We start from the raw sequence: 106,732 nt of genomic DNA on the forward strand, positions 1-106,732 counted from the left end.
GGCGCCGGTTCCGGCCTGCCCGCGGCCTCGTCGCCGGCCTGGTCGCGTCCTTCGGCGCGCTGTGCGCGCACGTCGCCGGTGGTGGCACGGTGCTGCTCGTGCCCGGCCTGGTCGTGCTGGGGGTCGCGCTGCCGTTGGCGGTCGCGCTCACCCCGAGCGGGCGGGTCGCCGTCCCCCGGCTGGCGCTGACGGCGTTCTGCGCCCAGGCCGTGGGTCACCTGACGCTGATGATGGCGCCGACCGGGATGCACCACCACGGGCACGCCCATCACGCCGCGGGCGGCATGACCCTGCTCGACGCGGTCGGGCTGACCCCGTCGATGGCGCTGACCCACCTCGGCGTGGTCGCCGCCACCACCGCCGTCTCCGCCGGTCTCGACCAGGCCGTGGTGGCCGCGGTCGGGGCCCTCGTGGGCTGGCTGGTGCTGCGGCTGCTGGGCCTTCTCCGGCTGCCGGTGCGCGACCGGCAGCGGGTCCGCGCCGAGCGCGGCGCGGTCCGCTCCCAGACCGTGCGCACCGCCGCGGAGCCTCGCGGCCCGCCCGTACGACGGCTCGACCTCACCTCTCCCCTGCGCCTCGCGCACTGACGGTCCGGCCCCTCCGGGCTCCGGCAGGTGCGCGGGCGCCTGTCGCTGCGCGCCCTCGCGCGCCCGGAACCCGAAACGAGAAGAACCCGTCATGCGCAAGACCACCCTGTCCGCCGCACTGCTGTGCGGCCTGCTCGCCCCGGCCCTCGCGGCCTGCGGCAACGACGACCCACCCGGTACGACGTCGTCCTCCCCGTCCGCCAGCGCGACGACCCAGGCCGCGGCGCTCAGCGTCACCGACCCGTGGGTCAAGGCCGCCGGCAGCGGGATGACCGCCGCCTTCGGCACCCTGTCCAACTCCTCCGACCAGGACATCGACGTCGTCAGTGCCTCGACGCCCGTCAACGCGATGACCGAGCTGCACGAGACCGTCGAGAACGCCGACGGCTCGATGGCGATGCGGCCCAAGAAGGGCGGCTTCGTCATCCCCGCCGGAGGGAAGGTGAGCCTGGTCCCCGGCGGCGACCACATCATGATGATGGACCTGGAGGGGCCGGTCGCGGCCGGCACCACCGTCACGATCACGCTCACCCTCGGCGACGGCTCGACGACCGAGGTCGAGGCCACCGTCAAGCCGTTCGAGGGCGCCGACGAGAAGTACCAGCCCTCGGACGGCAGCAGCTGATGGCCGGCGGTCCTCGCTGGGACCGCCGGAACGTCCTCCGCACCGGGGCCGCCGCACTCGGCGGCGCCGGGGTGGGCTGGAGCGCCTCCGCCGCCGTGGCGGCGACGGCGCCCGGTCCACGCACCGCGGACGGTCCGACCCGCGTGGTCGGACCGTCCCCGGGCACGGAGACGGCACCGGCGGTCGGCCGGAACCAGGCCGGCATCGCCACCCCGCCCCAGGCCCACCTGGCCCTCGTGGGCTGGGACCTGCGCGGTGGCCGCGCCGAGCTGGTCCGGATGATGCGCCTGCTGTCCGACGACGCCGGGCGGCTCGCGGCCGGCCGGCCCGCGCTGGCGGACACCGAGCCGGACCTGGCCGGGCACCCGTCCCGGCTGACGGCGACCTTCGGCTTCGGCCCGCGGGTGCTGCGCGAGCTGGTGCCGGCCGAGAGACGGCCGGTCCTGGAGGAGCTGCCGGCCTTCCGCCGGGACCGGCTGGAGGAACGGTGGTCGCAGACCGACGTCGTCGCCCAGGTCTGCAGCGACGACCCGCTCACCCTGGCCCACGCCAAGCGGATGCTGCTCAAGGACGCCCGGCCGTTCGCGGACGTGCGCTGGATCCAGCACGGCTTCCGCACCGCGCGTGGCACCGTCCCCGACGGCACCACGATGCGCAACCTGATGGGGCAGGTGGACGGCACGGTCAACCCGACCGAGGCCGATCCCGGCTTCGCCTCGCTGGTGTGGGCCCGCTCCCCCGAGCCGTACGACGGTGGCACCTTCCTCGTCGTACGGCGCATCCGGATGCAGCTCGACCGCTGGGACCGGGTCGACCGGGTCGGGCGGGAGGTGGTCGTCGGCCGGCGCCTGGACACCGGCGCTCCGCTGACGGGACGCCAGGAGCGGGACGAGCCGGACTTCGCGGCCACCGACCGGTTCGGCTTCCCGGTCATCGACCCGGCCAGCCACATCGCCCGGGCGCGCAGCACCGACCCCGCGGAGAGGTTCCTGCGGCGCGCCTACAACTACACCGAGCCGGACCCGCGGCGATCGACCGGCGAGGACAGCGGACTGGTGTTCCTGGCCTACGCCGCCGATCCCGCCCGGCAGTTCGTCCCCGTGCAGCAGCGCCTGGACGACCTCGACCGACTCAACGAGTGGGTCACGACCATCGGCTCGGCGGTCTACGCCGTGCCTCCCGCCGCCCCCCAGGGCGGCTACACCGGACAGTCCCTCCTGGAGGAGTCATGAGCAAGAACAACCAGCCCCACCTGCCCCCGCCGCCGGGTGACGAGGAGCGCCGGGCCGAGGCCCGGGCGGCCCGGCACGCCGCGATGACCCGGCAGCAGGAGGAGGCCCGCCGTCAGGAGCGCAAGCGCAAGCTGCTGCTCCAGGCCGGCCTCCCCGTCCTCGTCGTGGTGGTCGTGGTCGCCGTCACCGTGCTCGTGCTCGCCGTGCGCGGCAGCGGCGAGGACCCGATCGCGATCAAGGACCGGCCCGAGCTGGTCGACGAGAACGGCGCACTGTCCTTCGGCGCGAAGGACCCGAAGGTCGTCATCCAGGTGGTCGAGGACTTCCAGTGCCCGATCTGCCAGCAGTTCGAGGCGACGGCCGGCGACCTGCTCGCGCAGTACCGCGCCGATCCGCGGATCCAGGTGCAGTACCGCCCGATCGCCTTCCTGGACCGGGTCTCCACGACGCGCTACTCCAGCCGCGCCTCCAACGCGGCCGCGTGCGTGGCCGCGGAGGGGCCGGAGACGTGGCTGGCCTTCCACAAGGAGCTCTTCGACCACCAGCCGGCCGAGGGCGGCGCGGGGCTCACCGACAGCGAGCTGCTCGACCTCGCCGAGAAGGCCGGTGCCGACACCGACCGGATCTCCGACTGCGTCGAGGACGAGTCCTACGCCGACTGGGTGAAGGCCACCACGACCAAGACCCTGCAGGGCGAGGTCACCGGCACGCCCACGATCTTCGTGGACGGCACGAAGGTCGACGGCTTCGACGCGGCGAGCATCCAGGCCGCCGTCGAGAAGGCCCTGTCGTGACCGAGCAGCACCCCTCCGTCGAGGCGACGCCGGCCCGGGCCACCGGGCTGGCGCTCGCCGCCGGCGGCGCGATCGGGCTGGCGGCGGCGTTCGTGCTGACCGTCGAGCGCTTCCGGTTGCTGGAGGACCCCGAGCACCGGCTCTCCTGCGACCTCTCGCCGATCCTGTCCTGCGGCTCGGTGATGGTGACCGAGCAGGCACGGGTCTTCGGCTTCCCCAACCCGCTGCTGGGGATCGGCGCCTTCGCGGTGGTGCTCACCCTCGGCGTCCTGCTCGCCGGCGGTGTGCACCTGCCCCGCTGGGTGCTCGCCGGCTTCGCGACCGGCGCCTGTCTCGGGCTGGTGTTCGTGGCCTGGCTGTCCTTCCAGAGCATCTACCGGATCGGAGCCCTGTGCCCGTGGTGCATGGTCGTGTGGACGGTGACCATCCCGATCGCGGTGTGGACCGTCGCCCTCGCCGCGCGCCCGCACCCGGTGGGCCGGGTGCTGTGGGACTACCGCTACCTGGTCGTCGTCACGCTCTACCTCGCCGTCGTCGTGCAGGCCCTGGTGAAGTTCTGGGACTACTGGAGGACCCTCGCATGAGCCACGCCCTCCGCACCTGCGCCGTGCTCCTGGTGCTCGGCGTCCTCGGCCTGCCCGCCGCCCCGGCCTGGGCCCATGCCGCCCTGGTGTCGAGCGACCCCTCAGACGGGCAGCGGCTCGCCGCCCTCCCCGGCAGCGCGACGCTGACCTTCAACGAGGAGATCAGCCCCCCGTCGTACGTCGTCGTGACGGCGCCGGACGGCAGCCGCGCCGACCAGGGCGAGCCGCGGGTGGACGGCACGAAGGTCACCGTGGACCTCGCGAAGGGCCAGGAAGGCACCTACGCGCTGGCCTTCCGGGTGATCTCCGCCGACGGGCACCCGGTCACCGGGCGGCTGACCTTCGTCGTCGGTGACGGCCCGCTCGACACGACCGGTCCCTCCCTCGCGGCCACCCCGAGCGACGTTGCGGCCGCCGAGCGGACGGACACCAGCGGCGGGGGCGCCGGGAGCGGCGTCGGGCTCGGCACGGTGCAGGTCGCCGTCGGGGCGGGGCTGCTCGCCGCGGCCGGGCTGCTGTGGCTGCTCGCCCGACGGAGGCCGCGATGAGCCGTCGTACCGCGCTGGGGGCGGTGGTGGCCGCCGGTCTCGTGGCCGCCGCCGTGCTGCTGCGCGAGGGCGGCGCGATCCCCACGCCGGTGCCGGGCCTGCCGGACCCCGGGCCGGTGACCGCGTGGGGGCTGCCGCTCCTCCGGCTGGTCACCGACGGCGCCACCATCGCGGTGGTCGCCGGCCTGGTGGTCGCGCCGCTGACCATGGAACGGCCCGCCGCCGAGCTGGAGCGAGCCGCGCTGCGGCCGATGCTCGCGGTCCGCCGGCTCGCGGCGACCGCTGCCATGGCGGCGCTGGCGTCGGTGCTGCTGACCTACTCCGACCAGTTCGCCGTCCCGCCCATGGACGTGCGGTGGCGGGAGCTGCGCGGGTTCGTCGCCACCTCCGACCAGGCCACCTCGCTGCTCGTGCAGGCCCTGCTGCTGGGCCTCGTCGCCGGCGCCGCGCGGTGGGTGCTGGCCAACCGCGGGGCACTCGTGCTGCTCACGCTCGCCCTGCTCTCGCTCGTCCCACCGCTGCTCACCGGCCACGCCTCGTCGGCGGGCAACCACGACACCGCGATCGTCGGCATCGTCGTGCACGTGCTCGCCGCGGTCACCTGGATCGGTGGCGTCGGTGCGCTGTGGTGGCACCTCGCCACCGGCCGTCTGCGCGAGCGGGCCCTGCGCCGGTTCAGCGCGCTCGCCGGCTGGTGCCTCGGCCTCACCGTCGTCTCCGGCGTCGTCAGCGCATGGGTGCGGATCGGCGACCTCGCCGGCATCACCTCCTGGTACGGCGCCGGTGCGATCGCCAAGACCGCCGTGCTCGTCGGCCTCGGCGTGCTCGCGGCCCGGCTCCGGCGCGGCGTCCGGAGCGGAGAGATCGCCGCCCTGGCGCGGCTGACGGCCGTCGAGCTGACCCTGATGGCGGTGGCTGTCGGGCTCGGCGTCGCCCTCGGCCGCACGCCGCCGCCGGTCCCGGACAACCTCTACACCTCGCTCGCCGAGTCCGTGCTCGGCGGACCCGTCCCACCGGCGCCGACGCTCTCCCGGCTGCTGTTCTCCTTCACCCCGTCCGGCGTCGGCTTCCTCGTCGTGGGGCTCGGGGGCGCGGCGTACCTCGCCGGGGTGCTGACGCTGCGCCGCCGCGGCGACCGCTGGCCGGTCGCGCGGAGCATCGCCTTCGCGCTCGGCCTGCTCGTCGTCGGCTACGCGACCTTCGGCGGTCTCGGCACCTACGCGCGGGTGATCTTCAGCGCGCACATGGCGTCGCACATGGCGCTGTCGATGATCGCGCCGATCCTGCTGGTGACCGGCGCTCCGCTGCAGCTCGCCCTGCGCGCGCTGCCCGGGGCCGACGTACCGGGTGGGCTGGGGCCACGCCAGCTGCTCGCCCGGGCCCTCGCGTCCCGTCCCGCGCGCCTGCTGCTGCACCCGGTGACCGCGTCGCTGCTGCTCATCGGCAGCCTGTACGTCGTCTACCTGGGCGGACTGTTCGGCCCGCTGATGCGCGGGCACCTCGGACACGTCGGCATGGAGCTGCACTTCCTCCTGGCCGGGATGCTCTTCTTCGAGGTGCTGCTCGGCGAGCGGCCCGGACGGACCCTGCCGCACGTCGCCCGGCTGGTGGTGCTGCTCGTCAGCATGCCCTTCCACGCGTTCTTCTCGATCGCGGTGATGGGCTCGGAGACGGTCATCGGCGACAGCTACTACCGGCTGGTCCGGCTGCCCTACGTCCCCGACCGGCTCGACGACCAGCACCTCGCCGGCGCGATGAACTGGGCGCTCGGCGAGGTCCCGATGGTGCTGGTCGTCGTGCTGCTGCTGTTCCAGTGGTGGCGCAGCGACGACCGCGAGGCGCGACGGCGCGACCGGGCCGCGGACCGCGACGGCGACGCCGAGCTCGCGGCCTACAACGCCATGCTGGAGCGGGCTAGCCGAGGATCGCGCGGGCCGCGGCCGTGATCGCCTGGGCGAGCGCCACGTCGGCGTCGGTGACCGTGCCGGTGTCGTGGGTGCCGAGCCACACCTCGACCTCGGGGTAGCGCAGGGTGAGGTCGGGGTGGTGGTCGGCCTCCTCGGCCAGCCGGCCGATCTCGTTGACCAGGCGCAGTCCGGTCACGAAGTCGCCCGTCGCGAAGGTCGTGGTCGCCTGCGCGCCCTCGACCCGCCAGTCGGCCAGGCCCTCGGCGGCGGTGAAGTCGTCGGCGGAGACGGTCCGGTAGTCGCGTGCCATGACCCCGACGGTACGCCGCGGCGGTGCAGGAACCCCGCGTTAGGCCTTGTCAGGACGGCGTTAGCGCCGCGTTAGGACCGGCCCCCCGGCGTACGACGCGGCGAAGACTCGGCGTCATGTCCCCCGAGAACGTCGTAGCGCTGGTCGTCAGCGCCCTCCTGCTCGGCTACCTGGTGGTCGCCCTGGTCCTCCCGGAGCGCTTCTAGATGTCCGACACCGTGGCCGGCCTGATCCAGGTCGGCGTCCTGATCGCGCTCCTCGCGCTGTGCTACGTCCCGCTCGGCGGCTACCTCGCCCGCGTCTTCACGACCGACGAGGACCTCGCCGTCGAGCGCGGGATCTACCGGCTCGTCGGCGTCGACCCGCGCGCGGACCAGGCCTGGCGGACCTACGCCGTCGCCCTGCTCGCCTTCTCCGTCGCGGGCCTGGCCCTGCTCTTCGCGCTCCAGCGGCTCCAGTCGCACCTGCCCTGGTCGCTCGGCTTCCCCGACGTCACACCGGACCTGGCCTTCAACACGGCGGCCTCCTTCGTGACGAACACCAACTGGCAGGCCTACTCGGGTGAGGCCACGATGGGGCACCTGGTCCAGATGGCCGGGCTGGCGGTGCAGAACTTCCTCTCCGCCGCCGTCGGCCTCGCCGTCGCGGTCGCGCTGATCCGCGGCTTCGTCCGCTCCCGCACCGGCCGGCTCGGCAACTTCTGGGTCGACCTGGTCCGCGGCACGATCCGGGTCCTGCTGCCGCTGGCGGCGCTCGCCGCCGTGGCGCTGGTGCTGATGGGTGTGGTGCAGAGCCTGTCCGGCGGGGTGGACGCCACCACGCTGACCGGCGGCCACCAGAGCATCCCCGGCGGCCCGGTCGCGTCGCAGGAGGCGATCAAGGAGCTCGGCACCAACGGCGGTGGCTTCTTCAACGCCAACTCCGCGCACCCCTTCGAGAACCCCAGCCCGCTGAGCAACCTCTTCGAGATCTTCCTGATCCTGCTCATTCCCGTCTGCCTGACCCGCACCTTCGGGGTGATGGTCGGCAACGTGCGCCAGGGCTACGCGATCCTCGCCACGATGGCGGTGATCTGGGTCGTGATGCTCGCCGCGGTGTGGGCGATCGAGGCGGCCCACCCCACCCCGGCGTACGACGTCGCGGGGGCCGCGATGGAGGGCAAGGAGACCCGGTTCGGCATCCCCGGGTCGAGCCTGTTCGCGGTGTCGACGACCGGCACCAGCACCGGCGCGGTGAACTCCTTCCACTCGTCGTACTCACCGGTGGCGGGCGGGCTGCTCATGCTCAACATGGGCCTCGGCGAGATCGCCCCGGGCGGCGTGGGGACCGGGCTCTACGGCCTGCTGGTGCTGGCGATCCTCACCGTCTTCGTCGCGGGCCTGATGGTGGGGCGCACCCCGGAGCTGCTCGGCAAGAAGATCACCGCGCGGGAGATGAAGCTCGTGGCGCTGAGCATCCTCACCATGCCGCTGGTGGTGCTCGGGTTCACCGCGCTGGCGCTGTCCCTGGACGGGCCGCGGTCCTCGATCCTCAACGCCGGGCCGCACGGACTGAGCGAGGTGCTCTACGCCTACCTCTCGGGCGCGAACAACAACGGCTCCGCGTTCGCCGGGCTCTCCGCGAACACGCCGTTCTACAACGTCACCATCGGCCTGGCCATGCTCGTGGGCCGGTTCGTGCCGATCGTGCTCACCCTCGCCTTGGCCGGCGCGCTCGCACGGCAGACACCGGTGCCGCGGACCGAGGGGACGCTGCCCACGCACGGGCCGCTGTTCGTCGGGATGCTCACCGTCGTCTCGCTCGTCGTCGCCGGGCTGACCTTCTTCCCGGCCCTCGCCCTCGGCCCGCTCGCGGAAGGCCTGTGATGACCCACTCCCCGGAGACCTCCATGCCCAGCTCACTGCTCCGTTCCCTGCCCGACGCCCTGCGCAAGCTCGACCCCCGGGTCATGGTGCGCACGCCCGTCATGTTCGTCGTCGAGATCGGCGCGGCCTTCTGCACCGTGCTCGCCGTGCGCGACCCGTCCGTCTTCGGCTGGTCGATCACCGCCTGGTTGTGGCTCACCGTGCTCTTCGCCAACCTGGCGGAGGCCTTCGCCGAGGGCCGGGGCCGGGCGCAGGCCGCGACCCTGCGCCGTGCCAAGACCGACACCACCGCGCGACGGCGCAACCCGGACGGCACCCTGGAGCCGGTGCCCGCCACCACGCTGCGGATCGGCGACGAGGTCGTCGTCGAGGCCGGTGAGGTGATCCCCGGTGACGGGGACGTCGTCGACGGGGTCGCGAGCGTCGACGAGTCCGCGATCACGGGCGAGTCCGCGCCGGTGATCCGCGAGTCCGGCGGCGACCGCTGCTCGGTGACGGGCGGCACCAAGGTGCTCTCGGACCGGATCGTCGTCCGGATCACCACCAACCCGGGCGAGAGCTTCATCGACCGGATGATCGCGCTCGTCGAGGGCGCCAGCCGGCAGAAGACGCCCAACGAGATCGCGCTCAACATCCTGCTCGCCAGCCTGACGATCGTCTTCCTCGCGGCCACGGTCACCCTGAAGCCGCTGGCGATCTACTCCGGCGCGGACCAGTCGATCCTGGTGCTGATCGCCCTGCTGGTCTGCCTCATCCCGACGACGATCGGCGCGCTGCTGAGCGCGATCGGCATCGCCGGCATGGACCGGCTCGTGCAGCACAACGTGCTCGCCATGTCCGGGCGCGCAGTCGAGGCGGCCGGCGACGTGAACACGCTGCTGCTCGACAAGACCGGCACGATCACCCTCGGCAACCGCGAGGCCGCCGAGCTCCTGCCCGTCGGCGAGGTCGGCGTGGAGGTGCTGGCCGACGCCGCCCAGCTCGCCTCGCTCGCCGACGAGACGCCGGAGGGCCGCTCGGTCGTCGTGCTGGCCAAGCGGGCGCACGGGCTGCGCGAGCGCAGCGCCGGCGAGCTGCCCGCGGCCACCTTCGTGCCCTTCACCGCGCAGACCCGGATGTCCGGCGTGGACCTGGGCGGTCGCGAGATCCGCAAGGGCGCGGCCGCGGCGGTCGCGGCGTGGGTGCGCGAGCACGGCGGACAGCCGGGCGAGGACGTCGGCCGGACGGTCGATGCCATCGCCTCCGCAGGCGGTACGCCGCTGGTGGTGGCCGACCGCGTGCCGGGCGAGCCCGCACGGGTGCTCGGCGTCATCCACCTGAAGGACGTGGTGAAGGCGGGGATGCGCGAGCGCTTCGAGGAGATGCGCCGGATGGGCATCCGCACGGTGATGATCACCGGCGACAACCCGCTCACCGCCAGGGCGATCGCCGAGGAGGCCGGTGTCGACGACTTCCTCGCCGAGGCCACGCCCGAGGACAAGATGGCGCTGATCAAGCGCGAGCAGGAGGGTGGCCGGCTGGTCGCGATGACCGGCGACGGCACCAACGACGCGCCCGCGCTCGCCCAGGCCGACGTCGGCGTCGCGATGAACACCGGCACCTCCAGCGCCAAGGAGGCCGGCAACATGGTCGACCTCGACTCCAACCCGACGAAGCTCATCGAGATCGTGGAGATCGGCAAGCAGCTGCTCATCACCCGCGGCGCGCTGACGACCTTCTCGATCGCCAACGACGTGGCGAAGTACTTCGCGATCATCCCCGCCATGTTCGCCGGGGTGTACAGCGGCCTCGACGCCCTCAACGTCATGCGGCTCTCCTCACCGGAGTCCGCGATCCTCTCCGCCGTCGTCTTCAACGCGCTGATCATCGTGGCGCTGATCCCGCTGGCCCTGCGCGGGGTGACCTACAAGCCGTCCAGCGCCTCGGCGATGCTGCGCCGCAACCTCGCCGTCTACGGGCTCGGCGGGCTGGTCGCACCCTTCGTCGGCATCAAGCTCGTCGACCTGCTCGTGTCCACCCTCCCGGGCCTCTGACCGGCACCAGAACGGAGCCACCATGACCACCTCCTCCCCCCTGCGCGGCGGGCTCACGCAGCTCGCCGCCGCGGCCCGCGTCCTCGGCGTGATGACGGTGCTGCTCGGCCTCGCGTACCCGCTGGCGCTCACCGGGCTCGCGCAGGTCGTCGTACCGGGCCGGGCCGACGGCTCGCTGGTCGAGCGCGACGGCGCGGTCGTCGGCTCGGCCCTGGTCGGGCAGTCCTTCGCCGGGGACGCGGCGTACTTCCAGTCCCGGCCCTCCGCGGCCGGCGAGGGCTACGACCCGCTCGCCAGCTCCGCCTCCAACCTCTCCCCCGCGAACCCCGCCTTCGTCGCCGAGGTGCGACAACGCATCGCCGACGTGGCGGCGTTCGACGGCGTCGCGCCGGAGGACGTCGCGCCGGACGCGGTGCTCGCCAGCGGCTCGGGCCTGGACCCCCACATCTCCCCGGCGTACGCCGCGCAGCAGGTCGCCCGCGTCGCCCGCACCCGCGACCTCCCGGCCGCCCGGGTGCGGGACCTGGTCGAGGAGCACACCACCGGCCGCACCCTCGGCGTCCTCGGCGAGCCGCGCGTCAACGTGCTGGAGCTCAACCTCGCCCTGGACGGGCTGGAAGACTGAGCTCCATGAAGCGAGGCCGGCTGCGGGTCTACCTCGGCGCCGCACCCGGCGTCGGGAAGACCTACGCCATGCTCGGCGAGGCCCGGCGCCGGGCCGAGCGCGGCACCGACGTGGTCGTCGGGATCGTGGAGACCCACGGCCGCGCGCACACCGCGGCCATGCTCGACGGCCTGGAGGTCGTGCCGCGGCAGCCGATGAGCTATCGCGGTGCCGACCTGGAGGAGATGGACCTGGACGCGCTGCTGCGGCGGCGGCCGGCGGTCGCGCTGGTCGACGAGCTCGCGCACACCAACGTCCCCGGCTGCCGCAACGAGAAGCGCTGGCAGGACGTGCGCGAGCTGCTCGACGCGGGCATCGACGTGATCTCGACGGTCAACATCCAGCACCTGGAGTCGGTCAACGACGTGGTCGAGAAGATCACCGGCGTCCCCCAGCGCGAGACCGTGCCGGACTCGGTGGTCCGCGCCGCCGACCAGGTCGAGCTCATCGACATGTCCGCCGAGGCGCTGCGCCGCCGGCTCGCGCACGGCAACGTCTACGCCTCCGACAAGGTCGACGCCGCGCTCTCCAACTACTTCCGCGAGGGCAACCTCACCGCGCTGCGCGAGCTCGCGCTGCTGTGGGTGGCCGACAAGGTCGACGACGCCCTGCAGGGCTACCGCCGGCGTCACGACATCACCGGCACGTGGGAGGCCCGCGAGCGGGTGCTCGTCGCGCTCACCGGTGGGCCCGAGGGCGAGCAGCTCGTACGACGGGCCGCGCGGATCGCCGCCCGCTCCGGTGCCGGCGACCTGCTGGCCCTCCACGTGGGCCGCTCCGACGGGCTCACCGGCGCGGACCCCACGCACCTGACCCACCAGCAGCAGCTCGTCGAGTCGCTCGGCGGCACGTTCCACCAGCTGCTCGGTGACGACGTGCCGGAGACCCTGCTGTCCTTCGCCCGCGCCGAGAACGCCACCCAGCTGGTGCTGGGCGACAGCCGCCGCTCGCGCTGGGCGTCGTACGTCTCGCCGCCGGGGATCGGCGCCCGCACCATCCGCGCCGCCGGCGACATCGACGTGCACATCGTGTCCCACACCCACGCCGGCCAGGGCCGCCGGCTGCCGGTCGGCCGGGGCGCGCTCAGCCTGCGCCGGCGGGTGCGCGGCTACGTCCTCGCCGTGCTGCTCCCGGCCCTGCTCACCCTCGCCCTGCTGCCGATCGACCACGCGCTCAACCTGGTCAGCGACGTCCTGCTCTTCCTGCTGCTCGTCGTCGCGGTCGCCCTCGTCGGCGGCGTGGGACCGGCGATCCTGGCCGCGCTGCTGGGCTCGTTCCTGCTCAACTTCTTCTTCACCGCGCCCGTGCACACGCTGACGATCGCGAGCACCAACAACGCGCTGGCGCTGCTCGTCTACCTGCTCGTCGCGGTGATGGTCAGCTCCGTCGTCGACCTCGCCGCACGGCGCACCCGCCAGGCCGCCCGCGCGGTGGCGGAGTCGCACGTGCTGGCGAGCCTCGCCGCCGCGCCGCTCACCGGGAGCGGTGACCTCGCCGGACTGCTGGAGCGCTTCCGGCAGAGCCTGTCGCTCGGCTCGGTCGCCTTCTTGGAGAAGCAGCCGGGCGGGTGGCAGGTCATTGGCACGGCCGGCCCGGACCCGGCGGCCACCCCGGAGGCGGCGGACACCGTCGTACCGGCGGGTGAGGGGACGGCGCTCGTCCTGCGCGGCCGGCTCGCCCCCGAGGACACCCGGGTGGCCGACGCCTTCGCGGCCCGCACCAGCCAGGCGGTGCACCAGATCCGGCTCGCCGAGGAGGCCGCGCAGGCCGCGCCCCTCGCCGAGGCCAACAAGGTCCGCACCGCCCTGCTCGCCGCCGTCGGCCACGACCTGCGCACCCCCCTCGCGGCCGCCAAGGCCGTCGTCTCCGGCCTGCGCGCGGAGGACGTCGCGCTCACCGAGGAGGACCGCCGCGAGCTGCTGCGCACCGCCGACGAGGCGCTCGACCACCTCGCCGCGCTGGTGGACAGCCTGCTCGACCTCAGCCGGCTCCAGGCCGGCGCGCTGCCCGTCCACCTCGCCCCGTCGTACGTCGAGGACGTGCTCGCCGGCGCGCTCGACGACGTCAGCGTGGCCGGCGCCGGGGTCCGGGTCGACGTCGCCGAGGGCCTGCCCTCCGCGCTGGCCGACGCCGCGCTGCTGGAGCGGGTCGTGGTCAACCTGCTGACGAACGCCCAGCGCTACGCCGGGTCCACCCTGGTCACCGCCAGCGCGGTGCTCGACCGGGTCGAGGTCCGGGTCGTCGACAGCGGTCCGGGCATCCCGAGCGCCGACTACGAGCGGGTGTTCCAGCCCTTCCAGCGGCTCGGCGACCACGACAACAGCACCGGGGTGGGGCTCGGCCTCGCGCTCGCCCGCGGCCTGGTCGAGGCGATGGGCGGCACGCTGGAGCCGGAGGAGACGCCCGGCGGCGGGCTCACCATGGTGATCTCGCTGCCCGTCGCTGACGGCGATCCCGCCGGGCCGGACCTCGGCATCCGGGAGCGTGTCGGATGACCCGGATCCTGGTCGTCGACGACGAGCCGCAGATCGTCCGCGCCCTCTCCATCAACCTGCGCGCCCGCGGCTACGAGGTGACCACCGCGGGTGACGGGCTGGAGGCGATCGAGGTCGCCGCCATCGCGCCACCCGACGTCGTCGTGCTCGACCTGGGCCTGCCGGACCTCGACGGCGTCGACGTCATCGCGCGGCTGCGGGCCCAGTCCGCCGTACCGATCCTCGTGCTGTCGGGCCGCTCCGACAGCGCCGACAAGGTCGAGGCCCTCGACGCGGGCGCCGACGACTACGTCACCAAGCCGTTCGGGATGGACGAGCTGCTCGCCCGGCTGCGGGTGATGCTGCGCCGCAACGCCCCCGCCGGGACGGAGGCGACGACGGTGGGCTTCGGCCGGGTCGTCGTCGACCTCGGCGCGACCCGGGTCACCGTCGGCGGCGCGGAGGTGCGGCTCACCCCGACGGAGTGGCACCTGCTGGAGGTCTTCGTCCGCAACCCCGGCCGGCTGATCAGCCAGCGTCAGCTGCTGAGCGAGGTGTGGGGCCCCGGCTACGAGAACGCGCACGGCAACCTGCGGCTCTACATGGCCCAGCTGCGCCGCAAGCTCGAGCCCGAGCCGGCGCGGCCGGTGCACTTCCGCAACGAGCCGGGCATGGGCTATCGGTTCGAGCCCTGAGAGGATCCTCGGCGTGGGACAGGTCTTCGAGTGCGAGATCCAGGCGCGGCTGCGCGACGTCAACCTCGGGGGGCACGTCGACAACGTCGAGGCGCTGCGGGTGCTCGACGAGGCGCGGCTGCTGTTCTTCCGCTTCGCGCCGCTCGGCGACGACCGGCCCGGGCTCTTCCGCGACGTGCCGCCGGGGATCGTGGAGCTGGTCGGCTCCCAGCGCGTCGACTACGACGCCGAGATGCGCTTCGTGGCCTACCAGCCCTTCCTGGTGCGGATGTGGGTCGGCCACGTGGGCCGTTCCTCGCTCGCGACCTCCTGCGAGCTCCGGGTCGCGCCTGACTCCCCGCCGGCCATCACCGCCGAGACCTCGGTCGTCTTCTGGGACCCCACCGCCGGTACGTCGTGGCCGATCTCCGACACGGTCCGGGAGACCCTCACGGCCTGGTCCGCCCCGCCGGTCGCCCTGCGCGAGCGGCCCGGCTCCTAGAGCTCCAGCCGGAGCGTCCCGCTCGCCCGGGACACGCACGCCGCCATCCGGTCCGCGCGGTGCTCGGGCGGCAGGAAGCGGTCGCGGTGCTCGACCTCCCCGTCGGCGTACCGGACCGCGCAGGTGCCGCAGAAGCCCTGCCGGCAGGAGTACGCCGCGTCCGGGCGCACCTGGAGCAGCCTGGTCAGCAGGGTCTGGTCGGCGGCGACCTCGAAGGTCTCGCCGGTGCTGGTGAGCTCGACGGTGAAGGCCTCGCCACCGACCACGGGCGGCGCGGAGAAGCGCTCGGAGTGGAGCGCCTCGACGTTCTCGGCAGGCACCTCGGCGCGCAGGGCGTCGATCATCGCGGGCGGCCCGCAGCAGTAGAGCGCCGCACCCTCGGGGGCACGCTCGACGATCGCCGCGGCGTCGGGCAGGCCGCGCTCGTCGTCGGGCCAGATCTCGACCCGGTCCGGGAAGCGCTCGGCCAGCGCCTCCACCTCGGTGAGGAAGGGCAGCGAGGCGCGGTCGCGGCCGGCGTAGACGAACCGCCAGTCCTCACCGCGGGCGGCGGCGTAGCGGACCATCGGCAGGATCGGGGTGACGCCGATCCCGCCCGCCACGAAGAGGTACGACGGCGCGACGATGAACGGGAACGCGTTGCGCGGCCCCTTGAGCACCAGCTCCTGGCCCACCTCCAGGTCGTGCACCTCGCGCGAGCCGCCGTCCCCGTCGGCGATCCGGCGGACCGCGATCCGGTAGCGGGAGCGGTCGCGGGGGTCGCCGGTGAGGGAGTACTGGCGGGTCCGGCCGGACGGCAGCAGCACGTCCATGTGCGCGCCCGGCGCCCATCCCGGCAGGCTCGGACGCTCGGTCGGCACCAGGTCGAGGGACACCACGTCCTCGGCCTCGGTCGTGACCGCGGCGACCCGCACCAGGATCCGGCGGTCGACCTCGCGCACCTCGGGCCGCCGCTTCGCGGTCACCTTCATCATCCGCACCACGCCGTCGGCGAGGTGGCCGAAGGCGCGGTAGCCCGCGGTGTCGGGGAGCGGCGGGCCCTGGTCGAGCGTCATCGCCCGTCCGCGGCCCGGGCGGCGGGGGAGGTCGCGAGGTAGGCGACGGCCTGGCTGGTCGAGCCCTCCTGGCGGGGGTGGTACGTCGGCTTGAAGTAGCGCAGCGACGGGAGCACCATGCCGCGCACCCCCGGCAGGATCCCCTTGCGCGCCGCGGCGACCCAGCTGCGGAGGAAGGGCAGGTCCTTCTCGGCGAGCGTGCTGTCGTGCTGGACGAGGTAGCGCGCGCTGCGGGCCCAGAGGTAGATGATCCCGGTCATCGCGAAGGCGTAGGCCCGGATCCGTCGTACGTAGCGTCCGTCGAGGTGGTCGAAGAGGTCGTAGGCGACGTGACGGTGCTCGACCTCCTCGGCGCCGTGCCAGCGGACCAGGTCCAGCATCCGCGGGTCGGCGCGCAGCCGGTCGAGCCCGGGCGAGTTGAGGATCCAGTTGCCGAGGAAGGCGGTCATGTGCTCGATGCCGGCGACCAGCGCGAGCCGCTCGACGAGCCATTCCTCGGCGGCCTTGCCGGTGAGCTCGTCGCGGTCGCCGAGCAGCCGCTGGAAGACGTGCTCGACCTCGCCGACCATCTCCTTGGTGTCGAGGCCGTGGGTGTCGAAGTAGTCGAGGACACCCTGGTGGGCGTTGGCGTGCATGCCCTCCTGGCCGATGAAGCCGATGACCTCCTCGCGCAACCGCTCGTCCTTGATCAGCGGCAGCGCGTCGGTGAAGATCCGCACGAACCAGCGCTCGCCCTCGGGCAGCAGCACGTGCAGCACGTTGATCACGTGCGAGGCGAACGGCTCGCCGGGGATCCACTGCAGCGGCAGGCCGGCCCAGTCGAAGACCACCTCCCGGGCGTGCAGCGCGACCTTCTCCGGCTCGCGCAGCGCACGGCGCGCGCTCATGCCGACACCTTCTCGGCGGTGAACTCGCGGACCAGGCCGGCGATCAGCGCCGGGCGCTGCGAGACCACCCAGTGGCTGCCGGGGACGTGGTGCACCGTCAGGTCGCGGACGTACGACGCGGGCGCGCCCGCCTGCAGCGGGGCGCTCACGTGGTGGTCGTTCTCCGGGGCGATCACCTGCACGGGCAGGTCGATCTTCGGCGGCTTCGGGCGCAGCATCCGGCTCGGGAAGTTCGCGCGGTAGAGCTGGATGCCGTTGACGGTCTCCGCCGGGCCGCGCTCGGTCGCGGGCGCGACCGCCGCCGCGGTGTCGGCCGCCGCGGAGTGGTGGGCGAGCCGGTCGATGATCCCGCGCCGGGCGGAGAGCTCGGGCAGGAGCGGGGTCATGAAGAAGAAGACGTAGTAGGACGCCAGCAGCTGCTTGAGCCGCGGGCCCTTGGCGACGCCCGAGTCGCGCAGCCACGCGGCCGCGTGGTCGAGGGAGGGCCCGGAGATGCTGGTGAACGTGCGGATCCGCGGACCGAGCCGGCCGGCGGTGAGGCCGTCCCAGACCTGGATCGAGCCCCAGTCGTGGGCGACCAGGTGCACCGGCTCGTCGGGGCTGACGGCGTCGATGACGCGGCCGAGGTCGTCGACGAGCTGGTCGATCCGGTAGGCCTTGCGCGAGGCCGGCACCCCGGAGGCGCCGGACCCGCGCACGTCGTAGGCGACCACGTGGAAGTCGCTCGCCAGCTCGGCCGCGACACCGTCCCAGACGGAGTGGTTGTCGGGATAGCCGTGCACCAGCACGACGGTCGGCGCGCTGCGGTCACCGCGCTCGTGGACCGCCAGCCGGAGGCCGTCGCTGGTGTCGACCGTGGTCGGGCGGGGTCGCTGCTCGTTCGTCATCGCCACGTGGCTCCTCGCGTCGGGCGTTGCTACTGTGCCGTCATTGCTACGTCAACGTAGCATTAATGCACCTGGAGGCGATGTGACGAAGGTCAACCCGACGATGAGGGCGGTGACCTGCACCTCCGGCGCGTTCGCCGTCGAGGAGCTGCCCCGTCCCGTGCCCGGTCCCGGCCAGGTGCTGCTCCGCGTGGTCCGCACCGGGATCTGTGGCTCCGACCTGCACGCCCGCGAGCACGCCGACCAGCTGGCCGACGTCGCCGACGCGATGGGCTACCGCACGCTGATGCGTCCCGCCGACCGCGTGGTGATGGGCCACGAGCTGCTCGGCGAGGTCGTCGGCTACGGCCCGCGCACCCGCAAGCGGTGGAAGGCCGGCACCCGGATCGTCGCGCTGCCGATGGTCCGCGCCGGCGACGACATCCACCTCGTCGGCTTCGACGAGCGCTCCCCCGGCGGCTTCGCGGAGTACGTCGTGGTCCAGGAGGCCTTCGCCTTCCCCGTCCCCGCCGGGCTCTCCGACGACAAGGCCGCCTTCACCGAGCCGCTCGCCGTCGCCTGGCACGCCGTGCGCCGCGGCGACCTCGGCCGCGGCCAGCCCGCCGTCGTGATCGGCTGCGGGCCGATCGGCCTGGCCGTGATCCTGGTGCTCAAGGCCAAGGGCGTGAAGACCGTGGTCGCCTCCGACCTGTCACCCGTACGACGGGCGCTGGCGCGCCGCTGCGGCGCGGACGTGGTCGTCGACCCCCGGGTGACCTCCCCCTGGTCGGCGTACAGGCTGCCGGGTCCGGTGGGCTCGCTGACGGAGTACGCCCGCTTCGGGATGGACACGGTCGGCCTCATGCGGCGGGTCCCGCTGCTGCCGTGGGGACGGCTGATCCGGGCCGGCGAGGCGCTGGGGGCCTCGCCGACCGGGCCGGTCGTCTTCGAGTGCGTCGGCGTGCCCGGCGTCCTCGACGAGATCTACGCCCAGGCGCCGCTGCGCAGCCGGGTGGTCGCGGTCGGGGTGTGCATGGAGCCGGACACCGTGCGCACCGCCTTCGCGCTCAACAAGGAGCTGGAGGTGCGCTACGTCTTCGGCTACGACCCCGAGGAGTTCCGCCACGCGCTCGACCTCATCGCCTCCGGCAAGGTCGACCCGACCCCGCTGCACACCGGGACGGTCGGGCTCGGCGACCTGACCGCGGCGTTCGACGACCTGTCCGGCGCCGAGGAGCACGCGAAGATCCTGGTCGATCCCGCGCGGGCGTAGGCGCCTAGCCCTCCTGGATCGCGCGCACGACCTCGACCGCGAAGTCGTTCATCCGGTCGGCGTCGTAGGCGTCGGGGTCCTTGAGGATCAGCCGCGCACCCATCTCCATCGCACCGACGAACAGGTGGGCCAGCAGCACGTGGTCGATCGGCTCACGCCGGAAGGAGACCGCCCACTCGCAGAGCACCGTGAACTGGGCGACCATGAAGTCGCGGGTCTCCTCGTGCCGTCCGCGCGCCGCCTCCGGAAGGCTGTCGGGCGCCAGCAGCAGGCGCCAGCGGCCCGGGTGCGCACGGACGCCGGCGAAGAAGGTCTCCACGCCGGTGCGGGCCAGCGCGACCGGGTCGCCGTCGGACACGTCGTCGGGCAGCGAGTCGAGCATCTGCTGCAGGCCGCGGTCCTGCTCCCGGTCGACGAGGGCGGCCAGCACCGCGTCGGCGTTGGCGAAGGCGCCGTAGACGACCGGCTTGGTGACCTGCGCGGCCTCCGCGATCGCCTCCATGGTGACCGCGCCGACGCCGCCGGAGACGGTGAGGGCGAGGGCGGTGTCGAGGATCTGCTCACGCCGCTCGGCAGGCGGCAGCCGCGGCGCGTAGCTGCGGCGGCTCCTCACCCGGCGGACCTTACCGGTGCCAGCGACCAGGCGAGGGTGACCAGGCCCAGGACCACGGCCAGCGACACGATCCCCACCACCGCGGCGTCGAACACCGCGAGGTCGAGCGAGCCGGTGAGCCCGCTCAGGAAGGTGCCGACCGAGAGCAGGCACGCGACCGCGAACGTCGCCGGCAGGGTCGCCGCCGGCAGCCGGCGCGGCCGGCCGGGGTCGAGGACCGGGCGGCGCAGCATCCCCAGCAGCACCAGGCCGATCACGAGCAGGCCGAGGACGCTGGTGCCGTGCTGGGCCCACTGCTCGCCGCGCATCGGCCCGTGCACCTCCTGCAACCAGGGCACCAGCCGCACGCCCCAGCGGCCCTCGTGGGTGAAGGCGTCCCACACCACGTGCGTCACCGAGCCGAGGACCGCCGCCGGTGGCGCCAGGAGCCACGCCCGGCGGCACAGCGCCGCGTGCGCCGGCAGCCGGTCCCGGACCACGGCGGGCGCGGTGTCCACCAGCGCGTCGCGGCCCCAGCGGTCCCAGAACACGAGCAGGAGCAAGGTCATCGCGAGGTCGACGGTGACGATGCCGATCGCGCTGTGGGTGAAGCCGTAGGTGTGCCAGGACCGCGTGAAGACCGGGAGGTCCGGCGCCATCGAGCCGATGACCATCGCCGAGAGCGGCAGACCGAGACCGCGCAGCGGCAGCACGGCCGCGGGGTGGGCGATGGTGACGGGCACCGGGCGAGGCTAGCCGGGCGGCGCAAGACCGGGACGGCCCGCGAGCCGCAGCCACGCGGTCAGCTCCTGCCCCGCCTCGACGTCCTCCAGGCCGGCCGCGCGGCGCGCCGCGACCTTGAGCGGCACCAGGTAGCGCCCGTCCTTCGGGAACAGCGCGGTCGTGAAGTCGGTGTCGCCGATCCGCACCTCGACCGCCACCTGGCCCCAGTACTCCAGCCCGCGCGCGGCCTCCTTGAGGTCCTCGCTGTCCTCGACCGGCACCGCGAGGAACCAGTACGGCGCCGGGCCGCGCCACTCCACGACCGGGCCGGTGAAGGTGAGCTCCATCAGTAGCCGTCCTGCTCGCCGACCGGATCGAAGCAGTCCGCGTCGAGCTCCGTGCCCTGCCCCACGCACAGCGGCGTCCGGTCGTCGGGAGAGGTGTCCCGCTCGTTCGACCTCGCCAGCCCGACGGCCAGCGCGACCGCGGCCAGGGCGACCGCGAAGCCGGCGGCGATCGCGACGCCGCTGTGCGGGCCGGCCGCCCGTCCGCCCGGGCCTCCGAACTCGCGCCGCTGCGAGAACGACTCCGCCTTCTCCGGCGGCTCCGGGCTCTCGTACTGCTCCCACATGCGGGCCAGCCTGCCCCGCCGGGAGGCCTGCGCAAACGCGGCTCACCGGCGCAGCAGGGCCGCGATCTCGTCGTACCCGCGGCGCTCGGCGTGCTCCAGGGCGCTCACCCCGTCCCGGTCGGTGATCGTGCGGTCCACCCCGGCATCGAGCAGGATCCGCACGACCTGCTGGTGCCGGCGCCCGCCGTCGCCGAGGACCACCGCCTCCAGCAGCGCCGTCCAGCCGAGGTCGTTGACGTGGTCGAGGTCGACGCCGGTGCGGACCACGCGCCGCACGTAGTCCACGTGGCCGTGCTCGCTCGCGGGGATCGGCGCCAGGCCGCCGTACCGGTTGCGGAGGGTGAGGTCCGGGCCGGCCGGCAGCAGCGCCTCCAGCATCGCCACGCTGCCGGTCACGCCCGTCACCAGCCACGGGGTGTCGTGCCGGTCGTCGAGTGCGTCCGGGTCGGCACCGCGCGCCACGAGCACCTTCGCGACGGCGACCCGGTCGAAGGTGCTCGCCAGCAGCAGCGCCGTACGACGGTGCCGGTCCCGCGTCTCGATGTCGGCTCCCGCGTCCAGCGCGGCGGTCACGGTGGCGGCATCGCCGCGGCGGGCGGCCCGCAGGAGGCTCGCGTCCGGGTCGGGCATCGGTGCGGGCATCGCGTCGGGCACGGTGGTCGGCGTCCTCTCCACAGGGGCGGCCACGCTCGGAGCCGGCGTGGGAGCGGCGGTCTCGCCGCCCCCGCACGCGCCGGCCAGCAACGCGAGCGGGAGCACGACGGCGAGGGAGCGTCTCATCGGGTCGGGTCCGTGACGACCTGGTACGGCCCGGTGGCGGCGGCCTCGTCGAACTTGCTGTCGACGTAGAGCACCCGGCCCCGCAGCGTCTTCGCGGTGGTGAGCACCCGGTCGGGCGAGGTGGCGCGCTGGCTCAGCAGCGTGGCCCGGCGGCCGTCGGAGGAGAGCCGGAGGGTGGCGATCATCTTGCTGAAGTTGCGCACGACGCTCAGCCGGCCGCCGTGGCGGACCAGCCCGTCGGCGTCGACGAGGTCCGCGCCGCCCGTGGCGACCGGGGTGACCGCGCCGGTGCGGGCGTCGAAGCGCCACAGCCGGCCGACGTTGCCCTGCGCGACGACGAACGCCCGGCGGTCCGCGGTGAGCACGATGCCGCCGAGGTTGAAGCCGGTCTGCCGCGTGATCGTCGCCGAGGCGTCCGCCCAGAGCGTCGCCCGCCAGCCGGCGCGGCCGCGCGCGACCCGGACGACCTGGGCGTCGTTGGAGTTGGTGAAGTACGCCGCGCCGTCCGGCCCGATCGCCACGTCGTTGAGGAACACGTCGGTGCCCGGCGCGCGCAGGGCCGCCAGCAGGTGCCCCTCCTTGCTGTAGACCCACAGGTCCGGACGGCCGGTGCCGATGCCGTTGGGCCCGCCCGCGACGTAGACGTTGCCGGCGGCGTCGACGGTGATCCCGCGCGCGGTGTAGCGGCCGTCCGTGCCGTCGCCCGCCAGCCACTCGCGGGTCTGGGCGGCGCCCACCTCACCACGGTGGACCTCGCCGCCGGTCACCTCGCTGACGTAGAACAGGCCGCGGCGCTCGTCGGCGCCGATGCCCTCGAACTTGGAGCCGACCGGGCTGTCCGCGTCGCCGGCGAGGCGGTAGGACGAGGGCCGGGCGTGGTGGTGCGCGTCGGCCGCACCCCCGAGCGGGACGGTCGTGGCGGCGACGAGCAGGGCGCTGATGAGGGAGGTTCGCTTCATGCCCTCCACCGTGCCGGCCCGGGTGCGGCCCGCACGTCGGGCAGCCGGCCAGGTCTCGATAGCCAATTGGCTGATGCCGTCCGCCGCCGTCCTCCCTACGCTGGACCGACCATGACTGCGTCTCACGACCGCCCCGGCGTCCACGGCATCCTGGCCGCCGCGCGGCTCGACCCGTGGCTGCTCGTGGTGCTCGTCGTGCTGCTCCTCGCCTCGGCCGTGCGCTACGTCGACCGGCACGGCCTCGGCGCCACCGGGCTCCTGGTGCTGGCGGGCGCGCTGGTCCTCGCGCTGGCCTACGCCACCCGCACCCTGCTCCCGGGCCGCACCTGGTGGCCGACCGTCTGGGTGCTCGCGATGGCCGTGCTGTGGGGGGCGTTGACGACCGCGGCGCCGTCCTTCGCGTGGTGCGCCGTACCGGTGGCGTTCGCGGTGCTCCAGGTGCTCCCGTTCGGGTGGGCGGTGGCGACGGTCGTGGCGATGACGGCAGTGGTGACCGCCGCCTGGCTGCGGATCACCGACGGTGCCGACCCCACCCAGGTCGCCGGCCCGGTCGGGGTGGCGCTGGTGACGGTGCTGGCCTACCGCGCGCTGGAGAACGCGCAGGCCGAGCTCGGCGCGCTGGCCGAGCGGACCCGTCTGTCGCGCGAGATCCACGACTCCGTGGGCCAGGGCCTGTCCAGCATCAACCTGCTGCTCCAGGCGGCGGAGCAGTCCTGGGACGGTCAGCCGGCCGCGGCGCGCGAGCACGTGCGGACCGCGGCGGCGACGGCCCGCGACGGCCTGGACGAGGTACGACGTGTGGTGCGCGACCTCGCGCCCCCGGACCTGGCCGACGACCCCACCGGCGCGGCGCTCGCCGCGGCCCTGCGCCGGGTCGCGGAGCAGTCGGCGACCGGCCTGGACGTGGAGGTCAGGGTCCACGGCGCGCCGGTCGCGGTCCCGCCCGGCGTCGCGTCGGCGCTGGTCCGGACCGCGCGCGGTGCGCTCGCGAACGTCCGCGAGCACGCGGCCGCCGGCCGGGCGGCGCTGACCCTGACCTACCAGGTGGACGAGGTGGTCCTCGACGTGCGCGACGACGGCCGCGGCTTCGACCCCGGCTCGGTGCGTGCCGACGGCGGTCGCGGCCGAGGGCTGGCCGGGATCCGTGACCGGGCCGCCGGGCTCGGCGGCAGCACCGAGGTGGAGAGCGCGCCCGGCGAGGGCACGACGGTGTCGGTCCGCTTCCCGGTCGCCGGGGAGGCCCGATGATCCGGATCGTGCTCGTGGACGACCACCCCGTCGTCCGTGCCGGGCTGCGGGCACTCCTCGACGGGCAGCCCGACCTGTCCGTCGTCGGTGAGGCAGCCGGGCTCGACGAGGCCCGCGCCGTCGTCACCGCGGACCGGCCGGACGTCGTCCTCATGGACCTCTCGCTCGGCGCGGGCGAGGCCGGCGGGGCCGAGGTCACCGCTGCCCTGCGCGCGCTCGGCGAGCCACCCGAGGTGCTGGTGCTGACGACCTACGACACCGAGTCCGACATCCTGCGGGCGATGGAGGCCGGCGCCCGGGGCTACCTGCTCAAGGACGCCCCGCCCGCCGAGCTGTTCGCCGGGATCCGCGCCACCGCGCGGGGGGAGACGGTGCTGGCGCCCTCGGTCGCGGCGACCCTCGTCCGTCGTACCGCACCGGGGGCGAGGAGCGTCACCGAGCGCGAGGTGGAGGTGCTCGAGCTGCTCTCGCGCGGGCTCGGCAACAAGGAGATGGCGCGCGAGCTGTTCGTGTCGGAGGCGACGGTGAAGTCCCACCTGTCGCACATCTACACCAAGCTCGGCGTCGACACCCGGGCCGGCGCCGTGGCCGCGGCGATCGAGCAGCGGATCATCCGTCGCTGACGGACGCGCGACGTCCGTCGCCTCGTCCTCTCGCCTTGTCCTCGTCGCCCTGTCTTCGTGGCTTTGTGTCGGACCCCCTCGGGATACTCGGGACATGACCGAGCACTCCGTTCCCGCCCCCGGGTCCGAGGTCGTCTCCGAGCGGTGGGACGGCGAGGACCTCTCCGGGCGCGCCTTCCGGCAGGTCACCTTCGTCGATGTCGACCTGACCGAGGTCACCGCGACCGGCGCGACCTTCGAGGAGTGCGTCTTCCGCGACTGCGACCTCAACGCGGCGGCGTTCACCGACAGCGCCTTCGTCAACTGTCGCTTCGTGAAGTGTGCCTTCTTCGGGGCGCGCTTCACCGGCTGCAAGCTGGTGGGCTCGACCTTCGAGCGCTGCCGGTTCTCCGCGTTCGAGGTCGACGGCGGGAGCTGGATGTTCGCCGGGCTGGCCGGCGCGGACCTGCGCCGCGCGGTCTTCCGGCGGGTCGACCTGCGCGAGGCCGACCTCGGCGGCGCCAGGCTCGCCCAGGCCACCCTCCACCACGTCGACCTCGGCGGGGCCGAGCTGCACGAGGCCGACCTCACCGGAGCGGACCTGCGCGGGTCCGTGCTCACCGCGCTCGACCCGCTGACGGCCCGGCTCGGCGACGCGGTGGTCGATCTCGACCAGGCGGTGGTGCTGGCCCGGGCGCTCGGCCTGCGGGTGGAGGAGGACGTGCCCCTGGAACAGTGAGAGAGTGCGAGGCTCGCCGGGGCTCAGCCCTGCGCGACCGCCGCGAGCACCTTGTCGAGCTGCGCCTTGAGCGCCGGCACCTCGTCGAGCAGGCTCAGCTTGTCGTCGAGCCTGGCCAGCAGCCCCTGGACCTCGCCCAGCACCTGCTTGGTCTCGGCCAGGGTGGCGTCGACGGTCGCGAGCTTCTCGTCGACACCGGTCAGCGTGCCGTCGACCGAGGTCAGGGTGCCGTCCACGTTGGTCAGCGTCCCGCCGACCGTGCCGAGCGTGGTGTCGACGTTGCTCAGGGCGACCTCGGCGTTCTTGAGCACCTTGTCGGAGCGCTTGAGGACGTCGGCGACGGGGTTCAGACCCACGGGGTTCTCCTTGGACGAGAGGGGACGGGAGCGAATCGGACGCCACCATCTCAGGTGAGCGCCCGATCCCCAACGGTTCTCAGGCGAGGCTGCCCAGGATGGGCTCAGATTCGAGAAGTCCGGCGTCGCTGGGCTCCTCGCCGGCCCCGAACACCTTGGCGCGCTGCTTGGCCCGCCACTCCAGGTGGGCCTCGGCGGGCCTGTCGTAGCCGTAGCGCTCGCGGGCCTCGGCGGGCGTGAGGACCTCGGGGTTCGCCGGCGCGACGCCCAGGAAGACCGGCGCCACGACCGGGACCGTGCTCGGCGAGAGCAGGGCGAGCACCCGCAGCTGCAGGCGCTTGCTGAAGGTGGTCAGCGCGAAGGCGACGGTGAGCACCGGGCGCACGGCCACGTCGACGACGCGGGGCTGGCGCAGGTCCGCCATGTCCCGCATCCAGTGCGGGAGGGTGGCGATCACGCCCGCCCGGAAGAAGCGGCCGACCACCCAGCGCGCCGGGCGCAGCACGAGGGGCACCGGGCCGAGCTGGGTGACGTCCATCAGGTGCGCCATCGCCTTGCGGGCGATCGGCGAGCCGGACATCTGCGGGCGCATCCGCTCGTAGTAGGCGTGCAGCTCCGCGCGGGAGCGCGGGACGTCGGCCGGGTCGCAGGTCTGCAGCTCGGCGGCGCGCGCGCACTCGGCCCAGAACTGGCGCTCCTCGGCGTCCGAGAGCTTGCCGGGACCGTACATCTCGTAGGCCTTGAGCACCGAGTGCCAGCCGGTGACGAGGATCCACAGCTGCGAGTCGGGGTCGTTGGCGTCGTACCGACCGCCGGCGTAGGGCTCGATGCCGATCGCCTTGCTGTGCACCTTGACCAGGATGTCCGCCGCCTTGCTGGTGGTCCGGCTGTCGCCGAAGGCGACCAGGGCGAAGTAGTGGATCGTGCGGTCGTAGCGGGTCTTCGGCCGGCGGTAGATGTCCTGGGTCCGGTCGACCGAGGCCACCAGGTTGGGGTCGAGCTCCTCGACCACGACGGCCCGGCTGAAGCCGACCGTGAGGGAGGTCGGGTAGCCCCAGACCTTCCAGGCGACGGAGCCGGGCCCGAAGAAGCCGTAGTCCTCGGGCGGGGTGACGGAGCGCTTGCGGATCGCCATGCCCGACATCTTGCTACAGTTGTGTAGTAATTGGAAGACCCTAAGGTGGTCGCATGTCCGACCAGGTCCGCAAGAGGCGCCCGTACGCCGCGCGGGTGCCGATCGAGGAGCGACGCACTCAGCTGCTCGACGCCGCCCTGCGGATCATCGACCGCGACGGCTACGACCGCGTGTCCATCGACGCCATCGCCAAGGAGGCCGGGGTCACCCGGCCGGTGGTCTACGGCGCCTTCGACGGGCTCGGCCCGCTCCTGATGAGCCTGCTCGAGCGCCAGCAGAAGCGCGCCCTCGGCCAGCTCTACGGCGCCCTGCCGATCACCGCGCTCGGCAGCCCACCCCTCGTCCTCGTCGAGCGGGCCGTGCCGGCCCTGCACCAGATGCTGCTCAACGACCCGGTGACCTGGCGCGCGATCCTGCAGACGCCGGCCAACGTGCCGGACCCGGTGCGCCAGCGGATCGAGGCCAACCAGGACCAGGTGCGGGCCATGATCCAGATGATGGTGGCCACCCTGCTGCCGGCCGGCACCGACGCCGAGCTCGCGGCGCACGGCATCCTCGCCCTGATGCGCCACGTCGGCGCGCTGGTGCTCGCGGAGCCGGAGCGCTACGACGCCGAGCGGCTGACTGAGGCGGCCCGGCAGGCGGTCCGGATGGCGCTGCCGAGCACCGGCCTGTCGACATGAGCGCCGAGCACGCCGTGCTGCGCGCGGCCCGGCGCGAGGAGGCGGCCGCGCTGTCCGGCCTGGCGCTGCGCTCGAAGGGACACTGGGGCTACGACGCCGAGTTCCTCGCCGCGTGCCGCGCGGAGCTGACCCTCGACCCGGACGAGCTGGCCACGCACCGCACGCTGGTCGCCGAGGTGGACGGGCGGCCGGCGGGCTTCGGGACGCTGGAGGGCGCGCCGCCGTACGGCGAGCTGGGGATGCTGTTCGTCGACCCGGACCTGCTCGGGCGCGGGATCGGCACGGTCCTGCTGGCGGCGCTGGTCGACCGGGCGCGGGAGGAGGGCTTCACCCGCCTCACGGTCGACGCCGACCCGAATGCCGAGGCGTTCTACCTCGCCCACGGCGCGGTGCGGGCGGGAACCGTCGGGTCGGCGTCGATCCCCGGAAGGGTCTTGCCGCGGCTGGAGCTCACGATCACCTGAGGTCGACGTCGGCGAAGACGAGCACCGGCCAGGCGATCACCTCGCCGACCCACGACGCCGCCGCGTCGAGGCCGCGCAGCTGGCCGAGGTGCTCGCGGTGGGCGTCGGCCCAGAAGATGCCGACGACCAGGTAGGGCAGGGCCAGCCAGACGCCGAGGAGCATCAGGTCGGTGATCCAGGAGCGCTGGTCCAGGGGCTTGGTCGTCGCCATGGCGTCACGCTAGGCCGTCTCCGGCACAATTACTACACCTGTGTAGAAATTATTCGGGGACAGATGTCGGTGCGCGGGTGCACGGTGGTCCCATGACCACCTCCTCCCCCGTCACCGAGCTCCTCTCCGTCTGCATCGACAGCCCCGACGCGGCTCGGCTCGCACAGTTCTACGCCGACCTGTCGGGCGGCGAGGTCACCGGCGTCTACCCGGAGTACGGCTACGCCTCGGCGTCCGTGCTCGGCTCGACGCTCAACTTCCAGACCGTCGCGGACTACTCCGCGCCGCAGTGGCCCGGACAGGCCCACCCGCAGCAATTCCACCTCGACTTCCGGGTGCCCGAGCTGGAGCCGGCCGTCGAGCACGCGCTCGCGCTGGGCGCCACCGTCGCCGCCGAGCAGCCCGAGGGCATGACCTGGCGGGTCATGCTCGACCCCGACGGGCACCCGTTCTGCCTGTGCCCGCCGAGCTGAGCGCTCAGCCGCGCCGGTAGGTCAGGTGCGTCACGTGCGGCGTGTGCCGCACGGAGACGGGCTCCAGCCCGTGCGCCGGCACGCCGTCGAAGAGCCGCGACCCGCCGTGCGCCCGGTCCGCGGCGAGGCCGGAGACCACCGGCGCGACGTGCCAGCGCAGCTCGTCGAGCAGGCCCGCCCGGAGCGCGGCGTTGACCGTCGAGGCGCCACCGGCGATCGCCACGTTGCGCTCCCCCGCGGCCGCGCTGGCCCGCTCCAGCGCGGCCTCGAGCCCGTCGGTGACGAAGTGGAAGGTGGTCCCACCGGACATCTCCAGGGGCGCCCGCTCGTGGTGGGTGAGCACGAACACCGGGGCGTGGTACGGCGGCTCCTCGCCCCACCAGCCGCGCCACTCCAGGTCCCACGGCCCCCGGCCGGCCGAGAACATGTTGCGCCCCATCACGAAGGCACCGGCCCCCAGGATGCCGGCGACCTCGGGGGCGTTCTCCTCGCCGTGCTCGAACATCCACGCGTGCAGCGGCGCGTTGTCGAGATCGCCGAACGGTCTCTCGAGGCGCTGGTTCGGCCCGGAGCCGAAGCCGTCGAGGGTGGTGCTGATGTCCGCGGTCACGATGCCCATGCCAGACCGACCCCGGCCGGCTCCGGAACTCATCGCGCCGGCGCCGGTCACCGTGGGAGGATCGGGCCGTGCTGGGCATCACCGACCTGTCGACGTACCTCGTCGGGCTGGTCCTCATCATCTTGCTGCCCGGCCCGAACTCGCTCTACGTCCTCTCCGTCGCGGCCCGGCGCGGTGTGCGCGACGGCTACCGCGCGGCCGCCGGCGTGTGGACCGGTGACGCCGTGCTGATGACCCTCTCGGCGGCGGGCGTCGCCTCGCTGCTGCAGGCCAACGACCTCGCCTTCTCCATCGTCAAGTACGTCGGCGCCGGCTACCTCGGCTACCTCGCCTTCACCATGCTGCGCGGTGCACTGCTCATGCTGCGCGAGCGGCACCGGGCGGTCCGGGCCGTCGAGGAGGGCGCTCCGCCGCCGGTGCCGGACGAGCGGCCCTACCGGCGGGCGCTGGTGATCAGCCTGCTCAACCCGAAGGCGATCCTGTTCTTCGTCGCCTTCTTCGTGCAGTTCGTCGACCCGGCGTACGCCCACCCGGCGCTGTCGTTCCTGGTGCTCGGCATCCTGGCGCAGATCGCCAGCGTGGCCTACCTGTCGGCGCTGATCTTCGGCGGCACCCGTCTGGCGGAGACCTTCCGGCGCCGTCGTTCGCTGTCCGCGGCCGGCACCTCGGCGATCGGCGCCATCTTCCTCGGCTTCGCGGTCAAGCTCTCGCTCGCGCACGCCTGACCGTCGACGTGGGACTTCTCCCGGAGCCGGATGTCGCGAACCCCCAGCTCACGGGTGGGAACCCCCAACTCACGGGTGGGAACCCCCAGCTCGACGGGGGCTACCAGCTGACGGCGTCGCACGCCGAGGACCGGTAGCCCTCGACCTGCAGCGTGGCGTGCTCGATCTGGTGCTGCTCGCGCAGCACCGCCTGGCCCTCGCGCAGTGCGGCCGAGGCGTCGGCGTCCTCGCCGAGCACCAGGTGCGCGGTGGCGACGTTCATCCCCGAGGTCAGCGTCCACACGTGCAGGTCGTGGACGTCGCACACGCCCGGGACGGCGGCGAGCGAGGCGGTGACGGCGTCGATCTCCATGCCGGCCGGCACGTGCTGGCCGAGGACGGCGAGCACCTCCCGGCCCAGCATCACCGCGCGCACCGCGACGAAGCCGCCGATCAAGAAGGCGACGACGGTGTCCCACACCCCGCTGCCGGTGGCGAGGATCAGGCCGCCCGCGGCGAGCACCCCGACGCTGCCGGCGGTGTCGGCGACGACCTCCAGGTAGGCGCCCTTGACGTTGATCGAGTCCTTCGCACCGGCGCGCAGCATGAGCAGCGCGGCGATGTTCACGAGCAGGCCGAGCAGGCCGACGACGAGCATCGGCCCGGTCTGCACCTCGACGTCCTCGCCCATCCGTGCGATCGCCTCGACGACGACGTAGACCGAGACGCCGAGCATCATCAGCACCGCGAGGCCGGAGGCGAAGACCTCGGCCCGGTAGGAGCCGTAGGTACGCCGTCCGGTGCTGTCCTCGCGGGTGGCGATCTTGGTCGCGACCAGCGCCGCGCCCAGGGCCACCACGTCGGCGGCCATGTGCCCGGCGTCGGAGATCAGCGCGAGCGAGCCGCTGACGATGCCGACGACGAGCTCGACGACGAAGAAGACCGCGATGATCGCGAACGAGATCGCCAGCCGCCAGCGGTGCCGGCTGCCGGCGTGGCCGCTGGTGGCGGTGGCGCCCTGGCCGTGCCCGTGCCCGACGCCCATCACCACTCCTCGTCGCCGTGGAGGGCGGCGGGCCCGAAGTTGGCCGAGAGCACGACGGCCTCGCCGGTCGCCTCCAGCAGCCGCTCGGCGGCGCGCAGGACCTCGGCGGTCTCCGCCGGGTGGGCGAGGGAGAACATCGAGGCCCGGCCGCTCGGGCGGGACTCGACGAGGCCGCAGTCACGCAGGCAGGCGAGGTGCTTGGAGACCGTGGACTGCGCGAGGCCCAGGTGGTCGGTCAGGTCGACCACGCGGTGCTCGCCCAGCGCGAGGTGCTGCAGGATCGCGAGCCGGTTGGGGTCGCTGAGGCCGTGCAGGAGGCAGGCCGCGGCGACCAGTGCCCCGACCTCGGACCGAGGTTCCACCTGTTTCATCGCCATACGACGATGAAAGCACTGTTGGGCGACATTGGTCAAGCGGTCCTATGCTCGGCCCGTGCTGATGCGACCGGCGGAGCTCGAGGCCATCCGCGACGGCCAGGTGGACCTCGCCTTCCGGCGCTGGGACCGGCCCCGGGTCAAGGTGGGCACCCGGCTGCGCACCGCGGTCGGCCTGGTGGAGGTGGTCAGCGTCGAGCAGGTCGCGCTCTCCGCGCTGCGCGCGGAGGACGCCCGTCGCGCCGGCGCCGCCTCGCTGGGCGCGCTGCGCACCGCCCTCGCCGCCCGGGCCGAGCGCCCGGTGTTCCGGGTCGGCCTCCGGTACGCCGGCGCGGACCCCCGCGAGACCCTGCGCGCCGCGCTGCCCGACGCCGAGGAGGTGGGCACGATCCTGGCCGGCCTCGACCGGCTCGACGCCGCCTCGCCGATCGGTCCCTGGACCCGCGCCACGCTGCGGATCATCGACCGCAAGCCCGAGGTCCGCGCCCCCGAGCTGGCCGCCGAGCTGGACCGGCCGACGGCGGAGTTCAAGCGGGACGTGCGCAAGCTCAAGGAGCGCGGGCTGACCGAGTCGCTGGCGATCGGCTACCGGCTGTCCCCGCGCGGCGAGGTGGTGCTCGACAGCGAGGACGGTCCGCGCGAGCGCACGCCCCGCCGCGAGGGGCACCCGCTGCCGCGCACCATCGGCGCACCCGCCACCCGGGCGCTGCGCGCGGTCGACGTGCACACCCTGGAGGCGGTCAGCACCTGGAGCCGGCGCGACCTCGCGGCGCTGCACGGCGTCGGGCCGATCGCGCTCGACCGGCTGGAGTCCGCGCTGGCCCAGCTGGGGCTGGCCTACGCCGGCTGAAGCAGCAGCGGCATCAGCGCGCGCACCTGGCGACGGAGGTCGTCGAGCACGCCCTCGGTGCCGCAGAGGTGGTTGAGCAGCGCCTGCTGGAAGAGCCCGTCGAGCAGGCCGTAGGCCACCGGCGGCTCCATCGACGGCGTGCGGCCGGCGAGCTCGCCGTAGGTGCTGACGACCCGCCAGATCATGTCCTGCAGCGTGCCGTCGATCTGCAGCACCGCCTCGCGCAGCGACTCCTCGAACATGCTCTGCGCGCGCAGGTCGTACCAGAGCCGGTGCATCGGCGCCTCGTCGACGATGGTCTCGACGAGCTTGTCGGCGAAGAGGTCGACGAGCTCCTCGGCCGACGTCGCCCGCTCGACCACGTCGTCGTACCGGTGCACGCAGGAGGCCTTGTAGTGCCGCACGCAGTGGACGATCAGGTCCAGCTTGTCGGTGAAGTAGTAGTGCACGACGCCGTGGGAGAACTCCGAGTTGTTCGCGATCTCGCGCAGGCTGGCCCGGGCGTAGCCGAGCTCGCCGAGGGTCCGCAGGGCGGACTCGGCCAGCGCGCGGCGGCGCTCGTCGTGCTTGTCGGCAGGCGTACGACGAGCCGTGGCAGTCGTCATGGTGCCGCCGATCCTACCGTCTCGGGCCGACGTCTCTGGACGATCGTCCGAAGTTTTTCGGTCGGTCGTCAAGAAAACTCTTGACAGTCGTCAAGGAAACGAGGTTGTGTGGCGCCCATCACCCCATCGACGAAGGAGTCGCTCCCCATGACCGAACCCGAGCTCGCCGGCCGCAGGGCCCTCGTGACCGGAGGCGCCCAGGGCCTGGGCAAGAAGTTCGCCGAGCACCTCTCCGCCGCCGGCGCGACCGTCGTCGTCGCGGACCTGCAGGAGGAGAAGGGCAAGGAGGTCGCGGCCGCGGTCGGCGGCGCCTTCGTGCACCTCGACGTCACCGACGACGCCTCCTGGGAGGCCGCGGTCGCGCAGGCCGTCAGCGAGGTCGGCGGGCTCGACATCCTCGTCAACAACGCCGGCATCGAGATCGCCAGCCTCTTCATCGACCTCGACCCGGACGTCGCGCGCCGGATCTTCGACGTCAACGTCGTCGGCAGCTCGCTCGGCATCAAGCACGCCTTCCGGACGATGGGCCCCGGCGGTGCCGCCGGCAACGGCGGCGTCGTCATCAACATCGCCTCGGTCGCCGCGACCATCGCGTTCCCGGCCCTCTCGCAGTACTCCGCCTCCAAGTCCGCGGTCGACCGGATCACCCGGGTCGCGGCGATGGAGAGCGGCAAGCTCGGCCTCGGCGTCCGGGTCAACTGCATCTACCCCGGCCTCGTCCCCAACGAGATGGGGGCCGGCCTGGCCAACGAGATGACCACGCTCGGCCTGTTCCCCTCGCCCGAGGAGGCGGTGGCCGGCGTCGTCGGGCTCACCCCGTCGGGCCGGCTGGCCACCGAGGACGAGATCGCGGACGCGCTCGTCTTCCTCGCCTCCGACCGCGCCAAGTTCGTCAACGGCATCGGCCTCCCGGTCGATGGCGGCATGGGAATGTGAAGGAGACACCCACCATGAGCACCCTGAACAGCTCTTCTCGGCCCGTCGTCGTCTACGGCGCCTCCGGCTACACCGGCCGCCTCGTCTGCGAGTACCTCCGCGAGTACGGCGTCCCCTTCGTGGCCGCCGGCCGCTCCCGGGAGAAGCTCGAGGCCGCGCTCGCCTCGAACGTCGCCGGCGTCGAGACCGCCGACTTCGAGATCGTCGAGGTCGAGAACACCGTGGAGGCGCTCACCGAGCTCTTCTCCGGCGCCTCGGTCGTGTGCAACACCGTCGGCCCGTTCTCCAAGTACGGCCCCGCCGTCGTCGAGGCCTGCCTGGCCGCCGGCACGCACTACACCGACACCACCGGTGAGCAGGACTGGCTGATCACCTGCGACGAGAAGTACGGCGACGACTTCGCCGCCGCGGGCCTGCTGCTCTCGCCCGGCATCGCGCACATGTACACCACCGGCGAGATCGCCGCCGAGATCGCGCTCGAGCAGCCCGGCCTCGACACCCTCGACATCGCGGTGTTCTGGGGCGGCTCGCCGACGATCGCCTCGACGCAGACGATCCTGGTCAACGCCTCGACCTCCAAGGCACACCACCTCCAGCAGAACCAGTACGTCGAGTTCGACCCGGCGCAGGGCCTGGTCCCGCTCGTCGTACCCGGTCAGCACGAGCTCGCCCAGTCGCTGCCGTGGGGCGGCACGTCGCACCCGGTCTGGTACCGCAAGGACCCGCGGGTCGCGAACTGCAAGGCCCAGGGCGGGGTCTTCAACGCGGCGCTGATGAACGGCGTGCCGCAGATCGTGGCCGGTGCGCTGGAGGCGACCAAGGACATGACCGAGGACGAGCGCGACGCCGCGCTCACCGAGACCGCCGCGCAGGTGATGAACCAGATGCCGCCGCGCGAGAACCCGCGGCTGAACAAGTCGCTGGACTCGGTGCACGCCTCCGGTCCGCTCGGGCGGGCGCACGTGGTCATCCACGGCAACCAGAACTACAAGCAGACCGGTCTCCTGCAGGCGTTCGCGGCGTACTGGTTGCTCCAGCAGCCGCCGCTGCGGGTCGGCTTCGCCTCGGGCTGCAAGGCATTCGGCCACCGCGAGCTGCTCGGCCAGCTGCTGGAGTTCGGGCTGGTGGCACCACCCGTCGTCACCCGCCAGGGCTGAGGCGTGGCGGCTGGGGGGCCACCACGACCGGGGCGCGTCGCTGGGGGGCGGCGCGCCCCCTCGCGTCCGGCAGGATTGACCACGGCCGGCGCGGGGAAGGGTGCCGACGTGCAGCACGCCGGATCGTTGACGAAGGACGGGCGGTCCTGAGCGCCCTCGTCCGGATCGTCGACTCCACCCTCGCCCGCGAGCGGAAGCGTCCCTTCGCCGGCACCGAGCTCGCGGGCCACTGGCGCGCCTTCGTCCGTGCCCTGCCCGCGTGGCGCGAGGAACGCACCGGCCCCTACGGCGTCGCGGTGGTCGCGAACATGTTCGCGATCGCGGCCTGGCGCGACCCCGAGGACTACGCCGACCTGCTGCTCCTCTCCGACCGGCACGGGCTGCACCGGCTGGCGCTGGTCCAGCACCACCTCAGCAGCCGGATCGAGGGCGACCGCCGGCTGCTGCTCGGCAGCCGGTTCTGCCACGGGCTCGCGCCCACCCACTACGGCGACCTGGCCGAGGACCTGGCGACGACCTGCGCCCGGGTCGGGATGCGCTTCATGCTGGCGGGCGCGCACGAGGTGGAGCCGGGACCCGACATCGAGACGCCCGAGGAGTTCCTGCGCCACTACCTCGACGACGGGCTGCCGGAGTGGCGGGCCCAGATCGCGCGGTACGCCGAGGATCCCTGGTCGCCGTACGCCCGTCGGCTCAACGAGCTCGCGGAGCAGGCCGGGCTGCCCGGGCTGGACATCACCATCGGCCGCTTCATGGCCGAGATGCGCGAGCACACCGAGTCCCGGGACCGCGAGATGGTGGCCCGCGAGATCCGCCGGCTGGTCACCGAGAGCGGTCTGTCGCAGCGCGACTTCGCCACCCGGCTCGGCACCTCGCCGTCGCGGATGTCGTCGTACTGCACCGGCCAGGTGACCCCCTCGGCCGCACTGCTGCTGCGGATCCGGCGGCTCGCCCGGGCCGTCACGCAGCCGCGTCCGGACTGAGCTGTCACATCCCGGGCCCGGCCGGTGTCTCGTGGGCATGACCAACGAAACCCGCATCCCCCCGATCCCGATGACCGGCCTCTACGGCGCCGTGGTGAAGAAGTTCGCCGGCAGGATGTTCGGCCGCGTCCCCACCTCGCTCGGCGTGCTCTGGCACCACCTCCCGGCGCTCAAGGCGAGCATGGCCTACGGCCAGAAGCTGCAGAAGTGGGACGAGTGCGACGAGACCCTCAAGACCTACGCGCACATGGCCGTCGCCTCGCTCGTCGGCTGCTCGTGGTGCCTGGACTTCAACTACTTCATGGCCCGCGACAAGGGCCTCGACCTGGACAAGGCACGCGAGGTGCCGCGCTGGCGCGAGGCCGACGTGTTCAGCCCGCTGGAGCGCCAGGTGCTGGCCTACGCCGAGGCCGCGAGCCAGACCCCGCCGACGGTCACCGACGAGATGGTCGAGCCGCTGCTCGCTGCCCTCGGCCCGGCGGGGCTGATCGAGCTGACCAACGTGATCGGCTTCGCCAACCTCACCACGCGCAGCAACGTCGCGCTCGGCATCGAGTCCGAGGGCTTCGCCGAGGCGTGCGGGCTGAAGCCGCTGGCCGTAGCCTCGGCCTCATGAGCGAGCGGGACGGCGATCCTTTCGTCGCCCACCGCAACCTGCTCTTCACCGTCGCCTACGAGATGCTCGGCTCCGCGGCCGACGCCGAGGACGTCGTGCAGGAGACCTGGCTGCGGTGGTCGGCGGTGGACCAGGCCGAGGTGCAGGAGCCGCGGGCCTACCTGGTGCGCATCGTGACCCGGCAGGCGCTCAACCGGCTGCGCACGCTGGCCCGCCGGCGCGAGGACTACGTCGGCGAGTGGCTGCCCGAGCCCCTGCTAACCACGCCCGACGTCGCCGAGGACGTCGAGCTCGCCGAGAGCGTGTCGATGGCGATGCTGACCGTGCTGGAGACCCTCGGCCCGACCGAGCGCGCGGTGTTCGTGCTGCGCGAGGTCTTCGACCTGCCCTATGACGAGATCGGCACCGCGGTCGGCAAGAACGCCGCCGCGGTGCGCCAGATCGCGCTGCGCGCCCGCAACCACGTCGCCGCCCGGCGACCCCGGGTGGACGTGGACCACGCGGAGCAGCGGGCCGTCGTCGAGCGCTTCCTGGTCGCCGTCCGGACCGGGGACCTGCAGGGCCTGATGGACGCGCTCGCGCCCGACGTGCTGCTGCGGGCCGACGGCGGCGGCATCGCCAACGCGATCCGCAAGCCGCTGGCCGGTGCGGAGCCGGTGGCCCGGCTGCTGTCGAAGTTCGCGGTCTTCGCCCCCGACGGCAAGCTCGACCTGGTGTGGCTCAACGGCGCGCCGGCCGTGCTGATCCGGGCGCGGGGCGAGCTGACCGCGGTGAGCTTCGGGCTGGAGGACGGCCTGATCAGCCACCTGTACGTCGTCCGCAACCCGCACAAGCTCACCGCGCTCGACACCGAGGCGACCCTCAGCCGGGAGGGTTGAGGCGGCGCGCCATGCTGGAGGCATGCGCGCCGTCATGCACCACGAGTTCGGAGATCCCGCCCAGGTCCTCACCGTCGAGGAGGTCGCCACCCCGGAGCCGGGGCCCGGCGAGGTGCGCCTGCGCACCCTGCTCGCGGCGATCCACAACCACGACCTGTGGACCATCCGCGGTTCCTACGGCTTCAAGCCCGAGCTGCCCGCCCGCGCCGGCACCGAGGCGGTCGCCGTGGTGGAGGCGCTCGGCGAGGGCGTCGACCACCTCCAGGTGGGCCAGCGGGTCGCGAGCGGTGGCGCCTTCGGCGCCTGGGCGGAGCAGTACGTCGCCCCGGCCCGCGGCCTGATCCCGGTCCCGGAGTCGATCCCCGACGAGGTCGCCGCCCAGCTGGTGTCGATGCCGTTCAGCGCGATCAGCCTGCTGGAGTCGCTCGGGCTGTCGGCCGGGGACTGGCTGGTGCAGAACGCCGCCAACGGTGCGGTGGGCCGGATGGTCGCCCAGCTCGCGGCGGCCCGGGGCATCAACGTGGTGGGCCTGGTCCGTCGTACGGCGGGGGTGGCGGAGCTGTCGGCGCACGACATCGGCAACGTCGTGGCCACCGACACCGACGGCTGGGCCGAGGAGGTCCGCGCGATCGTCGGTGACGCCCCGATCAAGGTGGGCGTCGACTCCGTCGGCGGACCCGCCAGCGGCGAGGTGATGTCCCTGCTGGCCGAGAACGGCGAGCTGGTGGTCTTCGGCGCGATGCAGTCGCCGACCATGGAGATCGGCTCGGGGGACGTGATCTTCAAGCAGGCCACGATCCGCGGGTTCTGGGGCAGCGTCGTCAGCCGCGAGATGCCGGCCGAGCAGCGCCGCGCGCTCTTCGGCGAGCTGATCCAGCGCATCGGCGAGGGCTCGCTGACCCTGCCGGTCGACCGGGTCTACTCCTTCGAGGACGTGCGGGAGGCCGCGGCGGCCAACTTCGAGCCCGGGCGCAGCGGGAAGATCCTGCTGAAGCCCTGAGGCGTCAGGTCGTGACGACGAGCTTGCCGGGGTGGGTGCCGGCCTCGAGGTCGCGGTGCGCCTGGACGATCTCGTCGAAGGCGTACACGTGCCCGATCGGCACCCGCACCCGGCCGGCCTCGACGTCGTCGAGGTAGGCCTGCAGCACCGCGGGGGGCAGGTCGGTCGCGTCGCCGCCGTAGCCGCCGATCCACACGCCGGGCGGCAGGTCGCCGGTCGGGTAGAAGTCCGGCAGGGTCCAGGAGTTCGACAGCATGCCGGTCATGCAGGCGACGCCGTGCACCCGCAGCGTGGCGGCGGTGTCGAGCAGGGTGGGCGCACCGACCAGCTCCAATGCCCGGTCGACGCCGTCGGGGAAGAGCGCGCGGACCTTCGGAGCGATCACGCCGTCGTCGACCACCACGTGGTCCACGCCGATCGCCTCCAGCACGCCGGCCCGCGCGGCCGAGCGGGTGGTCGCCACGACCGTCATCCCGCGCTGCTTGGCGAGGATCGTGGCCGCCTGGCCGATCGAGGAGGTGCCGCCGCGCACGAGCAGGACCTCGCCCGGCCGGGCGTCGAGGCCGACGGTCAGCGAGCCGTGGGCCGTCTGCAGCATCTCCGGCACCGCGCCGAAGGTGGCCCAGTCCAGACCGGTCGCGACCGGGACCACCTGGCGGACGGGGACCACGGTGTACTCGGCGTACCCGCCGTCGTACTGCCGGCCCATCCCGCCCATCATCGCCACGACCTGCTGACCCACCTCCAGCTCGCCGCCGGGGCAGGCCGCGACCTCGCCGGTCGCCTCGATGCCCAGCACCCGCGGGAAGGTGACCCCGTCGGCCAGGCCGATCCGGGTGTGCAGCTCGGAGCGGTTGAGCCCGAACGCGCGGACCCGGACCAGCACCTGCCCCGGCGCGGGGACCGGCAGCGGGAGGTCGCGGATCACCAGGCCCTCCGGGGGCGCCGGCGCGGCGTCGAGGACGACGGCCCGCATGGTGCCCGGGAGGTCGGTCAGGAATCGAGAAGCCTCCGGGTCCGAGCCGGACCTAGCCTCGTCTGCATGACGCACATCGAGTACCTCACCATCGAGACGCCCGACCCGCAAGCGGCCCGCGACTTCCACGCCGCCGCCTTCTCCCCCGACCTGCCGCTGCGCTTCCGCGCCTCGGACGCGCCGACGTCCGGGTTCCGCGGCTTCCACATCTCGCTGACCGTGGCCCAGCCCGCCGACGTCGACGGCCTCGTCGAGAGCGCCCTCGCCGCCGGTGCCACCACGATCAAGCCGGTCACCAAGTCGCTGTGGGGCTACGGCGGCGTGCTGCGCTCGCCCGACGGGACGATCTGGAAGGTCGTCAGCTCCTCGAAGAAGGACAAGGGCCCCGCCAGCCGGGAGATCGAGAGCATCGTCCTGCTCATCGGCGCCGAGGACGTCGCCGCCAGCAAGGCGTTCTACGTCGAGCGCGGCTTCGGCGTCGCGAAGAGCTTCGGCAAGAAGTACGTCGAGCTCGAGCCCGGCGCCGGCCCGGTCACCCTCGGCCTGCTGCCCCGCAAGGCGCTGGCCAAGGACGCCGGCGTACCGATCGAGGGCAGCGGGTCGCACCGTTTGGTCCTCGCCGGTGGCAGCGCGGCGATCGACCCCGACGGCTTCGCCTGGGAGCCGGCCGAGGTCACGACGCGCTGAGCCAGGTGGCGCGCACCCGCCCGCCGCGCTGCGGGATCATCGTCACGTTGCGGCTGATCGCCCGCTCCGGGGCGGGATCCTCGACCACCAGGTCCGTGCGACGGGCGATCTCGGACACCACGATCCGCAGCTCCTCCATCGCCAGGGCCGCGCCGAGGCAGCGCCGGGTGCCGCCCCCGAACGGCAGCCACTCGTGCGTGCCGGGCTTGCGGCCGACGAAGCGCTCGGGCGCGAACCGGAACGGGTCGGGGTAGAGGTCCTCGCGGTGGTGCAGCAGCAGGATGCCGACGAGCACCCGGCTCTGCTCCGGCGCGACGACCTCGCCCAGCTGCCACGGCACCTGCACCCGGCGCCCGACCAGCGGCACCACCGGACGCACCCGCATGGACTCGGTGATCGTGGCCTCGAGGTAGTCGTCGGGGTCCTCGCCCGAGCGCACCACCTCGCGCAGGCGGTCGTAGGTCGCCGGCGTGCGCAGCAGCCGCTCGAAGGTCCACGCGATGGAGTTCGCCGTCGTCTCGTGCCCGGCGAGCACCAGGGTGAGCAGCTCGTTGCGCAGCTCCTGGTCGCTCAGCGGAGCGCCGTCCTCGTCGCGCACGTCGAGGAGCAGGGACAGGATGTCGTGCCGCGTGCCGGGCTCGTGGGCCGTGCGGCGGCGGGCGATCACGTCGTACATCGCCTTGTCCAGGCGGCCGATGATCCACTTCTGCGGGCCGACCGACTCCTCGCGGTCGAGGTTGAAGAGCTCGCCGAACCGCGCGACCGGCGAGACCGAGAGGGCCAGCGTGCGCTTGACGACGTGGCGCAGCCGGCTCTCGGCCGGGTCGGCGGCGTGCTCGATGCCGAAGACCCCGGACATGATCACGTCGAGGGTGATCGCCTGCGTCGTCTCCGCGAGCGGGAACGGGCGCCCCGTCGTCCACCGGTCGAGGTGACGCGCGGTGGCCTCCTCGATCTGCGCGCGGTAGCGCACGATCGCCTCGCCGTGGAAGGACGGCATCATCAGCTTGCGGCGGCGCCGGTGCTGCTGGCCGACGGCGGTGAGCACGGAGAGCCCGACCACCGGGCGCACCGGAGACTCCCCCGCCAGCGAGGGCACCAGCGCCGGGTCGGCGGAGAACAGCGAGCGGACGTGCTCGGGGTGCGCGGTGACCACCACGGGCTGCGGGTCCAGCAGGCTCGCGAAGGAGAACACGTCGCCGTGCCGGGTGCCGGAGAAGAGCTCGCCGCCCATGTCCGCGGTGATCCGCAGGCTCTGGCGCAGGCGGTTGGCGTGCCCGATCCGCGGGGCCCGCGGGCCGGTGCTGCCGGCGGGGAGCGGGCCGGCGGCCGAGGGGTCCGGTACGACGGGCGCGAGCTCGTCGGTCGTCGTACCGGTGCGGGTGTGCCACGAGACCATGCCGCCATCGTCGCCAACCGGTGCGACCGGGACAACCGCCCCAGGTAGGAGCTCGCGTGCCATGATCACGGCGTGCTGCTGGAGATCAGGGGACACCACCTGCCCGGCCGGAGCTGGCACCTCGACGACGGCCCGTGCCACGACGTGCACGTCGGCGTCCAGCTCGGTCGCGAGCCCAGCGGGCTGGTGCCCGGCGACGCCGCCAGCGCGGCGTGGACGGTCGAGGTCGAGGTGCGTGACGGCCCGGACTTCCGCGGGCCGGCGGTGCAGGGCCGCAAGGGCGAGCGCTTCGTCTACCTCACCTGGGGCGACCTGGCCGCGGACGGCACCTTCACCATGTTCCGCCGGGCCAAGCTGATGCTGGCCGACGTGCTCCCGCACCTGCGCGGCCCCGGTGCGACCGTCGTCGCGACGGTCGACCTCACCGACGAGCGCGGCGGCCCGCGCTGCGCCCGGCTGCGGCCGCCGGCGCTGGACCTGCGCCCGGGCTGAACGGGTTCTCCGGGTCCTCACCAGGGACGTTCAGGAAGCGCACAGGTTCGGCTGCGACGCTTTCCATGAAGTTTCAACAATCCGACGTCCACGACCCGCCTGCCTCGGAAAGGCCCGCCATGAACGCCCTGACTGCTCCCACCCCTGCCCCCGTCCGTGACCTCGCCCTGCTGGTCGCCCGGATCGGGCTCGGCATCGTGCTCCTCACCCACGGCATCGACAAGCTCCGCGCCGGTTTCGGCGCCACCGCCGACGGCTTCGACGCCATGGGCATCCCGCTGCCCGCGGCCGCCGCCGGCTTCGCCCTCGTCGCCGAGATCGGCGGCGGCGCGCTGCTGGTCCTCGGCCTGCTCACGCCGCTCGCCGGCATCCTCGTCATCGCCCAGATGGCCGGCGCCTACTGGTTCGCCCACCGCGGCACCGAGGTGATGTCGGCGAACGGCGGCTGGGAGCTGGTCGGCCTGATCGCCTTCCTCGCCCTCGTCATCGGTGCCACCGGTGCCGGCCGGTTCTCCCTCGACGCGCTGATCGGGCGCCGGACCGCCGCGAGCGCGACGGCCTGAGCGCCCGATCCGGGCGGGGCCGGTCAGAGCCAGCCGGCCCCGTCCGCGATCAGCAGCAGCCCGAACAGCGCGAAGAGCGCCGCGGCGCCGTACGCGATGACCTTCTCGGGCAGGCGCCGGCCCAGGAGCGCGCCGACGCCGATGGCCAGCGCGTCCGCGGCGACCATGCCGAGGGTCGAGCCGATCCAGGTGCCGAACCAGCCCTCCTGGGTGGCCAGGGTGATCGTCGCGAGCATCGTCTTGTCGCCGAGCTCGGCGAGGAAGAAGGCCACACCGACCGCCAGGATCGCCGCGCCCGTGGCGTTGCGGGCCTTGTCGGCCTCGTCCTCGGTGAGCTCGTCGCCGCGCAGCGTCCACAGCGCGAAGACGAGGAAGGCGACACCGGCCACGATCGCGATCGGGCCCTGGTAGTCGGCGAACGCGTCGCCGATCAGGGCGCCGATCCCGACCGAGGCCAGGTGCACGAGCGCGGTGGCGGCGGTGATGCCGATGAGCACGTCGCGGGCGCGGTAGCGCGCCGCGAAGGTCATCGCCATCAGCTGGCTCTTGTCGCCGAGCTCGGCGACGAAGATCACCGCGGTGGAGATCAGGAAGGCTTCCATCGGTCTGGTCCTCTCGGCGCGGGCCGAGGGACCTCCGGAACGGACGCTCTCGACCAGGCGCCCAATTCTGGGTCGGCTACTGGTCGAAAGTCTCGTCCGCCACCTCACGGTGGCCTGCCGCACCGGACCCGGAGGTCAGTGTGTCGACGCGGCTGTTGGGGACTACTCCCTTTCGGCCGTGAACTCTACCAGCGGCTCCCCGCGCGGCGAGAATCGTGCGTCCGCCGGCCCGCACGCGCTCACGGGGCGCGGACCACGAGGCTGAGGTAGACCGTCCCGTCCCGGTCGCGCCACGCACCCACCCCGGCCTGCCGGAAGCGGCCGTCCAGCATCAGGCTCCGGTGGCTCGGTGAGTGCATCCACCCCGCGACCGCGCGCAGCGCCGGCATCCGGCGGCCCTTGGCGATGTTCTCGCCGACCATCCGGCCGCCGCAGCGGGCGAACACCTGCCGCAGGCCGCTGAGGTGGCGGAACGCGTCGTAGGTCGCCATCCGGCGCGAGCGCGACTCCGCGAAGCGGTCCACGCACCGCGACGTCCGCAACGCCGGGATGCCGCGCAGCAGGCGCATCCGGTTGACCTGGCGCAGCACGGCCCGCTCGTAGGACGCGCTCACCGCCGCGACCGTCTGGGCCTGCGCCGGGGGTGTCGTGACGGGGGTGGGTGCGGCGACCAGCGCGGCCGCCGTGAGGAGCCCGGCGGTGGCCGAGCGGAGGGTCCTGCTCATCGGTGGGGTCCTTCCCGAGGGGGCGCCACCGGATCTCAGCGGGTCAGGGACGGTCGACGTACCGGTCGTCGCGGGGCGCGCGGCGCCACGGCGGCGCGACCACGAGCGAGAGGACGATGGCCAGGACGCCGGCGACGATCAGGATCGTCCCCAGGGCGTCGTCGTTGACGTACTTGATGTCGACCGTGATCACGTCCATGGCGAGGACGAGTCCGGCGACCAGCAGCACGATGCCGAGTCCGATGTACATGGACCGGTGGTACCCCGGCCCTCGGCCGGCAGACCCTCAGCGGATCGGCAGCCCCTGCAGACGGGGCGCGGTGTCGCCCGGCAGCGTGCCGGCCAGCCACTCACCGAAGGTCGCCCGCGCCTCCAGGTCGACGTCCGGGTTGGCCCGGATGTACTCCTGGACGGCGCGTTCGGGGTCGGTGCGCTCACCGTTGACGATGAGCCTGCGGTAGGCGACGAGCTCGCGCACCGAGTAGGCCCGCGTCGAGGAACGGATGTGTCCGTGATCCCGAGTCATGACCGCCACGCTATAGCGACTTTGGGCGAACGCCCAGCCGGGATGGGAGGCTTGCTCACCATGCGGGAGGACGTGTACGACGCGGGCGCGCGACTGGCGGCGTGGCTCGAGGACCTCGGGCTGGCGGACCAGCTCGCGGCCGCCGGGCTGCCCACCTTCGAGCGCGACCTGGGCGGGGTGGCGCGCTGGACGGACCCCGCCACGGGGGCGCCGCTGAGCGCCGGCCGGCTCGCCGACCTGGACCGCGTGCTGCACCAGGACGGGGAGGACCCGGCGCACGCCGTACCGCTCGCGCTGGTGCAGCTGCGCCGCCAGGCCCGGGTGCGGACCACGCTGCTCGCGAGCCCGACGCACACCTACGCCAGCCTGGCGGCCGTGCGGGACGCCTCGGAGAACGCCACCCGGTTCGCCGTGCACAAGGCCGCCGAGCGCGGCGCGCTGCTCGTCGTCCCGCACGAGGGCGGGGTGCTGGTGCCGGCCTTCCAGCTCGACGCCGCCGGTGAGCTGCGGGCCGAGCTGGGCGCGGTGCTCTCCCCGCTGCTCGCCGCGAGGATGGACCCGTGGGCGGTGTGGAGCTGGCTCACCCAGCCGGCCGGGCTGCTCGGCGGCGCCGTGCCGCACGAGGCCGTGCGCGACCCGGAGGAGGCGGCCGTCGTACGGCACGCGGCGGTGCGGCTGGCCGAGCGGGCGCGCGCCTAGCGCTCGCGGACGGCGTGGTCGCCGATCAGCAGGAAGGTCTCCACGCACCGCGCGACCACCTCGTCGCGGGTCAGCGGCAGGGTGCCGGCCCGCCACGAGGTGAGCACCTCGACGAGCCCGCCGAGGAGCAGGGTGGCGGCGAACGCGGCGTCACGCTCGACCTCGGGGGTCGGCTCGATGCCCAGCGAGCTCATCCCGCGCTCCTGGATCAGCGCCACCAGGGTGCGGGTGAGGTCGGCGCGGAGCCGGGCGAGCACCGGGTGGCCGGCGGACTCCTCCAGCAGCCGGGTCATCCGCGGGTCCGCCACGAGCAGGTCCACGCCGGCGCCGATGGTCGCGGTCGCCTGGGCGCTCGGCTCCGGGCCGGCGCTCGCCATCGCCGCGACCAGCGCCTCGACCAGGCGGGCACCGGCGTCCTCGGCCACCGCGACGAGGAGGTCGTCGCGGCCGGGGAAGCTCTCGTAGTAGTACCGCTCGTTCAGGCCCGCCTGCCGGCAGACCCGGTGGACGGTCAGCGCCGAGGTGCCGTGCTCGGCGATCAGGGTGGTGGCGGCGTCGACGAGACGCTGCCGGCGGACGGCCGCGCGCTGGGCGGCCGGCACGCCGCCGTAGGCCCGGCCGGTGGTGCTCATCCCCCGAGTCTGGCAGAAGGCGTTGCCAGATGCGGCGGGCGCGTGCGATGCTGAATCTGGTGGGGGTCGTTGCCAGATGCGATCTGGTGGAAGGCGTTGCCAGGACGGGAGTGGGAGCCATGGACGGGTACTTCGCCGCCGACTCGGTGGTGGTCCGCGCGCTGTCGTCCCGCGCGGTCGGGCTCACCTACGGCCAGCGGGCGCTGGTGACCGGCGCCCTGCACGCGCGGCTCTTCGTCGGCACCGCGCAGCACACGACCCACCGCACCTCGCCGTACACCCGGCTGGGGCTGACCGCGCGACTCTTCGAGGCGGTCTTCCTCGGCTCGCGGGCGGAGGCCGACCGGGCCCTGGCGTACGCCGCCAAGCGGCACGCCACCGTGCGCGGCAGCACGCGGGTGGACGGCGGTCCGGCGCACCCCACCGGCTCGTCGTACGACGCCGCGGACCCGGGCCTGATGTGGTGGACCGCCGCCTTCGTCCTCGACTCGGTGGAGGCCGTGCACGACGCCCTGGTCCGCCGGCTGAGCGACGCCGAGCGCGAGGAGCTGTTCACCGACTTCGTGCGCTGGGCCGAGCTGTTCGGGATGCCGCGCGCGGGAGCGCCGCGCGACCACCGCTCCTTCCGCGCCGACTTCGACGCGTGGCTGCACTCCGACGCGCCCTTCCTCACCGACGAGGCGCGGCTGGTGGGGCGCCACATCGCCGGGACGTCCGGCTACGCGCTGCCGCTGCGCGCGATCAGCTCGCCGGTGCTCGCGACCGTCGTCCAGGGCAGCCTCGACCCGGTGGTCCGCGCGCACCACGGCATCACGTGGGGCCGGCGCCAGGAGGCCGCCTGGCAGGCGGTCAGCCGGGCGAGCCGGGCGGCGTCCCGGGTGCCGCTGCTGCGGCGCTCACCGTTGACGACCGGCCGCAGCGAGGAGTTCTACAAGGTGGTCCAGCGCGGCGAGCGGGCGCTGCTGGCCCGCGGCGGGGTGAGCATCCGGGGCGTGTCCGACGTGCCGTCGCCGTACGGCGAGCCGGATCACGTGGCCTGACGGGCCTGCCAGCGCAGCACCTCCAGCGCGACCCCGACCCGCAGCGGGTCCTCGGCCAGCGGTCGCGGCAGCAGCTCGTCCGCCCGGGCCAGCCGGCGCAGCACGGTGTTGCGGTGGGTGAACAGCCGCTCCGCGGCGGCGGAGGCGTTGCCCAGCACGGCGAGGTAGGTGCGCACGGTCTCCTGCAGCTCGGCCGGGGCCGCCGCCAGGTCGCCGAGCACGAGCGCCACGAACTCCTCGGCCCGCGCCTCGTCCCGCGTCACGAGCGCGGCGAGCTGGACCTCGGCGAAGGTCACCACGGGGTCGGGGGCACCGAGCCGGGCGACGAGGCGTCGTACCTCGACCGCGTCCTGGTGGCTGCGCCGGAAGCCCTCGACGCCCCGGGCGGGCGCGCCGATCGCCACCCGCACCTCCGGGGTACGACGCAGCGAGGCCGCGACCTCCGCCTGGTCCGGTGGCGTGCGCACCGGCAGCCACACCCACAGCGTGCTGGCGGCCGCGACCACGGTCAGCCGCTGCCGGGCACCGGCGGCGCGCATCAGCGCCTCCGCCGCGCGTTCGAGCCGGCCCAGCTCGGACTCCCCCTCGGCGGTCCACACCACGGCCGCGACGTGCGGACCGTCGAGGCGGTGGCCGAGCACGTCCTCGGCACGGGCGCGGGAGACCGGCGCGCCCTGCAGGATGAGGGCCACCAGGTCGCGCCGCTCGGCCTGCGAGCCGCGGGTCAGGTCGTCGCGCTCGGCGGCCATCCGCAGCGCGACCGCGGAGATCGTGTCGTCGACGAAGGCGGAGATCGAGGCGGCCGAGACCAGGAGCACCTCCTCGAGCTCGTCGACGTCGCGGGTCAGCCCGAAGCAGATCCGCATCCACGCCTGCCAGGCCACGCTCTGACCGGTGCGGTAGGTGTCCAGGCCGATCTCGTCGAGCCCCCGCCGCACCAGGTCCCGGGCGACGTCGAGCTGCACCGGGCTGGTGTTCGCCGCGACCCGGTCGCCGGGCGCGCGGACGTTGGCGGTCGCCCAGGCGAACAGGTTGTCGAAGTTGGCGCGGCGGATGGCGTCGGCCAGCGCCGGGTCGGCGGCGATCTCGGCCGCGGACGGCGCGGAGAGGGTCGCCTCGTGCACCTGGGCCACCCAGGCGTCGGGCGACTGGACGGCCAGCTCGGCGGCGCGGCGGATGAGCGAGCGGGTGCGCGCGGACGGCTCGGCCCAGGTCATCCGACCAGGGTAGGACGTGCGGTGCACAGTGCACCACCAGCGGTGCGAACCGGGCGGTACGCACCTGCCCGCGCCCCCCGCCGAGGCGCACCATGGAGGACATGACCACCGAACACCTCGACGTCCTCGTCATCGGCGCCGGCATCTCCGGGATCGGCGCGGCGCGCTACCTGCTCACCGAGCGCCCCGGCACCACCTTCGCCGTGCTCGAGGCCCGCGAGGCGTCCGGCGGCACCTGGGACCTGTTCCGCTACCCCGGCATCCGCTCCGACTCCGACCTGCAGACCTTCGGCTACGAGTTCAAGCCGTGGACCGACCCCAAGGCCATCGCCAGCGCGGACAAGATCCTCAGCTACCTGCGCGAGACGTCCAGCGAGTACGGCGTCGACGAGCGCATCCGCTACCAGCACCGCGTGGTCGACGCGGCCTGGTCCACGGCCGAGGCCCGCTGGACCGTGCAGGTCGAGCGCGGCGACACCGGCGAGCGGCTCACCCTGACCGCCGGCTGGCTGTTCGGCGCCACCGGCTACTACGACTACGCCGAGGGCTTCACCCCCGACTTCCCGGGCCGCGAGCGCTTCGCCGGCGAGATCGTGCACCCGCAGCACTGGCCCGAGGACCTCGACTACGCCGGCAAGAGGGTCGTCGTGATCGGCTCCGGCGCCACCGCGGTGACCCTGGTGCCGGCGATGGTCGACGGCGGCGCGGAGCACGTCACGATGCTGCAGCGCACGCCGACGTACATCATGCCGGTGCCCTCGGAGGACAAGCTCGCCAACCGCCTGCTGTCGGTGTTCGGGCACGACCGCGGCTACGCGCTGGCCCGGCAGAAGAACATCCTCAAGCAGCGCACGGTGTGGAAGTTCTGCCAGACCTTCCCGAAGACCTCGCGCACCCTCATCCGGTCGGTGAACGCGAAGTTCCTGCCCGAGGGCTACGACGTCGACACGCACTTCAACCCGCCGTACGACCCCTGGGACCAGCGGCTGTGCGCCGTGCCCGACGGCGACCTCTTCCGGGCCATCCGCAAGGGCAGCGCCTCGGTGGCGACCGACCGGATCACGAGCTTCACCGAGACCGGCGTGCTGCTGGAGTCCGGGGAGGAGCTGGCGGCCGACATCATCGTCACCGCGACCGGCCTCAACCTGCAGCTGTTCGGCGGGATCGCGATCAGCGTCGACGGCGCCGACCTGCACGCGCCCGACCACGTCGCCTACAAGGGCATGATGCTCAGCGGCGTGCCGAACCTCGCCTTCGCGATCGGCTACACGAACTCCTCCTGGACCCTCAAGGTCGGCCTGCTGTGCGAGCACTTCTGCCGCCTGCTGGAGCACATGGAGACCCGCGCCTACGACATCTGCGTCCCCGAGGCGCCGGAGGGCATGGCGACCCGGCCGCTGCTCGACTTCGCCGCCGGCTACGTCCAGCGCGCGCTGGACACGCTGCCGCGCCAGGGCGACCGCTACCCGTGGACGATGTCGATGTCCTACAAGGAGGACGTGCGGCTGGTGCGCGGGGGCGACGTGGTCGACGAGAACCTGAGGTTCTCGCGGGCCACGGCCGGCAAGGTCGCTCAGCCGGTCTGAGATTTGCCCCTCGTTGCGCCCACAGAGACACAGCGAGGCAGGTAGCGTCGCCTCATGCCGGTCGCCTCGGAGGTCCAGGAGCTCCTGGATTCACATCCGCACTTGTCCCGGGCGCGCACGTTCTCCGAGGACCGCATCGACGACTTCACGTCGCAGCTGGCGCGATATCGGACGGATGACGCTGAGGGGCTCGACGTCGTCGCTTTCGGCTCGCTCGCGCGGCGCGAGGCGACTGCCGAGAGCGACTTCGACCACCTCGTGCTGGCGACGAGGGTCCCCGACGACCCCGACGTCGCCCAACGGCTTCTCGGTGCGGCCGACGAGCTCAGGAAACGGTGGGCCGTCGAGGAGGGCAAGGAGGACGAGGCGAACAAGCCGGGCGCCAGCGGTGTGTTCGGCTGCGCCGTGGGCGCCTTCGACCTGGTCCACCAGATCGGCCTCCAGGAAGACACGAACCACTCGCTGACGCGCCGCATGCTGCTGCTCGAAGAGTCCGTCAGCCTGCTCGACGAGACCGTCCACCGCAACGTCATCGACTCAACTCTGCGCCGGTATCTCGAGCTCGACCGCCGCGATCCGACCAGAGTCCCACGGTTCCTGCTCAACGACGTGACGCGGTACTGGCACACCATCACGGTCGACTACCAGGCCAAGGCTCGAACGGGCGTCAACGAGTCCGGGTTGCGCTACATCAAGCTGCTCATCCCGCGAAAGATCCTCTTCGCCGGCACGCTCATGTCACTGATGCTCTGCGGCAAGGAGGGATGGCACCTGGCCACCGCCGACCACCTCCGCGAGCAGTTCTCCATCACGCCGCTCGAGCGTCTGGTGCAGGCCCTGCCCACGGTCGACACGAAGGTCCACGACGCGATGGTCGGCATCGTGGGCATCGCCGACCGCTACCTTGAACGCAGCGCCGACGAGGAGTGGCGCGAGACGGTCAAGAAGGCGAGCAAGACCTCCACCTGTCATGAGTTCGACGAGATGAGGGAGCACGCGAGCGACCTGCAGGCCCACCTCGAGACGATCTTCTTCGACTGGGACCTCATCGCAGCCGACAGCAAGAGGATGTTGGCCTTCTGAGAAATGTCCATGCTCGATGATCTACTATTCGAACACGTGTTCGAGGAGGAGAAGGATGAGCAACACCACCCGCCAGCTGCGCGATGACGTGCGCAGACTGGTCGTCGACCACCTCTCATCCCGCCCGGAAGCCCGCACGGTGCTGGCCGACGCGCTGTCAGTGCCTCCGTCGTCCATCGACCGCATGGTCACCAAGGACGTCTGGGAGCTCAGCTTCGCGTTGCAGACGGCTGACGCCCTCGGCATGAGGCTGCATGTCGTCCGCGACTGAGCCCTTCTTTGACTACCGGTCCGCGAAGCCGGCGTCCCACGCACCCTGCTCCCGCTGTGGATTCGAGCTGTGGACTCCGCTGTGGCGGTTGTCCGCGTCCAGCGCCGGCCTTTACGACGACGCGCGCTTCGCCGGTCGGCTCATCGTCAGCCTCGGGCAGCACTTCGACCATCTCGACGACGTCCCTGAGGACCTGCTCGCTCGCTTCATGAGCGATGTCAGCCGCGCGTCGCGCACGCTGCGGCTCGTCCTGAGCGTGGACCGTGTCAACGTCGCCGTGCTCGGCAACCAGGAGAGCCACGTTCATGCTCACCTGATCCCCCGACGGCGCACCGACGCCGACCCGACTACGGCGCCATGGCAGGACCCCCGACCGCGGCAGAGGCTCGCGAGCCACGAGCACAGCGAGTTGGTCGCGCTCCTTCGGTCGGTCGTTCCGTGGTGATCGATCCCCCGTCGTCCTAGCTCGCCTGTCGCACCCGCGCCGGCCACCAGAACCGGTCGCCGAGCAGCATCACCAGGGCCGGCACCAGGACGGTCCGTACGACGAGCGTGTCGAGCAGCACGCCCAGGCAGACCACCACGCCGAGCTGCGCCAGGACGACGAGCGGGAGCACGCCGAGCACGGCGAACACCGCGCCGAGCAGGATCCCGGCGCTGGTGATCACCCCACCGGTGGCGGCGAGCGCGCGCAGCATCCCGTCGCGGGTGCCGTGCTCGCGGGCCTCCTCGCGGGCCCGGGTGACGAGGAAGATGTTGTAGTCGACGCCGAGCGCGACGAGGAAGAGGAACGCGAAGAGCGGCACCTGCACGTCGAGGGCGTCGAAGCCGAGCGGCCCGGTGAACAGCCACCAGGAGGCGCCCATGCTGGCGGCGTAGGTGCCGACGACGGTGGCGACGAGCAGCACCGGCGCGACGATCGAGCGCAGCAGCAGGAGCAGCGCCAGCAGCACCACGCCGAGGATGAGCGGCAGCACGACCTCGCGGTCGCGGGCAGCGCCCTCGCGCTCGTCGATCCCGCTCGCCTCCTCGCCGCCGACGTGGGTGTCGGGGAGGTCCGCGACGGCGTCGCGTAGCTCCCCGATCGCGGAGCGCGCGGCGTCGGTGCCGGGGCGGGCGTCGAGGACGACGTCGATCCGGGTGATGCCGCCGCCGCTGTCGGCGACCCGGGCGGAGGTGACGCCGGGCGATCCGTCGACCGCCGTACGGACGGCCTCGGGGTCGGCGCGGGTGAGCACCTCGGTGGGGCTGGAGGTGCCGGCCGGGAACGAGTCGGCGAGCCGGGCGGCGGCGGTGATCGCCTCGGGCTCGTCGAGGAACTGGTCGGCCTGGCCGAGGCCGGTCTCGACGCGGAGCAGGCCGATCGCCAGCAGGGCCAGCACCGCGACGGTGCTCCCGGCCAGGACGGCCGGACGCCGCTGGACCAGGCCGCCGACCCGGCGCCACAGGGAGGGCTTCTCGGCGAGCGCGACGGCGCCGACCTCGGGCCGCCGCGGCCAGAACACCCAGCGCCCGAAGAGCACCAGCACCGACGGCAGGACCACCAGCACGAAGGACGCCGCGACCACGATGCCGATCGCGCAGGCCAGGCCGAGGCCGCGCGTGCTCGGCGTCAGCGACAGCAGCAGGGTGAGCAGCCCGGCGACCACCGTGCCGGCGCTGCACAGCACCGGCTCGACGGTACGACGCAGCGCCAGCCCCATCGCCTCGTGCCGTGACTCGTGGCGGCCCAGCTCGTCGCGGTAGCGGGAGATGAGCAGCAGCGCGTAGTTCGTGCCGGCACCGAACACCAGCACCGACAAGATCCCGACGGTCGACTCGTTCCAGGCGACGTCGAGGGCGGCCATCGCCCGGGTGGCGAGGACGGCGGCGAGCCGGTCCGCGATGCCGACGACCAGGAGCGGGACCAGCCACAGCACGGGGCTGCGGTAGGTCAGCACCAGCAGGATCGCGACCACCGACGCGGTGGCCAGCAGGAGCCGGGTGTTGGCGCCGTCGAAGACCTTCGCCAGGTCGGCCTGGATGCCCGCGGGCCCGGTCACCTGCGCGGTGACGCCGTCGGGGGTGGCCTCGTCGAGCTCCGCCCGCAGGCGGTCCACCGCGTCGGCCGTGTCGCTGGCCGACGCCGCCTCCACCGGTACGACGGCGAACGCCGCCGTCGCGTCCTCGGCCACCGTCAGGCTCGGCGGCACGCCACCGACAGCGCCCACGGCCTGCTCGATCCCGGCGCGCTGCGCGGCGTCGAGCACCCCCTTCTCGGCGGCGAAGAGCACGATCGCGACGTCCTGCTCGTCGGAGCCGAGCTGCTCGTCGAGCTGGGTCGCGAGCGTGCTGTCGAGGCCCTTCGGCACGGAGTCGGTGGGCTGCTGGGTGCGCTCCCCCTCGGCGAGCAGGCCGAGCGCGAGGACCGCGAGCACCAGCGGCAGCAGCCCCAGCAGCCAGGCGCGGGAGGGACGACGAGCGGGGCGGGCGTCGGTGGGGGCCATGCGAGACTCCATCGTCGATCGGTGCGGCAGCGGGACAGTCGCTAAGATACTTGATAGTTAAGTAGGTGAGACAAATGCCCCGACCCTCGGACTGGCACGCCACCCCCACCATGGAGGCACTGCGCCACCTGCTGCAGGCGGCCGTGCGGATCCGGCACGTCGTCTCGCGCCGCGCCGGGCTGAGCGAGGTCGAGCTCGCCGCGCTCGAGCAGGTCGGCCGCGGCTCCCTCGGTCCCGCCGCCCTGGCCCGGCAGCTCGACGTCAGCAGCGCGGCCGCCACCGGCATCGTCGACCGGCTCAGCCGGCGCGGGCACCTGGAGCGGGTGCCGGACGCGGCCGACCGCCGGCGGACCCAGCTGCACCTCACCGACAGCGCGAACGCCGAGGTGCAGCGGCACCTCGGCCCGATGTTCGCCGGTCTGGCGCGGCTCGACGCGAGCTTCAGCGAGGAGGAGCGGGCGGTCGTCGAGCGCTACCTGCGCGGCGTGCTCGACTGCTTGGACGGCGTGATCGCCGAGCCGTAGCGCTCAGCCGTCCGCTCGAGCTGGGCGTACAGCCGCGGCCACCGGTCCTCGGCGCCGAACTCCGCCTCGGCCCGCGCCACCTGCGCGGCCATCGCGGCCTCGTCGCCGTTCGCGCAGGACCAGGCGAACAGGTCGAGGTTCAGAGGCCCCGCCTCCGCGCGGAGCAGGTCGGCCAGTGCCTCCGCGTGCGTCACCGGCTCCAGGTGCGCGGCGAGCGCCTCGACCGCGGCCCGGAACGCCGGGTGGAGCGCGTCGTCGGCCCAGTCCTCGAGGTCGACCCACTGACCGGGCCACTCGGTGACCCGCTCGAAGCGGGTGGTGTACGGCGCGGTCGCCTTCGCGACGTCGTCCGGGACGGTGTGCCCCACGCGGCGGGCGAAGTCGCCGACGTACGCCGCCGCCTCGACGTAGAACCGCAGGTGACCGGGCGCGTTGCCGTGGCTGCGCTGGAGGGTGATCCGGTGCGCGACGTCACCGTCGACCCGGGTCCACTCCAGGCGGCGCTTGCGGTAGCCGCGGGGCTTGAGGACGGGCGTGACGCACTGGTCGACGAGCAGGACAAGGCGTTCCTCGAGCTCGGCCACGCGGCGATCCTAGACCCGCTCGAGCTTGGTCCAGCCGCGCCAGCCACGCTCCTCGATCAGGTCGAGCAGCCGGCGCGCCACCGGCACCGAGTCCACGAAGACCGCGTCCAGCAGGGCGGCCAGGTCGTCGGGGATGTCGATGCCCTCGTCCTCCCAGGCGTCGTTGCCCGCGGCGTCGGCCTCGACCATCTCCACGAACCGGTCCGCCAGCGCCGGGAGGCGTGGGTCGTCGGGCGCCCAGGTGATCGCGTCCGCCATGTCGAGGTAGCCCTGGCTCAGCCCGGGCTGGTCGAGCTGGGCGTTCTTGATCGTCATGAACAGCGGCATGTGCTGCGGCACCTGCGCCGCGATCAGGATCCAGGCGTCCCGCTCCCCCTCGATCAGCACCTCCGGCACGCCGATCTCCCGCAGCCGGGCGAGGAAGGCCGCCGCCTCCGGGGGCAGCGCCAGGTTGTCGCCGGCCGCGAGCTGGGCGATCCGCTCCCGGTGCCGCTGCCGCGCGCGGATCTCGGCCCGCAGGCGGCGGTCGATGTCCTCGACCGCCGCCGCGAACTCCTCCGGGCCCGCGGCGAGCAGGTCCCGCACCCGCGCGAGGGGTACGCCGGCGTCGGCCAGCGTGCGGATCCGGATCAGCTCCGAGACCGCCCGGGCGTCGTAGCGCCGGTAGCCGGAGGGGTCCCGCTCGGGCTCCGGCAGCAGTCCCTTGGCGTGATAGTGCCGCACGGCGCGCACCGTCACCCCGGCGTACGACGCCAGCTCACCGATCGTCAGCATGGGCTCAGCGTGCCCCAGCCCGGCCGAACAGCCGCACCGCCCACGCGAAGCACAGCACCGTGATCAGCACCGACCACCCGATCGCCCAGGCTAGGTCGCCGCCCGGGTCGGTGCCGGCGAGGCAGGCCCGCAGGGTGTCGATGACCGGCGTGAACGGCTGGTGCTCGGCGATCCAGGCCAGCACCCGCGGCATCGAGTCGGTCGGCACGAAGGCGCTCGACACGAAGGGCAGCAGCACCAGGAACATCGGGGTGTTGCTCGCCGTCTCGACGCTGTCGGCGGCCAGCCCGAGCGCGACGCACAGCCAGGTGAGGGCCAGGGCGAGCAGGGCGAGCACGCCGAGCGCGCCCAGCCAGCCCAGCGGCCCGGCGTCGGGCCGGTAGCCCAGCGCCACCGCGATCCCGAGCACCACCGCGATCGCCAGCGCGGTCTGCACCAGCGCGGCCAGCACGAGGCCGGTGAGCACCGAGGGCGTGGCCAGCGGCATCGTGCGGAAGCGGTCGATGATCCCCTCGGTGGCGTCCTTGGCGGCGTAGATCGCGATGCTCATCGCGACCGAGGCGACGGTGACGAGCAGGATCGCGGGCGAGATGTAGGCGAGGTAGGCGTCGCGGCCACCGCCCCCCGGCAGGCCGGCGCCCATCGTGCCGCCGAAGACGTAGACGAAGAGCAGCAGGAAGAGCACCGGCTGCGCGACGAGCATGATCGTCAGGGACGGGTAGCGGACCATGTGCAGCAGGTTGCGGCGCAGCAGGGTGCGGGTGTCGCGGATCATCGGGCGGCCTCCGTCAGCGCGAGGAAGACGTCGTCGAGGCTCTCGCCGCCGGCCAGCGCCTTGAGCTCGGCGGGCGTGCCCTCGGCGACCAGCCGGCCCCGGTCGAGCAGGCCCACGGTGTGCGCGAGCTGGTCGGCCTCCTCCAGGTACTGCGTCGTCAGCAGCACCGTCACCCCGTCCGCGAGCAGCTCGCGGACCACCTCCCACAGGTCGCGGCGGCTGCGCGGGTCGAGCCCGGTGGTCGGCTCGTCGAGGAAGATCACGCCCGGGCCGCTCACCAGGGTCATGGCGAGGTCGAGACGCCGCTTCATCCCGCCCGAGTACGTCGACGCGCGGCGCCCCGCCGCGTCGGTGAGACCGAACCGGGCGAGCAGCTCCTCGACCCGCGCCTTCGCCGCCGGCTTCGGCAGGTGCGCGAGGTCGGCCATCAGGCGGAGGTTCTCGCGGCCGGTGAGCAGCTCGTCGATGGCCGAGAACTGCCCGGTCACGCCGATCGAGCGGCGCACGCCCGCCGCGTCGGTGGCGACGTCGTGCCCGGCGACCCGGGCGGCGCCGCCGTCGGCCGCGACGAGCGTGGAGAGGATCCGGACCAGGGTGGTCTTGCCGGCCCCGTTGGGACCGAGCAGGGCGTAGACGGTGCCGCGGGGCACGGTCAGGTCGACGCCGTCGAGGACGACCTGGTCGCCGTAGGACTTGCGGAGGCCGGCGACCTCGATGACGGGGCCGGCGGGGGGTGCGGTGGAGTTCATGCGACCAGCGTCGAGGGTTGACCCTGCGTCAGGGTCAAGCCCCGATCTGGGACGATCCGCGGGCCTGCGGCTCGAGCGCCTCCTCGCCCACCCCGGCCGGCGAGCGGAGCAGTGCCCAGAAGGCCGCGAAGCCGCCCGGGTCGAGCGCGCGGCTCAGCAGCGCCCAGGCCGCGAGGTAGACGACGACGCCGCCGACCAGGGCCGGTCCGAGCGAGGAGACCTCGGCAGCGAACAGCCCGGCGCACGTGGTGGCGAGCGCGATCGCGACCAGCGCGGGCACCGAGGCGATGCTGCCCACGAGCCGGGTGAGCGGCACCAGCACGATCACCGCCTCGACGAGGAAGGCCAGGCTGGAGGCGGCCGCCGCGGCGGTGATCCCCCACACCGGGATCAGCCACAGGTTGAGCCCGACGTTCAGCACCAGCCCGACGACGCTCGCGACGAGCACGACCGGATAGGGCCGCCGGGCGAGGAGCACCGAGCCGCACAGGTGGTTGATGCCGAAGAGCAGCGGCGCGGGCGCGAGGGCGAGGAAGAGCCCGGCGTGGACGTACTCCGCGCCGAACAGCAGACCGACCAGGTCGTCCCCGCGCAGGGCGAGCACGACGCCGTACGGGAGGTAGATCGCGCAGATGATGGTCAGGCTGCGCCGCGCCCAGGTGCGCACGTGCTCGGTGTCGTGGGCCCGGGCGGCGATGACCGGGACGTAGGCACGCGACAGGGTCCAGCTGACGAAGAGCACGGTCTCGAAGATCCGGTAGCTCGCGCCGTAGACACCGACCGCCGTCGTGCTCAGCAGCACCCCGATCAGCGCGGCGTCGATGCGGAACAGCCCCATCGAGGCGATCTCGTCCAGCCCCATGACCGGCGCGGCGACCAGGATCAGCCGGACCTCCGGGCGGATCCCCCGGAACCGCGGCCGGGCACCGACCCGGCGGGCGGCGACGTGCATGCCGACGACACCGACCACGACGGTGGCGACGAGGTAGCCCAGCGCGGCGCACCAGGCGCTGCGGGTCAGGACCAGCGCGCCGGCGGAGAGGCCGAGCGCGGCGAAGCGCTGCGCCACCAGGACCAGGGCCGCGAGCTGCTGCTGCTGGCGCGCGCCGCACACCGCCCGGGAGGCGTCGATGAACGTCTCGAGCAGGGCGCTGGCGACGAGCAGGCACACGGCGGTCGCGTGCGGGACGCTCATCGTGGCGTAGAGGACGATCGTGGTCGGGACCAGCACCGCGACCGAGAGCACCGCCCGGATCGCGAGCAGGGCGCCGTAGCAGCGGTCGATCAGCTCGGGACGGGCGCTGCACAGCTGCACCAGCCGGGCGTCGAGCCCGAGCGAGGAGACCACGCCGAGCAACAGCCCCAGGCTGAGCCCGAAGGAGAGCACGCCGAACTCCTGCATCCCCAGCACCCGGGCCAGGACGAGGAAGGTGAGGAAGGTGGCGACCTTGCCGAGCAGCTCCGAGGCGGCGAGCGTGACGACCGCGGACCCGGTCCGGCGCAGGGAGTCGTCGCGCTCCAGGGTCGCCGTCACCTGCTCACGATCCTGCGGACCGCGGCGTCCGGCAGGGCGGCCTTGAGCCGTCGGCGCGCAGTCGCCTCCCAGCGGTCCAGCCGGTCCACCGAGGGGTGCGACGACGCGTGCAGGCCTGCGCGGACCACCTCGGCGTTGCCGAACTTCGCCTCGGTCCACCCGCGCAGCCAGTCGAAGGTGTGCACCCCCGGGTCGTCCTGGGCGCGCAGCACGGCCTCGATGTCGCACACCGTCCCGCCGCGGTAGGCCAGCCACCGCTCGGCGACCCGGCCGTCGTAGAGCCGGTGGGTGTCGCCGTCGACCAGCACGGTGACGAAGCCGGCGACCTCGTCCTCGACGAGCATCACGTGCACGACGCCCGCGCCGGCGGCCACGGCGCCGCGCACCACCGAGGTGTGGAAGGCGAGCACGCCCGGGTCGTCGAGCTGGCTGCGCCGGCCGCTGGCATGGTCGCGGGCGCGGCGCACCTCGACCAGCGCGGGCAGCCACCGCTCCAGCCCGGCCAGGTCGTCGAGCACGAGCTTCTCGGCGCGCAGGCCGTCACGACCGGCGGCGTTGAAGGCGCCGGTGGCCTTGCGGCGCCGGTCCCGCTTGACCCGGTACGACGTGCCGACGCCCTCGATCCGCGGCATCGGCGCCCCCGGGCTCACCACCGCGCCCGGCAGCAGCCGGACCAGCGCGGCGAGGGCCGGGTCCTCGGGGGCGAGCTGGGTGAGGTCGAGCGACCAGCGGCGCTGCGCGCGCAGCCAGTCCACGAGGGCACCGGCGAGCGCCCGGGCCGCACGCGGCCCGTCGTGGTGCAGCTGGCCGTAGTCGTTGAGCTCACCACCGAGCAGGGTGACCCGGGCGGTCCCGCGGTGCCGGGTGACCGACAGCGCGGCCAGGCCGACCACCTGCCCGTCCTCGTGGGCCACCACTACGACCGGCTCGCCGGCGAGGTGGGTGGCGGCGGCGACCAGCCAGGACGAGCGGGCGCTGAACGCCTCGGCCCGCGCGTCGACGTACGACGCCAGGTCCCGCAGCACCGCGATCGCCCCGGCGCCGGTGGCGACGGGCGGGGCGCTCGCGCGCAGGGTCTCAGTCATGGCTTCTCCGGGTCTCGGTGCTCGTCCACCCCACTGGTGCATCGAGCGGGGTGCGTTGATCCCGCCTCAGGCGGCGAGATCGGGAAGGATCGCGCCGCGCGCGGCGAACCAGGCGAGGGTGTCGGCGACGCCCGCGAGGACGTCGCGCTCGGCCCGCCAGCCCAGCAGCCGTGCGGCGCGGTCGCTGCGGGTCCAGGCGCCGGCCGTGTCGCCGGGCCGGCGCGGGGCCTCCCGGACCGCGACCCGGCTGCCGGTGACCCGCTCGAACGCGGCGACGAGCTCGCGCACGGTCGTGCCGCGGCCGGTGCCGAGGTTGATCGCCTGCGACCGGCCACCCGCCAGCGCCCGGTCGAAGCCCTCGACGGCGGCGACGTGCGCCCGCGCCAGGTCCCACACGTGGACGTAGTCGCGGATGCCGGAGCCGTCCCGGGTGGGGTAGTCCACCCCGGTCAGCGGGAACGGCTGCCCGGTGCGGTGGGCCTCCACGAGGACGCCGAGCGCGTGGCCCGGGCGCGGCAGCTGGACGCCGGTGCGCAGCCGCGGGTCGGCGCCGATCGGGTTGAAGTAGCGCAACGAGAGGACCCGGGGACCGCCGCTCGCCGCGAGGTCACCGAGCATCTCCTCGGCGACGGCCTTGGTCCGGGCGTAGGGGCTGCTCGGTGCCCAGCGGGAGTCCTCGTCGACCGCGAGGTCCGGCCCCGGCGCGTAGATCGACGCCGAGCTGCTGAACACCACGTCGCGCACCCCACCCTCGGCGAGGGCCTCGACCAGCTCCAGGGTCGCCAGCACGTTGGTGCGGTAGTAGATCCCGGGCCGCGCCACCGACTCCGGTACGACGATCCGGGCCGCGCAGTGCACGGCGACCGTGATCCCGGGGTGCTCGGCGAGGACCCGGCGCACGAGCGCCCGGTCGCCGACGTCCCCGACGTGGAGCCGGTGTCCGCGCACCAGCTCCGCCCGGCCGGTGGAGAGGTCGTCGAGGACGACCGGGCGGTGCCCGGCGTCGGCGAGGGCCGCGACGACCGCGCTGCCGATGTAGCCGGCGCCGCCGGTGACCAGGACGTCCATCACCCGCACCGCCCCGGTACGACGCCCGGCGCGCCCGCCGGCACCGGCTGGGCCAGCACCCGCTGCACCCGCAGCCCGGCGGGCACGGCGTGGAACAGGTGCAGCCGCACGGTCCGGGGACGACCGGGCTCGAAGCAGTAGAACCGCCCGGAGACCACCTGGGCGACCCGCCCGCGGGCGTCGACGAGGACGGCCTGCGCGGCGACGTACCCGCTGAGGTCTCCGCGGGCGACCAGGCCGGCGCTGACGACGGTGTCGTCGGGGAGCCTGCGCAGCGTGGCGCGGCCGGCACGGACGGAGGCAGCCGGGGTGGCGGGCCCCGCGTCCAGGGACACGGCATCGACGTCGACGCTGCGCACGTCCCCGGGCCGCGGGAGCGGGTCGGCGAAGAGCGCGACGTCCGCGCCCGGCGCCAGGCCGGTGACCGTGCAACACACGTCGCCCGCGCCGCCGGTGGTCGAGAGCAGCACCGCGCCGCGCGCGTCGGTGGCGGTGATCCTGACCCGGGCCTGCTCGACGGTGCGGGCCGAGGTGTTGCGCACGACGAGGGCGAGCTGGCCGCGGGCGTGGCCCCAGGAGACGACCTGGAGCCCGTCACCGGGCGCCGGCGCGGGGGCTGCGCTGGCGCTCGGTGACGGACGATCGGGGGTGGCGGTGGCCGAGGTGGTGGCCTTCGGCGGCCGCGGCTCGTCGTCGGAGTCGACGACGCCCGTGAGCAGCAGCAGGCCGGCACCAGCCGCGAGGGCGAGCAGGGCGAAGCCGGCGTACAGCGGCCAGACGGGCCCGGTCTTCTCGGTCCAGGGACTCATCGGCTTCCTCTTCTCGTGGGGGCATAGAGGTCGCGGTAGGCCGCGACCATGCGCTCGGACCCGAAGTCGCGGGCCAGCACCTCCTGGCCGCGGGTGCGCATCCGGTCGCGCAGCCGCGGATCGCCGAGCACCTCCTCGAGCGCCGTGGAGAGCTCGGGGACGGAGTCGGAGGCGACCAGCCGGGCGGCGCTGCCGAAGTGCTCGGTCACGCCGCTCACCCGCGAGGCGACCACCGGCACGCCGGCTCCCATCGCCTCCAGCACGCTGATCGGCAGACCCTCCCAACGCGTGGGCAGGACGAGCACGTCGCTCGCGGCGAGCAGGCGGGGGACGTCGGTGCGCTCGCCGAGCAGGCGCACGCCGGCACCGACGCCGTGGCGGGCGACCGCGGCCGCCGTCCGCGACTCGTTGGGACCGGAGCCCGCGAGCAGCAGCGTGCCGGGCACCCGGGCCGCGGCCCACGCCTCGACGAGCAGGTCGTGGCGCTTCTGGTCGACCATCCGGGCCAGGCACAGCGCGACCGGGTCGTCGGCGGGCAGCCCGAGCTCGGCGCGCGCCACCGGCCGGGGGTACGACGGCAGCGGCTCGATCGTGTTGGCGACCACCTCGATCCGCTCCGCGGGGAACCCCCAGCGGGTCAGCTGCTCACGCAGGTGGGGGGAGACCACCACGACGCGGTCGCTCGTGCGACGCAGGATCCGGGCGGCGTGGCCGGCCTCCGTGGCGCCGACCCCGTGCAGGGTGGTGAGGACGGGGACCCGCGGGCCGACGGCGAGCCGCGCGACCAGGGCGGCCTTGGGGTTGTGCGCGTGCACCAGGTCGGGTGCCGGCAGCGCGCGCAGCCGGCGCACCGAGGCGAGCAGGTCGGTGGGACGCCGCCCGACCAGGCGCAGCGGGACGTGCTCGACACCGGCCTCGCGCAGCCGCCCGACGCGGAAGCCGGGCGAGCTCGCCACCCGGACCTCGTGCCCGTCCGCCGCGGCGGCGAGGGCCAGCTCGACCGCGACGGCCTCCGCGCCACCCGCCCCGAGGGCTGCGATCACCGTCAGGACACGCATGCCATCGTCCTCGCGTAGACGTCGAGGAGGTCCTCGACCATGTGCTCCACCGCGAACCGCTCCAGCACCCGGCGCCGGGCGCTGATGCTCATCGCGCGGCGCAACGGCAGGTCCGCGGCCAGCCAGGCCAGCGCGGAGCGCAGCTGCTCGGGCCGGCCGGGGTCCACGAGGAAGCCGTCCATGCCGTGCCGGACGATCTCCGGGACGCCGCCGACGCGGGTCGCGACGACCGGCGTGCCGCACGCCATCGCCTGGAGCAGCGCCATCGGGCAGGCCTCCGCGGCCGAGCACAGCACGAACACGTCCGCCGCCCGCAGGTACGGCGCCGGCTCGGCCTGGAAGCCCGCGAACGACACCCGCCCACCGGACCCCGCGGCGGCCACCGCGCCCTCGAGCTGCGCGCGCTCGGGCCCGTCGCCGACGAGGGTGAGGTGCACCTGCGGGAGCCGGGCGGTCGCGGCGACCAGGTCGGCGACCCGCTTGACCGGCTCCATCAGCCCCAGCCAGAGCGCGCCGAGCTCGCCGCCGTGGGTGGCGACGCGCGGGGCGTCGGCGAGGAAGTCTCCGCCGACGCCGTTGTAGACGGTGTGCACCCGGTCGGGCCGGATCCCGACGTGCTGACGGGCGTACTGGGCCAGCGCCTCGCAGGGCGTCACCACGGCGGTGCGCGGGCCACTGGCGAGCAGCCGCTCCAGGCGCAGGTAGGCGAGCCGGTCACGGGCCCGGGCCGGCGCGATCTCCAGGTTGCCCGGCACCAGCGGGGCGAGCTGGTCGGGGACGCCGTGCAGGGTGTAGACCGTCGGGATCGCCGCCTGCGCCCCGATCACCCGGCCCACCAGCCCGGCCCGGCGGTCCTGGAGGTGCAGCAGGTCCGGCCGCAGTCGTCGTACGACGGCCGCGACGGCACGCGCGCCGGACAGGTCGGTCTTGCTGGTGACCTCGGCCTCGTGCACCGCGACGCCCTGCGCCGCGGCGGCCGCGAGCCGCCCACCGGGCGGCCCGACGAGGTGGCTCTCGTGGCCGCGACGGGCGAGCTCGACGGCCACCTCGACGGCGTGGTCCACCGGACCGCCGCGGTCCTGGGTGACCAGCTGCAGCACGCGCATGTCAGGAGCTCCTCGGGTGGGGGTTGAGGGCGAGGCCGAGGGCGACGAGGAGCCACACCGGCAGGTAGAGCTGCTCGCTGAGGAAGCAGGCCGCCACGAGGGCGCCGGCGAAGGCGACGAGGACGGCGTCGGCGAGCGGACGGGACCGGGCGAGCGAGCGCGCCCGGGCGGCCCCGTGGACGCCGTGGGCGAGCACGGCGCCGAAGGCGGCCAGCCCGAGCAGGCCGAGCTCGGCGCTGACGTCGAGGTACATCTGGTGCACGACGGTCTGGCGCACCTCGGTGACGCCGGCCGGCACGTAGCGGGCGGTCTGGGCCTGGAAGCCACCGGGCCCCTGGCCCAGCAGCGGGCTGTCGACGGTCATCTCCGCGGCCATGGTCCAGGTGGTCAGCCGCAGGTCGACGTTCTCGGCGGCGATGTGGTCCTTCTCGGCCAGCGACTCCGAGACGAGCGCCGCGTTCGCGGCCCACAGCACGCCGACCGCGCTCACCGCGACCAGGCCGGCGGCCACGACGGTCGTGGCCCGCAGGGCGCCGAGGTAGAGCGCCACGCCGACCATGACCGCGAGACCGACCAGCGCACCCCGGGAGAAGGTGACGGTGATCGCGACGAGCAGGACGAGGGCGCAGGCCGCCGCCCCGGCCGGCGCACGCCGGGCCAGGAGCGGTGCGAACGGCAGCGCCACCAGGAGGAAGAAGGCCAGGTCGTTCGGGTCCTCCAGCGGCCCGGCTCCACGGCCGCCGTGGGCGAGGAAGTCGCCGATCGCGACCAGCCCCGCAGCGGTGCAGGCCAGCAGGTAGGACGTCGCCAGCCGGGTGGCGAAGGTGATCGTGTCCGGGCGCGCCCGCCGCGCGGTGTCGACGAGGACGACGACCACCAGCGCGTAGGAGACGTAGCTGAGCAGGTGGTCCGCGCCGGTGCCGAGGTCCGCGCCGTGGACCACGAAGGACGCCAGGAGCACGGTCATCAGCGCCGCCAGGGCACGCATCCCGCCCTGGCGCATGCCGGCCACCCGCGGGTCCTGGGCGAGCCGGACCAGCCAGGCGAGGAAGAGCACCGCGCCGGCCACCTTGACCGCCGCCGGGTGCAGCGCGCGGAGCAGGTCGCCGAAGGGCTCGACCGCGACGTAGCCGATCGCGGCCCACTCGATGCGGCGCACCGCGACCCCGAGCACGACCAGCGCGGCCGCGCCGAGCAGGGCGGGGGCCGGCGCGAGCACGGCGGCGGTGCCCGCGACGGTCGCCGCGAGGATCGTCACCACGCCGAGCAGCAGGGCGCGGCCCGGCAGGCCGGCCCGCTCCAGGAGCCGGACGGTGGCGGCGTAGGCGAGCACCGAGAGCGTGCCGGCGACGAGCAGCCCCGGCACCGAGACCGGGCCCCAGGGCAGGAGGGCGCGGCTCACCAGGGCCGTCACCGCGAGCGCGGCGCCACCCGCGGCGACCGGCACCGAGCGGCGGAGCAGGCCGGAGCCGACCAGCCCGTCGACGTACCGCGGGGCGAGGAGGAGGGCCACGGCGAGGGTGAGCAGGCCGGCCACCAGCTGCGCGAGGGCCACCCCGGTGACGCCCCAGCGCAGCGCGGGCAGCAGGAGGCCGACCAGGGCGAGCAGGTGGAAGGCGGTCAGGCCGAGCACGACCGGGGTGCGGCCCACCGACTTGAGCGCGACGACGACCAGCTCCAGCGCGCTCAGCACCAGGCCGTAGGCCGCGAGCCAGCGCAGCGCCGGGACCGCGGGCGCCCACTGCTCCCCCAGCAGGCGCAGCTGGGGCGCGAGCACGATCATCCCGGTGTAGAGCGGTACGACGAGCAGGTGCAGCCGGAGCGCGGCGTCCGAGACGGCCTCGCCGACCGCCGCGCCGCGCAGCCGGCACAGGTGCGCGAAGACCGCGCCGCCGACGACCATCGCGATCAGCAGGTAGGGCATGTAGGCGATCCGGAAGGCCATCGAGTAGACCCCGACGTCCGCGGTGCCGAGCCGGTGCGCGACGAGCAGGTAGTCGACGTTCAGCACGACCAGGGTGAGCAGCCCGCTCGCGGCCAGGCTGCCGCCGAAGGCCAGCAGGTCGCGGGCGTCCGGCCCCGACCAGCCCGGCAGCACCGGCCGGCGCAGCACCCAGAAGAGGGCGAGCACCACGACCGCCTGGACGAGCTGGCCGTGCACCAGTGCCATCGCGCCGTGGCCCGCGGCCAGGCTGGCGACGGTGACGAGCGCGCCGACGACGTTGCCGGCGATGTCGGGGAGCACGCGGCGGCGGAAGTCCAGGGCCCGGCGCAGCAGCTCGCCGCTGACCACCGACAGCGCGGCCAACGGCGTGCACAGCACGATCCCGCGCAGCACCTCCACGCCGAGGTCGCCGGCCTGGACCAGCCCGGACAACACCGGTGCGGCGCACCACACCACCACGACCAGGGCCGCCGAGACCGCGAGGCCGAGGGTGACCGCGGTCCGCGCCGCCCGCTCGGCGTCGCCGCGCAGGTGCACCAGCGCGGTGCCGGCGCCGAGGTCGGCGAGCACGGTGGCGATGTTGAGCGCCGCCGCCGCCAGCGAGATCACCCCGAACGACGACGGGTCGAGCACGGCGGCGAAGACCAGCAGCACCAGCGTCTGGCAGGTCTTCGCGGTGACCGCACCGGTCGCCAGCCAGCCGGCACCGCGGACGGCGGGCGCCGCTGCGGTCCGGAGCGGGATCGGTGCGGTCGTGCTCACGAGGTCAGCGCCCCCGCACGGCGTCGCGCAGTGCCCGGAACGCCGGCTTCGGGGTGAGGTCGTGGCGCAGCAGGCCGAAGCCGTCGGCGTAGGCCCGGGTGGGGCCGTCGACGTCGCGGTACCAGATGATCGGGCCGACCGAGGGGTAGCGGTCGCGGATCAGCGCGACCGCCTCGCGCAGGTAGCGCGCCTGCACCGCCGGGCTCACCGGCCGGTCCCACGCGTTGCCCATCGAGTCCGGGCCGGAGGACCAGCCGAGCTCGGTCACCCAGATCCGCTTGCGGCGGTCGCCCCACTCGTCGAGGACCGCGCGCATCGCGGGCATGTGGGTCAGCCGCCAGACCTCCCCGACCGAGGGGGTGTCCGGCGCGGCGTCGCTCGGCCCGACGTACGGGTGCACGGCGAGGGCGTCGAAGCACGGCCCGGCACCGGCCCGGTAGGCCCGGCTCAGCCAGGCGTCGTCGTTGTACATCAGGCCGCCGAGCAGGACGGGTGAGTCGTCGTGCTTCTTCACGGCGGGGTACGCCGCGCACAGCAGCCGGGCGTACGTCGCCGGGTCGGCCCCCTCGAAGAAGGCGTCGAAGTTCGGCTCGTTCCAGATCTCCCAGGCGGCCACGTCCTTGCCCCAGCGCGCGGACATCAGCCCGATCGCACGGGCGTAGTCGGCGACGTCGCGCGGCGGCGCGTAGCTGCTGCCGTCCGGGCTCGCCCAGGCCGGGGTCTGCCACAGCGAGACGATCACCCGCAGCCTGTGGGCACGGGCGGCGGCGAAGACGTCGTCGAGCAGATCGGCGTACCAACGGTCCATGGCACCGGGACCTCGCGACTGCAGGGAGGCCCAGCCGACGTCCACCCGGACCCAGCCGGCGCCGGTGCGCTCCAGGGCGTCCATCACCTTCACCGCGCGCTGCGCGTCGGCGGCGTGGTGGGCGGAGAGCTGGTAGCCGAGGGCGTCGTCGGGGCGCGGCCGCCTGGTGGGGGGCGCGCTGGGTGCGGGCGCCGGGGTGCTCGCCGCGGGAGCCGACGGCGACTCCGAGGAGGCGCCGAGCTGCCAGGGGATCACGCTGCCGGCGACCCAGGTGCCGATGATGATCGCGACGAGGACGCCGCGGCGCAGGAGCACCTTCATCGCGAGCCCACCTCCGCACCCCGTCCGTCCGGGGTCTCGCGCGGCGCCCGGCCGAGCAGGTCGTGGGCGCGACGGCGCAAGGAGGGCACCGGGTCGGTCGCCCGCCGCAGGGCCGGGTAGAAGCGGCGCAGCTTGAGCCGGAACGTGCGCAGGGTGTCGGTGGCGTTGACGTCGACCCGGCCGATCGCGAGCTCGTCGGCCGCGTCCCAGATGCCGAAGCCGGCCTCGAGGCCGGCGGCCCGCACGGCCGCGCGGGCGCGCTCGTCGTGGTGGCCGTAGGGGAAGGCGAAGGAGCGCACCGGTGCGCCCACGACGCCCTCCAGGTGTTCGCGCGCCTGGCGGGTCTGGACCGTCAGCTCGGCATCGGCGAGGCCGCGCAGGTCGCGGTGGTCGGCGGCGTGCGCGCCGATCGTCATCCCCGCGGCGGCGACCTCGCGCAGGTCGGCGGCGTCCATCAGCCGGTGCCGGTGACGCTCCTCGAGCCAGTCCGACGTACCGCCGATGCGGTCGGCGGGGACGTAGAGCACGCTCGGCACGCCGAGCTCGCGCAGCACCGGCGCGGCGTGCTCGCCGACCCCGAGGTAGCCGTCGTCGAAGGTGACCAGGACGGCCTTGCGCTGCAACCGGGCGCCGTGCACCGCGGCGAGGTAGTCGTCCTCGGAGACCGGCACGTAGCCCGCCTCGAGCAGGCACTCCATCTGCCGCCGGAACGCCGCCGGGCTCACGAACATGCCGTACGGGTCGCGCGCGGCGCTCACCCGGTCGACCCCGTGGTACATCAGCACCCGGGCGCGGGGGACGCTCATGAGGTCCGCTCCCTGATCTGGTAGAGCCCGCCCGCCAGCAGCAGCACGGCGATCACGCAGAGCGCGGCCAGGTAGAGGGTGCGCGGCGGGTCCGAGCTCACCCCGGCGGCACCGGCGCGGACCACGACCACGACCTTGGCGGTGGTGTCGGTGGCGCCCAGGTCCTCGGCGCGCTCGGCCAGCCCGTTGGCGACGTCGACCGCCGCCTCCTTGTCGCCGGAGCTGGCGACGATGCGCACCGTGGCGGTGCCCGCGTCGCGGGTGGTGGTCACCTGGACCTCGGGCCGGTGCCCCCCGCTGGTGACCGAACCGGTCACCGAGGCGGCGGTCTCCGGCGCGCCGAGGGAGACGCTGTACTCGTGCGCCTGCATCTCGATGTTCTCCGCCGACTGCTCGGCCGTCACCGGCCGCAGCGCGATCGCGCTGGTGGCGGTGTACGTCGTGGGGATCAGCAGGATCAGCTGCACCCCGAAGGTCACCACCAGGGCCAGCCCGCCGACGAGCAGCCAGGTGGAGCGGGTCCGTTCACGGCGTCGCTGCGGGTCTCCGGGCGTGGTCACCATGGCGGTCTCGCTCCTGTCGGGGAAGGGGGGCGGTTCGTGGTGGTCGTCTCGGCGACGACCGCCAGGCCGAGCAGGGTCCAGACCAGGCCGGACACGATCGGGTTGCGCAGCGGCATGTCGAACAGGCAGTGCACGGCCACCGCGACCAGCGCGGCCACGACGGCGACGCCGTACGGCGTGCCGGCGTCGGGCCGCAGCACGCGGCGGCGCACGACCAGGAAGCAGCCGACGAGCACGACCACCCCGACCCCGACCCCGATCGCCCCGCGGTCGGCGAGCACGGTGAGGAAGAGGTCGTGCGGGTGCTCGGCGGGCTCGCCGGAGATGGCGCTCGCCGAGGTCGAGGCGGCGGCCTCGTAGCCGCCGGGGCCGACGCCGAACCAGGGGTGCTGCGTGGCCTGGCGCCAGGCCTCGGCCCAGATCAGCGGGCGGTCGTCGTACTGGTTCTGCGAGGGGGCGCCGAGCGAGCGGATCCGGGCCCCGACGAGGCCGAGCACCATCGTGCTGCTCGGTACGACGAGGGAGGCCGCGCAGGTCGCCACGACCGCCGCGCCGATCGAGCCCAGGGCCCGACGGGTGCGCGGCTCGGCGACACCGAGGCACACCAGTGCCACCAGGCCGCCGATCCAGGCACCGCGCGACATGCTCATCGCCCAGGCGACGGCGAGCAGGGCGGTGGCCACGCCGAGCACGGCCACCCGGGCGCGGGTGGCCGCCGTCACCAGGCACACGACGCCGACGGGCAGCAGGGCGGCGCAGAAGATGCCGAGCTCGTTGGGCTGGGCGAACGGCCCGGTGAGCCGGCCGTTGACGACGCTGCCGCCCTCCGCGGACTGCAGCGAGCCGGCCGAGGCGAGCGCGAGCGCCCCGACCACGCCGCCGACCACGACGAGCAGCTCCGAGACCTGGGCCACCAGGCCCGGGCGCTGGGCGATCCCGACGCCGACGGCGTAGCCGAGGGTGAGGAAGGAGATCACCACCAGCTGCACCGAGCGCGACGGCTCCACGCCGCCGGCCGCCGACACCACGCCGCCCGCGACGCTGAGGCCGAGTCCGAGCAGGATCGTCGACGGCGGGACGGGTGCCTGGTCGGAGACCAGGAGCCAGAGACCGATCGCGGCGGGGAGCGCCATCGCGACGTAGACGACGCTGAGGCCGAGGCCGGGCACGCTGGTGTCACCGAGCGGCAGCAGGACGACGACCGCCGCGATGCCCAGCGGCAGCAGCCGGCCGCCCGGGCCGGCGCCGGTCAGCACGACCCCGCGCTCGACCGGGGTCCACCCGGACCGCCGCCCCAGCGGCAGGACGGCGCTCATCGGCGGCCCGACCGTCGGGGCACGCGCACCGACAGCGCGCCGTAGGCCTTGGCGAGGTCGCGCGCGGCCGCGACGGGCGGCACCAGCGCCGCGGTCCGCAGCGGGGCCGGGCCGCGCAGGGCGCGCAGCAACGGCAGCGAGAGGTACGCCGCCGAGCCGGCCGCGACGAGCGCGCGACCCCGCCCACCGCGCGCCACCAGGGCCAGCGCGCCGGCGTACCCGGCGACGCGGGCGACGTCGCGGCCGAGCAGCCGGGCGTCGCCGGAGTGGCCGCTGCCCTCGCCGTAGCGGCGGTACATGGTCAGGTTGGCGCGCAGCGTGGGCCGCTGCGCCCAGGACACCTCGGCGTCGCGGACCAGCCGGGCCGTGCCGCCGGTCGCGACGATCGTGCGCCCGAAGAGCACGTCCTCGCCGGTCGCGAGGTCGACCGGGAAGCCGCCGGCCCGGCGCCAGGCGGCGCGGCGGAAGCCGATCGAGCGACCGGTGGGCATGGTGGCGTCGAAGGTGCGCCCCAGGAAGCGGCCGTAGGCCCGCACGAACGGCGTGGGCCGGGCCAGCTCCTCGACGCGGGGGTAGCCGACGGCGGCCAGCGCGCGCTCCCACGGGAGGTCTGCCTCGACCCGGTAGGTCCCGGTCCACAGGTCCACGTCCGGGTGGGTCGCGAAGGCCCGGCGCATCGCCTCGAGCCAGCCGGGTGCCGGGACGCAGCCCGCATCGGTGCACACGACCTCGTCGTGGGCCGCGGCGGCGATCCCGATGTTGCGACCCTCCGAGATGCCGACCCCGGGGCACACCAGGAGCCGGATCCGCGGGTCGCGGGACGCCGCGACCTGGACGACCTCCGCCGTCGCGTCGGTCGAGCCGCCGTCCACGACGACGACCTCGTCGCCGGCACGCAGCTGCGGGCGCAGGGCGGCGAGCAGGGCACGGGTGGCCTCGGCGTCGTTGAAGACGGTGGTGACGACGCTGAGCGCCGGGCGCTCTCCGGTGCGCCCGGCACCGGGCCGGTGCACGGTGGCGCCGAGGAAGTCCGCGAGCCGGTCGGCGGCCTCGGCGGCGTCCGGGAAGTCGCGGGCCCGGCGCTCGCCCGCCTCGCCGAGCCGCCGGCGCAGGGCCGGGTCGGTGAGTGCGTCGAGCGTGCGGGCCAGCGCGGCCGGGGCACCCGGCGGGACGGCCAGGCCACCTTCTGCGGCGACCGCGTCGACCGGAGGCACGACGACCAGCGGGACGCCGCCGGCGAGAGCCTCCAGCGCGGTCATCCCGAAGCCCTCGCGCAGCCAGGGCGCGTCGGCCGTCGGGCGGGTGAGCACGGCGACCGCGTCGAAGGCCCGCACCACCGCGCCGAAGGAGGCCAGCGCGGGCAGGAGCACGAAGCGGTCGGCGACGCCGAGCCGCGCGGCGAGCGCGAGCAGGCGCTCCCGCTCCCCCGGCTCGGCGGGGTCGGGGATGCCGGCGACGACCAGCACCCAGGCCGCGGCGGCGGGCTCGGCGAGCGCGCGCAGGGCGTCCTCAACGCCCTTGCTGCGGGCCAGCCGGGCGCCCATCCCGAGCACGAGCGTGCCGGCCGGGAGGACGACGTCCAGCTCGGCGCGGGCCTGCGCCCGCGAGAGCACGTCAGGCACACGGGCCGGGTTGAGCACCAGCGGGTTGCGGGCGGCGCGGCCCTCCAGCAGCCAGGCGCTGGTCGCGACCTGGCCGTCGGTGAGCCGGTCGAGCAGGCCCACCACCCGGCCGCCGTACGACGCGTCGTGGCGCACCCACACGACGGGGATGCCGAGCGCCCGGGCCGCCGGAACCGCCACCAGCGCGGCCTTCACGCCGTGCACCAGGACCACGTCCGGCAGGGAGCGGCGCAGCTCGGGCACCAGCCGCGCGACGAGGCCCGGCAGGTCCGCGGCCCGGCGCGGCGCGGGCAGGCGGGTGACCGGCCGGCCACGCTCGGCCCAGGCATCGGCGGCCGGACCGGCGCCCAGCGCGACCACGCGCAGGTCGAGCCGGTCCGTCGCGCCGGCCAGCGGGAGCTGCCACCGCTCGGCACCGCCGAGGACGCCGCCGAGCTGCACGACGAGCACGCGCAGCGGGTGCTCCGGCATGGCGGTCCTCCGTGGTGATCAGGTCGGCAGCGAGCTGCCCTGGCGACGCACTAGTGCGCCGGCGCACCCCCCGTGATCCATCGGAGACGGACCTTTCCTGCTCCGGTCCTGCTCCGGTCGTGCTCAGGCCGTGCGCTGGCGCGGGCGGCGCCGTCCCGGCCGGGTGCCGAGCAGCACGCTGCCCAGGACCCGCAGGCGGATCCCGCGCAGGTGGTCCGCGGCGCGCTGCACGAAGCGCGGGTGCACCCGCCCGGCGGGCACGGTGAGCAGCATCGCGCCGTGGATCGCCATGATCCGGGCGTCCTCGGAGCCGGCGACCGGCGCCGCGTGCACGACCACGACGTCGTAGGAACCCTCGGTCTCGTCCAGCAGCCCGCGGAAGCGCATCTCCAGCAGGCTCGGCGCGGCCAGGTGGGCCTGGCCCAGCGGCAGCACGTCGACCAGCGCGGTCGGGCCGGCGCACACGGCGTCGGACAGCTCGCAGGCACCGGCCAGCACGTCGTACAGGCCGGGCTCGCTCGGTGCGGACAGGGCGGGGTGCACCTCACCGTCGCGGTCGGCGTTGACGACCAGCACCCGGTGGCCGACCTCGGCGAGGGCGGCGGCGAGGTTGACCTCGGTCCAGCCCGCCCACGGGTCGGCGCTGCTCGCGGAGGTGACCACGATCAGCCGCGCGGGGTCCTCGGCGCTGGCGAACTCGATCGCGATCCGCAGCGCGCGCAGGGACTGGAACTCCTCGGCGTCCACGTCCAGCGCCGGTACGCCGGCCGGGTCCGACGGCTTCGGCACGACCCCGAGCACGGCGGTCCCGGAGACCTCGCCCATCTCCTCGGGGTCGGTCACCGTGCGGAACACCCGGTCCGCCACGGCCGCGGCGGCGATCGCCAGGAGCACGGCGAGACCGAGCCCGGCGAGCGCCGTCAACGGGATGTTGGGCCAGCTGGACGACGAGGGGACGACCGCCTGCTCGGTGACGTGGTAGTCGAAGGCCCCGTTGCTGGGGTCGTGGTCGGGCAGCTTCTCGACCACCAGGTTCGCGATCTCCGCGGCCCGCTCCGGGTCGGTGTCGGTGACCGAGACCTGGATGATGACGGTGTCCGGGACGACCTGCCCCTCCACCTCGTCGCGCAGCCGGTCGGCCGAGCGGCCCACCTCGCCGGAGATGTCGGCGAGCAGCGGGCGCGACTCGGCGACGTCGGCGATCGTCCCGAGCAGGTCGGTGTAGCTCGCCGGCGAGGTCGCCAGCTCCGCCTTGGGCGTCGCGGCCACCCGCGCGGAGGCGGTGTACTGCCGGTCGACCAGCACCAGCCCGGCCGCCACCACGTTCGCGACGAGCGCGACGACGAGGAGCACCACCCAGCGGCGGCGCCACAGCAGGGCGCCGAGCGCGCGGAAGCCGCCGCGCACGGCGACCGACGCCGAGCCGGTCTCCTCGGTGGGGGAAGCAAGAGACGACATGGGGATTCCTAACTCCTGATCAGGCCGGCCGGGGACCGGTCGTACGCCGCCTCGAGGGCGACGCGCTGGTCGGCGGCCGTGTGCGCGGCCGAGAACTGCTGCGAGGCGGCCCGCGCGGCGGCCCACCGGAGCGGGTCCTGCAGCGCGGCGAGGCCGTCCGCGAGGTCCGCGGGGGTGGCGCCGAGGCCGGGCACGGCGAGGCTCGCCAGGGTGGGGATGCTGCGCACGAGCATCGGCAGGCCCACTGCCGCGGCCTCCAGGATGCTCACCGGTGCGGCCTCCCAGGCGGCGGTGTGGACGTAGGCCTGGGCCGTCGCCAGCTGCTCCAGCACCTGCGGGCGCGGCAGCCAGCCGGACACCTCGACGCCCGCGGCACGCAGCGCGCTGCGGCCCTCGGCGTCGCCGTTGCCCAGCCACTGCCAGGTGACCGGGACGTCGTGGCGGCGTTCGTGGCTGGCCTTGACCGCCAGCAGGAAGCGCCAGTCCTTCTGGGCGCCGATCCGGCCGACCGCGACGGCCCGCAGCGGGTGACCCGGCCGGGCGGTCGCCGCCGGCGGGCGCAGCGCGCGGTTCGGGACCAGGACGACGTGCTGGTGGCCGAGCTCCTCGGCCAGCCGGGCCTCGTGGGGCGAGCACGCCACCAGCACGTCGGTACGACGGACCAGGGCCCGCTCGATCCGCCGTACCCCGGCCCGTCCGGTCGCCGAGAGGTCCTGCCGCTCGAAGCCGAAGCAGTGCGGGCTGTAGGCGATCCGGGTGTCGAGCCCCGCCGAGCGGACCAGCATCCCGGCGTAGGAGGAGTGCGCGTGCACGACGTCGGGCCGGCGGGCGGCGACCGTGGTCCGCAGCGCGTGGACCGCGCGCGGGAGCCCGGAGGGCAGCACGTGCACGCCGCTGAACGCCGCCGGCTCCATGTCGGCGGCGACGTGCTCGCGCCGCGGCCAGACCACCAGGTGGTGCTCCAGCCCCGGGGTGGCGTCGACCATGCCGAGGACCGCGCTGAGCGTGCCTCCGCCGACGGCCTCCACGACGTGCAGGACCCGCATGGTCAGGCTCCGGCCTCGGTGCGGAAGAGCGAGCCGAGCTGACGGCCACCGGGGCCACCGGGCCCCGCGGCCTCGTCGGCCTCGTCGGTGGCGTCGGCGTCGTCGGTCTCGTCGGCGGCGTCGGTGTCGTCGGCCTCGTCGGCGTCCGTCGCCGGCTCGATCTCCTCGGCCTCCGGCCCACCGCGCTTCGCGGCGGGCGCCGCGGCCGGCTCCGGCAGCTCCGTGGTCGGCACGGACAGCTCGCGCCGGGTCTCCTCGAGCAGGGTGTCGATCGCGGCGAGCTGGTCGCGCACGGCGGTCGCCGCGAGCTCCAGCGCCCGGGTGACGTCGGCCATCGAGCCCTTCAGGTCGGCCCCGAGGTCGGCGGCGCGGTGCAGCACCTCGCGGGCGGCGCTGCGGATGTCCTCGGCGTCGCGGGCGCCGCGGGCGGCGGCCTCGCCGACGTAGAGCCGGGCGGTCTGCTCGGCCTCGACCATCGCGGAGCGCATCGCCTCGGCACGGATGCCCTCCGCGTCGCGCTCCGCGTCGCGGGTGAGCGTGCCGGTCGCCTCCTCGACCCGGGCCCGCTGGGCCTTGACCCAGTCGACGGCCTCGACCCGGGTGGCCTCGGCCTCGGCGTCCGCCTCGGCGCGCACCCGCTCGGCCATGTCGCGGGCCTCCTGGACGATCTGCTCGGCCTGCTCGGTCGCGGCGGTGCGCTCCTGGGCGGCGAGGGTGAGCATCTCCTGGGCCTGGACCTGGGCGACCCGGGTCGCGCGCAGGGCGTCGGCGTGGTCGGCGACCGACTCCTTGGCCGACGGCTTGGCCGGCTCGGGCTCGGGCTCGGGCACCGGGTCCGGCACGGGGTCGGGGGCCGGCGCGGCCTCCGGCTCGGTGCCGGCTGCCTGCGGCCCGGAGGCCTCGAGCTCGGCGAGCACCGAGTCGAGGGTGAAGCTGGCGGCGCTCTGCGGGGTTCCCGACGAGCGGGTGCGGTTGAACATCAGGTCTCCAAGGGATCGTTCGGACTCAGTAGGCGCCGCGGCCGCCGACGACGGCGAACGGGGTGCGGATCAGGATGAGGAGGTCGAGCCACAGCGAGCGCCGCTCGATGTACTCCAGGTCCAGCCGCAGGCCCTCCTCCCACCCCAGGTCGCTGCGGCCGCTGACCTGGGCGAGCCCGGTGATGCCGGGACGGACACCGAGCCGGGCCACCTCGTCGGGGGCGAAGCGGACCACCTCCGCGGGGCTGGACGGGCGCGGGCCGACGAGGGCCATCGAGCCGTCGAGGACGTTCAGGAGCTGGGGCAGCTCGTCGAGGGAGGAGCGGCGCAGCCACCGGCCCACGGCGGTCACCCGCGGGTCGTCGCGGCGCTTGTCCAGCGGGCCCGAGCCGTGGTTGGCCTCGGCGAAGATCCGCGCCGCCTGCGCCTCGGCACCGTCGTACATGGTCCGGAACTTGATCACCTCGAAGGGCACGCCGCCGTGGCCCACCCGCCGGTGCCGGAAGAACACCGGACCGTCCGAGGTGAGGGCCACCAACAGCGCGATCGCACCCATCAGCGGGGCGAGCAGCACCAGCGAGGTGCCCGCGACGACGAGCTCGGCGAGCCGGCGGGTCCGGCCGTGCGGGCGGACCGCGAAGAGCGGGTTGGCCGTGCGCTCGGAGCCGGCGGTGGGAACGGCGGTGGGTGCGACCGGGGCCATCCGGTCGGGGGCGAGGCTCATCGGTCCGTCTCCGCGGCGTGGTCGCCGAAGTCGGAGGCCCGGAACTCGACCCGGAACGCCTCGCGCACCGTGGCGAGCAGCCGGTCCGCCTCGTCGAGGCGGCTGTTGAGCGTCGCGAGACCGGCCGTGCGCAGCGCGTCGGCCTGGTCGACGGCCTCGGTCACGATGCCGCGCGCCTCGCGGTCGGCCTCGGCGAGCTTCTCGGTCGTCAGCCGCAGCGCCATCGAGCGCAGCCGCTGCGCCTCCTTCGCCACCAGCCGCAGCAGGCGGCCGACGTCACGGGGGTCGACGGAGACGGCGTCCTCGAGCTGGGCGAGGAGGGCGTCGATCTCCCGGTGCGGCAGGTACGCCGGCCACCCGGTGTCGTTGGTACTGGTCACGCAGCACTGGTGCGGCCAGCGGACCCGCCTGATCCATCGCCGCGGGAATTTCTCAGGCGGAGGGGCTGAAATACCTGAAAGCCGCCCAGTACGACGGGTGCGGGTGCTCCTCCGCGACCAGTCGCCGCGCCCGGCTCAACGCCTGTCGCGGGTGCTGCCCGGCGGCGATCGCGCGGTAGAAGTGCTGCATCAGCGTGACCGTCACCCGGTCGTCGATCGGCCAGAGGGCGGCCACCACGCCGACCGCGCCGGCGTTGAGGCAGGCCCAGGCCAGGCCGATCGGGCGCGGGGTGCTGGCCGAGACCCGGCCGGACACGCAGGCGCTGAGCACGACCACCCGGTCGTGGAGGTCGAAGCGGCCGTCCACGAGCGCGGCGGCGGTCAGCCAGCCGTCGCCGAGGTGGACGGCGGAGAAGAGGGGATTGCCCGCACGGAACCGGCCGTGCGCGGCGATGTGCACCAGCTCGGCTCCCGCGACCCGCTCGGCCAGCACGTCCGAGGTCGCCGCCGCGCCCAGGTAGACCTCCGCGCCCGGCACCAGCTCGGCGATCATCTCGGCCTCCGCGGTGATGGCCGGGGCGTGCTCGTCCGGGACGGCGAGGACGAGGGTGGCGACCGGCGGGGCGTCGTCGGGCACGAGCTCGGGCAGCGCCGGGGCCTCCTCGTCGTCGTACGACGAGGTGAGCCGCCGGCGCCAGGGCGCCCCCACGTCGAGCAGGGCGTCGAACGGCACGGCCAGCAGGTGCCGGTGCCCGAACACCACGATCGGGTCGCACTCGAGGTCGGCGAGCAGGTCGGCGAGCGGCTGGAGGAGGTGGGCGTAGAGGCCGTCGAGGGACGGCGAGCCGTCGTCGGCCGGGCCCACCGCGGTCGCGAGCAGGCACTCCTGGTGCCAGGCGGTCACCAGGCGCTCGGTCTCGGCGGCCACCCGGCTCAGCCGCCGGACGTGGACCTGGCCCTCGCGGATCACGAAGGCGATCACGTCGGGGCCGAGCACGTAGAGCTCGATGGCCGGCCCCTCAGGCACCGGTGGCAGCTCGCAGGGGCCGGCCGCGCGGTGGCCGCGGCTGGCCGCGCGGGCGCTCTCGATGAGCGTGTCGATGTCGTCGGCCGAGGAGGCGGCGTCGTCGACGTGCCAGCCCTCGGCGTGCTCGCGCAGCGCGCTGAACGCCTTGACCTTCGAGGCCCGGACCCGCTGCCACGCCTCGATCTGGGCGGCATGTCCGCCGTCCTCGACCAGGACGTCGATCAGCTCGTCGGTCACCCGGGCCAGCGTCCCGTCGTGCATCCCGCCCCGGCCGGTGGCCTGCTGCGCGACCAGGTCGCCCATCTCGGCGGCGGCCCGCAGCTCCGCCGCGGCACCGGCGGGCGAGCCGATCCGGCGCAGGTGCTGGGCCCGGACCAGGCGCAGCTCCAGGCGGAGCTCGGGCTGCGCGAGCCGGTCGACCTGGGCGGAGGCGGTCGCGATCAGCTGCTCGGCCTCGGCCAGGTCGTCGGTCGCCCTGACCCGGATCAGCTCGGCGTGCACCCGCGCCCCCTCGGTGGCACCCTCCTTCTCCAAGCGCTGCGCGATGCCGAGCGCCTGCACGCCGTCGCCGCGGTGCAGCGCCATCCGGGCGGCGAGCACCCGGGCCCGGTCGCGGGTCACCGTGTCGCCGCACTCGGTGCTCAACCGGGCCGCCGAGAGCAGGCTGTCGACGGCCACGTGCGGGCGTCCGGTGCGCAGCGCGGCGCCGGCGCAGACCAGCTCGGCCCGCGCACAGGCGGCGATCCGGCCCTGCGCACGGAACGCCTCGCGCGCGGCCCGGGCCCGCTGGTAGGCCTCCTCGGCGAGCCCCGCGCTCAGCAGCGCGACCGCCAGCACCCGGTCCCGCTCGGCGGCGTTGCCCCCGTCGACCGTGACCCGCTCCAGCAGCTCGATCGCCGAGACCGGGCTCCCGACCTGGGCCAGCACCTCCGCGATCGGCAGCGTCGCGCGCACCGCGGCGGCCTGCGAGCCGGCCCGCAGGAAGGTCTGCCGGGCGTCGCACAGCACGTCCAGCGCGCGGTGGATCAGCTCGTCCGAGGCGAGGGCACGCCCCCGGCGCAGGCCGATGACCGCCACCTCGTGCAGGTCGCGGAGCATGATCGCCACGTCGTCGGCGAGGTCGAAGTAGCGCATCGCGCGGGCGTGGTCGCCGCGGGCCGCGTGCGCGGCCCCGAGCTGCTGGTGGGCGCTCAGGTGCAACCGGGTCGCCAGCTCCTCGTCGCGGGTGCTCGCGCCCTCGACGCCGGAGAGGATCCGTTCGACGAGGGTGATCACCTCGTCGTACTCCCCGATCTCGAGCAGGACCGCGGTGCGCCCGAGCATCGCCCCCCGCGCCTCCAGGGGCCGGCCGACCGAGAGCCAGCCCATCCGGGCGACCTGGAAGGCGATCAGCGCGGCGAAGGCGTCACCGCGGTCCAGGCCCACCTGGCCGCGCAGGGTCGCCAGCCGCGCCGAGGCGACGTGGTCCTCGTGCAGGTCGGGGTGCTGGCTCGCCTGGTCGAGCAGCTCCACGCACCGCTGGGTGTCGGTACGTCGTACCGCCTGGGCCGCGTCGAGCAAGCGCCTGAGGTCTGGGTCCGCCATCTCGCCGCCGTCAGGGACAGCGCAGGCGCAGGGGCGTGCTCACCTGCATCGGTCCTGCTTCGAAGCGCATCTCGTCGATGCTGTCGGGAACCTCGCGCAGCTCGAAACGCCCGTCGGAGCCGGCGCGCACCATCCGGCGCACGACGCCGTCCTCCAGCAGGCTGAGGTCCACCCCGTCGACCGGGTCGTCGAGGAGCAGGAGGCCGATCAGGTCGACGGCGCCCTGCCCGGCCGGCCGGATCTCCAGCACGAAGCGACCGGCCTCGCTCTCGAACGCCACGTGCACGGTGTCGAGCGTGTCGGCCGAACGCATCCCGGCGACGTTCGCGTCCCGGGTGTCGTAGAGCAGGCGGGCGGTGGTCCAGTGCGGCCCGGAGACCTGCGTCGTGCCGGCTCCGAAGAGGTCGCGCAGCCGCTGGCTCAGCTCGGCGGGCGGCTGCTCCAGCGGCAGGCTGGCGGCGTCCTTGCGGAAACGCTCGAACCACTCCGCGGTCGCCGCGGCGGCGGGCTCGGTGGCGACGTGCTCGGCGACGGCGCGGGCCCGCTCGGGCGAGAGCCGGCCCTCGACCCAGTCGAAGATGTCGGCGGGGGTGGGTCGCCTGCTCACCACGCTCACCACCCCCCGTCCTCGGTCAGGATCGCCCTGAGCTTCTCCAGGCAGCGTCCGCGCAGCGGGCCGATCCCACCGATCGAGCGGCCGAAGCGCTCGGCGATCTCGGCGTAGCTGGGGCTCTCCTGCTCGAAGTAGAGCGCCTCGAGGAGCTTGCGGCAGGTGCCTCCCAGCTCGGCGAGCGCGTCGTGCAGCGCGATCATGCTGTCCCAGTCGGCGAAGGGGTCGTCGACCTCCTCCGGTGCCTGGTCCAGCTGCACGTCGCGACGGCTCAGGTTGCGCACCCGCCAGGCCTGGCGGCGGGTGACGGTCATCAACCAGGAGGCGAGCCGCTCCTCGTCCCGGATCCGGGAGAGCGAGTCGATGAGGGTCACGAAGGTGCCCTGGGTGACGTCGGCGGCGTCCTCGTCGGAGAGCCCGTTGCGCCGGGCCACCGAGTAGACGAGCCGCTCGTAGCGGGCGACCAGCAGGTTCCACGCCTCGGCGTCACGGCTGCGGCACCGGGCGAGGAGCTCGGCGTCGGTCGGCTCGGCGACGACCTGGCCGCGGTCGGGTCGGCGGAAGCGGAGCACGGTGGCCTCGCGGGCGGCGGCCCCGCGCTCGGGCGCGACCGCATCGTCAAGGGGGAGCGACATACATGTCCTTCGTTCAGGATTCGGGACGTCACGCATGTCGCCGCCCGGCGCGCGGGGCGCGGCCGGGATGAGGATCCCTCCGCGACGCGACCGGCGTTCGTCCCTGGCCGGTCGCTGCACCCACACACGCTCGGCCTGCGGCACCGAGACTTGTTCCCACGAGACGACCCGAGCGTCGTCGTTCTGCGGAACCTACTTCCCCCCAACGGACGAATCCATGTCGGGCGACGCTCTTGTTCCCACTACTGATATATCGCCCGCAATAGCATCGCGCTATGGCCCTGCGGTCACCGCGCCGCGCCGTCGACCGCCCGCCGGAAACGGCCGTACGACGCCAGCTCGACCCGCACCGGGTCCACCACCTGGGCACGCAGCACCCGCGCCACCACCGCCCGGCAGGCGTCCTCGACCTCCGCGCCCCGGCGGGCCGCGGCGCGGGTGACGGCCCGGTGACCGGCGAGGTGAGCGGCCACCGCGCCCGCGGCGAGGACCACCAGCGGGACGACCGCGAGGCCCGAGACGAGCAGCAGCAGCGCGCTGAGCACCGCACCGGCCGCGCAGCCCCACCGGGCCAGGCCGAGCACGCGGGCCACGCCCGCCCCCTGGTCGGGAAAGCGCAGCGCGGCCAGCTCCGCGTCCAGCCGGTCGTCGGTCTCGGCCAGCCCGCGGGTCGCCGCGCTCCGCAACGGCGCGGCCCAGGCGTCCGTCAGGTCCACGCACAGCCGGTCGGCGAAGGCGCGCACGGCGGTGTCGACCGCCGGCCGGTCGACCGGGCCCACGCGCAGGCCCGGGTCCGCGCCGCGCTCGGCACGAGCGGCCGCGGCGGGCACGCCGGCCGCGTCCGCCACCCGCCGCTCCAGGTCGCCCACCCAGCCGGGGGGCAGCTCCGTCGGCGCGTCGCCGGCCGCCTCCAGCAGCCGGCCCGCGGCGGTGCGGACGTCGGCCTCCACGCGCAGGGCGACGTTGGGCCGCTCCTCCACCCGGCGTCGTACGGCGGTGCGGAGCTCGTCGGTGCCCAGCCCCTCGCGGGCGCTCGTCCCGAGGATCCGCGGGTCCCGGATGCCGTCGGCGACCAGCACCCGGCGCAGGTCGCGCAGCATGTCCGCGCGGCGCTCCTCGGGGACCGTGTCCAGGTGGTTGAGCACGACCATCGTCACGTCCCGGTGGCCCGCGAGCGGACGCAGGAAGCGGCGGTGGATCGCGGCGTCGGCGTACTTCTGGGGGTCCACCACCCAGATCAGCAGGTCCGCCAGCGCGACGACCCGCTCGGCCTCGCGATGGTGCGCGGTCTCGACCGAGTCGTGGTCGGGCAGGTCGAGCAGGACCAGGCCCTCCGGCAGCCGGTGCCGCGGGGGGCGCGGGTCCAGGTCGGCCCGGCGGTGCTGCCGGGCCGGCGGCACGCCGAGCCAGCCCAGGATCTCGCTCACGTCCTCCTCCGACCACACCAGCGCGGTCGCCTGCGAGGTCGTCGGCCGCTGGGCCCCGGACACCGAGAGCTCGGCACCGGCGAGCAGGTTGAAGGTGGTGGACTTCCCCGAGCCGGTCGAGCCGGCGATCGCCACGATGGTGTGCTCGGCAGGCAGCCGCAGCCGCCCGGTCGCGCGCTCGACGGTCAGCGCCGCGTCGGCGAGCAGGCCCTCGTCGAGGTGCCCGCGGGCCGCCTCGACGGCCGTCTCCAGGGCCTTGATCCGGGGACCGGGCTCAGGCATCGCGGCCGACCGCGTCGAGCATCCGCTCGGCCTTCGCCGCCGCGGCACGCAGCCGGTCGGCGGCGTCGGGGGCCAGGCTCCAACCGAGCACCGGGCGCAGGTAGCGCGCCCGCTCCTGCGCGAGCAGGCCCGACGCCAGCTGGCGTACGCCGTCCCGCGCCGCGACCACCAGCTCCGGGGTGCCCCTCTCCCGGCCGGGGGTCGAGACCGCGTGCAGCACCAGCGCCACCGCGAGCGCCCGCGCGCCCACCTCGCCGAGGTCGCCGAGCTCGGCGCGCACCTGCGCGACCAGGGCCCGGCGCCAGGCGGAGATCTCCTTGCGCGCACGGCCGGCGAGCCCGCGCCCCGCCCGAGCCAGGTCCTCCTCGCTCCACGCCAGCAGCGCGTCGCCGTGTGGTCCCGACCGCAGGTCCTCGGCCGCCTGCTGGGCCGCGCGCTCGGCGTGGTCCACGACCAGCGTCTCCAGGGCCAGGTCCAGCGCCAGCCCGAGCCGGTCCGTCGCCGCCGCGCGCTCGGCGTCCGGCGCGAGCAGGTGGGTGCGCAGCACGCCCATCGTCTCCGGCAGCGTGAGCAGGTCGTCGCGGCCCACGAAGGCGTGCCACTGCGCGAGCAGGTCCCCCCGCAGCAGCGTGCCGTCGCCGAGCCGGCCGGAGAGCTCGGCCCCCGCGGCGTCGTACGTCGCGTCGACGAGGGTGAGCAGGTCGTCGACCGCCGCCACCTGGCGGGTCGCGGCGGCGGCCACCGGCCCGGCGAGGGCCAGCGACCGTCGTACGGCGCCGACGACGGCCTGGCGCACCAGGGCGGTCCGCGCCGCCTCGTCCGCCCCGAGCGCGTCGAGCCAGTGCCGCACCGGCGCGGCGTACGACGCGGGGAGCAGGCCGTCCTCGTCGACCGGCCCGCGCTCGACCAGGAACAGCCGGTCCCGGCCGATGCCGCGCTCGTCGAGCATCCGGGTCAGGTGCGCCGACACGGTCGCCCGGTCCTCGGGCGGGATCCGGTTCATCACCACCGCGACCGGGGTGTCGCGCGCCAGCGCGTCGCCGAGCTGCTGCCAGGGCACCTCGTCGGAGTAGCGCGCCGCGGAGGTCACGAACAGCCACAGGTCGGCCGCGGCGAGCAGCCGCAGCGACAGCTCGCGGTTGCCCTCGTCGATCGAGTCGAAGTCCGGTGCGTCCACCACGGCCAGGCCGCGGCGCATCCGCTCGCTCGCCACCAGGCGCACGGCGTGCGGCTCCTCGCTGGGGCCGCCAGCGCGCGCGAAGGTCGGCAGCAGCCGCTCCGGCCCGAACCACGCCGCGTCCTCCGGGTGGTGCACCAGCACCGCCGAGCGGGTCGTCGGGCGCAGCGTCCCGGGCGTCGTCACCGGATGCCCGACGAGGGTGTTGACCAGCGTCGACTTGCCCACCCCGGTCGGGCCGCCGACCACCACGACCGCGGGTGCGTCGGGCTCGGCCAGGCGCGGCAGGACGTAGTCGTCGAGCTGCTCCAGGGCGCGGGCCCGCTCCTCGCGCAGCTCCTGCATGCCGGCCAGGGGCAGCGGGAGGGCGGCCGTGCGCAGCGCGGCGTGCATCGCGGCCACCGCCCCGGCGATCTCGGTGTCGAGGGGGGCGGTGCGGAGCATGGGCACAGGGTAGGGAGCCACCCGGCCGTCGTACCGCGCCGCCACCGGCGCGTACCCGGATGCGATAAGTCGTCCTCGGCGTCGCCCTGCCCGGCCGGACGGCGTCGTACCCTCCCCGCGTGAGTCACCCCAACCTGCTCCCCTGGACGCACCGCGACATCACGGCCTTCGGCACCTCGCCGCACCGCGCGCCGCACCGCCTGCACGAGTCGCCCGCGTTCACCGACGACGCGCTGGCCGCGCTGCTCGACCGCCTGCCGCGCGAGGTCGTGCACCCGTACACGATGGGCGAGGACCCGGCCGACAGCAGCCAGTGGCGCCGCGGCGCGCCCACCGACCTGCCCGGCGCGGACCTGCTCGAGGTCGTCGCCCGCGGCCGGCTGTGGCTCAACCTGGTGGGCGTCAACCGCCACGACCCCGAGCTGCGCCGGCTCGTCGGAGAGCTCTACGACGAGGTCCGTGCCCTCGTCCCCGGCTTCGACCCGCGGGAGGTCAAGGCGACCCTGCTGATCTCCTCGCCCACCGCCCTGGTCCACTACCACGCGGACAACCAGCCGAACATGCTCTGGCACCTGCGCGGGCGCAAGCGCGCCTACGTCTACCCCCGCGCCGAGCGGTTCGCCTCGCGCGCCGACCTGGAGAAGGTCGTCGCCGGTGCCACCGACGAGGAGCTGCCCTACGACCTGTCCTACGACCAGCACGCCGAGGTGCTCGACCTCGAGCCCGGCCAGGTCGCCTGGTGGCCGCAGAACAGCCCGCACCGGGTGGAGAACGTCGACGGCCTCAACGTCTCGCTCTCGACCGAGCACTGGACCGCGGACTCGCTGCGTCGTGAGCACGTGTGGACGGCCAACTACTTCCTGCGCACCGCCGCGCGCCGCACCCCGCGCTCGACCCGGGAGACCGGTGCCCTGCCCGCCGCCAAGGTGGCCGCGATGCGCCTGGGCCGACGGGCCGGCGCCCTCACCATCCCCGAGAAGCGGGCCCCGCGGCCCAGCTTCCGGATCGACCCGGACGTGCCGGACGGCGTGGGCGCGCTCGTCCCCTGAGGAGGCTCAGCGCGGCGGGGGCAGGTTGTCGGGACGGATGAGCGCGACCAGGTGCGCGATCCCCTCCGCGGCGGCGGTGTCGCGCACCGCGGCCGCCGCCTCCGTCGCCAGTCCCTGGCCGCGCAGGTCCGGGTGCACCCGGTAGCCCACCTCGACGTGTGGCTCGTCGACGTACTGGATCGTGAGGCCGCAGTCCCCCACGAACCGGCCCTCGTGCGTCTCGATCACCCACAGCCCGAAGCCGTGCTCGGCGTAGTTGCGCCGGGTCCACCCGACCCAGCGCTCGGCGGTCAGCACGGAACCCGGACACGTGCGGTGGGTGGCGGCAGCAGCCGGGCAGGCTACGCCGCCTGGACCGACTCGCCCTGCTGGGCGGCGAGCAGCGCGCGCTTCATCGACGGGCGCAGCAGCGCCAGGCCGAGCGGCAGCAGCAGCACGCCGAAGAAGGCCTGCTCGACCTTCATCCACACCGGGTAGCCCGAGTCCGGGGCGACCACCAGCGCGAGGATCCCGATCGGCGCGAGGACCGAGACGATCCGGACCCGCGTGAAGGCCGACCGGTCCGCCGAGCGCCGGACCGCGCGGACCAGCGTGACGAGCCACAGCCCGCCGGCGGTGTACGCCGCCGCACGCAGCCACACCACCCAGTTGACCTGGTCCGGCGCGAGCACCTGGAGGACCGCGGCGGCGACGAGGGTCAGCGCGGAGACGGCGGCGAGGACCGTGAAGACACGAAGGGCGTAGTGCATCGCCCGGTCGAGGGTGGGCGGGAGGGCGAGCGGCATGACGACTCCTTCTTACTCGGATGAGTAACTATTACTCATCCGAGTAAGAGAAGCAAGCAGCGGCCCTCCCTCAGCCCCGCACCCGGCCGGTGTCGTAGGCCCACATCGCGATCTCGACCCGGTTCCGCGCGCCGATCTTCGTCAGCAGGCTCGCGACGTGCGTCTTGGCCGTCGTCAGGCTGACGAACAGCTCGGCGGCGATCTCGGCGTTCGTGCGGCCCACGGCCACGAGCCGCAGCACCTCCTCCTCGCGGGGGGTGAGCGGCTCGACCGGCTGGGCCCGGCTCCTAGACGGGGCGCCCGCGGCGAGGGTCGCCAGCAGCCGCCGGGTGACGTTCGGTGCGATCAGGGCGTCGCCGGCGGCCGCGGCGTGCACGGCCTGCACCAGCAGCTCCGGTCCGGCGTCCTTGAGGAGGAAGCCCCGGGCGCCGGCCCGCAGCGCGCCGTGGACGTACTCGTCGAGGTCGAAGGTCGTGATCACCACCACCGCGACCGGGTCCGCGACGTCCCGCCCGGCGAGGATCTCGGTGACCTCGATCCCGTCCAGGCCGGGCATCCGGATGTCGACGAGGCACACGTCGGGGCGCAGACGGTGCGCGAGGTCGACGGCGGTGCGGCCGTCGGCGGCCTGGCCGACCACCTCGATGCCGGGCTGGTCGTCGAGGATCATCGCCAGCCCGGTGCGGACCAGGTCCTGGTCGTCGGCCACGAGCACGCGCACCGTCATCGTCGTCCCTCCGTCGGCAGGTCGGCCTCGACCGCCCACCCGCCCTCGGGCGCCGGCCCCGCGTGCAGCGTGCCACCGAGCAGCTTCACCCGCTCGCCCATCCCCAGCAGCCCGAAACCGGGGGACGCCGGCCGCGTCGTACCGGCCCGGCCGTCGTCGGTCACCCGGAGCCGGACCCTGCCCGCGCTCCCGGCGACGCGGATCTCCACCCGCGAGGCACCGCGGGCGTGCCGCAGCGCGTTGGTCAGCGCCTCCTGCGCCATCCGGTAGACGGCGGCGTCGACCTGGGGGCCGATCGCGGTCAGGTCTCCGGCCAGCTCGACGTGGACGACGGGCGCCGGGTCGCTGCGGGCGAGGGACGCCAGGTCCGCCACGCCGGGCCGGGGGGCGTAGTCGGCCGGCGCCCCGTCCCGCAGCACCCGCACCATCGACCGCATCTCCGCGAGCGTCCGCGACGCCTCGCCCTCGATGGCGGCCAGCGCCTCGAGCGCCGCCTCGGGGCGTCTCCGGCCGATCGTCCGGCCCGTCTGCGCCTGGACCGCGATGGCCGAGACGTGGTGGGCGACCGAGTCGTGCAGGTCGCGCGCCAGGCCGACCCGCTCCTCGCTGCGGACCTGGTCGAAGGCCCGGCGCCGGTTCTCGGCGCGATAGCGCAACGCCGCGCCGAGAGCGACGGCCGCGACCAGGACGGCGAGCCCGCCGAACAGCTCGGCCGGACCGGTGTAGTCCGTCGCGCCGCTGAACCCCGCGACCACCGCGGCCACCGCCAGCCCGGCGACGATCTCGCGCCCCGACCCCCAGCGGACCAGGGCGTGGACGAGCACCAGCACGTACGTCATCGTGGCCAGCCCGGCCTCCGAGACCCCGGCCACCTGGCTCGCCAGTCCCAGGGCCAGGCCGGCGCCGAGGACCACCACGACGCACACCAGCGGGTGGGTACGACGCCACAGCAGCACCGGCGCGAGACCGACCGTCACGACCGTCACCACCGGCCGCCACGTGACGTCCTCGCGGAAGACTCCTTCGAGCAGCCCGACCACCATCACCGCACCGACCAGCACCCGGTCGCGCCGGCCCGGGGCAGGCGGGTCGGCGGCGCGCGGCTCGCCCAGGAGCGAGCGCAGGGCCGTGGTGATCACCGGCCCAGCCTAGGGATCGGCGCGACGCCGGGGATCGGCCGAAAGAACGAGACGGATCCGGCCTCGATGCCGATGTGGGGACGGTCCGGTCGCGGCGAGGCTTCCGCCCATGATCACTGTCGAGCACCTGACGAAGAGCTATCGCGGCGTGACCGTCGTCGACGACGTCACCTTCACCGCCCGGCCGGGCCGCGTGACCGGCTTCCTCGGCCCGAACGGCGCCGGCAAGTCGACCACGCTGCGGGTCCTGGTCGGCCTGAGCCAGGCGACCTCCGGCCACGCGGAGGTCCTCGGGGGGCGCTACGCCGACCTGCCGAACCCCGGCCTCGAGGTCGGGGTGCTGCTCGACGCCTCGGCCCAGCACGCCGGCCGCACCGGCCGCGAGGTGCTCACCATCGCGGCCCGCACGATGGGGCTGCCGGCGAGCCGGGTGCCCGCGATGCTGGGCCGGGTCGCGCTGTCGGAGCGGGAGGGCGAGCGCCGGATCCGCGACTACTCCCTCGGCATGCGCCAGCGACTCGGCATCGCGACCGCACTGCTCGGCGACCCCGAGGTCCTCATCCTCGACGAGCCCGCCAACGGCCTCGACCCCGCCGGCATCCGCTGGATGCGCGACCTGCTCCGCGACTTCGCCGACCAGGGCGGCACCGTCCTGCTCTCCTCCCACCTGCTGCACGAGATCGAGGTCGTCGCCGACGACATCGTCGTGATCGGGAACGGACGGATCGTGGCCGCCGGGACCAAGCAGGACCTGCTGTCGACGGCCGGGACCGTGGTCTCCTCCGACGACGACACCGCGCTCGCCCGTGCCCTCGCCGACGCCGGGGTGGAGGCCGCGCCCTCGAGCGGTGCGCTGCACACCTCCGCCGATCCCGGCCAGGTCGGCCGGATCGCCCTCGCCGCCGGCGTCGCGCTGACCGAGCTGCGCGCCGCCGACAGCGCCGGGCTGGAGGAGATCTTCCTCCAGCTCACCGCGACCGCCCAGCGCGACGGCAACGTCCCCGAAGGAGGGGCAGCAGCATGACCACCACGACCATCCCGGCCACCGCCCGCGTCGTACCCCCGATCCCGACCCGCCGCATCGTGGCCGTCGAGCTGCGCAAGATGTTCGACACCCGGTCCGGCTTCTGGCTGCTCACGAGCATCGCCGTGCTCTCGGTGGTGGCGGCCGCGGCCGCCATCGTCTTCGCCCCCGACGACGAGCTCGGCTACCGGACCTTCACCACCGCGATCGGCTTCCCCAGCACGCTGATCCTGCCCATGATCGCGATCCTCGCGGTCACCGGCGAGTGGAGCCAGCGCAGCGGCCTGACCACCTTCACCCTCGTCCCCCGCCGGGGCCGCGTGATCGGCGCCAAGGCGATCGCGAGCGTCGTCGTCGGCATCGGCTCCATGCTGGTGGCCTTCGCGATCGGCGCGATCGGCAACGTGGTCGGCTCGCCCCTGCTCGGCGTCGACACCGTGTGGGACGTCGGTCCGGCGCACGCCGCCCAGATCGTCCTGGGCAACCTGATGGGGATGGCCATCGGCTTCACCCTGGGCGTGGTGCTGCGCAGCTCGGCGGCCGCGATCGTCGGCTACTTCGTGCTGTCCTTCGTGCTCTCCGGCATCCTGCTCCTGCTCGCCCAGGTGCGGGAGGGGTTCACCGACCTCCAGCCCTGGCTCGACTGGAACGACACGCAGGTCGCCCTGTTCGAGGGCCGGATCTCCTCGGCGCAGGAGTGGGCCCAGCTCGCGGCGACCACGACGACCTGGATCGTCGTACCGCTCGTCGCCGGGCTGGTGCTGCTGCGGCGCTCCGAGGTGCGGTAGCCGGCTCACCGGTCCGTCAGACGCCGGTCCTGCCGTCGACACCCTCGCGCAGCAGGTCGGCGTGCCCGCAGTGCTGGGCGTACTCGGTGATCATCCGGAGCACCAGCCAGCGCAGGTCGACGTCCTCGTGCCAGTCCAGCGGCCGCGCCCGGTCGTCGAGCCCGTGCGCGGCGACGATCTCGCGGGACACCACGCACTCCGCGCGCCAGGTCTCCAGGTCGGCGGCGAAGTCGGCGTCCGCGGGCAGGTCGAAGTCGAGGTCGGGCTCGTCGGCGGTGATGAAGAGGAACGGTACGTCGCGGCGCTCGTAGTTCTGCTGGAACCACCAGCGCTCGCACCCGGCGAGGTGGCGGACCAGGCCGTGCAGCGACATCGTCGAGGGCGGCATGGACCTGGTCCCCGCCTGCTCCGGGGTCAGGCCGCGACACTTCATCTCCACCGTGGCCCGGTAGTGCTCGAGGTACGCCGAGAGCGCCTCCCGCTCACCGGCCACCGACGGGATGCGCGGGCGGTCGTCGTCGGCCCACCGGGGTGAGTGCGCCTCCTCGGTGAGGCCCGACTCCGACCCGAGGGCCCCCTCCGCGGTGTTGTCGCTCATGCAGCGCACCCTGCCACGCCGAGCGCCCGCGGACGCGCCGCTCGCGGCTCAGTGGGCCATGTCGACGAACCGGCTGTAGTGACCCTGGAAGGCCACCACGATGTCCCGGGTCGCGCCGTTGCGGTGCTTGGCGACGATCAGGTCGGCCTCGCCGGGGCGGGTCGACTCCTTCTCGTAGACGTCGTCGCGGTGCAGCAGGACCACCATGTCGGCGTCCTGCTCGATCGAGCCGGACTCGCGCAGGTCGCTCACGGCGGGGCGCTTGTCGGCGCGCTGCTCGGGGCCACGGTTGAGCTGGGAGAGCGCGATGACCGGGATCTCGAGCTCCTTGGCGAGGAGCTTGATCTGGCGGGAGAACTCGGAGACCTCGAGCTGGCGGGACTCGACCTTCTTGCCGGAGCTCATCAGCTGGAGGTAGTCGATGACCATCAGCTTGAGGTCGTGCTTCTGCTTGAGCCGGCGGGCCTTGGCGCGGATCTCGGTCATCGTCATGTTGGGCGAGTCGTCGATGAACATCGGCGCCGCGGAGACCTTGGCGACGTGGCGGGCCAGGCGGTCCCACTCCTCGGTGCCCATCTTGCCGTTGCGGATGTGGTTGAGCGGGATGCGGGCCTCGGCCGAGAGCAGGCGCATCACGATCTCGGCGCGGGTCATCTCCAGGCTGAAGAAGCAGGCGGTGAGGTTGTTGTGGATGGCGGCGGCCCGGCAGAAGTCGAGCGCCAGCGTGGACTTGCCCATGGCGGGACGGGCGGCGACGACGATCATCTGCCCGGAGTGGAAGCCGTTGGTGAGCTCGTCGAAGTCGGCGAAGCCGGTCGGCACGCCGTAGATGCCGGCCTCGCGGTTCTCGATGGCCTCGATCTCGTCGAGGACCCCGTCCATGATGTCGGAGAGCGGGGCGTAGTCCTCGGACTTGTTGCGGTCGGTGACCTTGTAGATCTCGGACTGGGCCTCGTTGACGATGCCCTCGACCTCGCCCTCGCCGGCGTAGCTGATCTGCACGATCTTGGTGCCCGCGTCGACGAGCCGGCGCAGGATGGCCTTCTCGTAGACGATCTCGGCGTAGAAGCCGGCGTTGGCCGCGATCGGGACGTTGGCCGCCAGGGTGTGCAGGTACGCCGCCCCGCCGATCTTCTGCAGCTGGCCACGCCGCTGCAGCTCACCGGCGACGGTCACCATGTCCGCGGGCTCGCCGCGGCCGAACAGGTCGAGGATCGCCTCGTGGATCTCCTCGTGGGCGGGCCGGTAGTAGTCGACCCCGCGGATCACCTCCACGACGTCGGCGATGGCGTCCTTGGAGATGAGCATGGCGCCGAGCACGGACTGCTCGGCGGCGAGGTCCTGCGGGGGCATCCGGCCGCCGGAGGGCGCGTCGCCGGGGGCGTAGGGGGTCGGGCCGTCGCCGAACTCCTCGGGCGGCTCGACGGTCCACGAGGGGGCGTTGTCGGTGACGCTCACGGCGCTGTCGTCCTCCTGTTCCGATCACGGGTGGCTGCTCCGCGGCCACCCGGGACGTCGTACCGTGACGATGCTGCCTGGGGGGTCCGACTCTTTCCCTGCCCGACGAACCTAGGGGCCGTGCAGTGCTGGCGCCACCGCCGTATCCACAAGCCTTGGGGATAACTCGGTGCCGGTCGTGGACGACACGCGACGTGGATGTGCACGGGTTGGGGACGAAGCTGTGGACACAGGACGGAGGAACGCCTCGATGTGGGCGCTGACCTGGGAAAACGCTGATTCACAGGTGTGCACGCGAAATACTTGCGGTGTGACGTCGTTCACCTGGAGGTCACCGGCACGTCCGCTCCGGTCCGCCCGGGCCGGAGACTGTCCACCCCGTCGGGCGAGGATGTTTCCACAACTGATCACGAGTTTTCCACCGGTCCTGGGACCGGCTCGGGACCGGTGCCCGTGAGCACCCGCGCGCTCGACCGGGAGATCGCCCGGCTCGCCGTGCCGGCCTTCCTGGCGCTGGTCGCCGAGCCGCTCTTCCTGCTCGGCGACGCCGCCGTGGTCGGCCACCTCGGCACCCGCGAGCTGGCCGGGCTCGGCCTCGCCGGCACCGTGCTCACCACGGTGGTGGGGCTGTGCGTCTTCCTCGCCTACGGCACCACCGCGGGCGTGGCCCGCCAGCTCGGCGCCGGGCACCGGCGGGCCGCGCTCGCGCAGGGGGTCGACGGGCTGTGGCTCGCGGTCGTGATCGGGCTCCCGGTCACCCTGGCGACCAGCGTGCTGGCGCACCCGCTGGTCGGCCTGTTCGGTGCCTCGGCCGGTGTGGAGGACGCCGCCGCGACGTACCTGCGGATCGCGGCGCTGGGCACCACGCCGCTGCTGCTGGTACTGGCCAGCACCGGCGTGCTGCGCGGCCTGCAGGACACCCGGACGCCGCTCGTCGTGGCGGTCCTCGGCAACGCCGCGAACCTGGCCCTCAACATCGCCCTCGTGTACGGCGCCGGGCCGGTCCCGCGCCTGGAGCTGGCCGGCTCGGCGCTCGGCTCGGTGCTGGCCCAGGCGGGCATGGCGCTGGCGCTGACCGCGGTCGTGGTGCGCGCCGCCCGCCGCGAGGGCGCCTCGCTGCGGCCGGACCGGGCGGGGATCCGGGCGGCGGGCCGGGCCGGCGTGCCGCTCCTGGTGCGCACGCTCACCCTGCGCGCCTCGCTGCTCGTCACCACCGCGGCGGTGGTGCTCGCCGCGGGCAGCGCCAGCGGCGACGCCGTACCGATCGCGACCCACCAGCTCGCGCTCACGATCTGGAGCTTCCTGGCCTACGTGCTGGACGCGATCGCCATCGCGGCGCAGGCGATCACCGGGCGCCACCTCGGTGCGGGTGACGTCGCCGCGACCCGCGCGGTCACCCGGCGGATGGTGCGGTGGGGCGTGCTCAGCGGGATCGTCACGGGAGCGCTGCTCGCGGCGGGCAGCCCGTGGCTGGGCGCGGTCTTCACCCCCGACCACGCCGTGCGCGACGCGCTGGTGCCGGTGCTCCTCGTCGCCGCGGCCGCGCAGCCGGCGGCGGGCGTGGTGTTCGTCCTCGACGGGGTGCTCATCGGCGCCGGCGACGGCCGCTACCTGGCCTGGGCCGGCCTGGCCGTGCTGGGCGGCTACGCTCCGCTCGTGCTGCTGACGAGTGCGCTGGGCGCGGGACTGGCCGGGGTGTGGGTGGTCTTCGGCGTGCTCTTCATGGGCGGCCGGCTGGTCACCCTGGTCCGGCGCGCACGCGGCGAGACGTGGCTGGTCACCGGAGCCACCGCGTGAAGCCGCTGCAGGCGGTCGGGCTCGGCCTGGTCCTGCTCGCGCTGGGCCCCGTGGACGCGCCGGTCGGCACCTTCGACCCGCTGCCCGACCCGCTCGGCTGGCTGCTCGTGCTGGTCGGGCTGCACGGCCTGGCACCCGCCCTCGACCCGCGGCGGCTGGGGACGTTGCGCTTCGTGGGCGGGCTGGCGCTGTGCTTCTCGATCGCGATCGTGGTGCCGGCGGTCGCGCGCTGGCTGGAGACCGACCCGTCGCTGGGGTGGGCGGCCGACGTACCGCGCTTCGGGTTCTTCGCCCTGCTCTGCCACGAGCTGAGCCAGGCGGCGCTCAGGGCCCGTTCGACCGCGGGCGCGAGCACCTTCAGCATCACCGGGCTGGGCCTGCTGATCGTGCTGGCCGCGCCGCCGCTGGCGTTCGGGGCCGGCTGGACCGGCATCGGTACGACGGGCGAGGCGCTCGCCCAGGTCACCCAGATCGCCCTGGTGGTGCTCTGCTTCGTCTTCGCCGGCCGGCGCTGGGCGGGCGCCCCGGAGCCCGAGGCGCCCACCGAGCCGGCCGACGCGGAGTGACTCAGCCCTGGAGGCTGGCGAGCACCAGGCCGGCGAGCTGCGCGCTGCCCGCCGAGGGGTCACCCTCGTAGCTCGGGGTGGAGTAGCGCAGCGCCACGTCGACGTTCGCGTCCTTGGCGCAGGCGCGCTGCAGCGCGACCAGCGGCGGGGCGGAGCTGGTCTTCCACCACGAGGTCTTCGCGCCGGCGACGTCGCTGGGCTCGACGTTGCCGTCGGTGTCGGCGGGCTGGGCGCACGTGCCTCCGTCGCTGACGGTCACCTTCACGGTGACGGTGCTGCCGGTGAAGGTGCAGGCGTCGGCGCCGCTGGCCTTGCCCGCGGCGACGGTCTCGCCGAGCGCCTTGGAGACGTCGCCGTCGGTGAGCAGGTCGCAGGCGGGGGGCCGGCCGGTGGCGGTGGGCTCGACCGTGGCCGCCGAGGTGGTCTCGGTCGGCGTGGGCGTCGGGGTGGGGGTCGGCGTCGGGGTCGGCGCCTCCGAGGTCGGCGTGACCGACGGGGTGGGCTCGGCGTCGGGGTCGCCGTCGTCACCGCACGCGGCGAGGACGGGGGCGAGCACGAGGACGGCAGCGGGCCAGAGGCGACGCAGTCGCATCTTCACTCCTGGGGAAGGTGGGGAAGGACAACCCCAAAAATGCCACGTGGCCGGCCCCCGGAGGGGCCGGCCACGCCGCAGAAGCGAACCGGTCAGGCCGGGATCACGTTCAGCGTCACCGCGACGGACACGTCGTCGTGCAGCTTGACCGACACCGCGTGGTTGCCCAGCGACTTGATCGGGTTGCCGAGGACGATGGTCCGCTTGTCGATCGACTCGCCCGCGGCCTCGCCGAGCGCGGCGGCGATGTCGGCAGCGGTGACCGCGCCGAACAGGCGGCCGCCCTGGCCGGCCTTGACCTTGACGTCGACCGAGCCGCTCTCCAGCTTGGTCTTGATCTCGGCGGCGTGCGCCTCGTCGCGCACGGCACGCGCGCTGCGCGCGGCCTTGATCGAGTCGGCCTGCGCCTGGGCGCCACGGGTCCAGCGGATGCCGAAGCCCCGCGGGATGAGGTAGTTGCGGCCGTAGCCGTCCTTGACCTCCACCACGTCGCCGGCAGCGCCGAGGTTCTCGACCTCCTGGGTCAGGATGATCTTCATGAGTTCAGCTCTCCTTCTCTACCGACGCGCTCAGCGGCCGCTGGAGGTGTAGGGCAGCAGCGCGACCTCACGGGCGTTCTTCACCGCGATCGCGATGTCCCGCTGGTGCTGGACGCAGTTGCCGGTCACCCGACGGGCGCGGATCTTGCCCCGGTCGGAGATGAACTTCTTCAGAAGGCCGGTGTCCTTGTAGTCGACACCGGTGGCCTTCTCCTTGCAGAACTGGCAAACCTTCTTCTTCGGCTTGCGGACGACTGCCTTCGCCATTGTGGTGCTCCTCCTCAGAGCCCGGCCGCCTCAGTCAAAGGGCGGCCGGAATGGTTGATGTGTTGTTGCTCAGAACGGGGGCTCGTCGCCACCGGAGACACCGGGCGCGGCCCAGGGGTCACCGGCGGGCGCACCGCCACCGCTGTTGGAACCACCGGACGGCTGGCTGCCCCACGGGTCTCCGCCCGCGGGACGACCGCCACCCTGCTGGCCGCCGCCGTAGCCGCCGCCCTGCTGGCCGCCGCCCTGCTGGCCGCCGCCGTAGCCACCACCGCCGCCACCGCCGGAGCGGTTGGCGCGGGTGACCTTGGCGGTCGCCCAGGTCAGCGACGGGCCGACCTCGTCGACCTGCAGCTCGTTGACCGTGCGCTTCTGGCCCTCGCGGTCCTCGTAGGAGCGCGAGACGAGCCGGCCCTGGGCGATGACGCGCATGCCCTTCTGCAGGGACTCGGCGACGTTCTCGGCCGCCTGCCGCCAGATCGAGCAGCGCAGGAAGAGGGTCTCCCCGTCCTTCCACTCGCTCGTCTGCCGGTCGAAGGTGCGCGGGGTCGACGCCACCGTGAAGTTGGCAACCGCGGCGCCGGACGGCGTGAAACGCAGCTCCGGGTCGTCGGTCAGGTTGCCGATAACGGTGATGACGGTGTCGCCAGCCATGGTGGTCTCCTGGTGAGTGGGTTCGAGTGGCCCGCCCGGGTCAGTCCCGGGCAACGGCCCCCATCGTGTCTGCTGCCGACGACATTGAACAGTCGTCTTCCACAGGCACGGGTCGTGCGCCTCAGACGGTGGGGCGCAGGACCTTGGTGCGAAGCACGGACTCGTTGAGCGTCAGCTGACGGTCGAGCTCGTCGACGGTCGCGGGCGCGGCGGTGAGCTTGACGATGGCGTAGATGCCCTCGGCGTGCTTCTTGATCTCGTACGCCAGACGGCGCTTGCCCCACACGTCGACGTTGTCGACGGTGCCGCCGTCGTTGCGGACGACGTTCAGGTACTTGTCGAGCGACGGCTGAACCGTCCGCTCGTCGAGGCTCGGGTCGAGGATGACCACGACTTCGTAGTTGCGCAAAGCGGTCTCCACCTCCTCTGGACTGACGGCCACGGACTCTCCGCGGCAGGAGGGCTCTGCAGTCCGCACCGGTTCGGCCCGGGCAGACAGGTGTACGGCGCCGCGAGGCACCGGACAGGAGAGGTTAACCGGTGACGGCGGGCACGGCCGAATTGCGGCGGTGCCACACGAGCGGGACGACGGCCGCGCGGCCGAGCCCGGTCGCGACGGCGAGGACCGGTGGGGTCAGCACCAGTCCCGGCGCGAGCAGGAAGAGGACGACGCCGCTCAGTCCCCCGGCGCCCGCGGCGAGCAGCACGTGCGGCAGCTGCGAGGGGATGTCGCGGCACGCGCGGTCGACGAGGAGGATCCCCGGCACCGCGAACGGGACCGAGACCAGGAGCACGAAGACGAAGAGGTAGCCGGCGTCCTCCGGCGGCCATCCGCTCTCGCCGATCATCAGCAGCAGGGCGACGACGAACACCACCACGCTCACCAGCCACGCCACCACGTAGCCCCCGACACCCGGGGTGTTCACCTGGTTCACGCCGCCACCGCCGTCGCGGCCGCGCGGCGTCGGTGCACGAGCGGGATGACGGCCGCCCGGGCGAGAGCCGTGGTCGCCGCGAGCCACGGTCCGATGCCGAACCAGTCCGGGTCGCCCGACAGCGACGCGGCCACGACCGTCGCGGCGTAGCCCACCAGCCCGGCGACGAGCACGTGGAACCACTGGGCCTCGACCGGCGCGCAGAGCACGTGCACCACCAGCACGCCGACGACGGCGAACGGGATCGAGACGACGAGGGTCGCGACCAGCACGACGATCAGCACCGCGTCCAGGTCGGCCCGGGTCGGTCGGCTCGCCACGACCAGACCGCCGCCGAAGATCAGCACGCTCGCGAGCCAGGCGAGGGCGTATCCGCCCGGCCCCGGTGTGTTCGGCATGATGTCCCCCTTGGTTTGAGCGCTCGCTCAAGACGATGCCACGGATTGAGCGGATGCTCAAGAACCGGCACGATGACGACCGTGAGCACCCGGGAGAAGCTGCTGGCCGCGACCTTGCGCGTCGTGGCGGAGCAGGGCATCGCGAAGGTCTCCGCGCGCACGATCGCGACGGAGGCGGGGGTCAACCAGGCGCTGGTCTTCTACCACTTCGGCTCGGTCGACGACCTGCTCGCGCAGGCCTGCGAGCACGGCGCCCGCGAGCGAGTCGAGGCGAACCGGGCCGCGCTGGCCGAGGTCCGCGACTTCGCCGCGCTCATCGCCGTCGCCCGGCGGGTGCACGCCACCGAGCAGGCCGCGGGCAACGTCGCGCTGCTCGGGCAGCTCCTCGCCGGTGCGTCCTCGCACCCGGCGCTGGGGCCGGCGACCGCGGCAGGCCTGGAGCTGTGGACCCGCGAGGTGGAGGGGGTGCTGGCCCGGCTGCTGGGGGCGGGACCGCTCGCGGACCTCGTCGACGTCCCGGGACTTGCGCGGGCGGTCAGCGCCGCCTTCGTCGGCATCGAGCTCTACGACGGCGTCGATCCGGTCGGTGCGGAGCGCGCCTTCGCCTCCCTGGAGCAGCTCGGGCAGCTGATGGGCGTGCTCGACGAGCTGGGTCCGATCGAGCGCGCCGCGCTGCGCCGCCGGGTGCGCGGCGCCGCCCGCCGGGCTGTCCCCGGTCACTCCTAGAGTGGAGGCCATGAGCGAGCTGCGCATCGGAGCCCACGTCGACCAGACCGACCCGATCGCCGAGGCCGCCGCCCGCAACGCCCCGCTCGTGCAGTTCTTCCTCGGCAACCCACAGTCCTACAAGGGCCCGGTGCTGTCCTACGAGGGCGGTGCCGCGGCGCTGCGGACCGCGGCCGAGGACGCGGGTGTCGACCTCTACGTGCACGCGCCGTACCTGATCAACGTCGCGACCACGAACAACCGGCAGCGCATCCCCAGCCGCAAGCTGCTGCAGCAGCACATGGACGCCGCCGCCGAGCTCGGCGCCAAGGGGCTGATCGTGCACGGCGGGCACGTGACCGACGACGACGATCCCGCGAAGGGCTTCGACAACTGGCGCAAGGCGATCGAGGCGACCGACATCAAGGTCCCGCTGCTCATCGAGAACACCGCCGGCGGCACGAACGCGATGACTCGCTACCTCGACCGGATCAAGGGCACCTGGGACGCGATCGCCAGCGCCGAGGGCGCCGACATGGTGGGCTTCTGCCTCGACACCTGCCACGCCCACGCGGGCGGCAACGCGCTGGAGACGATCGTCGACGACGTCCGCGCGATCACGGGGCGGATCGACCTGGTGCACGCCAACGACAGCCGCGACGCCTTCGACTCCGGCGCCGACCGCCACGCCAACTTCGGAGCCGGGCAGATCGACCCCGACCTGCTCGCCCAGGTGGTGCGCGACGCCGGGGCGCCGGTCGTGTGCGAGACGCCGGGAGGCGCCGCGGAGCACACGGCGGACTTCGCCTGGCTGCGCGAGCGGGTCTGATCAGGCGGTCAGCACGGTGAGCGGCAGGTCGCCGCAGCGGATCGTGCCGCCGTGCTCGCCGGGCGTGACCAGCCGGCCCGGAGGCACCCGCGGGTCGGCGGAGAGCACCACCCGGTGCGCCTGGTTGACCACGGTCGCGCCGGCCGCGCGGACCGCGTCGATCATCAGCGACTCGAAGGTGTCGAGCAGGGTGTCGGCGCCGACGACGCCGACCATCGTCCCGCCGACGTGCACCGGCGCGGTGGTGGTGAGCATGTACTCGTCGCTGCACACGTAGTCGACGAACGGCCCGGTGACGTGCGCCCCCCCGGTCTCCAGCGGCGTGCGGAACCACTCGAACCGGCTGTAGTCGAGCGGGTCGCCGGAGCCGGAGACGGTCGACTGGGCCAGCAGCTGCTGCTCCTCGCCCTGCCACCAGGCCAGGTAGAGGTGGTGGTCGGCGAGGAAGCCGGGGGCGGCGACGAAGCCGCCGCCGAAGAGCGGGAGCCGGCCGAGCATCTCCCGGGTGAGCGGGTACGCCGCCTCGACCAGGTCCGCGGCCGCGAGCCGCTCCCGGGCGCAGACCTCGGCGAGCCCGTCGCGGAGCTGGTCCAGCTCGGCGACCACGCGGCCGAAGTAGTCCTCGATCTCGCGGGCACAGGCGACCGCGGCCGCCGAGGCTCCTTCGACGAGCACCGACCCCATGGCTTCACTCCTTCCGGGGAGCCGGGCGGACCGGTCCCCGTCTGCTACGGAAAGGCACGACGGCCCGGCTGTCAAGGAACCCGCCTCATCGCTGGGACGCCCGCAAGAGGGCCAGCTCGTCGAGCGCCCCCGCCAGCTGTCGTCGTACGGCGGTGCGGGCGCCGTCCCCGTCGTGGGCGCGCAGCGCGGCGAACAGCTCCTCGTGGCAGGCCCGGGTGAGCTCCTGGAACTCCGGCGTCCCGAGCGGCTGGCGGAGCAGGGCACCGAAGTCGGCCTCCAGCGCGACCACCTGCCGGGTCATCCGGGCGGACTGGCTGAGGGCGGCGAGGGAGAGGTAGAGCTCGGCGTCGGCGTGCCGCCAGTGGCCGGGGTCGGTGTCGCCCGCGGCGGGCAGCAGCGACTCCAGCACGTCGACGTCGCCGCCGTCGGCCCGCTCGGCGGCGACCTCCGCGCAGCCGGTGAGCAGGACGACGTGCAGGGTGCCGCGGTCGTGCAGCTCGACCAGCGACATCGCGGCCAGCCGCTCGGCCTGGGCGTCGGGGTCGTGCAGCCGGGCCCGGGTGACGTAGCTGCCGCCGTTGCGCCCGCGCACGGTGCTGATCAGCCCCTGCGCGCGCAGCGCGACGAGCGCCTCGCGGGCGGTGACGGTGGCGACGCCGAGCATCGCGGCGAGCTCGGCCTCGCTGGGCAGCCGCTCGCCGTCGCGCAGCACACCCGAGCGGATCGCGTCGGCGAGGCGCTGCTCGACGCGGGTGGCCCGGCCGACCTCCTCGAGCGGGGCGAAGATCGCGTTCCGGGTGCGGGTCCCGTGGCGTGCGGTGGTGCCCATCGCCATCCCCTCCCACCCGGCCGATCGCGTCACGGAAACGTTACAGGGACGACTCTAGACATATAACCTCTGGGATCATATGTTTTCGGTGTGACCCAAGCCACCACCCCTCCGGCGGATGCCGACCGCGACGTCGCGACGTCGACCCCGGCGATCCGGCTGCGCGGCCTCGTCAAGCACTTCGGTGACGTCGCCGCCGTCGACGGCGTCGACCTCGACATCGCCGACGGCGAGTTCTTCTCCATGCTCGGCCCCTCCGGCTCCGGCAAGACCACCGTGCTGCGCCTGATCGCCGGGTTCGAGACCGCGACCGACGGCACCGTCGAGCTCGGCGGCACCGACGTGACCCGCAGCGCGCCCTTCGAGCGCGACGTGCACACCGTCTTCCAGGACTACGCGCTCTTCCCGCACATGAGCGTCCTCGACAACGTCGGCTACGGCCTGCGGGTGCGCGGGATGGGCAAGGCCGCGCGACGCGCCAAGGCACAGGAGGCGCTCGACACGGTGCGGCTGGGCCACCTCGGCGTACGACGGCCGACCCAGCTCTCCGGCGGCCAGCGCCAGCGCGTCGCGCTCGCCCGGGCGATCGTGCTGGAGCCGCGGGTGCTGCTGCTCGACGAGCCGCTCGGCGCCCTCGACCTCAAGCTGCGCGAGCAGATGCAGGTCGAGCTCAAGCAGCTCCAGCGCGAGCTGGGCATCACCTTCGTGTTCGTCACCCACGACCAGGAGGAGGCGCTCACGCTCAGCGACCGGATCGCGGTCTTCGACGCCGGCCGGATCCAGCAGCTCGGGACCCCGCAGGAGATCTACGAGCAGCCCGCCTCGGCGTACGTCGCCGGCTTCGTCGGCACCACGAACCTGCTCGACGCAGCCGCCTCCGAGCGGCTGCTCGGGGTCGCGGCCGAGCACGCGATCCGGCCCGAGCGGCTGCGCCTCTCGCCCGCGAGCGACGGCGGCCAGGCCGGTCCCGGCGAGGTCCGGGTCGGCGCGGTGGTGACCGAGACGATCTACCTCGGCACCGGCAACCGCGTGCACCTGCGCACCGACGACGGCCTCGAGCTGGTCGCCCTGGAGCAGTCCACCGCCTCCCTCGACGACCTCGCCGACGGCGACCACCGCGGCGACCGGGTGACCGTGCGCTTCGCGCGCGCCGACGTCGTCCCCCTCTCCTGACCCCCTACAGCTCTCGCACCCCACCCCTCGAGAAATCCCTAGAGAAAGCGGAGATCCCATGAAATCCACCCTGAGGCGCAGCCGCGTGGCGCTCGCCTGTCTGTCCCTGGTGTCGGTCTCCGTGCTGGCCGCCTGCGGCAGCGAGGACGACAAGAAGACCGACGCCGTCGAGAAGCTCGGCAAGCTCGAGGGCAAGGTCTCGATCCTCGCCTGGCCCGGGTACGTCGAGGACGGCAGCAACGACCCGAAGGTCGACTGGGTCTCCGCCTTCGAGAAGAAGACCGGCTGCGAGGTGACCAGCAAGGTCTACGGCACCTCCGACGAGGCGCTCAACCTCGCCAAGTCCGGTGAGTACGACGTGATCGCCGCCTCCGGCGACCTGTCCCTGCGGCTGATCGCCTCCGACGAGGCGCAGGCCATCAACACCGACCTGGTGCCGAACTACGAGAACGTCTACGACTTCCTCAAGGACACCGAGTGGAACTCGCAGGACGGCAAGAACTACGGCGTCCCGCACGGCTACGGCGCCAACCTGCTGATGTTCAACAAGTCGAACGTCAACCCCGCGCCGACGTCCTGGAGCGCGGTCTTCGACAAGGCCGAGCTGGCGAAGAACAAGGGCAAGGTCACCGCCTACGACTCGCCGATCTACATCGCCGACGCCGCGCTCTACCTGATGAAGACCCAGCCCGACCTGGGCATCGAGAACCCCTACGCGCTCGACCAGAAGCAGCTCGACGCGGCGACGGCCCTGCTCAAGGAGCAGCGCCAGTACGTCGGTGAGTACTGGTCGGACTACCTCAAGGAGATCCAGGCCTTCGAGACCGGCGACTCGGTCGTCGGCACCACCTGGCAGGTCATCAAGAACAACATCAAGGACAAGAACGTCGAGGTGACCCTGCCGACCGAGGGCGCCACCGCGTGGAACGACACCTGGATGCTGTCCTCGCAGGCCAAGAGCCCCAACTGCGCCTACGCGTGGATGGACTACATCCTCAGCCCCGAGGCCAATGCCCAGGCCACGGAGTACTTCGGCGAGGCGCCGAACAGCCCGCAGGCGTGCGAGAAGACCACCGACCCGAAGCACTGCGAGACCTTCCACGCCGGTGACGAGGAGTACGCCAAGAAGCTCTGGTTCTGGCGCACGCCCATCAAGAAGTGCCTTGACGGGCGCACCGACGTCGAGTGCACCGACTACGCCCAGTGGACCCAGGCGTGGACGGAGATCAAGGGCTGACCATGGCCTCCACCACCGAATCGGCGCCGGCCCCCGCACTGCGGGGGCCGGCCGCCCGGCCGGCCTCCCGGCTGCTGCACCGCTGGGTGTGGCTCCGGCTGAGCCTGCTGCTGTCCGCGCCGCTCGCGTGGATGGTCCTCGTGTACGTCGTCGCGCTGGCCGCGCTGCTGATCACCGCCTTCTGGTCGGTGGACAGCCTCAGCAGCGAGATCGACCGCACCTGGACGCTGGACAACTTCCGCACGCTGCTGGAGAACGAGGTCTACCGCAACGTCACCGTGCGCACCGTCGTGGTGGCCCTCGCGGTGACGGTGGTCGACGTGGCGATCGCGCTGCCGATCGCCTTCTACATGGCCAAGGTGGCCTCGCCGCGGGCCCGCCGGATGCTCGTCGTGGCGGTGCTGACGCCGCTGTGGGCGTCGTACCTGGTGAAGGTGTTCGCGTGGCGGGTGGTCCTCTCCGAGGGCGGCCTCGCCGAGTGGACCGGCCTCGGCACGCCCGGCTACGGGCTGACCGCGGTGATCATCGCGCAGGCCTACATCTGGCTGCCCTACGTGATCCTGCCGATCTTCGCCGCCCTGGAGCGGGTCCCCGACTCGCTGCTGGAGGCCGCAGGCGACCTCGGCGCCCCGGCCCGCACGGTCGTGCGCACCATCGTCATGCCGCTGCTCGTGCCCGGCATCGTGGCCGGCGCGATCTTCAGCTTCTCGCTCACCATGGGCGACTACATCACCGTCAACATCGTCGGTGGCACCAGCCAGATGCTCGGCAACCTGGTGTTCGTCAACGCCGGCGCGGCCAACAACCTGCCGCTCGCGGCGGCCATCGCGATGATCCCGATCGTGGTGATGCTCGTGCTGCTGACCGCCATCCGTCGTACCGGCGCCCTGGAGAACCTCTGATGCGACTCAGCTCCCCCGCCCGCTGGACGCTCGCCGTCGTCACCTTCGGCGTCCTCGCGCTGATCTACCTGCCGCTGCTGGTCGTCGTGGCCAACTCGGTCAACCCGAGCCAGTCGATGACCTGGCCGCCGGACGGCGTCACCTTCGAGTGGTGGGAGCGCGCCTGGCACAGCAGCGGCGCCCGCGACGCACTGGTGACGAGCCTCCAGGTCGGCGCGATCGCGACCCTGGTCGCGCTGGTGCTCGGCACCCTGCTCGCCCTGGCCCTGCAGCGCTACTCGTTCTTCGGCAAGCACACCGTCAACCTGCTGGTGATCCTGCCGATCGCGCTGCCCGGCGTGGTCACCGGCATCGCGCTCAACAACGGCTTCAAGGGGATCCTCGGCATCGACCTGTCGCTGTGGACGATCGTGATCGCGCACGCGACCTTCTGCATCGTCACCGTCTTCAACAACGTCCAGGCCCGGCTGCGCCGGCTCGGCACCAGCCTCGAGGAGGCCTCGGCCGACCTGGGCGCGGGCGTCTTCACGACCTTCCGGCTGGTCACCCTGCCGCAGCTCCGCTCGGCCTTGCTCGCCGGTGGCATGCTCGCCTTCGCGCTCTCCTTCGACGAGATCATCGTGACCACGTTCACCGCCGGCGGGGGCGCGAACACCCTGCCGATCTGGATCCTCAACAACATGTTCCGCCCGAACCAGGCGCCGGTCGTCAACGTCGTCGCGGTCGTCCTCATCCTCTTCTCCATCGTCCCGGTCTGGCTCGCGCAGCGGCTGTCCTCCGACGTCGACCCCGTCCGCTGAGCCGCACCGAACCCACCCTGAAGGAGTCCCCATGACCGAGCCGACCCAGTACGCCGTCCGCAACCCCGCCACCGGGGAGCTGGTCGAGAGCTTCCCAACCGCCACCGACGCCGAGGTCGCCGCCGCGGTGGACCTGGCCGCGTCGGCGTACGCGGGCTGGGGACGGACCTCCGCCGTCGCCGACCGGGCCGCGCTGCTGCACCGGGTGGCCGAGCTGCACCGGGAGCGCAGCGCCGAGCTCTCGGCCACGATGGTCGAGGAGATGGGCAAGCCGCTCGCCGACGCCGAGGGCGAGGTGGACTTCTCCGCCGCGATCTACGACTACTACGCCGACCACGCGGAGGCCTTCCTCGCCGACGAGCCGATCGAGCTGGGCGAGGGGTCGGACGGCTCGGCGCTCATCCGCCGCCGCCCGGTGGGCGTGCTGCTCGGGATCATGCCGTGGAACTTCCCGGCCTACCAGGTCGCCCGCTTCGCCGCGCCGAACCTCGCCACCGGCAACACGATCGTGCTCAAGCACGCCCCGCAGTGCCCGCGATCGGCCGCGCTGCTGCAGCGGATCTTCCTCGACGCCGGCTTCCCCGAGGGTGCCTACGTCAACGTCTACGCCACCAACGAGCAGGCCGCCGAGGTGATCGCCGACCCCCGGGTCCAGGGCGTCTCGCTCACCGGCTCCGAGCGGGCCGGTGCGGCCGTCGCCGAGATCGCCGGGCGCAACCTGAAGAAGTGCGTGCTCGAGCTCGGTGGCTCCGACCCGTTCGTCGTGCTCGGCAGCGACGACCTCGACGCCACCGTCGAGGCCGCAGTCGCCGCACGGTTGGAGAACACCGGCCAGGCCTGCAACGCCGCCAAGCGGTTCATCGTCGTCGAGGACCTGTACGACGACTTCGTCTCCCGCTTCACCGCGGCCCTGCTGGAGGCCTCCCCCGCGTCCCCGCTGTCCTCGGTCGCCGCCGCCGAGAACCTCGACCGGCAGGTCGACGAGGCGATCGCCGGCGGCGCCGCGCTCACCCGCACCGGCGAGCGCACCGGGGCCTTCCACCCCAGCGGGGTGCTGACCGGCGTGACGACCGACAACCCGGCGTACCGCCAGGAGCTGTTCGGCCCGGTCGCGATGGTCTTCAAGGCCGCCGACGAGGACGACGCGGTCCGGATCGCCAACGACACCCCCTACGGGCTGGGCTCCTACGTCTTCACCCCCGACGCCGCGCAGGCGCAGCGGGTCGCCGACCAGATCGACGCGGGCATGGTCTTCGTCAACGGCGTCGGCCTGGACGCGGCCGAGCTGCCCTTCGGCGGCGTCAAGCGCTCCGGCTTCGGCCGCGAGCTCGGCCGCTACGGCATGGAGGAGTTCGTGAACAAGAAGCTCGTCCGCACCGTCTGAGCCACCCCCACCCGCCCGAGCCCCGAGAGAGAAGCACCGTGCCCGACACCGCCCTGTCCCCCGAACGCCGCCTCGTCACCGCGATCCCCGGCCCCAGGTCGCTGGAGCTGCACGCCCGCAAGGAGGCCGCGGTGAGCAGCGGCATCGGCGTGATGCTGCCCGTCTACGCCGTCGCGGCCGGCGGCGGCGTGCTGGTGGACGTCGACGGCAACTCGCTGATCGACCTCGGCTCCGGCATCGCGGTGACGACCGTCGGCAACGCCCACCCGCGGGTCGCGGCGGCGGTGGCCCGGCAGGCCCAGGCGTTCACGCACACCTGCTTCATGGTCACGCCCTACGACGGCTACGTCGAGGTCTGCGAGGCGCTCAACCGGCTCACCCCCGGCGACCACGAGAAGCGCTCCGCGCTCTTCAACTCCGGCGCGGAGGCGGTCGAGAACGCCGTCAAGATCGCCCGCACGCACACCCGCCGGCAGGCCGTCGTCGTCTTCGACCACGCCTACCACGGGCGCACGAACCTGACGATGGCGATGACCGCGAAGAACATGCCCTACAAGCACGGGTTCGGGCCGTTCGCGAACGAGGTCTACCGCGCGCCGATGTCCTACCCCTTCCGCGACGAGGGCCTCAGCGGCCCGGCCGCCGCCGCCCGCGCGATCGACGTGATCGACAAGCAGGTCGGCGCGGGCAACCTCGCGGCCGTGGTCATCGAGCCGATCCAGGGCGAGGGTGGCTTCGTCGCCCCGGCGCCGGGCTTCCTCCCGGTGCTGGCGCAGTGGTGCAGCGACAACGGGGTGGTCTTCGTCGCGGACGAGGTGCAGACCGGGTTCGCCCGGACCGGTGACCTGTTCGCGTGCGACCACGAGGGCGTCGTACCGGACCTGGTGGTGACGGCCAAGGGCATCGCCGGCGGGCTCCCGCTCGCCGCGGTGACCGGGCGCGCGGAGATCATGGACGCCCCGCACGCCGGCGGGCTCGGCGGGACGTACGGCGGCAACCCGGTCGCCTGCGCGGCCGCGCTCGCCGTCATCGAGACGATCGAGGCCGACGGCCTGGTCGCGCGGGCCGCCGCCATCGGGGCCCGTCTCACCGAGCGGCTCACCGCGATCCAGGCACGGGACCCGCGGCTCGGCGACGTCCGGGGCCGCGGCGCGATGATCGCCGTCGAGCTCGTCGACCCGGCGACCGGTGA

At 74.0% G+C, this 106,732-nt stretch carries 119 protein-coding genes (2 of these 119 running past the window's edge); 52 read left to right on the forward strand and 67 right to left on the reverse strand.

From position 1 onward, the window contains the following. From MRBLML1_RS04345 to MRBLML1_RS04375, 7 genes are all read left to right on the forward strand, one after another. Nucleotides 1-587, forward strand: partial view of a hypothetical protein gene (locus tag MRBLML1_RS04345; RefSeq protein ID WP_364511901.1) — the 3' portion only. It extends 31 nt beyond the left edge of the window; the window shows 587 of its 618 coding nt (coding positions 32-618); its start codon lies beyond the left edge, outside the window; its stop codon occupies nt 585-587. A gap of 91 nt (nt 588-678) precedes the next feature. Next, nucleotides 679-1,212 (forward strand): copper chaperone PCu(A)C, encoded by a 534-nt coding sequence (locus tag MRBLML1_RS04350; RefSeq protein ID WP_364511903.1) that lies wholly within the window; start codon nt 679-681, stop codon nt 1,210-1,212. Next, a complete protein-coding gene (locus MRBLML1_RS04355; protein WP_364511906.1) occupies nt 1,212-2,444 on the forward strand; it encodes a Dyp-type peroxidase in 1,233 nt (410 codons plus the stop codon). The genes MRBLML1_RS04350 and MRBLML1_RS04355 overlap by 1 nt, the downstream gene beginning before the upstream one ends. Continuing rightward, entirely contained in the window at nt 2,441-3,238 is a 798-nt protein-coding gene (locus MRBLML1_RS04360; RefSeq protein ID WP_364511909.1) for a DsbA family protein, read from the forward strand. Before MRBLML1_RS04355 ends, MRBLML1_RS04360 begins: the two co-directional genes overlap by 4 nt. After that, the gene (locus MRBLML1_RS04365) at nt 3,235-3,822 is read left to right on the forward strand and encodes a vitamin K epoxide reductase family protein (RefSeq protein WP_364511912.1); all 588 of its coding nucleotides are present in this window, start codon (nt 3,235-3,237) and stop codon (nt 3,820-3,822) included. The genes MRBLML1_RS04360 and MRBLML1_RS04365 overlap by 4 nt, the downstream gene beginning before the upstream one ends. Further along, entirely contained in the window at nt 3,819-4,370 is a 552-nt protein-coding gene (locus tag MRBLML1_RS04370) for a copper resistance CopC family protein (RefSeq protein ID WP_364511914.1), read from the forward strand. Before MRBLML1_RS04365 ends, MRBLML1_RS04370 begins: the two co-directional genes overlap by 4 nt. Next, nucleotides 4,367-6,316 carry a cytochrome c oxidase assembly protein gene (locus MRBLML1_RS04375; RefSeq protein WP_364511918.1) on the forward strand — a complete coding sequence of 650 codons (1,950 nt, stop codon included), beginning with the start codon at nt 4,367-4,369 and terminating at the stop codon, nt 6,314-6,316. The genes MRBLML1_RS04370 and MRBLML1_RS04375 overlap by 4 nt, the downstream gene beginning before the upstream one ends. Here the strand turns inward: MRBLML1_RS04375 and MRBLML1_RS04380 are convergent. After that, on the reverse strand, nt 6,285-6,587 hold the full coding sequence (locus MRBLML1_RS04380) for a 4a-hydroxytetrahydrobiopterin dehydratase (protein WP_364511921.1): 303 nt from the start codon (nt 6,585-6,587) through the stop codon (nt 6,285-6,287). The two genes, MRBLML1_RS04375 and MRBLML1_RS04380, sit on opposite strands and share 32 nt — an antisense overlap. 116 nt (nt 6,588-6,703) lie before the next feature. Between MRBLML1_RS04380 and kdpF the strand changes: the two genes are divergently transcribed. The 7 genes from kdpF to MRBLML1_RS04415 are packed head-to-tail and all read left to right on the forward strand — an operon-like array spanning nt 6,704 to nt 14,799. Beyond that, a complete protein-coding gene (gene kdpF / locus MRBLML1_RS04385) occupies nt 6,704-6,793 on the forward strand; it encodes a K(+)-transporting ATPase subunit F (RefSeq protein ID WP_278257994.1) in 90 nt (29 codons plus the stop codon). Beyond that, nucleotides 6,794-8,452 (forward strand): potassium-transporting ATPase subunit KdpA, encoded by a 1,659-nt coding sequence (gene kdpA / locus MRBLML1_RS04390; RefSeq protein WP_364511925.1) that lies wholly within the window; start codon nt 6,794-6,796, stop codon nt 8,450-8,452. It begins immediately after the preceding gene. After that, nucleotides 8,452-10,485 carry a potassium-transporting ATPase subunit KdpB gene (kdpB, locus tag MRBLML1_RS04395; protein WP_414691211.1) on the forward strand — a complete coding sequence of 678 codons (2,034 nt, stop codon included), beginning with the start codon at nt 8,452-8,454 and terminating at the stop codon, nt 10,483-10,485. The genes kdpA and kdpB overlap by 1 nt, the downstream gene beginning before the upstream one ends. Before the next feature lie 22 nt (nt 10,486-10,507). Next, nucleotides 10,508-11,110, forward strand: a complete 603-nt coding sequence (kdpC, locus tag MRBLML1_RS04400; protein WP_364511931.1) for a potassium-transporting ATPase subunit KdpC — start codon at nt 10,508-10,510, stop codon at nt 11,108-11,110. Between the two features lie 5 nt (nt 11,111-11,115). Next, nucleotides 11,116-13,644, forward strand: a complete 2,529-nt coding sequence (locus MRBLML1_RS04405) for a sensor histidine kinase (RefSeq protein ID WP_364511933.1) — start codon at nt 11,116-11,118, stop codon at nt 13,642-13,644. Further along, nucleotides 13,641-14,318 (forward strand): response regulator, encoded by a 678-nt coding sequence (locus tag MRBLML1_RS04410; protein WP_364511936.1) that lies wholly within the window; start codon nt 13,641-13,643, stop codon nt 14,316-14,318. The genes MRBLML1_RS04405 and MRBLML1_RS04410 overlap by 4 nt, the downstream gene beginning before the upstream one ends. Before the next feature lie 13 nt (nt 14,319-14,331). Next, nucleotides 14,332-14,799, forward strand: coding sequence for an acyl-CoA thioesterase (locus MRBLML1_RS04415; RefSeq protein WP_364511939.1), 468 nt, complete (start codon nt 14,332-14,334; stop codon nt 14,797-14,799). Here MRBLML1_RS04415 and MRBLML1_RS04420 read toward each other — a convergent pair. From MRBLML1_RS04420 to MRBLML1_RS04430, 3 genes are read right to left on the reverse strand one after another with little or no spacing between them, the layout of a single operon-like run. Beyond that, nucleotides 14,796-15,854: a PDR/VanB family oxidoreductase gene (locus tag MRBLML1_RS04420; RefSeq protein WP_364511941.1), complete on the reverse strand. Its 1,059-nt coding sequence runs from the start codon at nt 15,852-15,854 to the stop codon at nt 14,796-14,798. The two genes, MRBLML1_RS04415 and MRBLML1_RS04420, sit on opposite strands and share 4 nt — an antisense overlap. Beyond that, nucleotides 15,851-16,741 carry a metal-dependent hydrolase gene (locus MRBLML1_RS04425; RefSeq protein WP_364511944.1) on the reverse strand — a complete coding sequence of 297 codons (891 nt, stop codon included), beginning with the start codon at nt 16,739-16,741 and terminating at the stop codon, nt 15,851-15,853. Before MRBLML1_RS04425 ends, MRBLML1_RS04420 begins: the two co-directional genes overlap by 4 nt. Then, nucleotides 16,738-17,628, reverse strand: coding sequence for an alpha/beta fold hydrolase (locus tag MRBLML1_RS04430; protein ID WP_364511947.1), 891 nt, complete (start codon nt 17,626-17,628; stop codon nt 16,738-16,740). The genes MRBLML1_RS04425 and MRBLML1_RS04430 overlap by 4 nt, the downstream gene beginning before the upstream one ends. Before the next feature lie 103 nt (nt 17,629-17,731). On the opposite strand from MRBLML1_RS04430, the gene MRBLML1_RS04435 reads away from it, so the two are divergent. Beyond that, nucleotides 17,732-18,880, forward strand: coding sequence for a zinc-binding dehydrogenase (locus MRBLML1_RS04435; protein WP_364513114.1), 1,149 nt, complete (start codon nt 17,732-17,734; stop codon nt 18,878-18,880). A gap of 4 nt (nt 18,881-18,884) precedes the next feature. Here MRBLML1_RS04435 and MRBLML1_RS04440 read toward each other — a convergent pair whose 3' ends face one another. From MRBLML1_RS04440 to MRBLML1_RS04465, 6 genes are read right to left on the reverse strand one after another with little or no spacing between them, the layout of a single operon-like run. Continuing rightward, nucleotides 18,885-19,493, reverse strand: a complete 609-nt coding sequence (locus tag MRBLML1_RS04440; protein WP_364511950.1) for a TetR/AcrR family transcriptional regulator — start codon at nt 19,491-19,493, stop codon at nt 18,885-18,887. Continuing rightward, entirely contained in the window at nt 19,490-20,215 is a 726-nt protein-coding gene (locus MRBLML1_RS04445) for a DUF4184 family protein (protein ID WP_364511953.1), read from the reverse strand. Before MRBLML1_RS04445 ends, MRBLML1_RS04440 begins: the two co-directional genes overlap by 4 nt. Nucleotides 20,216-20,224: 9 nt before the next feature. Then, a complete protein-coding gene (locus MRBLML1_RS04450; RefSeq protein ID WP_364511956.1) occupies nt 20,225-20,542 on the reverse strand; it encodes a DUF1905 domain-containing protein in 318 nt (105 codons plus the stop codon). Beyond that, entirely contained in the window at nt 20,542-20,826 is a 285-nt protein-coding gene (locus MRBLML1_RS04455) for a hypothetical protein (protein WP_364511959.1), read from the reverse strand. Before MRBLML1_RS04455 ends, MRBLML1_RS04450 begins: the two co-directional genes overlap by 1 nt. 42 nt (nt 20,827-20,868) lie before the next feature. Further along, on the reverse strand, nt 20,869-21,606 hold the full coding sequence (locus tag MRBLML1_RS04460) for an ankyrin repeat domain-containing protein (RefSeq protein WP_364511962.1): 738 nt from the start codon (nt 21,604-21,606) through the stop codon (nt 20,869-20,871). Beyond that, the gene (locus tag MRBLML1_RS04465; RefSeq protein ID WP_364511965.1) at nt 21,603-22,565 is read right to left on the reverse strand and encodes an SMP-30/gluconolactonase/LRE family protein; all 963 of its coding nucleotides are present in this window, start codon (nt 22,563-22,565) and stop codon (nt 21,603-21,605) included. The genes MRBLML1_RS04460 and MRBLML1_RS04465 overlap by 4 nt, the downstream gene beginning before the upstream one ends. A gap of 111 nt (nt 22,566-22,676) precedes the next feature. On the opposite strand from MRBLML1_RS04465, the gene MRBLML1_RS04470 reads away from it, so the two are divergent. The 3 genes from MRBLML1_RS04470 to MRBLML1_RS04480 all read left to right on the forward strand — a co-directional run bounded on the left by MRBLML1_RS04470 (nt 22,677) and on the right by MRBLML1_RS04480 (nt 25,154). Then, the gene (locus MRBLML1_RS04470) at nt 22,677-23,813 is read left to right on the forward strand and encodes a sensor histidine kinase (RefSeq protein ID WP_364511967.1); all 1,137 of its coding nucleotides are present in this window, start codon (nt 22,677-22,679) and stop codon (nt 23,811-23,813) included. Beyond that, nucleotides 23,810-24,436, forward strand: a complete 627-nt coding sequence (locus tag MRBLML1_RS04475) for a response regulator transcription factor (RefSeq protein WP_364511970.1) — start codon at nt 23,810-23,812, stop codon at nt 24,434-24,436. Before MRBLML1_RS04470 ends, MRBLML1_RS04475 begins: the two co-directional genes overlap by 4 nt. Before the next feature lie 94 nt (nt 24,437-24,530). Further along, the gene (locus tag MRBLML1_RS04480; RefSeq protein WP_364511972.1) at nt 24,531-25,154 is read left to right on the forward strand and encodes a pentapeptide repeat-containing protein; all 624 of its coding nucleotides are present in this window, start codon (nt 24,531-24,533) and stop codon (nt 25,152-25,154) included. A gap of 23 nt (nt 25,155-25,177) precedes the next feature. Here the strand turns inward: MRBLML1_RS04480 and MRBLML1_RS04485 are convergent, their stop codons facing one another. Together MRBLML1_RS04485 and MRBLML1_RS04490 are read right to left on the reverse strand one after the other, a co-directional pair. Further along, nucleotides 25,178-25,510, reverse strand: a complete 333-nt coding sequence (locus MRBLML1_RS04485) for a hypothetical protein (RefSeq protein WP_364511975.1) — start codon at nt 25,508-25,510, stop codon at nt 25,178-25,180. A 79-nt stretch (nt 25,511-25,589) separates the two neighbouring features. After that, the gene (locus tag MRBLML1_RS04490; protein WP_364511977.1) at nt 25,590-26,645 is read right to left on the reverse strand and encodes an oxygenase MpaB family protein; all 1,056 of its coding nucleotides are present in this window, start codon (nt 26,643-26,645) and stop codon (nt 25,590-25,592) included. 53 nt (nt 26,646-26,698) lie between these two features. Between MRBLML1_RS04490 and MRBLML1_RS04495 the strand changes: the two genes are divergently transcribed. Continuing rightward, the gene (locus MRBLML1_RS04495) at nt 26,699-27,328 is read left to right on the forward strand and encodes a TetR/AcrR family transcriptional regulator (RefSeq protein WP_364511979.1); all 630 of its coding nucleotides are present in this window, start codon (nt 26,699-26,701) and stop codon (nt 27,326-27,328) included. Then, nucleotides 27,325-27,792 (forward strand): GNAT family N-acetyltransferase, encoded by a 468-nt coding sequence (locus tag MRBLML1_RS04500; protein WP_364511982.1) that lies wholly within the window; start codon nt 27,325-27,327, stop codon nt 27,790-27,792. The genes MRBLML1_RS04495 and MRBLML1_RS04500 overlap by 4 nt, the downstream gene beginning before the upstream one ends. On the opposite strand, the gene MRBLML1_RS04505 is transcribed toward MRBLML1_RS04500, so the two are convergent. Beyond that, nucleotides 27,785-28,003: a hypothetical protein gene (locus MRBLML1_RS04505; protein WP_364511985.1), complete on the reverse strand. Its 219-nt coding sequence runs from the start codon at nt 28,001-28,003 to the stop codon at nt 27,785-27,787. The two genes, MRBLML1_RS04500 and MRBLML1_RS04505, sit on opposite strands and share 8 nt — an antisense overlap. A 92-nt stretch (nt 28,004-28,095) precedes the next feature. Between MRBLML1_RS04505 and MRBLML1_RS04510 the strand changes: the two genes are divergently transcribed. Beyond that, nucleotides 28,096-28,476 (forward strand): VOC family protein, encoded by a 381-nt coding sequence (locus tag MRBLML1_RS04510; RefSeq protein WP_364511988.1) that lies wholly within the window; start codon nt 28,096-28,098, stop codon nt 28,474-28,476. 4 nt (nt 28,477-28,480) lie between these two features. Here MRBLML1_RS04510 and MRBLML1_RS04515 read toward each other — a convergent pair whose 3' ends face one another. After that, the gene (locus tag MRBLML1_RS04515) at nt 28,481-29,095 is read right to left on the reverse strand and encodes a dihydrofolate reductase family protein (protein WP_364511990.1); all 615 of its coding nucleotides are present in this window, start codon (nt 29,093-29,095) and stop codon (nt 28,481-28,483) included. Nucleotides 29,096-29,163: 68 nt separating this feature from the next. On the opposite strand from MRBLML1_RS04515, the gene leuE reads away from it, so the two are divergent. Then, the gene (leuE, locus tag MRBLML1_RS04520; RefSeq protein ID WP_364511992.1) at nt 29,164-29,820 is read left to right on the forward strand and encodes a leucine efflux protein LeuE; all 657 of its coding nucleotides are present in this window, start codon (nt 29,164-29,166) and stop codon (nt 29,818-29,820) included. A gap of 100 nt (nt 29,821-29,920) precedes the next feature. Here the strand turns inward: leuE and MRBLML1_RS04525 are convergent, their stop codons facing one another. Both MRBLML1_RS04525 and MRBLML1_RS04530 read right to left on the reverse strand, forming a co-directional pair. Next, complete coding sequence (locus tag MRBLML1_RS04525) at nt 29,921-30,844, reverse strand: cation diffusion facilitator family transporter (protein WP_364511995.1); 924 nt, start codon at nt 30,842-30,844, stop codon at nt 29,921-29,923. After that, on the reverse strand, nt 30,844-31,215 hold the full coding sequence (locus MRBLML1_RS04530; protein ID WP_364513116.1) for an ArsR/SmtB family transcription factor: 372 nt from the start codon (nt 31,213-31,215) through the stop codon (nt 30,844-30,846). Before MRBLML1_RS04530 ends, MRBLML1_RS04525 begins: the two co-directional genes overlap by 1 nt. Nucleotides 31,216-31,276: 61 nt before the next feature. Here MRBLML1_RS04530 and MRBLML1_RS04535 point away from each other — a divergent pair, with 61 nt between their 5' ends. After that, entirely contained in the window at nt 31,277-32,068 is a 792-nt protein-coding gene (locus tag MRBLML1_RS04535; protein WP_364511998.1) for a hypothetical protein, read from the forward strand. On the opposite strand, the gene MRBLML1_RS04540 is transcribed toward MRBLML1_RS04535, so the two are convergent. Beyond that, entirely contained in the window at nt 32,056-32,673 is a 618-nt protein-coding gene (locus MRBLML1_RS04540; RefSeq protein WP_364512001.1) for a TetR/AcrR family transcriptional regulator, read from the reverse strand. The two genes, MRBLML1_RS04535 and MRBLML1_RS04540, sit on opposite strands and share 13 nt — an antisense overlap. 147 nt (nt 32,674-32,820) lie before the next feature. Here MRBLML1_RS04540 and MRBLML1_RS04545 point away from each other — a divergent pair, with 147 nt between their 5' ends. From MRBLML1_RS04545 to MRBLML1_RS04570, 6 genes are all read left to right on the forward strand, one after another. After that, the gene (locus MRBLML1_RS04545) at nt 32,821-33,609 is read left to right on the forward strand and encodes an SDR family NAD(P)-dependent oxidoreductase (RefSeq protein WP_364512004.1); all 789 of its coding nucleotides are present in this window, start codon (nt 32,821-32,823) and stop codon (nt 33,607-33,609) included. A 14-nt stretch (nt 33,610-33,623) separates the two neighbouring features. After that, nucleotides 33,624-34,766 (forward strand): DUF5938 domain-containing protein, encoded by a 1,143-nt coding sequence (locus tag MRBLML1_RS04550; protein ID WP_364512007.1) that lies wholly within the window; start codon nt 33,624-33,626, stop codon nt 34,764-34,766. 296 nt (nt 34,767-35,062) lie between these two features. After that, nucleotides 35,063-35,749: a helix-turn-helix domain-containing protein gene (locus MRBLML1_RS04555; RefSeq protein WP_364512010.1), complete on the forward strand. Its 687-nt coding sequence runs from the start codon at nt 35,063-35,065 to the stop codon at nt 35,747-35,749. A 37-nt stretch (nt 35,750-35,786) separates the two neighbouring features. Beyond that, nucleotides 35,787-36,365 (forward strand): carboxymuconolactone decarboxylase family protein, encoded by a 579-nt coding sequence (locus MRBLML1_RS04560; protein ID WP_364512013.1) that lies wholly within the window; start codon nt 35,787-35,789, stop codon nt 36,363-36,365. Further along, nucleotides 36,362-37,243, forward strand: coding sequence for an RNA polymerase sigma-70 factor (locus MRBLML1_RS04565; RefSeq protein ID WP_364512016.1), 882 nt, complete (start codon nt 36,362-36,364; stop codon nt 37,241-37,243). Before MRBLML1_RS04560 ends, MRBLML1_RS04565 begins: the two co-directional genes overlap by 4 nt. A 22-nt stretch (nt 37,244-37,265) precedes the next feature. After that, the gene (locus MRBLML1_RS04570; RefSeq protein ID WP_364512019.1) at nt 37,266-38,243 is read left to right on the forward strand and encodes a zinc-binding dehydrogenase; all 978 of its coding nucleotides are present in this window, start codon (nt 37,266-37,268) and stop codon (nt 38,241-38,243) included. Nucleotides 38,244-38,247: 4 nt separating this feature from the next. Here the strand turns inward: MRBLML1_RS04570 and MRBLML1_RS04575 are convergent, their stop codons facing one another. Further along, complete coding sequence (locus MRBLML1_RS04575; protein WP_364512022.1) at nt 38,248-39,219, reverse strand: zinc-binding dehydrogenase; 972 nt, start codon at nt 39,217-39,219, stop codon at nt 38,248-38,250. 66 nt (nt 39,220-39,285) lie between these two features. Here MRBLML1_RS04575 and MRBLML1_RS04580 point away from each other — a divergent pair, with 66 nt between their 5' ends. Next, nucleotides 39,286-39,906 (forward strand): VOC family protein, encoded by a 621-nt coding sequence (locus MRBLML1_RS04580; RefSeq protein ID WP_364512024.1) that lies wholly within the window; start codon nt 39,286-39,288, stop codon nt 39,904-39,906. Here MRBLML1_RS04580 and MRBLML1_RS04585 read toward each other — a convergent pair. Beyond that, on the reverse strand, nt 39,893-41,305 hold the full coding sequence (locus MRBLML1_RS04585; RefSeq protein WP_364512027.1) for a cytochrome P450: 1,413 nt from the start codon (nt 41,303-41,305) through the stop codon (nt 39,893-39,895). The genes MRBLML1_RS04580 and MRBLML1_RS04585 overlap by 14 nt on opposite strands. Before the next feature lie 72 nt (nt 41,306-41,377). Here MRBLML1_RS04585 and MRBLML1_RS04590 point away from each other — a divergent pair, with 72 nt between their 5' ends. Both MRBLML1_RS04590 and MRBLML1_RS04595 read left to right on the forward strand, forming a co-directional pair. Beyond that, entirely contained in the window at nt 41,378-41,797 is a 420-nt protein-coding gene (locus tag MRBLML1_RS04590; RefSeq protein ID WP_364512029.1) for a DUF5990 family protein, read from the forward strand. Nucleotides 41,798-41,916: 119 nt separating this feature from the next. Further along, nucleotides 41,917-42,360 (forward strand): DoxX family protein, encoded by a 444-nt coding sequence (locus MRBLML1_RS04595; protein ID WP_364512032.1) that lies wholly within the window; start codon nt 41,917-41,919, stop codon nt 42,358-42,360. A 23-nt stretch (nt 42,361-42,383) separates the two neighbouring features. Here MRBLML1_RS04595 and MRBLML1_RS04600 read toward each other — a convergent pair whose 3' ends face one another. The 4 genes from MRBLML1_RS04600 to MRBLML1_RS04615 form a co-directional block, all read right to left on the reverse strand. Further along, nucleotides 42,384-42,962 carry a TMEM165/GDT1 family protein gene (locus MRBLML1_RS04600; RefSeq protein ID WP_364512035.1) on the reverse strand — a complete coding sequence of 193 codons (579 nt, stop codon included), beginning with the start codon at nt 42,960-42,962 and terminating at the stop codon, nt 42,384-42,386. A 239-nt stretch (nt 42,963-43,201) separates the two neighbouring features. Then, nucleotides 43,202-43,687 (reverse strand): CAP domain-containing protein, encoded by a 486-nt coding sequence (locus MRBLML1_RS04605; protein ID WP_364512038.1) that lies wholly within the window; start codon nt 43,685-43,687, stop codon nt 43,202-43,204. Between the two features lie 43 nt (nt 43,688-43,730). After that, complete coding sequence (locus MRBLML1_RS04610; protein ID WP_364512041.1) at nt 43,731-43,937, reverse strand: hypothetical protein; 207 nt, start codon at nt 43,935-43,937, stop codon at nt 43,731-43,733. A gap of 36 nt (nt 43,938-43,973) precedes the next feature. Then, a complete protein-coding gene (locus MRBLML1_RS04615; protein ID WP_364512044.1) occupies nt 43,974-44,213 on the reverse strand; it encodes a hypothetical protein in 240 nt (79 codons plus the stop codon). A 60-nt stretch (nt 44,214-44,273) separates the two neighbouring features. Here MRBLML1_RS04615 and MRBLML1_RS04620 point away from each other — a divergent pair, with 60 nt between their 5' ends. Further along, nucleotides 44,274-44,912 carry a hypothetical protein gene (locus MRBLML1_RS04620; RefSeq protein ID WP_364512047.1) on the forward strand — a complete coding sequence of 213 codons (639 nt, stop codon included), beginning with the start codon at nt 44,274-44,276 and terminating at the stop codon, nt 44,910-44,912. Here the strand turns inward: MRBLML1_RS04620 and MRBLML1_RS04625 are convergent. Then, nucleotides 44,909-45,544, reverse strand: coding sequence for a TetR/AcrR family transcriptional regulator (locus MRBLML1_RS04625; RefSeq protein WP_364512049.1), 636 nt, complete (start codon nt 45,542-45,544; stop codon nt 44,909-44,911). The two genes, MRBLML1_RS04620 and MRBLML1_RS04625, sit on opposite strands and share 4 nt — an antisense overlap. A gap of 119 nt (nt 45,545-45,663) precedes the next feature. On the opposite strand from MRBLML1_RS04625, the gene MRBLML1_RS04630 reads away from it, so the two are divergent. After that, nucleotides 45,664-46,584, forward strand: coding sequence for an oxygenase MpaB family protein (locus MRBLML1_RS04630; protein ID WP_364512051.1), 921 nt, complete (start codon nt 45,664-45,666; stop codon nt 46,582-46,584). Here the strand turns inward: MRBLML1_RS04630 and MRBLML1_RS04635 are convergent. After that, nucleotides 46,572-47,801: a PucR family transcriptional regulator gene (locus MRBLML1_RS04635; RefSeq protein ID WP_364512054.1), complete on the reverse strand. Its 1,230-nt coding sequence runs from the start codon at nt 47,799-47,801 to the stop codon at nt 46,572-46,574. The genes MRBLML1_RS04630 and MRBLML1_RS04635 overlap by 13 nt on opposite strands. 101 nt (nt 47,802-47,902) lie before the next feature. Between MRBLML1_RS04635 and MRBLML1_RS04640 the strand changes: the two genes are divergently transcribed. From MRBLML1_RS04640 to MRBLML1_RS04655, 4 genes are all read left to right on the forward strand, one after another. After that, on the forward strand, nt 47,903-49,387 hold the full coding sequence (locus tag MRBLML1_RS04640) for a flavin-containing monooxygenase (RefSeq protein ID WP_364512056.1): 1,485 nt from the start codon (nt 47,903-47,905) through the stop codon (nt 49,385-49,387). A gap of 54 nt (nt 49,388-49,441) precedes the next feature. Beyond that, the gene (locus tag MRBLML1_RS04645; RefSeq protein ID WP_364512059.1) at nt 49,442-50,470 is read left to right on the forward strand and encodes a nucleotidyltransferase domain-containing protein; all 1,029 of its coding nucleotides are present in this window, start codon (nt 49,442-49,444) and stop codon (nt 50,468-50,470) included. A 55-nt stretch (nt 50,471-50,525) separates the two neighbouring features. Further along, complete coding sequence (locus MRBLML1_RS04650) at nt 50,526-50,741, forward strand: hypothetical protein (RefSeq protein ID WP_364512062.1); 216 nt, start codon at nt 50,526-50,528, stop codon at nt 50,739-50,741. A gap of 88 nt (nt 50,742-50,829) precedes the next feature. Further along, a complete protein-coding gene (locus MRBLML1_RS04655) occupies nt 50,830-51,186 on the forward strand; it encodes an HIT family protein (RefSeq protein WP_364512065.1) in 357 nt (118 codons plus the stop codon). Between the two features lie 16 nt (nt 51,187-51,202). Here MRBLML1_RS04655 and MRBLML1_RS04660 read toward each other — a convergent pair whose 3' ends face one another. Beyond that, the gene (locus MRBLML1_RS04660) at nt 51,203-53,227 is read right to left on the reverse strand and encodes an MMPL family transporter (protein WP_364512068.1); all 2,025 of its coding nucleotides are present in this window, start codon (nt 53,225-53,227) and stop codon (nt 51,203-51,205) included. Between the two features lie 74 nt (nt 53,228-53,301). Between MRBLML1_RS04660 and MRBLML1_RS04665 the strand changes: the two genes are divergently transcribed. Next, the gene (locus MRBLML1_RS04665; RefSeq protein ID WP_364512071.1) at nt 53,302-53,751 is read left to right on the forward strand and encodes a MarR family winged helix-turn-helix transcriptional regulator; all 450 of its coding nucleotides are present in this window, start codon (nt 53,302-53,304) and stop codon (nt 53,749-53,751) included. Here the strand turns inward: MRBLML1_RS04665 and MRBLML1_RS04670 are convergent. The 26 genes from MRBLML1_RS04670 to MRBLML1_RS04795 form a co-directional block, all read right to left on the reverse strand. Then, complete coding sequence (locus tag MRBLML1_RS04670) at nt 53,700-54,335, reverse strand: DUF4304 domain-containing protein (RefSeq protein ID WP_364512074.1); 636 nt, start codon at nt 54,333-54,335, stop codon at nt 53,700-53,702. The genes MRBLML1_RS04665 and MRBLML1_RS04670 overlap by 52 nt on opposite strands. A 9-nt stretch (nt 54,336-54,344) precedes the next feature. Beyond that, a complete protein-coding gene (locus MRBLML1_RS04675) occupies nt 54,345-55,109 on the reverse strand; it encodes a MerR family transcriptional regulator (protein ID WP_364512077.1) in 765 nt (254 codons plus the stop codon). A 4-nt stretch (nt 55,110-55,113) separates the two neighbouring features. After that, a complete protein-coding gene (locus tag MRBLML1_RS04680; RefSeq protein WP_364512080.1) occupies nt 55,114-55,884 on the reverse strand; it encodes an ABC transporter permease in 771 nt (256 codons plus the stop codon). After that, on the reverse strand, nt 55,881-56,633 hold the full coding sequence (locus MRBLML1_RS04685) for an ABC transporter ATP-binding protein (RefSeq protein WP_364512083.1): 753 nt from the start codon (nt 56,631-56,633) through the stop codon (nt 55,881-55,883). The genes MRBLML1_RS04680 and MRBLML1_RS04685 overlap by 4 nt, the downstream gene beginning before the upstream one ends. Nucleotides 56,634-56,667: 34 nt before the next feature. Further along, nucleotides 56,668-58,167, reverse strand: coding sequence for an oligosaccharide flippase family protein (locus MRBLML1_RS04690; protein WP_364512086.1), 1,500 nt, complete (start codon nt 58,165-58,167; stop codon nt 56,668-56,670). After that, nucleotides 58,164-59,252 carry a GNAT family N-acetyltransferase gene (locus MRBLML1_RS04695; protein ID WP_364512089.1) on the reverse strand — a complete coding sequence of 363 codons (1,089 nt, stop codon included), beginning with the start codon at nt 59,250-59,252 and terminating at the stop codon, nt 58,164-58,166. Before MRBLML1_RS04695 ends, MRBLML1_RS04690 begins: the two co-directional genes overlap by 4 nt. 66 nt (nt 59,253-59,318) lie before the next feature. Next, complete coding sequence (gene galE, locus MRBLML1_RS04700) at nt 59,319-60,320, reverse strand: UDP-glucose 4-epimerase GalE (protein ID WP_364512092.1); 1,002 nt, start codon at nt 60,318-60,320, stop codon at nt 59,319-59,321. Continuing rightward, a complete protein-coding gene (locus MRBLML1_RS04705) occupies nt 60,320-61,129 on the reverse strand; it encodes a hypothetical protein (RefSeq protein WP_364512095.1) in 810 nt (269 codons plus the stop codon). The genes galE and MRBLML1_RS04705 overlap by 1 nt, the downstream gene beginning before the upstream one ends. Next, entirely contained in the window at nt 61,126-62,187 is a 1,062-nt protein-coding gene (locus MRBLML1_RS04710; protein ID WP_364512097.1) for a glycosyltransferase family 4 protein, read from the reverse strand. The genes MRBLML1_RS04705 and MRBLML1_RS04710 overlap by 4 nt, the downstream gene beginning before the upstream one ends. Beyond that, nucleotides 62,175-63,293 (reverse strand): glycosyltransferase family 4 protein, encoded by a 1,119-nt coding sequence (locus MRBLML1_RS04715; RefSeq protein WP_364512100.1) that lies wholly within the window; start codon nt 63,291-63,293, stop codon nt 62,175-62,177. Before MRBLML1_RS04715 ends, MRBLML1_RS04710 begins: the two co-directional genes overlap by 13 nt. 1 nt (nt 63,294) lies before the next feature. Continuing rightward, complete coding sequence (locus MRBLML1_RS04720; protein WP_364512103.1) at nt 63,295-66,000, reverse strand: oligosaccharide flippase family protein; 2,706 nt, start codon at nt 65,998-66,000, stop codon at nt 63,295-63,297. A gap of 4 nt (nt 66,001-66,004) precedes the next feature. Next, nucleotides 66,005-67,129 carry a cellulase family glycosylhydrolase gene (locus MRBLML1_RS04725; RefSeq protein ID WP_364512106.1) on the reverse strand — a complete coding sequence of 375 codons (1,125 nt, stop codon included), beginning with the start codon at nt 67,127-67,129 and terminating at the stop codon, nt 66,005-66,007. After that, nucleotides 67,126-67,935 carry a polysaccharide deacetylase family protein gene (locus MRBLML1_RS04730; RefSeq protein WP_364512109.1) on the reverse strand — a complete coding sequence of 270 codons (810 nt, stop codon included), beginning with the start codon at nt 67,933-67,935 and terminating at the stop codon, nt 67,126-67,128. The genes MRBLML1_RS04725 and MRBLML1_RS04730 overlap by 4 nt, the downstream gene beginning before the upstream one ends. Continuing rightward, on the reverse strand, nt 67,932-68,498 hold the full coding sequence (locus MRBLML1_RS04735) for a hypothetical protein (RefSeq protein WP_364512112.1): 567 nt from the start codon (nt 68,496-68,498) through the stop codon (nt 67,932-67,934). The genes MRBLML1_RS04730 and MRBLML1_RS04735 overlap by 4 nt, the downstream gene beginning before the upstream one ends. After that, on the reverse strand, nt 68,492-69,814 hold the full coding sequence (locus MRBLML1_RS04740) for an O-antigen ligase family protein (RefSeq protein ID WP_364512115.1): 1,323 nt from the start codon (nt 69,812-69,814) through the stop codon (nt 68,492-68,494). The genes MRBLML1_RS04735 and MRBLML1_RS04740 overlap by 7 nt, the downstream gene beginning before the upstream one ends. Then, nucleotides 69,811-71,907: a glycosyltransferase gene (locus tag MRBLML1_RS04745; RefSeq protein WP_364512118.1), complete on the reverse strand. Its 2,097-nt coding sequence runs from the start codon at nt 71,905-71,907 to the stop codon at nt 69,811-69,813. The genes MRBLML1_RS04740 and MRBLML1_RS04745 overlap by 4 nt, the downstream gene beginning before the upstream one ends. A 123-nt stretch (nt 71,908-72,030) precedes the next feature. Continuing rightward, the gene (locus tag MRBLML1_RS04750; protein ID WP_364512121.1) at nt 72,031-73,365 is read right to left on the reverse strand and encodes an AAA family ATPase; all 1,335 of its coding nucleotides are present in this window, start codon (nt 73,363-73,365) and stop codon (nt 72,031-72,033) included. Between the two features lie 8 nt (nt 73,366-73,373). Then, nucleotides 73,374-74,411: a glycosyltransferase family 4 protein gene (locus MRBLML1_RS04755; RefSeq protein WP_364512124.1), complete on the reverse strand. Its 1,038-nt coding sequence runs from the start codon at nt 74,409-74,411 to the stop codon at nt 73,374-73,376. Nucleotides 74,412-74,413: 2 nt separating this feature from the next. Beyond that, the gene (locus tag MRBLML1_RS04760) at nt 74,414-75,391 is read right to left on the reverse strand and encodes a hypothetical protein (RefSeq protein WP_364512126.1); all 978 of its coding nucleotides are present in this window, start codon (nt 75,389-75,391) and stop codon (nt 74,414-74,416) included. 25 nt (nt 75,392-75,416) lie between these two features. Beyond that, nucleotides 75,417-76,115, reverse strand: coding sequence for a sugar transferase (locus tag MRBLML1_RS04765; protein WP_364512129.1), 699 nt, complete (start codon nt 76,113-76,115; stop codon nt 75,417-75,419). Beyond that, nucleotides 76,112-76,495, reverse strand: coding sequence for a hypothetical protein (locus MRBLML1_RS04770; protein ID WP_364512132.1), 384 nt, complete (start codon nt 76,493-76,495; stop codon nt 76,112-76,114). The genes MRBLML1_RS04765 and MRBLML1_RS04770 overlap by 4 nt, the downstream gene beginning before the upstream one ends. 52 nt (nt 76,496-76,547) lie before the next feature. After that, on the reverse strand, nt 76,548-79,106 hold the full coding sequence (locus MRBLML1_RS04775) for a CHAT domain-containing protein (protein WP_364512135.1): 2,559 nt from the start codon (nt 79,104-79,106) through the stop codon (nt 76,548-76,550). A gap of 10 nt (nt 79,107-79,116) precedes the next feature. Then, nucleotides 79,117-79,713 carry a hypothetical protein gene (locus tag MRBLML1_RS04780; protein ID WP_364512138.1) on the reverse strand — a complete coding sequence of 199 codons (597 nt, stop codon included), beginning with the start codon at nt 79,711-79,713 and terminating at the stop codon, nt 79,117-79,119. A gap of 5 nt (nt 79,714-79,718) precedes the next feature. Further along, nucleotides 79,719-80,351, reverse strand: a complete 633-nt coding sequence (locus MRBLML1_RS04785; RefSeq protein ID WP_364512141.1) for an RNA polymerase sigma factor — start codon at nt 80,349-80,351, stop codon at nt 79,719-79,721. Between the two features lie 287 nt (nt 80,352-80,638). Further along, on the reverse strand, nt 80,639-82,060 hold the full coding sequence (locus MRBLML1_RS04790; RefSeq protein ID WP_364512144.1) for a GTPase: 1,422 nt from the start codon (nt 82,058-82,060) through the stop codon (nt 80,639-80,641). Further along, a complete protein-coding gene (locus tag MRBLML1_RS04795; protein ID WP_364512147.1) occupies nt 82,053-83,681 on the reverse strand; it encodes an ABC transporter in 1,629 nt (542 codons plus the stop codon). Before MRBLML1_RS04795 ends, MRBLML1_RS04790 begins: the two co-directional genes overlap by 8 nt. A 119-nt stretch (nt 83,682-83,800) precedes the next feature. Between MRBLML1_RS04795 and MRBLML1_RS04800 the strand changes: the two genes are divergently transcribed. Beyond that, entirely contained in the window at nt 83,801-84,730 is a 930-nt protein-coding gene (locus MRBLML1_RS04800) for a hypothetical protein (protein WP_364512149.1), read from the forward strand. A 6-nt stretch (nt 84,731-84,736) separates the two neighbouring features. Here MRBLML1_RS04800 and MRBLML1_RS04805 read toward each other — a convergent pair whose 3' ends face one another. The 4 genes from MRBLML1_RS04805 to MRBLML1_RS04820 form a co-directional block, all read right to left on the reverse strand. After that, on the reverse strand, nt 84,737-85,027 hold the full coding sequence (locus MRBLML1_RS04805; RefSeq protein ID WP_364512152.1) for a GNAT family N-acetyltransferase: 291 nt from the start codon (nt 85,025-85,027) through the stop codon (nt 84,737-84,739). A gap of 44 nt (nt 85,028-85,071) precedes the next feature. Then, a complete protein-coding gene (locus tag MRBLML1_RS04810) occupies nt 85,072-85,515 on the reverse strand; it encodes a hypothetical protein (protein ID WP_364512154.1) in 444 nt (147 codons plus the stop codon). A gap of 70 nt (nt 85,516-85,585) precedes the next feature. Beyond that, the gene (locus MRBLML1_RS04815; protein ID WP_364512157.1) at nt 85,586-86,242 is read right to left on the reverse strand and encodes a response regulator transcription factor; all 657 of its coding nucleotides are present in this window, start codon (nt 86,240-86,242) and stop codon (nt 85,586-85,588) included. Then, nucleotides 86,239-87,381 (reverse strand): sensor histidine kinase, encoded by a 1,143-nt coding sequence (locus MRBLML1_RS04820; RefSeq protein WP_364512160.1) that lies wholly within the window; start codon nt 87,379-87,381, stop codon nt 86,239-86,241. Before MRBLML1_RS04820 ends, MRBLML1_RS04815 begins: the two co-directional genes overlap by 4 nt. Before the next feature lie 109 nt (nt 87,382-87,490). On the opposite strand from MRBLML1_RS04820, the gene MRBLML1_RS04825 reads away from it, so the two are divergent. Beyond that, nucleotides 87,491-88,405 (forward strand): ABC transporter ATP-binding protein, encoded by a 915-nt coding sequence (locus MRBLML1_RS04825; protein WP_364512163.1) that lies wholly within the window; start codon nt 87,491-87,493, stop codon nt 88,403-88,405. Then, a complete protein-coding gene (locus tag MRBLML1_RS04830; RefSeq protein ID WP_364512166.1) occupies nt 88,402-89,193 on the forward strand; it encodes an ABC transporter permease subunit in 792 nt (263 codons plus the stop codon). Before MRBLML1_RS04825 ends, MRBLML1_RS04830 begins: the two co-directional genes overlap by 4 nt. Before the next feature lie 16 nt (nt 89,194-89,209). Here the strand turns inward: MRBLML1_RS04830 and MRBLML1_RS04835 are convergent, their stop codons facing one another. Together MRBLML1_RS04835 and dnaB are read right to left on the reverse strand one after the other, a co-directional pair. Continuing rightward, nucleotides 89,210-89,791 (reverse strand): DinB family protein, encoded by a 582-nt coding sequence (locus tag MRBLML1_RS04835; protein WP_364512169.1) that lies wholly within the window; start codon nt 89,789-89,791, stop codon nt 89,210-89,212. A gap of 48 nt (nt 89,792-89,839) precedes the next feature. Beyond that, nucleotides 89,840-91,144, reverse strand: coding sequence for a replicative DNA helicase (gene dnaB, locus MRBLML1_RS04840; protein ID WP_364513119.1), 1,305 nt, complete (start codon nt 91,142-91,144; stop codon nt 89,840-89,842). Nucleotides 91,145-91,696: 552 nt separating this feature from the next. Here dnaB and MRBLML1_RS04845 point away from each other — a divergent pair. Next, on the forward strand, nt 91,697-93,046 hold the full coding sequence (locus tag MRBLML1_RS04845; RefSeq protein ID WP_414691213.1) for an MATE family efflux transporter: 1,350 nt from the start codon (nt 91,697-91,699) through the stop codon (nt 93,044-93,046). Continuing rightward, nucleotides 93,043-93,612 (forward strand): hypothetical protein, encoded by a 570-nt coding sequence (locus MRBLML1_RS04850; RefSeq protein WP_364512175.1) that lies wholly within the window; start codon nt 93,043-93,045, stop codon nt 93,610-93,612. The genes MRBLML1_RS04845 and MRBLML1_RS04850 overlap by 4 nt, the downstream gene beginning before the upstream one ends. A gap of 1 nt (nt 93,613) precedes the next feature. On the opposite strand, the gene MRBLML1_RS04855 is transcribed toward MRBLML1_RS04850, so the two are convergent. The 7 genes from MRBLML1_RS04855 to MRBLML1_RS04885 form a co-directional block, all read right to left on the reverse strand. Next, nucleotides 93,614-94,204, reverse strand: coding sequence for a hypothetical protein (locus MRBLML1_RS04855; RefSeq protein WP_364512178.1), 591 nt, complete (start codon nt 94,202-94,204; stop codon nt 93,614-93,616). A gap of 92 nt (nt 94,205-94,296) precedes the next feature. Beyond that, on the reverse strand, nt 94,297-94,743 hold the full coding sequence (gene rplI, locus MRBLML1_RS04860; protein ID WP_364512180.1) for a 50S ribosomal protein L9: 447 nt from the start codon (nt 94,741-94,743) through the stop codon (nt 94,297-94,299). 30 nt (nt 94,744-94,773) lie between these two features. Further along, nucleotides 94,774-95,010 carry a 30S ribosomal protein S18 gene (gene rpsR, locus MRBLML1_RS04865; protein ID WP_141014978.1) on the reverse strand — a complete coding sequence of 79 codons (237 nt, stop codon included), beginning with the start codon at nt 95,008-95,010 and terminating at the stop codon, nt 94,774-94,776. Between the two features lie 69 nt (nt 95,011-95,079). Further along, nucleotides 95,080-95,664, reverse strand: a complete 585-nt coding sequence (locus tag MRBLML1_RS04870) for a single-stranded DNA-binding protein (protein WP_364512184.1) — start codon at nt 95,662-95,664, stop codon at nt 95,080-95,082. Nucleotides 95,665-95,785: 121 nt separating this feature from the next. Then, on the reverse strand, nt 95,786-96,073 hold the full coding sequence (rpsF, locus tag MRBLML1_RS04875) for a 30S ribosomal protein S6 (RefSeq protein ID WP_139623520.1): 288 nt from the start codon (nt 96,071-96,073) through the stop codon (nt 95,786-95,788). 124 nt (nt 96,074-96,197) lie between these two features. Beyond that, nucleotides 96,198-96,599 (reverse strand): hypothetical protein, encoded by a 402-nt coding sequence (locus MRBLML1_RS04880; RefSeq protein ID WP_364512187.1) that lies wholly within the window; start codon nt 96,597-96,599, stop codon nt 96,198-96,200. Continuing rightward, nucleotides 96,596-96,997, reverse strand: a complete 402-nt coding sequence (locus tag MRBLML1_RS04885; protein WP_364512189.1) for a hypothetical protein — start codon at nt 96,995-96,997, stop codon at nt 96,596-96,598. Before MRBLML1_RS04885 ends, MRBLML1_RS04880 begins: the two co-directional genes overlap by 4 nt. An 81-nt stretch (nt 96,998-97,078) precedes the next feature. Between MRBLML1_RS04885 and MRBLML1_RS04890 the strand changes: the two genes are divergently transcribed. Both MRBLML1_RS04890 and MRBLML1_RS04895 read left to right on the forward strand, forming a co-directional pair. Next, nucleotides 97,079-97,723: a TetR/AcrR family transcriptional regulator gene (locus tag MRBLML1_RS04890; protein WP_364512192.1), complete on the forward strand. Its 645-nt coding sequence runs from the start codon at nt 97,079-97,081 to the stop codon at nt 97,721-97,723. Nucleotides 97,724-97,733: 10 nt separating this feature from the next. Beyond that, nucleotides 97,734-98,531: a deoxyribonuclease IV gene (locus MRBLML1_RS04895; protein WP_364512195.1), complete on the forward strand. Its 798-nt coding sequence runs from the start codon at nt 97,734-97,736 to the stop codon at nt 98,529-98,531. Here MRBLML1_RS04895 and MRBLML1_RS04900 read toward each other — a convergent pair whose 3' ends face one another. Both MRBLML1_RS04900 and MRBLML1_RS04905 read right to left on the reverse strand, forming a co-directional pair. After that, the gene (locus tag MRBLML1_RS04900; RefSeq protein ID WP_364512198.1) at nt 98,532-99,215 is read right to left on the reverse strand and encodes a hypothetical protein; all 684 of its coding nucleotides are present in this window, start codon (nt 99,213-99,215) and stop codon (nt 98,532-98,534) included. An 85-nt stretch (nt 99,216-99,300) separates the two neighbouring features. Continuing rightward, nucleotides 99,301-100,044 (reverse strand): FadR/GntR family transcriptional regulator, encoded by a 744-nt coding sequence (locus tag MRBLML1_RS04905; protein WP_364512201.1) that lies wholly within the window; start codon nt 100,042-100,044, stop codon nt 99,301-99,303. A 90-nt stretch (nt 100,045-100,134) separates the two neighbouring features. Here MRBLML1_RS04905 and MRBLML1_RS04910 point away from each other — a divergent pair, with 90 nt between their 5' ends. From MRBLML1_RS04910 to gabT, 6 genes are all read left to right on the forward strand, one after another. Then, nucleotides 100,135-101,217, forward strand: coding sequence for an ABC transporter ATP-binding protein (locus tag MRBLML1_RS04910; RefSeq protein ID WP_364512204.1), 1,083 nt, complete (start codon nt 100,135-100,137; stop codon nt 101,215-101,217). 85 nt (nt 101,218-101,302) lie between these two features. After that, the gene (locus MRBLML1_RS04915; protein ID WP_364512207.1) at nt 101,303-102,454 is read left to right on the forward strand and encodes an extracellular solute-binding protein; all 1,152 of its coding nucleotides are present in this window, start codon (nt 101,303-101,305) and stop codon (nt 102,452-102,454) included. Nucleotides 102,455-102,456: 2 nt separating this feature from the next. Continuing rightward, nucleotides 102,457-103,356 (forward strand): ABC transporter permease, encoded by a 900-nt coding sequence (locus MRBLML1_RS04920; protein WP_364512210.1) that lies wholly within the window; start codon nt 102,457-102,459, stop codon nt 103,354-103,356. Continuing rightward, complete coding sequence (locus MRBLML1_RS04925) at nt 103,356-104,156, forward strand: ABC transporter permease (protein ID WP_364512213.1); 801 nt, start codon at nt 103,356-103,358, stop codon at nt 104,154-104,156. The genes MRBLML1_RS04920 and MRBLML1_RS04925 overlap by 1 nt, the downstream gene beginning before the upstream one ends. Nucleotides 104,157-104,187: 31 nt before the next feature. Further along, nucleotides 104,188-105,540, forward strand: a complete 1,353-nt coding sequence (locus MRBLML1_RS04930; RefSeq protein WP_364512216.1) for an NAD-dependent succinate-semialdehyde dehydrogenase — start codon at nt 104,188-104,190, stop codon at nt 105,538-105,540. A gap of 38 nt (nt 105,541-105,578) precedes the next feature. Then, a protein-coding gene (gabT, locus tag MRBLML1_RS04935) for a 4-aminobutyrate--2-oxoglutarate transaminase (protein ID WP_364512219.1) crosses the window boundary here: on the forward strand, nt 105,579-106,732 show its 5' portion. It continues 178 nt past the right edge of the window; 1,154 of the gene's 1,332 nt are visible here — the first part of the coding sequence; it begins with the start codon at nt 105,579-105,581; its stop codon lies off the right edge, out of view.

Source organism: Nocardioides sp. LML1-1-1.1, from assembly GCF_040676175.1.
Lineage (GTDB): Bacteria > Actinomycetota > Actinomycetes > Propionibacteriales > Nocardioidaceae > Nocardioides.

What these genes read in the sequence shown, in the direction of transcription:
- MRBLML1_RS04540 (WP_364512001.1), bottom strand. Translation starts at nt 32,673, where the DNA reads ATGACGACTGCCACGGCTCGTCGTACGCCTGCCGACAAGCACGACGAG.
- MRBLML1_RS04360 (WP_364511909.1), top strand. Translation starts at nt 2,441, where the DNA reads ATGAGCAAGAACAACCAGCCCCACCTGCCCCCGCCGCCGGGTGACGAG.
- galE (WP_364512092.1), bottom strand. Translation starts at nt 60,320, where the DNA reads ATGGACGTCCTGGTCACCGGCGGCGCCGGCTACATCGGCAGCGCGGTC.
- MRBLML1_RS04750 (WP_364512121.1), bottom strand. Translation starts at nt 73,365, where the DNA reads ATGTCGTCTCTTGCTTCCCCCACCGAGGAGACCGGCTCGGCGTCGGTC.
- MRBLML1_RS04450 (WP_364511956.1), bottom strand. Translation starts at nt 20,542, where the DNA reads ATGGAGCTCACCTTCACCGGCCCGGTCGTGGAGTGGCGCGGCCCGGCG.
- MRBLML1_RS04405 (WP_364511933.1), top strand. Translation starts at nt 11,116, where the DNA reads ATGAAGCGAGGCCGGCTGCGGGTCTACCTCGGCGCCGCACCCGGCGTC.
- MRBLML1_RS04480 (WP_364511972.1), top strand. Translation starts at nt 24,531, where the DNA reads ATGACCGAGCACTCCGTTCCCGCCCCCGGGTCCGAGGTCGTCTCCGAG.
- MRBLML1_RS04425 (WP_364511944.1), bottom strand. Translation starts at nt 16,741, where the DNA reads ATGAGCGCGCGCCGTGCGCTGCGCGAGCCGGAGAAGGTCGCGCTGCAC.
- MRBLML1_RS04545 (WP_364512004.1), top strand. Translation starts at nt 32,821, where the DNA reads ATGACCGAACCCGAGCTCGCCGGCCGCAGGGCCCTCGTGACCGGAGGC.
- MRBLML1_RS04380 (WP_364511921.1), bottom strand. Translation starts at nt 6,587, where the DNA reads ATGGCACGCGACTACCGGACCGTCTCCGCCGACGACTTCACCGCCGCC.
- MRBLML1_RS04810 (WP_364512154.1), bottom strand. Translation starts at nt 85,515, where the DNA reads ATGCCGCTCGCCCTCCCGCCCACCCTCGACCGGGCGATGCACTACGCC.
- MRBLML1_RS04510 (WP_364511988.1), top strand. Translation starts at nt 28,096, where the DNA reads ATGACCACCTCCTCCCCCGTCACCGAGCTCCTCTCCGTCTGCATCGAC.
- MRBLML1_RS04495 (WP_364511979.1), top strand. Translation starts at nt 26,699, where the DNA reads ATGTCCGACCAGGTCCGCAAGAGGCGCCCGTACGCCGCGCGGGTGCCG.
- MRBLML1_RS04855 (WP_364512178.1), bottom strand. Translation starts at nt 94,204, where the DNA reads ATGCGACTGCGTCGCCTCTGGCCCGCTGCCGTCCTCGTGCTCGCCCCC.
- MRBLML1_RS04515 (WP_364511990.1), bottom strand. Translation starts at nt 29,095, where the DNA reads ATGGGCATCGTGACCGCGGACATCAGCACCACCCTCGACGGCTTCGGC.
- MRBLML1_RS04575 (WP_364512022.1), bottom strand. Translation starts at nt 39,219, where the DNA reads ATGCGGGCCGTCGTCCTCGACGCCGCGCCGGCGCCCCCGGAGGGCCTG.
- MRBLML1_RS04925 (WP_364512213.1), top strand. Translation starts at nt 103,356, where the DNA reads ATGCGACTCAGCTCCCCCGCCCGCTGGACGCTCGCCGTCGTCACCTTC.
- MRBLML1_RS04585 (WP_364512027.1), bottom strand. Translation starts at nt 41,305, where the DNA reads ATGGTCTCGTGGCACACCCGCACCGGTACGACGACCGACGAGCTCGCG.
- MRBLML1_RS04930 (WP_364512216.1), top strand. Translation starts at nt 104,188, where the DNA reads ATGACCGAGCCGACCCAGTACGCCGTCCGCAACCCCGCCACCGGGGAG.
- MRBLML1_RS04870 (WP_364512184.1), bottom strand. Translation starts at nt 95,664, where the DNA reads ATGGCTGGCGACACCGTCATCACCGTTATCGGCAACCTGACCGACGAC.
- MRBLML1_RS04900 (WP_364512198.1), bottom strand. Translation starts at nt 99,215, where the DNA reads ATGGGGTCGGTGCTCGTCGAAGGAGCCTCGGCGGCCGCGGTCGCCTGT.
- MRBLML1_RS04605 (WP_364512038.1), bottom strand. Translation starts at nt 43,687, where the DNA reads ATGAGCAGGACCCTCCGCTCGGCCACCGCCGGGCTCCTCACGGCGGCC.
- MRBLML1_RS04685 (WP_364512083.1), bottom strand. Translation starts at nt 56,633, where the DNA reads ATGAACTCCACCGCACCCCCCGCCGGCCCCGTCATCGAGGTCGCCGGC.
- MRBLML1_RS04650 (WP_364512062.1), top strand. Translation starts at nt 50,526, where the DNA reads ATGAGCAACACCACCCGCCAGCTGCGCGATGACGTGCGCAGACTGGTC.
- MRBLML1_RS04530 (WP_364513116.1), bottom strand. Translation starts at nt 31,215, where the DNA reads ATGAAACAGGTGGAACCTCGGTCCGAGGTCGGGGCACTGGTCGCCGCG.
- MRBLML1_RS04430 (WP_364511947.1), bottom strand. Translation starts at nt 17,628, where the DNA reads ATGACGAACGAGCAGCGACCCCGCCCGACCACGGTCGACACCAGCGAC.
- MRBLML1_RS04550 (WP_364512007.1), top strand. Translation starts at nt 33,624, where the DNA reads ATGAGCACCCTGAACAGCTCTTCTCGGCCCGTCGTCGTCTACGGCGCC.
- MRBLML1_RS04660 (WP_364512068.1), bottom strand. Translation starts at nt 53,227, where the DNA reads ATGGCCCCCACCGACGCCCGCCCCGCTCGTCGTCCCTCCCGCGCCTGG.
- MRBLML1_RS04885 (WP_364512189.1), bottom strand. Translation starts at nt 96,997, where the DNA reads ATGCCGAACACACCGGGGCCGGGCGGATACGCCCTCGCCTGGCTCGCG.
- MRBLML1_RS04645 (WP_364512059.1), top strand. Translation starts at nt 49,442, where the DNA reads ATGCCGGTCGCCTCGGAGGTCCAGGAGCTCCTGGATTCACATCCGCAC.
- MRBLML1_RS04830 (WP_364512166.1), top strand. Translation starts at nt 88,402, where the DNA reads ATGACCACCACGACCATCCCGGCCACCGCCCGCGTCGTACCCCCGATC.
- rpsR (WP_141014978.1), bottom strand. Translation starts at nt 95,010, where the DNA reads ATGGCGAAGGCAGTCGTCCGCAAGCCGAAGAAGAAGGTTTGCCAGTTC.
- MRBLML1_RS04765 (WP_364512129.1), bottom strand. Translation starts at nt 76,115, where the DNA reads ATGAGCCTCGCCCCCGACCGGATGGCCCCGGTCGCACCCACCGCCGTT.
- MRBLML1_RS04455 (WP_364511959.1), bottom strand. Translation starts at nt 20,826, where the DNA reads ATGTGGGAGCAGTACGAGAGCCCGGAGCCGCCGGAGAAGGCGGAGTCG.
- kdpF (WP_278257994.1), top strand. Translation starts at nt 6,704, where the DNA reads ATGTCCCCCGAGAACGTCGTAGCGCTGGTCGTCAGCGCCCTCCTGCTC.
- MRBLML1_RS04620 (WP_364512047.1), top strand. Translation starts at nt 44,274, where the DNA reads ATGCGGGAGGACGTGTACGACGCGGGCGCGCGACTGGCGGCGTGGCTC.
- MRBLML1_RS04630 (WP_364512051.1), top strand. Translation starts at nt 45,664, where the DNA reads ATGGACGGGTACTTCGCCGCCGACTCGGTGGTGGTCCGCGCGCTGTCG.
- MRBLML1_RS04475 (WP_364511970.1), top strand. Translation starts at nt 23,810, where the DNA reads ATGATCCGGATCGTGCTCGTGGACGACCACCCCGTCGTCCGTGCCGGG.
- MRBLML1_RS04500 (WP_364511982.1), top strand. Translation starts at nt 27,325, where the DNA reads ATGAGCGCCGAGCACGCCGTGCTGCGCGCGGCCCGGCGCGAGGAGGCG.
- MRBLML1_RS04615 (WP_364512044.1), bottom strand. Translation starts at nt 44,213, where the DNA reads ATGACTCGGGATCACGGACACATCCGTTCCTCGACGCGGGCCTACTCG.
- MRBLML1_RS04570 (WP_364512019.1), top strand. Translation starts at nt 37,266, where the DNA reads ATGCGCGCCGTCATGCACCACGAGTTCGGAGATCCCGCCCAGGTCCTC.
- dnaB (WP_364513119.1), bottom strand. Translation starts at nt 91,144, where the DNA reads ATGCCCCCGCAGGACCTCGCCGCCGAGCAGTCCGTGCTCGGCGCCATG.
- MRBLML1_RS04775 (WP_364512135.1), bottom strand. Translation starts at nt 79,106, where the DNA reads ATGGCGGACCCAGACCTCAGGCGCTTGCTCGACGCGGCCCAGGCGGTA.
- MRBLML1_RS04410 (WP_364511936.1), top strand. Translation starts at nt 13,641, where the DNA reads ATGACCCGGATCCTGGTCGTCGACGACGAGCCGCAGATCGTCCGCGCC.
- MRBLML1_RS04785 (WP_364512141.1), bottom strand. Translation starts at nt 80,351, where the DNA reads ATGTCGCTCCCCCTTGACGATGCGGTCGCGCCCGAGCGCGGGGCCGCC.
- MRBLML1_RS04825 (WP_364512163.1), top strand. Translation starts at nt 87,491, where the DNA reads ATGATCACTGTCGAGCACCTGACGAAGAGCTATCGCGGCGTGACCGTC.
- MRBLML1_RS04760 (WP_364512126.1), bottom strand. Translation starts at nt 75,391, where the DNA reads ATGTTCAACCGCACCCGCTCGTCGGGAACCCCGCAGAGCGCCGCCAGC.
- MRBLML1_RS04695 (WP_364512089.1), bottom strand. Translation starts at nt 59,252, where the DNA reads ATGACTGAGACCCTGCGCGCGAGCGCCCCGCCCGTCGCCACCGGCGCC.
- MRBLML1_RS04675 (WP_364512077.1), bottom strand. Translation starts at nt 55,109, where the DNA reads ATGCTGACGATCGGTGAGCTGGCGTCGTACGCCGGGGTGACGGTGCGC.
- MRBLML1_RS04525 (WP_364511995.1), bottom strand. Translation starts at nt 30,844, where the DNA reads ATGGGCGTCGGGCACGGGCACGGCCAGGGCGCCACCGCCACCAGCGGC.
- MRBLML1_RS04635 (WP_364512054.1), bottom strand. Translation starts at nt 47,801, where the DNA reads ATGACCTGGGCCGAGCCGTCCGCGCGCACCCGCTCGCTCATCCGCCGC.
- MRBLML1_RS04705 (WP_364512095.1), bottom strand. Translation starts at nt 61,129, where the DNA reads ATGAGTCCCTGGACCGAGAAGACCGGGCCCGTCTGGCCGCTGTACGCC.
- kdpB (WP_414691211.1), top strand. Translation starts at nt 8,452, where the DNA reads ATGACCCACTCCCCGGAGACCTCCATGCCCAGCTCACTGCTCCGTTCC.
- MRBLML1_RS04895 (WP_364512195.1), top strand. Translation starts at nt 97,734, where the DNA reads ATGAGCGAGCTGCGCATCGGAGCCCACGTCGACCAGACCGACCCGATC.
- MRBLML1_RS04795 (WP_364512147.1), bottom strand. Translation starts at nt 83,681, where the DNA reads ATGCTCCGCACCGCCCCCCTCGACACCGAGATCGCCGGGGCGGTGGCC.
- MRBLML1_RS04640 (WP_364512056.1), top strand. Translation starts at nt 47,903, where the DNA reads ATGACCACCGAACACCTCGACGTCCTCGTCATCGGCGCCGGCATCTCC.
- kdpA (WP_364511925.1), top strand. Translation starts at nt 6,794, where the DNA reads ATGTCCGACACCGTGGCCGGCCTGATCCAGGTCGGCGTCCTGATCGCG.
- MRBLML1_RS04595 (WP_364512032.1), top strand. Translation starts at nt 41,917, where the DNA reads ATGAACGCCCTGACTGCTCCCACCCCTGCCCCCGTCCGTGACCTCGCC.
- MRBLML1_RS04375 (WP_364511918.1), top strand. Translation starts at nt 4,367, where the DNA reads ATGAGCCGTCGTACCGCGCTGGGGGCGGTGGTGGCCGCCGGTCTCGTG.
- MRBLML1_RS04350 (WP_364511903.1), top strand. Translation starts at nt 679, where the DNA reads ATGCGCAAGACCACCCTGTCCGCCGCACTGCTGTGCGGCCTGCTCGCC.
- MRBLML1_RS04420 (WP_364511941.1), bottom strand. Translation starts at nt 15,854, where the DNA reads ATGACGCTCGACCAGGGCCCGCCGCTCCCCGACACCGCGGGCTACCGC.
- MRBLML1_RS04435 (WP_364513114.1), top strand. Translation starts at nt 17,732, where the DNA reads ATGAGGGCGGTGACCTGCACCTCCGGCGCGTTCGCCGTCGAGGAGCTG.
- MRBLML1_RS04680 (WP_364512080.1), bottom strand. Translation starts at nt 55,884, where the DNA reads ATGATCCGCGACACCCGCACCCTGCTGCGCCGCAACCTGCTGCACATG.
- MRBLML1_RS04920 (WP_364512210.1), top strand. Translation starts at nt 102,457, where the DNA reads ATGGCCTCCACCACCGAATCGGCGCCGGCCCCCGCACTGCGGGGGCCG.
- MRBLML1_RS04600 (WP_364512035.1), bottom strand. Translation starts at nt 42,962, where the DNA reads ATGGAAGCCTTCCTGATCTCCACCGCGGTGATCTTCGTCGCCGAGCTC.
- MRBLML1_RS04710 (WP_364512097.1), bottom strand. Translation starts at nt 62,187, where the DNA reads ATGCGTGTCCTGACGGTGATCGCAGCCCTCGGGGCGGGTGGCGCGGAG.
- MRBLML1_RS04740 (WP_364512115.1), bottom strand. Translation starts at nt 69,814, where the DNA reads ATGAGCGCCGTCCTGCCGCTGGGGCGGCGGTCCGGGTGGACCCCGGTC.
- MRBLML1_RS04625 (WP_364512049.1), bottom strand. Translation starts at nt 45,544, where the DNA reads ATGAGCACCACCGGCCGGGCCTACGGCGGCGTGCCGGCCGCCCAGCGC.
- MRBLML1_RS04370 (WP_364511914.1), top strand. Translation starts at nt 3,819, where the DNA reads ATGAGCCACGCCCTCCGCACCTGCGCCGTGCTCCTGGTGCTCGGCGTC.
- MRBLML1_RS04745 (WP_364512118.1), bottom strand. Translation starts at nt 71,907, where the DNA reads ATGCCGGAGCACCCGCTGCGCGTGCTCGTCGTGCAGCTCGGCGGCGTC.
- rplI (WP_364512180.1), bottom strand. Translation starts at nt 94,743, where the DNA reads ATGAAGATCATCCTGACCCAGGAGGTCGAGAACCTCGGCGCTGCCGGC.
- MRBLML1_RS04560 (WP_364512013.1), top strand. Translation starts at nt 35,787, where the DNA reads ATGACCAACGAAACCCGCATCCCCCCGATCCCGATGACCGGCCTCTAC.
- MRBLML1_RS04735 (WP_364512112.1), bottom strand. Translation starts at nt 68,498, where the DNA reads ATGGTGACCACGCCCGGAGACCCGCAGCGACGCCGTGAACGGACCCGC.
- MRBLML1_RS04905 (WP_364512201.1), bottom strand. Translation starts at nt 100,044, where the DNA reads ATGGGCACCACCGCACGCCACGGGACCCGCACCCGGAACGCGATCTTC.
- MRBLML1_RS04470 (WP_364511967.1), top strand. Translation starts at nt 22,677, where the DNA reads ATGACTGCGTCTCACGACCGCCCCGGCGTCCACGGCATCCTGGCCGCC.
- MRBLML1_RS04460 (WP_364511962.1), bottom strand. Translation starts at nt 21,606, where the DNA reads ATGAGACGCTCCCTCGCCGTCGTGCTCCCGCTCGCGTTGCTGGCCGGC.
- MRBLML1_RS04790 (WP_364512144.1), bottom strand. Translation starts at nt 82,060, where the DNA reads ATGCCTGAGCCCGGTCCCCGGATCAAGGCCCTGGAGACGGCCGTCGAG.
- MRBLML1_RS04835 (WP_364512169.1), bottom strand. Translation starts at nt 89,791, where the DNA reads ATGAGCGACAACACCGCGGAGGGGGCCCTCGGGTCGGAGTCGGGCCTC.
- MRBLML1_RS04505 (WP_364511985.1), bottom strand. Translation starts at nt 28,003, where the DNA reads ATGGCGACGACCAAGCCCCTGGACCAGCGCTCCTGGATCACCGACCTG.
- MRBLML1_RS04725 (WP_364512106.1), bottom strand. Translation starts at nt 67,129, where the DNA reads ATGAAGGTGCTCCTGCGCCGCGGCGTCCTCGTCGCGATCATCATCGGC.
- MRBLML1_RS04730 (WP_364512109.1), bottom strand. Translation starts at nt 67,935, where the DNA reads ATGAGCGTCCCCCGCGCCCGGGTGCTGATGTACCACGGGGTCGACCGG.
- MRBLML1_RS04755 (WP_364512124.1), bottom strand. Translation starts at nt 74,411, where the DNA reads ATGCGGGTCCTGCACGTCGTGGAGGCCGTCGGCGGAGGCACGCTCAGC.
- MRBLML1_RS04355 (WP_364511906.1), top strand. Translation starts at nt 1,212, where the DNA reads ATGGCCGGCGGTCCTCGCTGGGACCGCCGGAACGTCCTCCGCACCGGG.
- MRBLML1_RS04565 (WP_364512016.1), top strand. Translation starts at nt 36,362, where the DNA reads ATGAGCGAGCGGGACGGCGATCCTTTCGTCGCCCACCGCAACCTGCTC.
- MRBLML1_RS04465 (WP_364511965.1), bottom strand. Translation starts at nt 22,565, where the DNA reads ATGAAGCGAACCTCCCTCATCAGCGCCCTGCTCGTCGCCGCCACGACC.
- MRBLML1_RS04815 (WP_364512157.1), bottom strand. Translation starts at nt 86,242, where the DNA reads ATGACGGTGCGCGTGCTCGTGGCCGACGACCAGGACCTGGTCCGCACC.
- MRBLML1_RS04715 (WP_364512100.1), bottom strand. Translation starts at nt 63,293, where the DNA reads ATGCGCGTGCTGCAGCTGGTCACCCAGGACCGCGGCGGTCCGGTGGAC.
- MRBLML1_RS04580 (WP_364512024.1), top strand. Translation starts at nt 39,286, where the DNA reads ATGACGCACATCGAGTACCTCACCATCGAGACGCCCGACCCGCAAGCG.
- MRBLML1_RS04490 (WP_364511977.1), bottom strand. Translation starts at nt 26,645, where the DNA reads ATGGCGATCCGCAAGCGCTCCGTCACCCCGCCCGAGGACTACGGCTTC.
- MRBLML1_RS04610 (WP_364512041.1), bottom strand. Translation starts at nt 43,937, where the DNA reads ATGTACATCGGACTCGGCATCGTGCTGCTGGTCGCCGGACTCGTCCTC.
- MRBLML1_RS04665 (WP_364512071.1), top strand. Translation starts at nt 53,302, where the DNA reads ATGCCCCGACCCTCGGACTGGCACGCCACCCCCACCATGGAGGCACTG.
- kdpC (WP_364511931.1), top strand. Translation starts at nt 10,508, where the DNA reads ATGACCACCTCCTCCCCCCTGCGCGGCGGGCTCACGCAGCTCGCCGCC.